The organism is Paenibacillus sp. FSL R10-2736 (assembly GCF_038000245.1).
Classification (GTDB): Bacteria; Bacillota; Bacilli; order Paenibacillales; family Paenibacillaceae; genus Paenibacillus_AQ; species Paenibacillus_AQ phytohabitans.
Genome location: NZ_JBBOBN010000001.1, coordinates 1,441,787 through 1,557,129, shown reverse-complemented (window position 1 = coordinate 1,557,129; position 115,343 = coordinate 1,441,787). Strand labels below are relative to the sequence as shown.

The following is a 115,343-nucleotide window of genomic DNA, read 5'->3' as shown; positions in this document are numbered from 1 at the left end:
CAGCTCTGCAATCATTGCTGTGTATTGGACGGTTCCCGGAGTAATATATTTGTTGAAATCTGCTTCGCTGAGGCTCATCGAGACATTCGCCCAGGCCGGAGCGGTTCCCGGCAGATTGGCATGATAGCTCATCGTCACGATTCCCCCGGCCTGATGCCAGCGGACCGCACTGTCCGTGACGCCCTGCCGCTGGCTGCTGATTTGCTGCTCCGTCTGGTTACTGATGGGTCCCATTTCATAGCCGTGCAGTCCCGCATAGCTCCCGCCGGTATTCTTCAGCTTCACGCTGAATTCATCCGGGCTCTCCAGATAATCATGCTGTCCGCTGATCACGCCTTGTCCCTGCAGCCAGTATAAGGTGTTCAGCAATTTACGCGCCGGTAGCGCCAGCTCTGCATCTGCAGGACTCATCAGCACACTGCGGAAGGCAGCCTGCCACTGTGCATCGCCTACCAGCCTTGACGCGGAATCCAGCAGATCTCTGAGTACACGCTGTTCCACTTCTTCCACCATCCTTTTCCATCTGTTTGTACATTTTATGGCGAATTATGTAACATCAGAACGGCGGATAGACAAGAATTACGTCTGTTCCAATTCCGCAGTCATACGCTATACTATTGTGAGCGTAGGCTTCCTGCGCCCACCAAACTTAAGCGTATGCTTCCGAAGCGAGTTTTGCCGGAGCTTATCATTGGAAGCTATGCTAACAAAACTTTTAAGGAGCAGATATGAAAGCCAAAAAATTCATCACCAGTCTCATTATTGTTGTTCTGCTCAGCCTGGCTGCTTACTACTTCGAGGAGAACGGTCAGCTTCCGTCCCAGACGCCGTCTTCTGGCCAGTCAGAGGTTGTCCGGCTGGAATTCCCGTCTGACCGTTATCCGGAGACCGCCAGACATATTCAGGAAGCGATTGAGAACGGGGAGTCCCCCATCTGCACGATTGACCGGAATGAAGCCGAAGAGAACCGTAAGGAATCCCTGAAGGGCGTACCCACCAAAAAAGGTTATGACCGCGACGAATGGCCGATGGCGATGTGTGCGGAAGGTGGAGCCGGCGCTGATATTGAATACATAACTCCCAGCGATAACCGCGGAGCTGGAAGCTGGGTCGGCAATCAGCTGGAGGACTTCGCAGACGGTACCCGCGTAGAGTTCATGTTCAAATAGGCAGAATGCCTGAATGCTCCGGCTACCGCTACCGCAAATGATTGCTGATAAGAAACAGATCGCATATTAGCCGCTCTCCTCTCCGTCATATAAGGACATTTGCATGCCTGTTATGCGAACGACAGTTCTTTATGCAATTTCACCCAAATAAAGCGTAAAATAGGGTGGGATATTATTCCATAGACGGAGAGCAGGGAGTGTTCTATATCTGTTATCGGGGGAAAAGGCTGTACGGCCCTATGTCCGAGGCTGAAGCCTTACAGGAATGGTTTGCACTTGCAGGTACAGTCAAGGAGTTGTATATCATTGAAACGGATGAGCATACAAGCAGAATCAAACGCCAGATCGGTCCGGCGGCACGCAAAAAAAAGAAATAGCCCCATCCGGCCTCAGGCCAGACAGGGCAGCACTTGCTTAATAGCGTTCTAGAACAAACAGGCTTTAGTGATAATAACCAGCAGAATGAACAGAACCAGAATCGCACCAGTCGAAGTCCAAGGGCTTACAACCGGAACAATCGGAGGACCCTGATTAACTCCACCGACGTTATTTCCACAACCGCAACCATACTCTGCTCCCATAATTTAATTCCTCCTCTTGAATATTGAATACAGCACAGAATATGTGGAAATCTAACCGGTGGCATGGGCCAATTGGCAAAGAAATGCCATTCACCTAACGGCCAAGCCCTAATCGGTCGATATAAAAGGTGGATGCGCTGCTTCAAAAAATCTTGGAGGAGGAACACAAATGGATATTGCTGCACTATCGGTTGTCATGAACCAGTCGTCTTTATTGCAGGCTGCGGGATTACAGGTCATGAGTATTGCCAAAGATCAGGCACAGACGGATGCCCAGAATATGGTCCAGATGCTGAGTCAGGGCGCACACCCCACCTTGGGAAAAACACTTGATATTCGCGCCTGATTGCTTTATGCTTACATACATAGGAACACCCGTTCCATATCCATTCAGCTGCTGACTATTGAGTGTGCTGATTGCTTAGCCCTTCAGGGCTTTTCTTTTGACCTTTAATACGAACATACGATCTTATATTGAGGTGATTGATTATGCAATCCTATTATCAGATGACTGCGTTGGAGAAATGGACAGAGGATTTATATCAGCGCATCGGTGTCCGCCAGCCGTCCGACATATCCATTGAATACATAGCCGAACGGCTGAATATCTGGATTCATTATCTGGATGTCCGAAGCAAGAGCATTGAGGCCAGCGCAGGAATGTACAGCATGTTTATCGACAACAGGCTCCCTCCCGAACTGCAGCGGCTGGAGTTCCTCCATGAGCTGTGTCATCTGCTCCGCCATGCCGGCAAGCATACTCTTATGCCTGAACAGTTCACGCAGGCGCAGGAGGATGAATCAGAGCGGTTTATTCTCTATGCCGCCATGCCCTATTCCATGATTTCTGCACGGATACTGCCGGAGCTCCGCGAGGATGCCGTGGCTGAGCTTTCCAGTACCTTTCAGGTGCCTGTTGAGCTGGCTCTGCAGCGGATTGACCAGATCCAGCGGAGGATTTTCCAGGGGCAATTGATGGCCGTAATGGAAAGAAACGAAGACAGAAAATTAATCCATAGACATATTCGCTAAGCGCTGCGGGGATAATACCGGCATAGACCTAAGAACAACAGATGTACCTCTATGCATGGTGACATTTCAACCGTAAAGGGGAGCGACATGGAAGCCATAAAAGTCATTCAATTACTGCTGACCCATCCGGATTACAGCGTAGATGCAGTTCATCCCGAAATTCCGGATTTTGTCGGCATTGAGACCATTGAAGTGGACCACGAAACGCAGACCTTCTCCATCTTACTGCAGGAACCCAAGGAGTACGATTAAACCTCCGTGAAGAATAATCAGCATATAGAGAGCTAGCTCAGTCCATAACCTTTCACCCTATAAAAAAGTGACCCCGCCAATATCCGGCAGGGTCTAAGGTTTCTATCAGGGGGTATGTATACACTATACTCACCGTTGCTTAAACCAAACTTAAATCAGGCTGAGCAGGTTCTGATTATGGGCAAAGGGTCAGGGGACTGCAATTTTCAGTTTTCTCTTGTACTACCATATTGTACAATAATGGGAGTAACTGCAATTTAATATCCCCGCGGACGGAGTGATTCTATCACTATCAGCACAATCAAGAAATGGATCGTAGCCGCTCTAGTCTTTCTAAGCCTATTGCGTATTCTTTACTATTTACTATCCAAGGTCGTATTCGAATACATAACGTTCTCAGATCCCTATAATAATATCTTTCAAATGATCGCAATGGGCATCATGCTTATTGTAGCGCTGGTCTGCACTTCTCTGCTGATTAATGACAAGAATAACGACTAGCCGCTGCTGACAAACTGGATAATCCCGATACCCGCCATTGCCAGGAAGATTCCGAGTATTACCGCAAGCATGATCCAGACTACCTTTTTGGTGGACTGCGGGGGCGGATTATAGTTCTCCATCATTGCAATCCGTTTCTCCAGCGCAGCAACCCGCTTCTCTAGTTCAGTTTTGTTATCCTCTGCTTCGCTCATTGCCACTCTATTCCCCCTCCCCTCTTGTTATATATTTTTAATTGTTTCATCATGATTCTGTAACTTATATCTGTGAAGTCAACATCTCCCTGAGGCCTGCCTTCGGAACTTCAGAATTCTACTTTGCTCTTCTGCGCGCTAATAGCCAATCGAACAATAATCCAAACCCCAGCCAGAAGAAGAAGTGAATGCCGTATAGTATAAACTGGAACAGAAGTTCATTGTCCATGGTATAATGCAGATCTGTCAGCTGAGGATTAAGCCATAACAGCAAAGGACTTGTCAAAAAAAGCAGCAGGTTTTTATCATCTTGTCCTGACAGATTAATCATACATACCGCTACAGACAGAATCGGTAACCACAAACCCAATCTCTTCATTAATTTCATCTAAGCCCCTCCATTTACTAAATACTACCATATAATGATAGATGGGGACCATGATATACATCTTGAATCCATAGAGAAACCTCGCCAGAATATTATATCTATTAATAATTCTCCCCGGCATAATACCGCTCCAGCTTATGCTCCAGATGAATGAGCTGTGTTTTCTTCGCTTCTATATCATCCAGGAGCTGTTTCTTCTGATTCTGAATAAGCGTAATCCGCTCCGGTAAGGTAGCCGTACCGGCTCTGACCATATCATGATACTTCTTGATCTCCTCCACACTCATTCCCGTTTCACGCAGACATCTAAGGAAGATCAGCCAGGTAATTTCCTGCTCGGTATACAGTCGGTTGTTCTGCTCATTGCGGGCTACTGCATCCAGAAGTCCTTTTCGTTCATAAAAGCGGATCGCCCCTATGCCCACCCCAACTTTTTTGGCGACTTGTCCTATCGTAAACATTCCGGTTCACTCCCAAATATTTATGTTGACCTACACTTAGTGTAGCATAATAAACTTTGAATTGTTGCTAGACCATATCCCACAGAAAGAAGGATTACGATGAACAGAACCGCTTTTGTAACAGGCGCCAATAAAGGAATTGGATTTGAAATTGCGAGACAGCTCGGTGAAGCGGGCTGGAAGGTGTTGCTTGGTGCACGCAGTGTTGAACGGGGGGAAGCCGCAGCTTCCGAACTGCGAAATGAGGGTTTAAACGCAGAGTTCGTGCAAATTGATATGACTAATCAAGAGAGTATTGAACAAGCAGCCGGCAGCATTCAGGCCAATTACGCTGATCTGAAGCTTTTAATTAATAATGCCGGCATGCCGGGAGCCTTCTCGAGTTCATTCAGTGCAACCCGAGAGACCGATTTGCGCAATGCCTTTGAAGTGAATTTCTTCGGAACGTTCCGCCTGAATCAACAGCTGTTCCCCTTAATCCAAAAGAATGAAGGAACCATTGTGAACGTATCGACCGATATGGCTTCACTTCACTTCATGCAGAGCTCTGCATACGCGCTTAATGCTTTTGACTATAATGCCTCCAAAACCTCCAACAATGCAATGACCGTGGCCATGGCGATTGAATGCAAGGACAGCAATGCTCAAGTATTCGCCGTAACTCCCGGCTTCACCAAGACGGATTTGAACGGCAATGCCGAAGGCGGCAAATCCAAAGCAGACGGTGCAGCTATTATTGTCCGCTACGCAACGGATGGTAAACGGCATAACGGGGAGTTTCTCAATGTAAATGGGGTTTATGCCTGGTAATGCAGTCAACTGCTTATTCTGACTATAATAATAGTAAAGGTTATACTTGCCACGAATGAAAAATGCCCGCCAACGGAATACGGTTGACGGGCCTCAATATAATAGACTATCGTGTCACTTCCACGAAAAACTGCTGTAAATCCAATTCGGATTTTATATTTTCAATCACATTTTTCAAACCTGGAACCCAGAGTAAAGTATCTTGCCGAATATAGTTTAAAACTAAGGCGCAACTCCGTTCAAACTTTTCAATATGGGGGCTGTGCTCATTTTTCAAAACTTTTCTGACCTCATCTGCTAATTCCATATAATCAGAGTCAATGTGATCTTGCTTATTTATTTCAGCGGGTTTTAATTTAGACCAGGCGTAAGCTCCTCCAGCCACTACTTCTTCAGATCCCTCCACATATTCCAGAGACGAATCCTCGTTAATGAATTCATTAATCCGCGCCTCTAAACCTTTGAAAGTTTGGACAAAATCAATTACGTCTTCCAAAAAGACACCTCCCAAATAGATAAGAAGATGTGATTTTCCGCTGCTGTAAAATTCCTTCAGTTAGCAATCACAATCTTGTGTGATTCCAGTGTATCGCATTTTGAAACAAAAATACATTGTGAAAATTTCAACCTTCTCCAGAAACTCACATTAGATCCTTAACAAATAAATGGAACGAATTAGTGTATGACGATTAGATAGAAGAGAGCTGCTAAAACAAACCGATAGAGAGCGAACCATTCCAAGCGAAGACGTTTAATCAGTTTGATAAAGGTCACTACTGCAATCATTGCTACTATGAAGGATGCCGCAAAGCCAATTAACATTAGAAGTAAATCGTCAGAACTCAACAAATCACGACTATCATACAAATCCAACAAGCTTGCACCAAACATGACAGGGACCGAAATAAGAAATGTAAAATCTGCGGCGGCTTTTTGGCTAGTACCGAGCAAAAGGCCGCCTGAAATCGTCGAACCCGATCTTGAGAATCCCGGCCACAACGCCAGGCATTGGAACAAACCGATTCCGAAGGCTTGTTTATAGCTAATTCCATCCATCGTATCAGCGGTTTCTGTCCGCCTATTCCGTGCAGCGATGATCATCAACAAGCCCCCGACTACTAGACCGATCACGACAGGAGTCGGGCCGAATAAACGGCTTTTTATAGTATCCTTGAAGAGGAGATACATGATTAATGCAGGCAACATAGCTAATATCATATGAATGATGTTTAATCCTTTACTTTTGGAGAAATCCATTCTAACCATATTAGACCCAATCTCCAAATACCTTTTCCAGTAAAGAATTAAAACCGCCATTACTGCACCCAGCTGTATAACAATCTTAAAAGTGATTGCAGCTTCTCCCTCAAAGCTAAGCAAATCACCTGCTAAAATAAGATGTCCGGTAGATGATACCGGTAGAAACTCAGTTAAACCTTCGATTATGCCAAGAATGATTGCTTTAATAATGTCAGTCACCAGTGGATAGTCCCCTTTCGGTAATGGAAGCTTTTTATTTCCAGTATACGGGGGACATAATTATTTCCCAATCGATTGACCTTACATTTCTTCCATTCAGCATGACATAATTGTCACATTGATCATTGAAATGATCCCCTATATCACTCCCTTTCCTCTTGAAGACTGACAGATGGCGTACGGTTCGTGTCCCATGGGTACCTCTGCGAATCACATGCTGCACAGACAAGCAGATCGAGGAGCTTTGAAAATGGGCGACGGGAGTGGCAGGAATCAAGTAGACCGATGAATTCCCGGATTGGCTTTCGTCTAAATAAACGAAGGCATCAATGACAACAAACCATTTTGAAGATGAGGTGTTAAAAATGGCATTAATGTCCACATTCACGAGCTTCAATCTGCCTGTAAACAACGTAGAACAATCGAAGGCGTTCTTCACCGGACTCGGATTCGAGCTCAACCCGCAATTCCCCGATAATGAGAAGTCGGTAGCCATCGTGATCGGCGACAACCTGCAGATCATGCTGCTCACCAAAGAACTATTAAAGTCGCTCACGCAGAAGGAAACCGTTGATACGGAAAAGTATGCGCAAATGACGATCGCACTCACCTTCGAGAGCCGAGAAAAGGTGGATGAAATCGTGAATACTGCGGTCTCCTTGGGCGGGAAATCGTACGAAGAGCCTGAGGACTATGGATTCATGTATCATTGGGCCTTCGAGGACTTGGACGGCCATATGTGGGCAATCAACTACATGAACACGGATGCCGCTCAAGGTTAAGGATAACGGAGAGCGCACTGATACTTGGATTAACAAGGGAAGACGACGGGCGCCTTCCCCGGCGTCTTTTTTGCGACAGGGTTATTTTATGTATGCTCTTAATTCAAATCGTTGACCGCACGAACCGCGCACCATAGATTGATTTTCCTATACTTTTTTTCTTAAGGAAGGCCATGCTGAGGATATAAAGTGGCTTACTTTAAAGTGGATTACCCATAAAGGCGGCGATTCTGAAATCACGCAGGATAACCAAAATAAATATGATGTAAAAATCGAGTTTAAAGCTTGAACCTGTGGAATATAAGTCTCCATTAGCAATTCCGTCAGCATCTCAAAATTAAGACCTTTCCCCACTCAAGCCTATTCGCTCCGTCGACTCTATAAACAGCAAAAAACCCTTACAAGGTAAGGGTTTTAGTGAAGTGGGCCCTACAGGACTCGAACCTGTGACCAATCGGTTATGAGCCGACCGCTCTAACCAACTGAGCTAAGGGCCCGGACTAGGATATCCGTATTATACAAGTGCTGTCTGATGAAATAAAATTGGTTGCGGGGGCAGGATTTGAACCTGCGGCCTTCGGGTTATGAGCCCGACGAGCTACCGGGCTGCTCCACCCCGCGTCAGTAATCATATTCAAACAGCGACAATAGATAATATACAATATAAGCATAGATAAAGTCAAGGATGAATTTGGTTAATTTGTTTATGGCAGAAAACGCACACCGTAGCGGCCCTTGCGCGAACGGTAAATTTCCACAAAACGCGGATCATGATAGCCGTAGATCCAGCCGTCCTGTTCGAGTCTTTTAGCCAGACAACCCGCTTGAAATCTTGTCCTGAACAATTTCGCGAAGTATATCCAATTCATGATGCCCTTCTCCTTTTTCGTATTAATGTTTGCTGCTGCCTGATCATTATCATGCCCATATTTTCATTAATAACAGGAAAAAAGCCCTGCGGAACGGCTGGAAAATTCTGCACCGCTTGTCTGAAATTATTTTCCATTCAAGAATTCAGAGGATAGTTGTATAATGTACAATTAAAAACAGCAAAAAGGGATGCTTGCCTCTTATAACTGTAGTCTGTACAACTAAATCTGCCCGAATCGGGGAAAACCGTCTGCAACTCGAAGTTTAATTGCACGAAATACAACTAAACGATTATTTGGTTATAAATCAGACGATTTAATTGTACAAAGTGCACTTAAGCATACCGGATCGGATATACCATAATGGGGTCACTACAAACCATTGGCAAATGATTTTCCAAAGTGGTTCTCACTAGTTTAAATTTGACGCTATACTACTTGCCCTTCGCACTTCGCTCCAGCCAGCCGTTGTCCAGATTGAACAAGACTGTGGGATCTTTGCGCATCGCGTTAAGCATATGGTTGCCCTGCTGCTCCCAGGCCTTGAGGGCATTCGCTACCGTCCGTTTGCCTTGAATGACTTCGCTGAACAGCATTTGTCCGGCCAGATTGATCTGATAAATATTAGGCATCTTGTACGCCAGACTCTCCACATTAGCGTCCGTCACCGGCACAGGCTTCACATTGTAAAAGGGTTCAAGGCTTACTCCAGCCTTCTGTGAACGGTTGAAATCCATCCGGGAAGTAAGCTGATAAGGATTGGCCGCCTTGATTCTGGCTACTTCGTTGCTGTTCACAAATTTGATCAGCTCCCAGGCATCCTCTTCATTCTGCGCGGTACTGCTGATGGCCAGCATCTGATCCAGTCCCGCGCCGACGGCCACGCCCGGCTTCTCGGCAAACGTAGGTACAGCGGCGGTTCCCCAATCCACATGTCTGAAATTAATGTTCTTAATCAGGAGCGCATTGCGGTCCGCGGAAGCCAGCTCGTTGATATAACCATATTCCCCGATGACCATTGCCGCTTTGCCCGTCAGAAACCAGTCTCCCAGAAACGGGTTAAATCCGGTCTCTGCAGGTTCGGCAACAGCTGCGGCTGCGGCTTCAATATCATCCGGGCCGGGGATAATCTTCTTCTGAATCAGATTGCTGAAGGTAGTCCAGCCTTTACTCCACAGCGCATTGTTCACTGTCATTGCCCCGCCTTGGTTATCGTACATAGCAGCTTGCAGAGGAGAAAGATACGCCTGCATATCCCCGAACGGATCGCCGGCATAACGGCTCCTTGAGAAGCCATATATCCGCTCATCCATCTGCTTGGAGGTCTTCGTCACCATACCTGCAAGCTTGAAGAATTCATCCCAGGTCATCCCGTCCGTTGGATAATTCACTCCGGCAGCATCGAATATCCCTTTGTTATAGAAAACTACACTGGCGTTGAAAGTAGGTGCCAGCGCAAATAGATGGCCCCTTCCGAGCTCACGGACACCATTCAGCATCGTTGGTGCCATATTGCTGATATCATAGCCGTCACGGTCAATCAGCGGCTGCAGAGGCTCAAGCATGTTCTGGGCTGCCAGACTCCTGATCAGGCTGCTGTCTCCTATGACCACATCTACCGGATCACTGCCAACCATGATGTCACGCATATGCCCCAAAACCTCCGGTCCTTCCACCATGTACGTGTTGGTGAAGCGGAACTGCTCCTGATCCACCGCCGGAACAAACTCCAGCTTCACGTCCGGATGCGTGAACTCATAGAGGTCAGTCAGATTCTGGCGCAGATAGGTATCATCGCTGTTACTCCACAGACTGCCGATCCGCAGGACCCGCTGTCCGCCCGATGGCTGCGTCACCACGGATGCCGTCAGGGGTTTGGCCGAAGTGGCAGAGCTGACAGGGGCTGCCGCCGCTTCAGCCGAAATAACAGGCAACAGTACCGCCGCACAGAATGCCAGCTGAAGACCGCGCCTGAGCAGAAGAGGAATCGTTGATTTAGCCATATTTATAGCCTCCTAATGAAATATCATAAGCCTGGACAAGTGGCTGAGCATGCCTTTATTTAGCATTATATAGCCTATTCGAATATCGGAAGTGACATCCCGTTTAAACTAAAAAGACAGTTTGTTCACCTTGGCACAGTCTGCTTCTGTCTAACGCAAAAAAGAAGCCCTGCTGTACCTGTGAAGGCACGGGGCTTCTTGCTGTATTTCTTGCCTGCTTCCGGGCGGCGGCTTTTGTCGCATGAATTTCCCGATTCATCCGCCTTCTATGGTAGGCATCCGTTATCATTTCACACACAAAATCCTGCACATAATACAACATTTTCCTCATCCTGTCGGCCAAAATCGAAGATTGTTGTAGAAAATGCAGCATTTCCTCTTCACCAAGCAGCTTAGCAGGAGGATTGTTGTATTTCATACAACAATTCTCCTAAACACCTGGCTATGCATGAGAAAAAGTTGTAAAACGTACAGGCGTGTTGATTCCCCATATTATGGAATGAATATAATTCCCAAAATGCTCTTGTTCCTGAGTAGACTCAGTTGAACCTGCCACTCCAGCGGAAGACTAAATATACGCCAATGCTGCATAAATTCCCAAAGGGTCAGTTGAGCAAAGGCAGGCACGTTGGAGTGGATTTCATCATAAACGCGTCTCAGAAGCACATAGACAGCAAGGGCCACAAACAATTGGCTGTATACTGCATTTTCGGTGGTTCCAAATAGACATGGCACGTTCAGATGCTGTTTAATCCAGCGGAAAAAGACTTCAATTTCCCAGCGTGCCTTGTAGATTTCGGCGATTACATGAGCGGACTCTTTTCTCAAATCGGTCACGACCCGTACGACTTCCCCCCGGTCATTTTCAAATTCTACGACCCGGTGGCGCTGAGCGGATTGGCACTTCCCTTGACCGATATAACAAGTCATATCACGAACAATTTTCGTTTCTCCCTCTGCGGGTCGCTGGAGGTTTCTCGGCTTCACCAAATGGATTGTCTTTGAGTCGAATCACAAACGACTGGCCCTGGAGCACATATTGATCCAATCTGCTAATTTTTCCATACGCCCGATCCTGTACCAAAATGTAGTCCGTATCTGCCAAAACTTCTCCAAACGGAGCGTCATTGCGCTTCGCAATCGATTCCTCCACGTTCACGGGTAAACGCTGACCTTGCGAAAGAGAGCGACATGCAGCTTAATGCCCCCTCTAAATTTTTTGTACGAGGCCCAAGGCATTCGGGAATTCGCCGCCGTGACCGTCGTCGAGTCAATCAGCAGAAGATCTTTAGGAAGATTCAGATGCCGCCGGGTTTGTCGGTTACATTTCTTGACGAGCAGTTGAAAGATACGTTTGAAGATTTCGTAAGGGACTTCACCGGCCTTGCCGGAAAGGGTGGAGTAATGAATCTCAGGCAAGTCAAAGTTTGGGCCTAAGCGGGCACTTTGCCGGAAGCCGTCCCATTTGTGGTAGCAGGCTTGGACAAAGTAATCGAGTAGCAACCCGACGGTCATTTTGGTTCCACTATCTACGTAGTCCTTGGTTTGTCCAGTCACCATTTGGACTTCTTCCGGTGTTAATACTTGTTTGAAAACGGCTAAAAATGGGGTATATTTATTCATGAGGTCGCCTCATTTCGGTTTGGTTTGGTCGTACTTACCATTACCCGAAATGGCGGCCTTTTTCGTCCCTTTTTTTGGGAAATCAACACGCCTATAAAACGTACAACATTAATGTCCACACCGCTCACTAAGAAGTTTCATAAGAAGTTTCAAATGAACCGGTAACAAGTCAAGTGGTAGGAATTGATGTATTCAGCCGTTCCGAACCTGCTGACAGCCTGCAATCCAGCTTATACGCCGAACGCTGCCGGGTCTTTACGCCACGATTGCAGTAGCGCTACATCCGAGTCAGCGATCGTGCCTTGAGCCAGCGCCACATCAATGAGTGTGCTGTAGTTGGACAGGCTCTGCAGCGGGATATCCGCAGCAGCGAAAGCATCTACGGCGCGGTCCAGCTCGTAGCTGAAGATAGCCAATACGGCCAGTGGTAAGCCGCCAGCTTCCTGCACAGCCTGTGCGGCCTTGATCGAGCTGCCGCCGGTGGAGATCAGGTCCTCGATCACGATCACCTTCTGGCCGGGAGCGATCAGGCCTTCGATCTGGTTCTGCTTGCCGTGGCCTTTGGCCTTGTCGCGGATATAAGCCATCGGCAGACCGAGCTTATCGGCCACCCAGGCCGCGTGCGGAATTCCGGCGGTTGCAGTCCCGGCAATCACCTCAGCGTCCGGATAGCTGCTTCTGATCAGCTCTGCGAAGGCCTCAGCAATATAGTTACGGACAACCGGGAAGGACAAGGTCAGGCGGTTATCGCAATAGATCGGCGATTTGATGCCGGACGTCCAGGTGAACGGCTCCTGCGGACGCAGGGCTACCGCTCCAATCTCCAGCAAATAACGTGCAACTTGTTCACTTTTATTCTCTAATGGGCTCATACTTCGCTCATCTCCTCAATAATGGTAAGTGCTGCGGCGCGCGGATCTGCCGCCGCTGTAATCGGCCGGCCCACTACCAGGTAGTGGCTTCCCTGCCGTATAGCTTGTCCGGGTGTCATTACGCGGGACTGGTCGTCCAGCGAGGCTCCGGCAGGCCGGATCCCCGGGGTCACTGTGCGGAAATCCGGTCCGCAGGCTGCTGCGATCACCGCTGATTCCTGCGGCGATGCCACCACACCATGCAGCCCGGCTTCCGCTGCAAGCTTGGCGTAGCGTACTACGGTGTCCGTCACCGTACCGTTGATGCCGATTTCGCTGTTCATAACCTCCTGGCTGGTGCTGGTCAGCTGAGTCACCGCGATAATGAGCGGAATATGCAGCGACGGATGCAGGCTGACGGCCTTGGCGGCACCTTCCAGTGCAGCAGCCATCATGGCGGCTCCCCCGGCGGCATGCACGTTGAACATATCAACGCCCAGCATGGTCAGGCTCTCCGCCCCGCCCCGGACGGTGTTCGGGATATCATGCATTTTGACGTCCAGGAAGACCGAATAGCCGCGTTCCTTCAGCTCCCGGATGAAGTCGGGCCCGGCAGCATAGAACAGCTGCATGCCGACCTTCATATAGCAAGGGATACCTTCCAGCTGGTCGAGTAACAGCCTCGCCTGCGCCGCATCCGGGTAGTCCAGGGCAACCATCAGCCGTCCGGCCATTTCATTACGCTTTTCTACTTGTCCGATGTTCTCATGTTCGTGTTGCTGCTGTGCTGCGGTCCCGTCCATTTGCCAGCCTTCTTTCTGTAATCAAGTGGTAATGAGCTCTTCAAGGTCCCGGGCATAGGTGAACGGTCTGCGCTAACGCAAACCGTCCTTGTAGCAGCCTGTAGCGGCTGCCCTCACCCTATTTTATTATTGTCCGACAAAAGCAGGCATCGACTGTGACGAGAAGTTGATCGTCTGCAGCATTCTCAGCAGCGCGGTTACGGTATCCAGCGAAGTCATACATACAACGCCGTTCTCAACCGCTTCCCGGCGGATACGGAACCCGTCACGCTCAGGCGTCTTGCCTTTGGTCAGTGTATTGAAGACGAAGTTCGCTTGACCGCCGCGGATCAGATCCAGAATGGTCGGCTCACCTTCATCCAGCTTGTTAACGTTCATCACGTTCAGCCCGGCCTGCTCAAGCGCAAGCGCGGTACCGCCGGTGGCGATGATTTTGTAGCCCATGGCATGGAAGCCTTTCATCAGCTCAACCGCTTCAGCCTTGTCTTTGTCCGCTACGGTAACGATGATAGCTCCGGTGGCTGGAATCTTCATTCCCGCACCGATCAGCCCTTTGTAGAGCGCTTTGGCATACAGCTTGTCGCGGCCCATAACTTCGCCGGTCGATTTCATTTCCGGTCCTAAGGTCGGTTCTACTCTGCGCAGCTTGGCGAAGGAGAACACAGGTACTTTTACCGAAACATAGTCACTTTCCGGCCACAGCCCTTCTGTGTACCCGTCTTCCTTCAGCTTGCCGCCGAGGATGATCTTGGTTGCCAGATTAGCCATTGGAATGCCTGTCACCTTACTCAGGAAAGGAACCGTACGCGAGGAGCGCGGGTTAACCTCGATCACATACACTTCGTTCTGATAGATGACAAACTGGATGTTAACCAGTCCGATCGTCTTCAGTTCCTTAGCGATCTTGATCGTGATCTCGGAGATCTTCTGCTTCAGGCCTTCATCCAGATATTGCGGCGGATAGACGGCGATGGAGTCACCGGAGTGAACCCCTGCGCGTTCTACATGCTCCATAATTCCCGGAATCACTACGGTGTCGCCATCACAGATCGCGTCGACTTCAACCTCTTTGCCCAGCATGTAACGGTCGATCAGCACCGGATGCTCCGGATTGACCTTCACCGCTTCAACCATGTAGCTCAGCAGCTCTGTATCGTTGTAGACAATCTCCATCGCACGGCCGCCGAGGACATAAGATGGACGAACCAGCACCGGATAACCCAGCGCTTGTGCTGTTTCAACAGCTTCGTCAATGTTGATAACCGTCTTGCCTTTTGGCTGTGCGATATCCAGACGGGCCAGAAGTGCTTCGAATTTCTTGCGGTTCTCTGCTTCGTCAATGCTCTCCAGGCTAGTACCCAGAATGTTCACACCTGCTGCTGCGAGCGGTGCAGCCAGATTGATTGCGGTCTGTCCGCCGAACTGTACGATAACCCCGATCGGATTCTCCTGGGCGATAACGTTCATGACATCCTCGAAGAACAGCGGTTCAAAGTACAGGCGGTCTGATGTATTGAAATCCGTCGACACTGTCTCTGGATTGTTGTTGATAATTACGGCTTCATAGCCGGCTTTCTGGATCGCCCATACCGCATGCACGGTAGAGTAGTCGAACTCAATACCCTGGCCGATACGGATCGGACCGGAGCCGAGCACGATAACCTTCTGTTTATCGGAATGAATGACTTCATTCTCGGTCTCATAGGTCGAGTAGTAGTATGGAGTTGATGCTTCGAATTCTGCGGCGCAGGTATCGACCATTTTGAATACCGGAACCAGACCCTGCTGCAGACGCAGCACGCGTACTTCGGATTCCTTGGTGAATGCCCCGCCCGGACGTCCTTCGGCACGGATCTCGGCAATCGCCCGGTCGGTGAAGCCCTTGCGCTTAGCCTGATAGAGAATTTCTGCGGACAAGGTTTCTTCCGCGCGGATCTCGTCCTCGAAGTTCACGAGGCCTTCGATCTTGGACAGGAACCACCAGTCAATATTCGTCGTATCCTGAATATCCTGCAGTCCGTAGCCGCGGCGGAACGCTTCTGCGATCAGGAACAGGCGCTCATCATCCGCTTTGGCGAGTCTATAACGCAGCACACTGTCTTCAAGCAGCTCTGCGCCAGGCAGACGGAAACGGTGCACACCGATCTCCAGCGACCGGATCGCCTTGTGAATCGATTCTTCGAAGGTCCGGCCGATGGCCATCACTTCTCCGGTTGCCTTCATCTGGGTACCCAGCTTACGGTTCGCAGAGATGAACTTGTCGAAGGGCCAACGCGGGATTTTGCTGACGATATAATCCAGTGTCGGCTCGAAGCAGGCATATGTCTGTCCGGTAACCGGATTGACGATTTCATCGAGCGTGTAGCCGAGGGCGATTTTGGCAGCCATCTTGGCAATCGGATACCCGGTCGCCTTCGACGCCAACGCCGACGAGCGGCTTACGCGCGGATTCACTTCAATGACATAGTATTGATAGCTCTGCGGGTCCAGTGCGAACTGCACGTTACAGCCGCCTTCGATATTCAGCGCGCGGATAATCTTCAGGGAAGCGCTGCGCAGCATCTGGTACTCACGGTCAGATAACGTCTGGCTTGGCGCTACTACGATACTGTCGCCTGTATGTACGCCAACCGGATCAAAGTTCTCCATGTTGCAGACTACGATACAGTTGTCATTCTTATCACGCATCACTTCATATTCGACTTCCTTCATGCCGGCGATGCTCTTCTCCACCAGACATTGGCCGATCGGACTGTAACGGATACCTGCTTTGACGGTTTCGCGCAGCTCTTCCTCATTGTCACAGATCCCGCCGCCTGTTCCGCCCAGCGTGTAGGCAGGACGGACGATCAGCGGATAGCCGATGCCGGCGGCGAAGCCCATCGCTTCTTCCACACTTGTGATGATGGCACTCTCAGGAACAGGCTGATCCAGCTCACGCATCAGCTCGCGGAACAAGTCGCGGTCTTCTGCTTTCTCGATGGATTCCAGCTGTGTACCCAGAAGCTTCACATTCTCGGATTTCAGTACGCCTGCACGGGCCAGCTCCACTGCCATGTTGAGGCCGGTCTGTCCGCCCAGTGTCGGCAGCAGTCCGTCCGGACGCTCCTGGCGGATAATCGCCGTCACGAATTCGAGCGTAATCGGTTCAATATATACTTTGTCAGCCATATTGGTATCGGTCATGATCGTAGCCGGGTTGCTGTTAATCAGCACAACCTCTACGCCTTCTTCTTTGAGCGCCTGGCAGGCTTGTGTGCCCGCATAGTCAAACTCGGCGGCTTGGCCGATGACAATCGGACCGGAGCCGATAACCAGAATTTTTTTGAGTTTATCGTTCTTAGGCATGTTATAGTGCTCCTTTCACGGCTTCAAGCTGTGCTGCAGGTTTCGGTGCCGTGATTCTGGCATTGGCCGCAAGCTGCGCCTGGCGCGAGCCTGCCGGCAGTTTCGCCTTGTGGTCTGCGATCATCTGCAGGAAACGGTCGAACAAGTAGCTGCTGTCATGCGGTCCCGGCGCCGCTTCCGGATGGTATTGCACCGAAAAAGCGGGGTAACGGGTATGCTTCAGTCCTTCGACGGTCTTATCATTGTTGTTAATATGCGTTACTTCCAGATCCGTGTTCACTACGGATTCTTCATTAACCGTGTAGCCATGGTTCTGCGATGTGATGAAGCAGCGTCCGCTCTCCAGCTCTTTGACCGGATGGTTACCGCCGCGATGGCCGAATTTAAGCTTCTCGGTATCCGCGCCGCATGCCAGCGCGAACAGCTGATGACCCAGGCAGATGCCGAAGATCGGATATTCGCCGAGCAGCTCGGATATGGTCTTAACCGCATAAGGCACATCCTTAGGGTCCCCAGGGCCGTTCGACAGCTGGATTCCGTCCGGATTCAGGCGGCGGATCTCATCTGCAGTCACATCGTGAGGCACGACAACCACATCACAGCCGCGGCTGTTCAGCTCGCGCAGAATGCCTGTCTTCGCGCCGTAATCTACCAGCACGATACGTTCCTTATTCCCCGGGCTGCTATATGTCTTGGTTGTGGAGGTACGGGCTACCTGATTGCGCAATTCTTCAATTGTAGTATCGCCCATCATTTCCATCAGTTCTTCCACACGTTTATTCGAAGTGGTGAGGATCGCCTTCATCGTGCCGTGATGGCGGATAATGCGGGTCAGCATCCGGGTATCAATCTCGCTGATTCCGGGAATGCCGTATTCCTTCAGCAGATCGTCTACACTGTATTCAGCACGCCAGTTGCTGGGCACAGTCTCGTGACGACGCACCACAAAGCCGTGCACAAAAGGGCGCACAGATTCAAAATCATCACGGGTAATGCCGTAATTTCCGATCAGCGGATACGTCATTGTGACGATCTGGCCGCAGTACGAAGGGTCCGACAGCACCTCCTGATATCCCGTAATTCCTGTGTTAAATACAACCTCGCCCGTCTTTTCGCCTTCCGCGCCAAATGCGGTGCCTGTAAACAGCGTTCCGTCCTGAAGCAGCAATCTCGCCTGCATTCCCTTCCACTCCTTCTTGTTTCTGTAGTCTGATGCTTATGTCACGGCCGGCAGCCTGGCTGCCAGTAACCGTCAGTTATACTTCACTCCATACGGCTCTGCCGTCTACCCAAGTCTTCACCGGCCAGCCCTTAAGCTTCCATCCGCCAAAAGGAGTATTCCGCCCTTTGCTGGCAAACGTTGCCGGGTCCACTTCCTTCTCTTCATTCAAATCAATCAGTGTCAGATCGGCAGGCGCCCCTACTGCAAGGCTGCCAGTGTTCAATCTGAACACCCGGGCCGGGTCAGCGGTCATCCGCTGGACCAGCAGGGACAGATCCCATTTGCCAGTGGCCACAAAAGCGGTATACAGCAGCGGAAAGGCTGTCTCAAAACCGACGATGCCAAACGGTGCAAGCTGCATGCCTTTTGCTTTCTCTTCCGCACTGTGCGGTGCATGATCGGTAACGATGATATCAAGCGTGCCGTCAAGCAGACCTTCGATGCAGGCCTCCACATCGCGGCGCGAGCGCAGCGGCGGGTTCATTTTCCAGTTCGCGTCCATGCCCGGAATGTCTTCCTCCGAGAGCAGCAGATGATGCGGGCACACCTCAGCGGTCACCTTGATGCCGATCTGCTTAGCCTGACGGATCAGCCGTACCGATTGCTCGGTGCTGACGTGGCACACATGGTAGTGAACGCCTGTAGCTTCAGACAGCAGTATGTCGCGGCCTACATGGATGGCTTCCGACTCATTCGGAATTCCCTTAAGTCCATGCTTGTCGGCAAACGTTCCTTCCGCTACCGCGCAGCCCTCAACCAGCGAGTTGTCCTCGCAGTGGGCGATGACCGGCATATCCAGTCCAGCCGCCAGCTTCATGGCATCCTTCATCATTTGTGCGCTCTGTACGCCTACACCGTCGTCGGTGAAGCCAATCGCTCCAGCCGCTTTCAGTGCGGCAAAGTCAGTCAGCTCAAGTCCCAGCTCATTCTTCGTAATGGCCGCGTAAGGCAGCACCTTCACGAGTCCGGCTTCACGCGCCTTATCTTTTACCAATTGGACAATCTCTGCACTGTCTGTTACCGGGCGTGTATTCGGCATGCAGGCGATGGTTGTGAATCCGCCCTTGGCCGCCGAACGTGCGCCGGTCTCAATCGTTTCCTTATGCTCAAACCCCGGTTCACGTAAGTGCACATGCATATCAATCAGTCCTGGAATCAGCAGCTTGCCTTCCGCTTCGATGATCTCTCCTGCTTCTTCAACCGCTTCTGCGGCATCCAGAATGTTAGAGATTACCCCGTCCAACACGACAATATGCTTGCGCTCCAGCACGCCTTCTTGGCCCAGTACACTGGCGTTTTTAATGATCACGGTTATGATTCTCCTTTGTGCCTCAGGCCGCAGCCGTAAGCTCTTAAGTTATTATATAATAAAAATTCATCTTTGTGTATATTTATTAGTAAAGTTATGTGAGGTTTTTTTGCGGAATCTTGCTATTGAAGTGCTCTCTCCATCACTGCCATCCGTACCGGGACTCCATTCGCCATCTGCGGGAAAATCCGCGACTGGCTGCTCTCCACCACTGCATCATCGATCTCCACATTGCGGTTGACCGGCGCCGGGTGCATGATGATCGTCCCCTTGTCCAGCTTCGCAGCGCGTTCTTCCGTAAGTCCGAAGTGCTCCCGGTACTCTGCTGCCGATAAAATAATACCGGAGGAATGCCGTTCCAGCTGCACTCTCAGCATCATAACCACATCCGCTTTCAGCGCTTCTTCCATTGAAACGTATGGGGCGTACGCGGCAAGCTCAGGAGCCTGCATATTCGCCGGTGCACAGAACTGGACGCTTGCGCCCATCTTGGTCAATGCCCACAGGTTGGAGCGTGCCACCCGGCTATGCATAATATCTCCGATAATCGACACTTTCAGGCCCTTCAGTTCTCCAAAATGCCTGCGCATCGTGTACAGATCCAGCAGCGCCTGTGTCGGGTGCTCATTGTTGCCGTCTCCGGCATTAATCAGCGGGATGCTTACCTTCTCGGCCAGCTGCTGCAGCACGCCTGCAGGCTTCAAACGCACAACTCCGGCATCGATCCCCATCGATTCTAAGGTGCGTACGGTATCGTAGATCGACTCGCCTTTTTCTACACTGGAAGCTGCCGCCGTGAAGTTCAGCACCTGAACGCCCAGCCGTTTCTCGGCCATTTCGAAGGAGAAGCGGGTCCGTGTGCTATTCTCAAAAAACATGTTGGCAACAAAATGCGCTTTCAGTACCGGCGTGAGCTTCTCGCTCTGATTGTCCCAGTAAGCCGTTCTGTTCAAAAGCAGGCTGATTTCCGAAGCGTCCAGCTCCTTAATCCCCAGCAGACTGCGTTCCTTCACTTTGGTTGCCGTCATCATTGTTATCGTTCCTCCCGGTTTGAAATAATGTACACTTCGTCCTTGCCGTCGTATTCGGTCAGTGACACTTCAATCTGCTCATGCCTGGAGGTAGGTACGTTCTTGCCGATATAGTCGGGGCGGATGGGCAGTTCCCGGTGTCCGCGGTCAGCCAGTACCGCCAGCTGGATCATCCGCGGCCGTCCGCAATCCATCAGCGCATCCATCGCCGCCCGGATCGTTCTGCCGGTGTACAGCACATCGTCGAACAGAATCACTTTCTTGTCCTGGATGCCGTTGCTGCCCGGGGGCAGGGTCAGATTGCTGTTGACCACAGCCTTGTCCATCGACTCCCTGTTGTCACCGCCGCCTTCGCGGTCATCGCGGTAATGCGTGATATCCAGCTCACCGTAAGGTATATCCACGCCTTCAATCTCCTTGATGCGCTCCGCAATCCGCTGGGCCAGATAAATCCCTCTTGTACGGATGCCGACCAGCAGACAATTCTCAATACCCTTGTTCTTCTCCAAAATCTCATGTGCAATGCGTGACAGTGCCCGGCGAATCGCCGTTTCGTCCATAATGACATTTTTTTCAGTAACCATCATCGTGCCATCCTCCTGCTTGATCGCCTGTTCAAGTTCCCGGATAAACAAAAAACTCCTTGCCCGAAACAGGCAAGGAGTGAAATCCGCAGATTCAAAAAGATGGCGTGTCCGCGCGCATAAAAAGGCCCTCCGTACTCATACGGATTCCTGCTTCCATGTTCGCGAACCTCGATTCACGTTACCTTGCCAGCCTCACGGGACTGAATTAAAGGCGCATATTCAACTATAGGGAATTATGACAGAAGATCGGGGTGGTGTCAAATTGTTTAAATTGTTGGTTTAGGTGAAGAGCGTGGCAGAGGGCGGCTGCGGTTTGGTGAAGGGCGCGGCTGCGGTGATTTTGGACTTCCGGCCGCTGTTGTCTCCAGATTTATTTGATTAACCGCTAAGCGGATTAAATCCGGAGACAAAGGCGGACGCTACCGCTCCTACAGTTCCAAAATCCCCTCCGCCGCTTCCACCTAAACGGTATGAAAGATTGGCAACTGCCACCACCCGGGGAGGGGTGGGGCAGGCAAGGCGGCACTATAGCGCTGCGCTGATCGTGCATACTTGGAACTAAAGCTATCCTGAAAAGCAAAGCCTTTTTATTGAAGAACATGTCTTTCTAAGCTAACATTTTCTTACATACAACAATGCTGAAAAGAGAATGAACCTTTTATTCAGATTCCTTCCGCAATAATGTCAAGAGATCATCGAAGATTCCTGGTGTCGTGAATACGGCCTCTTCACCATAGAGTTCATTAGGGATGTGATCGGGCACAACTTGTACATTGCAACTTAATGCTCCCGCCTCCCGTGCAATCAAGCCTGCGGCGGCTACGTCCCACGGTGAAAGACTTTCTGTATGCGCATCTAATTTTCCGGACGCCACATAACAAATGTCTACTGTCGGTGCGGCAAAACGCCTAATATCACGACAGTTTCTTCTGAGTCGGTTCACTCTTTCGATTGCTGGTTCGACTTTTGCTGGATCATGCGGAAAACCTGTGCCTATGACAGCATCCAGCAGCGAAGTACATGTACGAATTCGTAAACGCTCACCATTGCAATAGGAGCCTTCCCCTTTAATCCCAACATAAGTACAGTGCAAATCCGGCGCATATACCGCTCCTGCCAGTACTACGCCATCAAGGGCAAAAGCCAATGAAATGCCGTAATGCGGCAGGTTGCGAGCAAAATTAACGGTTCCATCTAAGGGATCAACTACCCAAACCGGACCGTCAAACTTGAAATTATCCCAGTTATGTACTCCATTTTCCTCCGAAAGAATTCGATGACCTTGAAATTTACCCATTATGGCTTCTTGAATGATTCTTTCCGATAACAAATCAGCGGATGTCACAAGTTCACCATAATCCTTGTAATTCACTTCAATTTTTTCCCGGCTGCGCAATTCGGAAATCTTGTCACCCGCTTTTGTTACAGCCTGCTCTGCAAACAACGCTAATTCTCGAAGGTCGAACTTCATTTCGTTCATATTCCTCCTTATCGTGCGTTTCTTTTAAGTAATTTCTTAAATACAGTAATGATTATGGTATCTGCTTAATAAGGAATCATCAACATTTTGAGAGACAACTTGATGATCTCGTTTGCTTCAACTTAATCATTCCTTCAAAAAATAATCATTGCGTAATTTATAAAATTATCCAGCTTATAAAAAATTCGTGAAATGATTGAACTATCCTGCCCGCTGGCTTATTTTCGTTCCCGCCCCGCCTCTGCTATGATTAAAAATGGAGGCGAACAGATCATGGACCTGGAGTTTATTACAGTAGATAAATGGGATGAACAGCTCTGGAAGCAGATGGAGCCGGTGTACCGGGAGGCTTTTCCCAGCGGAGCCAAACCGGAAGGGATTCTCCGCAGTATGCTGGAGCGGCGGATTGCTTACTTACATGCGGGACTGGGTCAGCAAGGGCAGGTTGCCGCCATGGCCGTTACTGGGGTCGTGGGAAAGACTGGCGATAAGGTACTGATCATAGATTACTTGGCAGTCGATAAGAAGCTGCGCGGGGCGGGTACGGGAACCTGGTTCCTCGGACAGATCAGGGATTGGGCTGTTCAAGAACACTTCGTTCAGGGGATTATCATTGAGGCCGAATCCGGAACTTCGGATACACACAAGGAACGCATTCACTTCTGGGAGCGGAACGGATTCGTCCTTACCTCCTATGTCCACCAGTATATCTGGGTGCCTGAGCCTTATCAGGCGATGCTGCTGCCGCTGGATGGAGCCGGGAATGTGCCGGATGACGGCGAAGCGCTGTTCCGTTATATCAATGCCTTTCACAGCAAGGCTTACCGGAAAGGTTAGGCTGCTGTTCATCAGGTCAGCCGGAGTTTCCGGCTGGCTTATCTTTATATCAGAGGCTGCTAACGCCAGCTCACTCTCACCACCGTCACATGTAGGCTGTCCCCCCTGTTACCGGCCTGCCTGTCCAAGTAATGTTGCACATTTTACAGGATTTTTGCTCCGCAAATGCATCATTGGGCTAAATGTTGTATTTTTTACAGCATTTAGGATGAATATTTACTTTTCTGAAGCGGATTGTTGTAAAAAGTGCAGGATTTGCGCTTTCAGGGCCTGTTTCGTCTGAGTAAAGTTGCAGTTTGTACAACATTTGACCAGACGGAGCGGATAGTGAGGCTCGGGAGCGATCGGCTGCCATAACAAAAAACCGCCGCAGATTTCTCTGCAGCGGCCCCATCAACCAAACTTAAAATTCGAATTCAACGTCGCTCAGGCGTCTTTGAATTTCGGAGATTACTCGTTTCTCATCTTCCTCACCCTTGGCAACGAAAGTAACGGAGAAACGCACGAACGCGCCGGCATCATCCCAAGGCACGGTGGAGATCAGCTTCTCGCGGATCAGGAACTGCGAGAAATCTTCGCCGGATTCGAAGCGGCGTCCGCCCTTAACGCCTTTTGGAGCAGCTACATAGAGGAAGAAGGAACCCTTCGGTTTCTCTGCCTTGAAGCCCAGGCTGTTCAGTGCATCCACCAGCATGTTGTGGCGGCGGGAGTATTTGGCAGCAATCGCTTCGGTAATCTCAGGATGAGACAGACCGTATGCGGCAGCTTTTTGAATCGCGATGAATTGACCGGAGTCATTGTTGTCCTTCACATCACTGAACGCCTTAACGATCAGCGGGTTGCCGGCAACGAAACCGATTCTCCAGCCAGTCATATTGTAGGACTTGGACAGGGAGTGCAGCTCCACGCCGACATCCTTGGCACCAGGTACGGACAGGAAGCTCAGCGGCTTCACGCCATCATACGTCAGCGCTGCATAAGGAGCGTCATGGATAACGACTACATCATATTTCTTCGCCCAGGCTACTACTTCGCTGAAAAATTCAGGAGTTGCGCTTGCACCTGTAGGGTTGTTCGGATAGTTCAGGTAGAGCAGCTTCGCCTTGTGGGCTACGTCTTCCGGAATAGAGTTCAGGTCAGGCAGGAAGTTGTTCTCCTTCTTAAGCTCAACGGAGTAGACTTGTCCACCCAGATATTTGGTGTGAGTGCCCAGCACCGGATAACCCGGAATGGTCATGATAGTGATGTCACCCGGATTAATGAAGACCGATGGCAGCATAGCCAGTGCAGGCTTCGAACCGATGGAATGTACGATTTCGTTTACTGGGTCGATGCCGTCTACCTGGAATACTTCCTTCAGATAAACTGCAGCCGCTGCTTTGAATTCAGGAATCCCGTTGTCGGAATATCCGCGGTTTTCTTCTTTGGCAGCTTCAAGGGCAAGTCTGGCCACAATGCCTTCATCCGCCATTTCGTCCGGCTCGCCGACGCCCATGTCGATCAATTCAATGTTAGGAAAATCCTGCTTCGCCGATGCTTTGGCGCGTTTGATTTTCTCGAATTTGTAGATGGAAGTGTCCTTGCCATATCCGGCGCCGCCGATGCGGTCCGCAAAATTAGTCTGAATGAATGTTTCCTGATAGTGTTCAATACTCATAATCTTCGTCTCATCTCCTGGCTATTGTTGTGAATCCATGATCTAAATATGAAGCAAAGCTGCTTTAGAAGCCATGGACTTATAATCTATTCATTTGTACTTATCTGCTGCGCAGTGTGTACAGCACTTCTTCCATATCTGCCGGAAGCGGCGCACTGAACTCCTTGTACTCCCCTGTGGCAGGATGCACAAATCCCAGTACAGCGGCATGCAGAGCCTGTCCAGTCATCGTCGTGCCTTTGCTGCGTCCATAGATTGGATCGCCGACCAGCGGATGGCCGATGAACTTCATATGCACGCGGATCTGATGCGTCCGTCCGGTCTCGAGCTGCAGCTCAAGCAGTGTGCAGTCGCCGAAGCGCTCCAGCACCGTAAAATGCGTCACAGAACGTTTGCTGTTCTTCTCAGTGACCATATACAGCTTGCGGTCATGCGGATCACGGCCGATTGGCGCATCTACTGTGCCCTTATCATGAGACAGATTGCCATGCACTACTGCGATGTAGCGGCGGGTTACACTGTGCTCCTTCAGCTGCGCGGCCAGCGAAGCATGACTGGCGTCATTCTTGGCAGCCATAATCAGACCGGAGGTATCCTTGTCGATGCGGTGCACAATGCCCGGACGAATCTCGCCGTTAATGCCTGACAGGTCCTTGCAATGGTACATCAGCGCATTGACCAGGGTGCCTGAGGGATGTCCTACTGCCGGATGCACCACCATACCGCGCGGCTTATTCACCACGATAACATCGCTGTCTTCATATACAACCTCAAGCGGGATATTCTCCGCAATTAAATCCGTAACTTCGGCTTCCGGAACCGTAACAGCCACCTTGTCGCCTTCATACAGCTTGTAGTTAGCTTTAACCGGAGCGCCGTTCACCGTCACATGACCACCGCTGATCCACAGCTGAACCTGCGAGCGGGAAACCTCTTCTTCCCAAGACTCCGTAATGTACTTATCAATCCGTTCCCGGGAATTCTCCGCGGCAACCATCCATTCGGTGACGTCTCTTTCTTCTTCGAGGGCGCCAGAAACCGCCTGCTCATTGACGTCTTTATTCAAAATCATTCATTCCCTTCTTTGACTTCCTGTGATTCCTTAACTTCGGTGACTTCCTGCTCGCCTTTCACATCCAGCAGCGTATCGAGAATAATCAGGGCTACCCCGACCACGATGCAGGAATCGGCTACGTTGAAGATCGGGAAGGTATAGCTGCCGAAATTGAACATCAGGAAATCTACAACTTCACCGTTCAGAATCCGGTCGAGGAAGTTTCCGACGGCTCCTCCAAGCACCAGCGACAATGCCGTAGGCAGCAATTTGCGGGTCTTCCGGGCCTTGTTCAGATACCAGACGATACCGGCAACAACTATAACCGTAATTACAATGAAGAACCACTGTTGTCCTTCAAGAATTCCGAAAGCGGCTCCACGATTGCGGTGGGACGTGATAATGAAGAAATCCTTTATAACCGGAATCTGCTCTGCAATCTCCAGCCGGGTAGCAATCAGATATTTGGTACCCTGGTCAATCAAAAATACAATTAGCGCAATCAGAAAGTACACCACAGAAGTTGTCACTCCGTTCTTATTTTTCCCGCGGTCCGCGGTACGAATACTGTATAAAGACTTGTATATTGTAGCACAGGCCTCAATATACCGTCCATTGCAAGGCACTCTAAACCCGCCAAAGTCCGGGCACTATTTTCCATCGCTAAAAAAGGGCCCCTGCGGCCAAGCTATACAAGCGGAAACGGCTTTGCCCTTCTTTATAAAGACGGTACCGTTTCAGCGAGGATTAAGCCACCGAAAGGAGCTCACAGCAATGAGCCATCTGACATCAACCCAGCTCTCCGGGCTGCGCGCATTACTGCTACAGCAGCAGGAGGACATCAAGCACAGGCTGCAAAATAATGAGCATTACGGACTGCAGGAAGCTATGCGCGATACTACCGGAGAGCTGTCCGAGATCGACAACCATCCCGGCGATGCCGCCACCGAGCTGTATAACCGTTCCATGGATATTTCCCTGCTGGAGCGGGACGAGCATGAGCTGGACGATATCGAAGCGGCGCTGCGGGCGATGGATGAAGGCACCTATGGCATTTGCATAGCCAGCGGCGAACCGATTCCTTATGAACGTCTGGCCGCGATTCCATCCACCCGTTACACCAAAGAGCATGCTCCCCGCCAGAGCGCTCCGTTTACCCGCCCGGTGGAGGAGGAGCTGCTGTCACCGCCTTTTGGACGGACCAGCCTGGATGAGCGGGAGGACCAGAACGGCTTCGACGGGGAGGATGCCTGGCAGATTGTTGAGAGCTGGGGCAATTCCGATTCCCCTGCCATGGCCGAAGGCAACAACATCAGCTCCTACAATGATATGGAGATCGAAGCGGACGAAACCGAAGGCTTCGTGGAGCCATGGGAGAATTTCGTCGCTACCGACATTACGGGAAATCATCTAACCATCATCAAAGGCAACAGTTACCGCCATTACATGGACGACGGGGAAGGTGACTACCTGCTGGACCCGCTCAAAAAAGAAAGGGAGTAGCCCCGCGCTGCTCTTTTTTAATTTGGCCCGGTCAGAAGGTCTTCAGCTCCAGCTGATGCTGCACGATACGCACAATGTCCGCAATATAGTCCCCGATAATCGGCAGATTCAATGCCCCGAGCACCTGAAGCACATAAATAATCGTCGCCGCAAAAAAAGTAAACCCGAGCGCAATCCCCAGCCCCCGGGCTACTCCGGATAAAATATTCAGCCAGATCAGCCGGAACGGCGAATGCAGCAGCTCCGTATATTCCGAAATCCGCGATTTCTCCATCTGCTGGGCCAGCTGGGTGGTCATCCGGTACAGCGCGTTCAGCTTTTCCTCCTGCGGCAGCTCTGCCGGATCACCGGCTGCTGCGAGCGCGGCTGCAGGCTTTTGAGAAGAAAATGGTGTCTGTATCCGCTCCCCGGAATGCAGGAATTGCCGCTTCTCCTCCGGTACTTTACCGGTATCCCTGCTGCTGTCTACTCCCGAGGTCTGAATTGAAATTCTGCCCGGCCCTTCCGGCCTCTCCGGCTTCCCGGCCTCCGTATCTCCATCTTTCCATCCGCCCATGCCTCCGGCACCTCCCTCGAATCTCTATGACCCGCAAAGCAAACGAGCCCGGTTAAAGAGACTTCTCTCTTTAAGCACGGGGCTCGTCATTTTGCATTCTAACCCATAGAAGCTTTTCCTTTGCGGCTAGTATATGCCATATAGGGACAAGTGATGCAGGGTGTGTGTTACTTAAGCGCCGATATGAATTCCGATGCTCTTGCCGCCGGCATCCACAGTTTCATAGGTATAATCTCCGTCAAAATCAACCGTAGTCACCAGTACATTCTCGCGCAGCACATGCTCGAATGCGGTAACCGCCGCCTTAAGCTCGTCATCGACATGCAGCGTAAGAGCAATCCGTTTGTCGATCGGCAGATCCAGGCGTTTACGGTAATCCTGCACCGCACGTACGACTTCGCGTACCCAGCCTTCCTGCACCAGCTCCGGTGTGATTTCGGTGTTTAGAGCCACCGTCAATCCATAGCCGGAAGCCGAGGCAAAACCTGGTTTGGCCTGCTTCTCAACCAGCAGCTCCTCGGATGTGATCTGCAGCTCTTCCCCGTCCGGCGATACAATGGCGAGTCCGCCGTCCTGTACGGTTTTGCGGGTAGCGTCACTGTCCATAGCTTTGAGGAAGCCTTGCAGGAAGCCGACGTTCTTGCCGTATTTCTTGCCTGCAACCTTCAGGTTCAGCTTCAGGGTGAAGTCTACAAAGCCGCTGTCGCTGTGCTCGATCACAATATGCTTCACATTGATTTCGTCTTTGATCAGCTCTTCATAATCTGCCACATTGAAGTTATCGTCAATCGAGGCGATCAGCTCAGACAGAGGCTGGCGGGTCTTGATGCCACTCTCGTTACGCACGTTGCGGGCCAGTTCCACGATCCCTCTGGCGCTCTCCATATCTTTTTCCAGTGCAAGATCAATCAGGCTCTCATCCGCTACCGGATAATCCGCGAGATGCACGCTTTCGCCGCCGCCCAGGTTCGTAAAGATATCCTCGGACAGCATCGGTGTGAAAGGTGCCATCAGCGTAGCTGTGGTCAGTAGTACATGCGTAAGTGTGCGGTATGCGTCCAGCTTCTCTTCGCCCAGCCCGCTGCCCCAGAACCGGTCACGGGAACGGCGGATGTACCAGTTGCTCAGCTCATCTACGAAATTCTCAATTGCTTTGGACGTATTCACGAAATCGTTAACGGCAAGGCCTTTATCCACCAGCAGGATCAGGCTGTTCAATCGGGACAGAATCCAGCGGTCGAGCTTACGCTCTGACAGCTTGAACAGGTGATCCGCAGGATCGTAGCCGTCGATACCGGCATACAGCGTCAGGAACGCATGCGTGTTAACCAGGGTATCCACAACCTTGGACTTCGTCTCTCCCACCAGACCGCGCGAGAACCGTTTGTTGTTCCATGGCGCACTGTCAGACAGAATGGCCCAGCGGAACGCGTCGGTGCCGTATTCGTTCATGATCTCCCAAGGGTCGATGACATTGCCCTTGGACTTGGACATCTTCTGGCCGTTCTCATCGAAAATATGACCATGGGCGATTACCGCCTTGTAAGGCGCTTTGCCCGTGAACAGCGTCGATACGGCAAGCAGGCTGTAGAACCAGCCGCGTGTCTGGTCGATCCCTTCGCAGATCATATCCGCCGGATACTGGTCTGCGAATCTGTCCTCATTCTCAAACGGATAGTGACTCTGGGCGAACGGCATCGAGCCGCTGTCGAACCATACGTCGATGACTTCCGGTGTGCGCACCATTACGCCGCCTTCACTGAACGGACTCCGCAGCTTGATGTTGTCCACATACGGCTTATGCAGCTCGATATCCTCTGCTACTTCGCCGATCGCCATCGATCTCAGTTCAGCAATACTATGCGGAGCGAACTCCTTGCCGGTGTCCTGGCAGACCCAGACATTCAGCGGCGTGCCCCAGTAACGGTTACGGCTGATATTCCAGTCCACCAGCTCCTCCAGGAACTTGCCGAAGCGGCCTTCACGCACATGGTCCGGATACCAGTTCACACTGTTATTGTTGGCGATCAGCTGATCCTTGATCGCTGTTGTCTGGATGAACCAGCTGTCTGTTGCATAATAGAGCAGTGGAGTATCGCAGCGCCAGCAGAACGGATAGCTGTGCTCATATTTCTCTTTACTGTAGAGCAGTCCCCGTTCGGACAATACCTTCACGATATCGAGGTCGACGTCTTTGACGAACCGTCCGGCAAAATCGCTCACCACACTGGTGTATTTACCGGAGGTATCCACCACATTCACGAAGCTGATGCCATTCTCGCGGCAGCTCTTGTAGTCATCTTCACCATGTGCCGGAGCCATATGCACGATCCCGGTACCGCTGGAATCCGAAACAAACGATGCGCCTACGATCACATTATGCTTCTCTGCCTTGATATAATCGAACGGCGGAGTGTAGCTCTGGCCGATAAAGTCCGCACCGGTATGGGTGGACAGGATCGTATACTCACCTTTGAGCACCTCATCCACTAGATTCTTGGCCAGTACATATACGCCGTCTTCCTGTTGGGCACGCACATATTCCATATTCGGGTTCATTGCCAGTGCCATATGCGCCGGAAGGGTCCAAGGTGTGGTCGTCCAGGCCAGCACATAATCGCCGCTGCCGTCCAGCTTGAACTTAGCTGTAGCACTCAGGTCCTTGACTGTCTTGTAGCCCTGCGCCACTTCATGGGAACTCAGCGTCGTCTGACAGCTCGGGCAGTACGGGCTGACGCGGTGTCCGCGGTACATTAAGCCTTTGTCATGCACGGTAGCGAGGATATTCCACACGCTCTCGATGTAGGTGTTATCCAGCGTAACGTAAGGGTTATCCAGATCCGTCCAGTAGCCGATCGCTTCCGTGAACTCACGCCACTGCTTCTCATAGCCGAATACACTTTCCTTACATTCCTTGATGAACTTCTCCACGCCGTACTCTTCGATGTCCTGCTTGCCGGAGATACCAAGCTTCTTCTGCACACCGAGTTCAACCGGCAGGCCGTGGGTATCCCAGCCCGCTTTACGGATCACACGGAAGCCCTTCATCGTCTGGTAGCGGCCGACGAAGTCCTTGATGACCCGGCCCAGCACATGCCCGATATGCGGCACGCCGTTCGCCGTCGGAGGTCCTTCATAGAACACATAGTTCGGGCGTCCCTCGCGGTTCTCCATGGATCTGCGGAACGTATTCTCGTCGCTCCATTTCTTCAGGATACGGACATCTCTGGCCCGTGCTTTTTCTTTTACATCTACTTTATGCATGATGGTCAATCCTTCCGTGGTTTAGTCTTTAAACCTTTTCGATCCCTCCCAAACCCTCCCTTAGCCAAGGGAGGGCCCCAAGGGCTCCGCCCTCTGGACACCTGGAAAGTTTGTCGATCTCCAGGGGAAAGGTGTTTGGTAAGTTAATTTTGTTGTAATGCCCGCTTACGCCGCAAGCGGCACGCTCTACCTCAGGCATCCGGCCCGCGAACCCGAAGGGCAGCGCTGGGCCGGGGCTTCGCTCTTGCCCTGGCATCCGGCCCGCGAACCCGGAGGGCAGCGCTGGGCCGGGGCCTCGCTCTTGCCGGGCACTCGGCCCGCGAACCCGGAGGGCAGCGCTGGGCCGGGGCCTCGCTCTTGCCGGGTACCCGGCCCGCGAACCCGTTAGGGCAGCGCTGGGCCGGGGCCTCGCTCTTGCCGGGCAACCGGCCCGCGAACCCGTTAGGGCAGCGCTGGGCCGGGGCCTCGCTCTTGCCGGGTACCCGGCCCGCGAACCCGTTAGGGCAGCGCTGGGCCGGGGCCTCGCTCTTGCCCGGGCAACCGGCCCGCGAACCCGTTAGGGCAGCGCTGGGCCGGGGCCTCGCTCTTGATCTTCGCCCTAGGTCTTCCGCAGTTAAGGCCCCGCAGGCGTACCCGTCAGGGCAGCCTAAGAAGGGCCGCGCCATTCGCCGCAGTAATCCTTCCCCTTCCGCCATCGTCACTCACCACTCGGAGCACTTGTTGCAGGTGTCCAGAGGGCGGCCAGCCCTTGGGGTCCCCCTTGGAAAGGGGGATTTAGGGGGATGGACCCACACAAAAAAAGCGCCATCCAGCCCCCAAAGGGGCGAGACAGCGCTCGCGATACCACCCTAATTCTGCACCTCACGCACATCCTTAGGGAAGTGTATTCAGTACAATCTCAGTTCCGCATGCAGAAATGCCACACGGGTCCGGGATAACGTCCGGCAGACGGCATAGCTTACACACGTATGCATATACGCTTCAGCTTAGCTTCTAGGGGAGGATCTTCCGGCAAGGCATGAACGATCGGCTCGCAGCAAACACCGACTCTCTGGAGAACGTTACCTTATCGTACTTGTCCCGTCATCGAATTTCGATTCAATGGATTACAGATATGTTCTAGTTATAGTCTGTTTAGAACCAATTGTCAAGATCCATAGGCCCGGAACCGGGAAGGCCGGGTTATAATAACAGCTCCCAGCTTACCGGAGTGCCGAGGGGAAGATCCTTTTTCATTTGTTTTCCTAACAACAGGTCGTAGTATTTCGGATCTAGACCATATCCTGGACGAATTACTTTAATATTATCTCCCGTCAGCACTTCACCAGCCTTTATATCCTTAGATACATATATCGACCGCCTGAATTGAAGTGATTTCTCCTCGTCCTTCGTGGGACCGATGGAAACCCTGCCGAGTGCCCTCCAGGCCGTATCCGTCTCTCTCACGAGGGAAGCAAATTCCCCGGGCTCCAGAGAAAAAGCCGCATCAACCCCGCCATCCTCACGGTTAAGGGTAAAATGCTTTTCAATGACAGTGCTGCCCAGCGCTACACTTGCAACGGCGGCACCCACGCCCAGGGTATGATCTGATAAGCCTACCTGGCAATGAAACACTTCGCTCAAATACGGAATGGTGTTCAGATTTGAGTTTTCGGGCGAAGCCGGATAACTGCTTGTGCATTTTAATAGAATATACTCACTGCAGCCTGCACCGGTTATTGTGTTTACCGCATGTTCGATTTCGCCGAGCGAAGCCATTCCTGTGGAAATAATCATCGGCTTTCCTTTGGAGGCGACTTTTCTGAGCAACGGGATATCATTATTTTCAAAAGAGGCAATTTTATAGCAGGCAACACCCAGGGTTTCCAAAAACTCAAGCGAGGTTTCATCAAACGGTGTACTGAAGGGAATCATCCCTAGTTCCCTGCAGGCATCAAATATTCTTCCGTGCCATTCCCAGGGGGTATACGCCTCCTTATAGAGCTCAAATAGAGACTTCCCCTTCCAAAGCCCGTTGGATTCAGGAATCATGAAATCTCTCTCCTGGATATTCAGCGTCATCGTTTCGGGCGTATACGTTTGAATTTTAAATGCGTGTGCGCCAGCCTTGGCCGCTGCCTTAACCAGCTCAAGCGCCCGGTCAAGTGACTGATTATGATTGCCGGACATTTCCGCGATGATAAAAGGAGATGCCCGCTTCCTATACGCCGGTTACCGATCGTGATTTCCTTCATTTGCTCCCGCAGCCTCCTCTTTCAACACTTCACTGTGCTTCTCCCATTGCTCCTGAAAAATCGCCATTAATACCACATCGGTATATTGTTGATTTCTTAGAATCTGCTTGCACAGCCTGCCTTCCTCCACAAATCCTAATCTGCGGTGATAGGACAAGCTCTTCTGGTTAAAATCCAGGATTTGGGCGCCTACCTTCCTCATTTGTCTTTCTTTGAAAATCAGATCAAGCGCCAAGATCCCCATGATCTTTCCCAAACCCCGGGGACAGGCCTGATTCCCAATATAAAAACCCCATTCACAGGTTTGGTTGGTGAGGTTGATCTGTGAGAATTGAACGAGACCTATAGGTTGTTCTCGATAAAAGCATAACTTCACCAGCTTGCTTGCATCCTTCTCCGTAGAATTAAGCCATTTGCAATGCTCCTCTAAGGAATGAGCTCAGTATAATTCATAAAAGGACGGATATGGCCGGCGTTGCGCCACTCCAGGACAAGGCTCTTATGTTCTTGACCCAAGTTCTCCAGCTTATAGTCATTAATGTCTGCCATAGTCCCCTCCCATGATCCTGTCTATAACCTCATTGAACCGGCCCTCCCCCATAAGCTGAAGTGCCTTCTCAGACATATCTTTCACCAGTACGTGTTCCAGACCATCCTTAGGAATGTATCTGTAGGACATCATGTTTTTCAGGTATTTGCCACAAACCAAGAGGATCTTCAGGGAGACATCACTGTAACTGGCCCTGTTATCATTACCGCAAAGGTTTTCGCGCCGCAATAAAACACAAAAAAACTCCTTTGTAGAAGTCTTGTTTATTAAACAAACAAGATCAATAACTTCTACTAAGGAGTTTTTATTCAAATGAATAGCCCGGATTCCCGTTCACAATGCGTTCTCAGTAACCTCGCGGCTCTCAAGCGCATTCCAGTCATCCTGCGACAGCAGCTCCAGCTGGGCCTCCAGCAGGGTCCGGAAACGGGTGCGGTAGATTGAAGCCTGCTTGCGCAGCTCCTCTGTCTCGATCGCTACCTTGCGGGATTTGGACAACGCTTCGTTGATGATCCGGTCCGCATTTTTTTCTGCTTCCTTAAGGATCAGCTGTGACTCTTTTTTGGAGTTGTTCTTCACATCATCTGCAGCCTCCTGAGCCACGATAATGGTCTTGGACAGGCTTTCTTCAATATTGACAAAATGATCAAGGCGTTCCTGAATGGATAAAAGCTGGTTGTGCAGCTCTTTGTTCTCACGAATAACGCTTTCGTAATCCTTAATGACCTGATCCAGAAATTCGTTGACCTCATCTTCGTCATAACCGCGGATTCTCCGAGAGAATTCCTTGTTATGTATATCGAGCGGTGTTAATGGCATGCTGTGCACCTCCTAGAAATTTCGGACATCCATTGTCCCTGAACGATAGTCTGTCCGGATGACAAAGATGAAAGACTGCTTGCTTGGATATCCCCAAAAGTGAAGGGGGGTGTTTCCCTTGAGAATATCAATTTCGACAAGCACGCCTGTAATCCTGCAAAGAACTCAGACAAATTTGCCTACCAGAATCCGGTAACGGCCTTTCTTCGTCAAGCTGCCGATCTCCAGCACCTTGAACCGTCCGAAGCCCTGTATCGAAACTACATCACCGTCTTTCAGACTGCAGGACGGATCTTCCTCCACCTTCCAGTTCACCCGCACCCGTCCGGCTTTGATGGGAGCCAGAATTTTGCTCCGGCTTAGTCGGGTCACATCCGCTGCAATTCCGTCAAGTCTCAGGGAAGCCACGGTGAAATCCATCGTTTCCAGCTTAACCTGGCTGCTGCGTAAGCCGGATAGCGGCAGTAATTCTGTACTAACATTAATCCGGTGTACACCGGTCAGATTCATGGACAGATAATCGGCGATATCCTCAGCTACCACAACGTGACAGCCGTCCTCCAGCACATGAATATCACCGATCTTGCCTCTTTTGATGCCCAGTCCCAGGATGGCTCCCATGTAATCACCATGCTCCAGCGCAAGGAATTTCTGCTCCCCCGAGGTAATGGCCAGCACCTTCAGCTCCATGTCCTCACCCGTGAGATCACGGTAATCCGGCGCAACCATAGCCCGCTTCCGCTCGGCATCGTCAGAACCGCCCTCCCAGCGTACAATGACATCGGGGTGGCGGTTCACCAGGCTCTGCAGTATATATCCCTGACGGGGATCGAGAAATTCGGTCAGCTTGGTCTCATGGTACTCTCCTGCATTCGTAACCCATTCCCAGGCCTTGTCCACAAATTGCCGTTCATCCGGGTGGAAGTGGCCGTAAATTTCATTCTTCATGTGCTTAGCCGAACACCAGGGCCACAATGGAATGAAGTCCGCCTACCGCAAACCGGAGCACGACAATCGCAATAATCGGGGAGATGTCGATGGTTCCGAACAGAGGCGGGATGATTTTCCGGAATGGCGTAAGATACGGCTCCACAAGCTTGCCAAGCAGCTCACCGATAAAGTTCTCACGCAGATTAGGCAGCCAGGACATGAGAATGTATACGATAATCATGTAATAGTAAATTGTAAATAGGATGTCTATAATTGAAGATATTTGATCCAAAACCTGCTCACCTCATTCTGTTGTAGTCTTGATCGTCACCAAGAATTTCTGTTATGGAGCCTTGGATTTCCACTGTATCCGGAGTGCACATAAATATATTGCCCCCAATCTTGGATATTCCTCCACCCAGGGCATAAACCGTTCCGCTTAAAAAATCAATAATCCTCATTGCCTGATCGTTACGCACCCGCTGCAAATTAATAACTACCGTGCGGTGCGCACGCAGATGGTCGGCAATCTCCTGGGCCTCGTCATACGAACGCGGCTCGTAGAGCACAACCTTCACATTTTTTTGCGAATGGATACTGACGACGTTGGCCCGCTGATTTTTGCGTGTTTCTACAGGGGCGGGTTCGTATTCATCCTCATCACGGGAAATTTGCTCCCGCTCCACTATTTCCTCTTCCTCCTGCAAACCCAAGAAACTCATAAACCGGTTCATCACGCCCATCAATCTCCCTCCTAATGACCTACTAGTACCGTTCCCAGGCGCACCCGGGTGGCTCCTTCCTGTATCGCCACTTCAAAATCATTCGACATTCCCATCGACAGCTCTTGTATAGGCTCAGGTGTCAAAGCAAGCTGATTAAGCGAATCGCGCAACTCACGCAGCCCCCGGAATACGGGACGGGTAAGCTCCGGATCTTCCTCATGCGGGGCCATGGTCATCAGTCCGATTACCTTCACACGGCTTAGCGAGGCGATGTCCTTCAGGAAATCCTCTACCGCTTCGGGCGGCAAACCGAACTTCGTATCTTCTCCGGAAATATTCACCTGCAGGAACACCTTAACATCCAGTCCGGCGGCGTCCGCCTTCTTGTGCAGTTCCCGTGCCAGCGATAGCCGGTCGAGCGAGTGTATATATTCAAATTTACCTATAACGTCTTTTACCTTATTGGTCTGCAAATGCCCGATAAAGTGCCAGATTCCCTTGTGTCCAAGCGCATTCCATTTAGGCTCTGCATCCTGCCAGCGGCTCTCCGCAATCTCCGTGAGCCCTGCTTCCAGCACAGCGGCTACCGTATCCAGAGGTACATATTTCGTCACCGCGATAACCTTGACGTCACTTACATCACGGCCGTTGACCGCGCAGGCCTGTGCGACACGTTCCAGGGTGATGGCAATTCTTTCCTGTAATGAGGCCAAAATTCAACTCTCCTTTATTCCGATCCAGCTCGTCATTCTCCCTGTAACCCCATTTTCCTTGCGGTACGAAAAGAACAGATCACTGTTACAGCTTGTACACCAAGTTGTACATTCGATATGAGTCGGCAATATTCCTGCTTTTATCATAATGCGTTGATTCATTTCTTTCAAGTTAAGCATACTTTTGCTGCTGTCCTTATCCGAGCTTCTATATAAGTCCGGCGCCCCTTCCACCATCATCAGCGGGTTCAGCCCGGCCTCCAGCCGGCGGACGTGGTCCATTACATAATCATCTACCTCGTAGCAGCATTCGCCAATCGAAGGGCCTATGGCAGCCTGGATATCCTCCGGACGGCTTCCATACTCCTGTTCCATTCTGTCCACCATCGCTGCTGCGATCTCTGCCACAGTCCCCTTCCAGCCTGCATGCGCCAGCCCCACAACACTGTGCACGGGGTCATAGAAGTAGAGCGGTACACAATCCGCATAAAAGGAAGTCAGCAGCACACCCGGCACATTAGTCAGAAGCCCGTCGGTAGCCTGAAAAGCTGTAGACCGGTCCAGGCTGCCTTTTCCGCGGTCCTGTTCTGTAATTACCGCTATATCTTTACCATGGGTTTGTTCTCCGCAGGTCCAGGACTGGAGCCCGAAACCAAGACTTTCGGCCAGCAGCTTTCTGTTGCTGAGCACAACAGCCGGATCATCACCGACATGAAACGCACAGTTGAAGCTGTCATACGGCTTCGTACCGCTGCCGCCCTCTCTGCCTGTGAATCCTGCTGTGATTGCATTATACTTCTCTCGCCACGGCTCCAGATGAAGCAGCATAGGCGTTCCGTCACTCCGCATAAACGGTTCCATATCTTCACCTCCGCTTAAGTGTAACATAAACTCAGCCCCATAAACTCTACCCCACAAACTCTACCCCACAAACTCTACCCCACAAACTCTACCCCACAAACTCTACCCCACAAAGTGATGTTATGCTCCGATGCCCATCCAAGTACTTTGCGGGGACCCCGAAAACCTGCCACACAAAATAATCCCCACAAAGTGACGTTATGCTGCACACTCCTGAGCCCACCCTATGCCTTTACCCATATACGCAGAAAAAAGACGCACCCGATTAATAAGTGCGCCGCTCGCTGCGTTCCGGCCGCTCCAGATACATCATCTCCCGCTCTCCCTGGCCTTGAGGCATCCGGGATTCCTCAATCTTCACCAGGACGACATCGGCACCGATCTTGACGATATTCCGCCACGGGATAATCAGATCGGCACCGCCTCCGAACAGTCCCATGAACCTTGTATATCCCGGTACGATGATGGCATCAATAACCCCGCGGCGCAGATCCAGCTCCAGATCACTAATCTGTCCGAGCCGCTTGCCGTCGACAATATTAATAACATCCTTGGTTTGAAAATCAGAGATTTTCATCTTTTTGCCCGACCCTACGGAATCTTCATTCATCCTGCCACCCCTGTACATTCAGACCTATAGCTCCAGTATATGTGCTTAAGGCTTGGCAACATGTCTTAATTCATTTCCGGCCTTCGCCGTTACATACAAAAGGATACCCCGGGCAGCCGCTCACGCGCCTTCCGGAATATCCCCCGCTTATCTATAGCCTACTGTTTAAGACTTCACATGCTTTTGCATTTGCTGAATAGCCGACTTCTCAAGCCGCGATACCTGCGCCTGTGAGATCCCAATCTCATCCGCTACCTCCATCTGGGTTTTACCTTCAAAGAACCGCATGGACAAAATACGTTTCTCGCGCTGTCCCAGCCGCTGCATGGCTTCACGAAGAGCAATCTCTTCAATCCAGGATACATCTTTGTTCTTATCGTCGCTGATCTGATCCATCACATAGATCGGATCACCGCCGTCATGATAGATCGGTTCGAACAGGGATACCGGGTCCTGAATAGCATCAAGGGCAAAGACGACATCTTCTTTAGGTACCCCGAGCGCTTCTGAAATTTCGAGGATCGTCGGTTCCCGCGAATTCTGATTGGTCAGGCTGTCACGGACCTGAAGGGCCTTATAGGCAATATCCCGCAGCGAGCGCGATACCCGGATCGGGTTGTTGTCACGCAAGTAGCGGCGGATCTCTCCGATGATCATCGGCACCGCATAGGTAGAGAACTTGACATTCTGCGATAAATCAAAATTATCGATGGCTTTCATGAGTCCGATGCAGCCTACCTGAAACAGATCATCCACGAACTCCCCACGATTATTGAACCTTTGAATTACGCTAAGAACAAGTCTAAGGTTACCATTTACCAATTTCTCTCTGGCGGATCGCTCGCCCTGCTGCTGCAGCGAAGTGAACAATGCCCGCATTTCCACGTTCGTAAGAACGGGCAGCTTAGCGGTGTCCACACCGCAAATCTCGACTTTATTTCGGGTCATGATGATTTACCTCCCAAGGAGAAACATTACTGTACATTATCTCCCCGGTCCGGCATTTTATTCCTCGGTTCCTTCAGCTTACACCATCTTGTTGAACTCCTTGCGCAGCCGCTTGATAATTCTTTTCTCCAGCCGCGAGATGTAGGATTGGGAAATGCCAAGCAAATCAGCAACATCCTTTTGGGTTTTTTCCTCACCGCCGCGCAGTCCGAACCGCAGCTCCATAATTAATCTTTCCCGTTCACTGAGCTTCTCCAGCGCCTTCTGCAGCAGCTTGCGGTCCACCTGTTCTTCGATATTCCGGTAAATCGTGTCATTCTCCGTTCCCAGCACATCCGATAACAGCAGCTCGTTGCCGTCCCAGTCAATATTCAGAGGTTCATCAAAAGAAACCTCGCTTCTAGTTTTGCTGTTGCGCCGCAGATACATCAGAATTTCATTCTCAATGCAGCGTGAGGCATAGGTGGCCAGTTTTATTTTTTTCTCCGGATCAAAGGTATTGACCGCCTTAATCAGTCCAATCGCCCCGATGGAAACAAGATCCTCGATATTAATCCCTGTGTTCTCGAATTTCCGGGCGATATACACCACCAGCCGCAGGTTGCGTTCAATCAGCATGGCCCGGACTGCCGCATCACCGCTTGAGAGCCGCTGCAGCAGGAATTCTTCCTCTTCCCGTGTAAGCGGAGGAGGCAGCGCTTCACTGCCCCCGATATAATAAATTTCCTGGCTCTTCAGTCCCAGCAGAAACAGCATGCGATAATACTGCAGTTGCAGCACAAGTTTGAATTTGACCATTTATTGTTCCTCCTATATGTTCCTTAACTCATAGCCTTGTCTGCCGGCGCCTCTACAGCGCTCTCATTGTGGGTCAGGTCAGGATGTATGACCGCCCGGTACGCTCCGTCTCCCGACAGTGTCCCGCCATCCAGCCCGATGAGAACCCTCTTGCTGTAAAAGGTTTCTCCGCCAAGCTTTATCATCACTGAATCCGGCTTCAACGCGAGCATGAAGGATGCCCCGCGGTTAACGCCTCTGTACGGCACCAGCCGTATTCTGTCCTGCCAGGCAAACGACTGCCCGTCCGCTTCCAGCACAAGTGTATCTGCCCCTGTCTGTGTCAGCCTCCCTTTCCATGAGGCCGGGAGATGGCCTTCCCATAGTGAGGATTCCATAACCATGACCGGAATTCGCGTAAGCGGATCATTGAGCCGGTTTCCGGTGTCCAGCAGCCCTGGACAGGTAACAGATACTCCGTCAATCTCCACGGTCACTTCACCGATATATGTCTCCAGCTGCTCCCTGCGCCTGCGCGAGGATTGAATCAGCTTGAAGAGAAGAAGCACCAGCGGAAGCATCGCAAGCACGAACCAGAATCCAATTTTCAACCGGTAAGCTTGGCCGCCTGAAGAAGTAAAGATAATGCCGTTCCAGATGTCGCCTGAGCTTTGCAGCAAATAATGAATCCCTACTATACCTCCTGCCGCCGCAAAATTAATGATATAAAATGCCCCTAATGCACGAAGATAGCTTTGCAGACTTCTAAATCCGAACGCGATCCACAGCATCACTACCGACAACCCGAATTTGATGAGGAAGGTGTACATGAAGGACAGCTCCGGTACAAACATCATCACGACATAGAGCGCGCCAACCAGCGCAGAGAGAGACAGGCGCCACCAGGACACCTTCAGCTTGACCAGCCAGCTGGTCAGCCACAATAGAATTCCGTCGATCAGCAGATTGGCGGCGAAGATCAAGTCAATATAAACAACCAGTGTTTTCACCTGCCTGGTAACGGATATCTAGCCGGAGGCCAGGGTGAAGGCTCTCTTTTTAGACGATAAGATTAGTATAGGAACTCTCGCATTCAAAGTCTGTCTAAACTTGGGGGGCGTACTTACGTTTTTTTTGTCGAGTTATAGGTCAGCAGAGATATTAAGAGGATAAAAGAAAAAGCCAGCCTGTAGAGGCTGACTTCAAGTTCGAATATTCATTCAAGTGATAGATTTCAATTCTTCTTCAGTCAGTCCGGTTGCCTTCATTACAGAAGGAAGATCCAGCCCCATAGCCAGGAGATTCTTGGCTATTTCCAGTTTTGCCTCGAGCTCACCTTCTGCTCTGCCTTCTGCTCTGCCTACTTCTCTGCCTTCTGCTATACCTTTAGCAAACCCTTCTCTTTGTGCACCGTCTCTCTGCGAGGCTTCGTCAAGCAGAAACTTCTGGCGGTCCTCATATTTACGCCGGGCTTCCGAATCCTGACTCAGAAACTCCAGGGTTTCCATCGCCTTCCTCAAAGCAGGTTCGTTCATCAACAGCACCTCCCAATCCGAGTGGTTTTTTCCCTTCAAGAACAGCAACCAGTTCACCAGGCCGCCTTGGCCGGGAACAGCTGGCTGATTCAGCTTGGGTAATTCCAGAAAATGAATTTCAATATCATCCGTGAGCGGCGTTCCGGTTGCATCCTCCCGTAAATGAAATACACTATGGGGATATTCGTGAGGCAGCACCTTATAATTCAAAATGTTGATTGTTACGCATTTCTTGAGGTCTGTATATTTGCCGCTTACCTGAAGCTGGCCCGCATAACGTTTGCTCCAGTAATATAAGGTCCTTTTCTCAATATCGTATTTGTTGAACAGCTGCATTTCAATATTGATCAGCTTGCCCTCTACAGACTTTGCCCAAATGTCAAATATCGATTGCTTATCCAGCGGATCATCCTTATCCGTATACGGATTGAGCAGCACTACTTCCTTCAGCGGCGGATCTCCCGCATCCATGAATATCCGGTTCAAAAAAGCCAGCAGCACTTCCTTGTTACTCTCACTTGCAAATATCCGTTTAAATACAAAATCCACCCGGGGGTCCAGCAGTTCCATTCATATCGTCTCCCGTTATCGTTATTATAACAGCCTAAAAACAAAAAAACACCGTATTCGTCCCAGCTCTAGGCGGGTCGAATACGGTGCTTCCGTAAAAAAGCTATGCAGTTCATTGCTCTTAGTTCTTAATCATTGTTGCCGCGTGTCCGGTTGCGCAGGAAGGTTGGAATATCCAGCTGATCAGAGGTTGTCTGATTGCCGAACGGACGAAGATTCGCGTTCTTATCCTTGTCCGCTGCCGGCTCATTGCTGGCTGCAGGACGGCGAGCAGGCGCTACAGGGGAAGGCTTATGTTCAAAGCCGGTAGCAATTACCGTAACCTTGATTTCGTCCTTCATACTCTCTTCAATAATCGCACCGAAGATCATATTCACTTCAGGATCGGAAGCAGAGGTAACAATCTCAGCCGCTTCATTAACCTCATACAAGGAGAGGTTGGAGCCGCCAGTAATGTTCATAATTACGCCGCGTGCACCTTCGATGGAGGTTTCGAGGAGCGGGCTCATAATGGCTTTGCGGGCCGCTTCCGAGGCACGGTTCTCGCCGGTCGCAATACCGATACCCATAAGCGCTGAACCGCGCTCCGTCATAATTGTCTTCACATCGGCAAAGTCAAGGTTGATCAGGCCGGGAACGGCAATGAGATCAGAAATCCCTTGCACAGCCTGGCGGAGTACATTATCCGCTTCGCGGAAAGCCTCCAGCATTGGGGTTTTCTTATCCACAATTTCCAGCAGGCGGTCATTTGGAATCACGATCAGCGTATCCACTTTTTCTTTCAACGCTTCGATTCCCAGTTCTGCCTGATTGGAACGTTTTCTGCCTTCAAAAGTAAACGGACGGGTCACGACGCCAACCGTCAATGCTCCGCACTCTCTGGCAATCTCAGCAATTACAGGCGCTGCGCCCGTTCCGGTACCCCCGCCCATACCTGCGGTTACGAATACCATATCTGCACCTTTAAGCGTATTTGAAATCAGATCGCGGGATTCTTCAGCCGCTTTCTTCCCCACCTCAGGATTGGCTCCAGCGCCAAGTCCGCGGGTCAGTTTATCCCCGATTTGCAGTTTATGCTCCGATTTGGCCATATGCAGCGCTTGGGCATCTGTATTAACCGTGATGAATTCAACACCCTGAACGCCATTTTCAATCATCCGGTTTACAGCATTGCTTCCGCCGCCGCCTACGCCGATGACCTTTATTTGGGCTAAGCTCTCCATTTCAAAATCAAATTCCAACATATTGTTTCCATCTCCCCCTTGAGTAGTGCTTGGATGGCCAGTCCAAGTATATCTGGACTTACACTTATATGAACTCGCTGAACATATTCTTTAGACGTTCTACCAGCCCCGGCTTCTTGGAAGAATCCTGGCTAGGTGCAGCACTTTGCTTGCTGCGGTTAACCGTCTTCTTATTGGCGCTTCCACCGCTGCTTCGTCCGCGGAATCTGCGCACAACGGTATGGAGTATACCCACACCGCCGGTGAACCCGGGGTCACGTACTCCAATATAATCAGGTACGGCAATGCGTACGGAGGCTGCCAGCTCAGTCTGGGCTACCTTCAGGACACCCGGCATCGAAACGGTGCCACCCGTTAGTATATAACCTCCCGGAAGCTCATTGTAACCAAGCCGTTTCACTTCCTGGCGGATCAGATGGAAGATTTCTTGAACTCTGGGCTCAATAATCGCCGCCAGATCCTCCTGGTTGAATTCCTTCTCAACATTGCTGCCGATCCGCAGAACCTTGAACACGACATCCGAGGCAGCGTCATCAATCCAGGCACAGCCATATTTCAGCTTGACCTTCTCGGCCTGATCCGTAAGCGTTCGCAGACCGTATGCAATATCATTGGTTATAAATTCTCCGCCGATCGGAATCGTAGAGGTTGCGCACAAGGAACCTTCTTCATATACGGCTATCGTCGCCTGGCCGGCACCGATATCCACCAGTACTGCTCCCATTGATTTCTCATCCTTGGAAAGCGCTAATCCGCCTGCCCCGAGAGACATAAGCACAAGATCTTTAACCTTCAGACCTGATTTCTCCACGCAGCGCAGCAGATTATGTATTGGTGTCTTAGCCCCGGTAATGATCGTCGCTTCAACCTCGAGGCGAACTCCGATCATTCCGCGCGGATCTTGAATTCCTTCAAGCCCGTCGACGATATATTGCTTGGCGACAACATCAATGACTTCGCGCTCAGGAGGCAGTGCTATGACCTCAGCAGCCTTGATTACGCGGTCGATATCATCTTCGCCGATCTCACGGTCTTCATTCTGCACGGCAACTACACCGTGACTGGATTGCAGGCCGATATGATTACCGGATATACCGACATACACCTCGGATATTTGAATACCGACCATTTGCTCCGCATGTTCTACGGCACTCTTGATCGATTGCACAGTCTGATCGATGTCTACAATCGCACCCTTGCGTATTCCTTCCGAATCAGCAGATCCAACGCCAATAATATTAAAGGTTCCATTGGTAACTTCCCCAATAATTGCCCGAACTTTGGATGTACCGATGTCCAAACTAACAATGATGTCATTGTTGCTCAAGCCCTATGGCACCTCCTGTTATAATCATAATGAATTGTGAAGCCAAATAAATAGAAAATACGCTTTGATCCCGGTCCCGGGAAACTTCTCTGTACATATTCAACATCCCTAATCCTTTCCCTCTTTTTTCTACAAATTTTTTGAATGGAATAATATAACAGCCTTTTGGCATGCAAACAACTGCTTTCAATTTTTTCTAAAGCATATAAGTTCTACCTTTTAAGAAATGACAGCTATATCCATGAATGCATTTCAAAAAATCCGCAGAAAAAAGAGGGATATTGCTTATTGCCCGTAAAACCGATTGTAGCATTTTTTCCGCTCTATTAGTAGGGACTATTTACTCTTGTGTGTCTGAATCCTCCCCGGAATCCTCCGCTTCTGTATGAAATGGGACATAAGAATCGGCCTCAAGCATCTTGATCAATCCCGGCTGCTCGTTTTCAATCACTTGATTCAGGTATTCCACCTTATCCTTAAGCAGTGAAATTGCCGTAATGACCTCAAACCGTGAACGTGTATACAGCTTAATACGGTCCGGAAAAGACAAAGTCGGGGAGGGGACGATCTCGGATATATCACTGGTCAGTTCATTCGGAATATCAGCCAGCGCCTGGCACAGCTTCGTCTTGTAAGGATCATCAGCCTTCCAGTTGGTTAATATCGGCTTCTCAACGGCAATCCCAGTATCCTTGACAGATACTGCAGCTCCGCTGGACAGAATCGCCTCAAGCGATCCAGCCTCATCCAGCTCGTATGCCACTGCGGGGAATTCCTTAATGCTGATGTTAATCACACCGGGGAATTTCTTGTCCACAGCCGCTTCCTGAACCGTCTTCAGTCCTGTCAGTGCACTTTCTACGGCATCTCCGGAGACCGCGAAGAACTGTCCGCCGATTGTAAGACCGCTTGCGGCAAGCAATTCCTCCCGGGATGTATATTTATCCCCCTGGAAATTGATTGCCGTAATCTTACTGACGGACGAACGGAAAAATATCACGGCCAGCAGCGCAATAAACAGCAGCAGCAGGATAATAGTGATTTTACGGCTCATTCTCTTACTGGGCTTGTCCTCTTTAAGAAGAGGCATTCGGGTTTTAGGCATTCTCATATCTCCGTAATAAGGCCCTGTCTCCTTCCCGCGCACTCGGGCCGAAGGAGACAGGGAGCTTTAATTGGCCAAATCCAGCGGGTCCGGCACAGGTACCTTGCGGCTAATGCGTGCACCCAGCTTCTGAAACAGTATCTCGATGCCGTCATATCCGCGGTCAATATGATGCGCCTGCTCAACAACGGTAGTTCCTTGAGCGGCAAGTCCGGCGATAACCAGGGCAGCTCCGGCACGCAGGTCGGTGGCTTCTACCGTAGCTCCGTATAATCTCTGCACTCCGCGTATAAACGCCCGGTTCAGGTCAATGGAAATGTCGGCTCCCATCCGGGCCATCTCTTCCACATGCTTAAAGCGTCCTTCAAATACAGTTTCTTTAATCACACTGAATCCGTCAGCCAGGGACAAAAGGACCATCACCTGGGATTGCAGATCTGTAGGGAACGAAGGATAAGGGGAGGTTACAATTCTTTCTACTGAACGCGGACGCCCCATACAGCTGATATTAATTATATCATTGCAAACTGTAATTTGAACACCGGCACGCCTAAGAACATGGATCAGGGATGTCAAATGTCCTGCGTTGGTGTGGGTCAGTGTCACATTCCCCCTTGTAGCTGCAGCTGCGATCATTACGGTCCCGGCAACTATCCGGTCGGGAATGACCTCATAATTGCAAGGATACAGCTTGGAGACGCCCTGAATGGTGATCGTATCTGTTCCCGCACCGATGATTTGCGCACCCATCGCATTCAGGAAATTCTGCAGATCCTGGATTTCCGGCTCTCTGGCCGCTCCGGACACCGTTGTGGTCCCCTCCGCCATAGCGGCAGCCATCATGATATTCTCCGTGGCTCCGACGCTTGGATAATCCAGATGAATATCACAGCCTGTCAGTTTGGCAGCCCGGCAGCAGATCATCCCGCTGGTCTCCTCAATCTCCGCCCCGAGCAGCTTCAGACCCTGCAGGTGAAGATCAATTTTGCGTTCCCCGATGGCACAGCCGCCCGGCTGATAAATCGTTACTTCACCAAACCTGGACAGAAGCGGTCCCATTAGAAAAATGGAGGATCTCATCTGCCGCATTAAATCCTCCGGAACATGGGAGGTTGCGACGCAGGTTGTATCGACCGTAACCGTTTCATCTTCATGCACGGCCCTGCAGCCCAGCCTTTCCAGAATATCCAGCATAGTTTCGATGTCCAGCAGCTTCGGCACATTATGCAGTGAGTGAACTCCTTCGGCCAGCAGGCTTGCCGCCAGAATCGGCAGGGCCGCATTTTTCGCTCCATGGATACGTATGGTGCCTGACAGGGGATTTCCACCCTCAATCACCAATTTGTCCAATGTATCACCTCCGAGATTACCGCTCACCCACCGTTGGGCACTTCCTGTACACAGATCAACAGAAATAGGCCGGGAAGCTACCCCGCTCCACATTTCATGAACTGGAAGTGCTCTGGGTGATTGTCACGATTATAGGATCATCCTATGTTCGTGACCTCTCGTGTGTGACAATGTAAGCCCGGGATTCTAGCGTTTCCGGCCTGCGGCCAATCTGCGGAGCTCGGCGACAACCAGCGAGGCGGAGTCTCTTTTACCCAGCCGCCTTGAGGCATCAGACATACTGCGGCGTGCAGCGTCCGCTCCGATAATCTTATGCACCGCTGCGAATAGTGCCTCGCCGCTTAAATCCTTCTCCAGCAGCACAACGGCTGCCCCTTCACGTTCAAGCTGTCTGGCATTCGCTTCCTGGTGATTATTCGTCACATTGGGAGAAGGGATAAGCACAGAGGGAATGCCTAGTGCAGTAATCTCTGCAAGAAACGATGCCCCCGCCCGGTTCACGATGAGTGAAGTACAGGCCAATACCTCGGGCATATTATGAATATACGGAAGAATATGCAGGGAGTTCGGCAAGCTTCCGAGCTTCTCACGCACAGCTTTACGGGTTTCCTCGAAATAAGCCTCTCCGGTAACGTACACATAGTGAACACCATTACCCTTACCCACAAACGGAGCCATTTCAATCATCGCCCGGTTAATTGCCCTGGCGCCTCCGCTGCCTCCGACTACCAGCACAACCGTACTGCCTTCAGGAATCCCCAGTGAAGCGAATCCCCGCTGCGGGTTGGCAGTCATTACCGTAGTTGCCCGGGGGTTGCCAGTGTAGATTACGTTCTTAGCCCCCGGAAAAGCCGGCTCCGTGCCTTCAAAACTTACGGCGACTGTATCGGCATACCGGCTGAGGAAGCGGTTGGTCAGGCCGGGGATCGCGTTCTGTTCATGGATAAGCGTCGGGATGCCTAGCCGGGATGCAGCGTACACTACCGGCCCGCAGACATATCCGCCTGTGCCGATGACAACATCCGGCTTGAACTCCCGCAGCATGGCTTTGGAGGCCTTCACCCCCTTCAGGAAACGCATTACCGTCTTCACATTGTCCATTGAGAGCTTACGGCGGAAGCCGGTAATATCAATCGCTTTAAAGGGCAGATTCTCTTGGGGAACAAGCTTGCTCTCCAGACCGCGTTTGCCCCCGATATACAGGAAGACGGATTTCTCTTCTTCGGATTCCAGCTGTCTGGCTACGGCTACGGCCGGATAGATATGTCCGCCCGTACCGCCGCCGCTTAATACAATACGCATGTCTTTCACCTCGCATAACGGGATAAATTAAGTAGAATGCCAAGGGCTGTAAGCATCAGGGTCAGCGATGAGCCTCCATAGCTGATCAGCGGAAGCGTAATGCCGGTAACCGGCATGAGGCCGATAACCACACCGATGTTGATGATCACCTGAATAGCGACCATACAGACGATACCTACGGCCAGATAGCTGCCGAAACGGTCCGGCAGACTCATCGCTACCTTCATTCCGCGCCAGATCAGAATCAGGAAGAGCAGCAGCACTGCCAGCCCCCCGATAAACCCCAGCTCCTCAGCCAATATGGAAAAAATAAAATCGGTCTGCGGCTCCGGCACATAGCTGTACTTCTGCCGGCTCATGCCGAGACCCAAGCCCCCCAGTCCGCCGGGTCCAATCGCGTACAGCGACTGTATGATCTGATATCCGGCCCCGAGCGGATCAGACCAGGGGTCCAGGAAGGCCGTAATCCGCTGCAGACGGTAGGGTGCGGCGGCAATAAGCCCCACGAACCCGGCAACACCCAGCGCGCCCAGGGAGAGCAGATGCTTCATCCGGGCCCCTGCCGTGAAGACCATCATCAACGCAGCCCCGAACATGACAGTGCCTGTACCGAGATCCGGCTGGAGCATGATCAGCGCAAAAGCGGAACCGATCAGCGCAAGCGGCGGAAGCAGGCCGCGGGTGAAGCTGGAAATATCGTAATCCTCTGTTCCGAGCCATTTGGCGAGAAAGAGGATCATCCCCATCTTCATGAACTCCGAGGGCTGAATGCCGAAGGAGCTGATTCCCAGCCAGCTGCGCGCACCGCCGCGCACGACCCCGATGCCGGGAACCAGCACCAGCACCAGCAGTACGAAGCAGAAAATCAGGGCCGGCCTGGCGAACTTCTTCAGCACCACATAATCCGTATTCGCAGTGATGAACATGGCGATAAGACCCAGGCCTGCGAACAGCATCTGTCTTTTGACAAAATAAAACGAGTCGCCATAATTGCGGAAGCCCAAAACGGACCCGGCGCTGTATACCATTACCATACCGATGGCCAGCAAAGCCAATATCGGAAGCAGCAGCCAGATATCGGGCGCATGACGGGATTTGTTCATCAGGAGCACACCTCTTGCATCCGTAGTAGGGGCTTATCCACCCCCCTACTTAAAGGTTATGCACCGCCTCTTTAAAAATACGCCCGCGCTCCTCATAGGATGTAAACATATCCCAGCTGGCACAGGCAGGAGACAGGAGAACTACATCTCCTGCTTCCGCAAGAGCGGAAGCCTCCCGCACGGCCTCTTGCAGCACGGCGGCGGCGCTCTCCCCATTATCGACGGAGATGATGGTCTTTACTCCTGCCAGCTGCGCAACCGCGGCCAGCTTGTCCTTCGTCTCCCCAAGAGCCACCAGTGCCTTGACGTTCCCTCCGAGGACAGGCAGCAGCTCCATATAATCAGAACCGCGGTCCAGACCTCCGGCAACGAGGATGACCGGCTTCTTGAAGGACCCCAGCGCCATGGCTGTAGCTTTGGAATTGGTAGCCTTGGAATTGTTATAGTAGGCGGCCCCCGCCTTGTCTGTCACATATTCCAGCCGGTGCTCCACACCGCGGAAGGAAGCCAGCACTCCGCCAAGCACTGCCGGATCCGCGCCTGCGGCAATGGCGATGCCGCAGGCGGCCAGCGCATTCTCTACATTGAAGCGGCCCGGAAGGCCGATCGAATCCACATCGGCTATTTCGGTCTCGCTCTCCGTATAATCCCGGTAAATGATTACCCGCTTCAGATCATCTTCTGTCTCCGGCACAAAGGATGGACGGACAAAAATGCCCTGAACCAGTTCTTCAGTCATGGAGAAGGGCAGGATGCCTGCTTTGATATATGGAACCAGCTCGCGGCAGACCGGATCATCCCAGTTCAGTACAGCGGTGTCGCCCGGCCCCTGATTCGCGAACAGCTTGGATTTGGAGGCCACATAATCCTCCATCCCCCCATGATAATCCAGATGGGTCTCGGCAACATTCAACAGGGCAGCGACCTTGGGCCGGAAGGCTTCCGTCCCTTTGAGCTGGAAGCTGCTGAGCTCGACAACCATCCAGTTGTCCACGTCAGCCTCCTGAGCGGCCTGACAGAGCGGCGTACCGATGTTCCCGGCAACTATAGGCCTCATCCCCGCTGCCTCCAGCATACGGCCAACCCAGGTCGTTGTAGTCGTCTTCCCGTTGGAGCCCGTAATACCGATCATAGGTGCGGCGCAGAGATGGTAAGCCACCTCTACCTCCGTTACGACTTCGATACCAAGCTCAAGAGCCTGCTGCACCGGAGCCACGGAATAGGGAATCCCCGGATTCTTAACAACAAGCGCAACACCCTCATGAATCAGCCCTTTCGGATGCCCGCCGCATATAACAGAAATTCCCAAAGATTCCAGTTCGGAAGCTTCGGGACTTTGATCTCTTTCCTTTTTATCATTGACCGTCACAACCGCGCCGCGCTCATGCAGCACCTTGGCCACCTGGACGCCGCTTTTGGCGAGCCCCAGGACGACCACTTCTTCATCACGGTACAAATCCGGATGCTTCATATGTTACAACCCCTTGATGAGATATAGTCCAACAGCCGCGAGCACCAGGCTCACCGCCCAGAAGGAGACAACCACACGCCACTCCGACCAGCCGCCCAGCTCAAAGTGATGATGGATCGGGCTCATTCGGAATACCCGTTTGCCGCGTGTTTTGAACGAAGCGACCTGAATAATTACGGACAGCATTTCGACTACGAAGACACCGCCGATCACCACGAAGAGCAGTTCGGTCTTCGTTACAATGGCAATCGCGCCAATGGCGCCGCCAATCCCGAAGGAGCCGAAATCACCCATGAACACTTTGGCCGGATGGGCATTGAATACCAGAAAGCCAAGTACTGCACCAATCATCGCCGCAGCGCAGACACCGGCAGCAATGGAGGTTGCCTGCATGGCAACTACAGCAAAAGCAGCGAGCGCGATCGCACTGACACCGGACAGCAGTCCGTCCACACCATCCGTGAAGTTAACCGCATTGGTTACCGCCATCATCATCAGGACAATAAACGGATAGTAGAACCAGCCGCCCCAGTCAAAGCTCACCGATGTTCCCGGAATGCTGATGTTTGTGTGGTGTCCGCCGGAAATGAGCAGGGCGCAGAGAACGATACCAACCAGCAGCTGGCCGGCAAGCTTCTGGCGTGCCGTCAGCCCTAGGGAACGTTTGAAGGCAATTTTAATATAGTCATCCAGGAAACCGATCAGACCGTAACCCAGCGTAGCTACCAGAAGTACGTAGAAATCCGAATTAATCACCGAAAATTTCAGAAAAGATAACGTGAACGCCACCATGATGATAATTCCGCCCATCGTAGGCGTTCCCGCCTTCTTCAGATGGGTCTGAGGCCCGTCGTCGCGAACCTGCTGCCCGAACTTCATCCGGCGCAGCAGCGGGATAATCAGCGGAGCGGCAATGACCGCAAGGATAAAGGACACAGCAATAGTCAGCAGAAGTAATTGATAATCCATGGGTACACCCCCTCCATTAGTTTAAGTCAGCTTCAGAATATTCTTTCAGGCGGTGAAGCACTTCCTCCAGACGCATCCCCCGGGACGCTTTGAAGAGTACTACATCCCTGGAACCACATTTGTTATTCAAGGCCGTGATTAGTGCTTCTTTGTCTTCAAAAGCAAATACATGTCCGGCCCCGAATCTCTCCGCCGCAGCCGCAGCAATATGAGCAGCGAGCGGTCCGTAAGTGTATACCTCATCCGTCAATGCAGGATCGAGATAGCTGCCGATCTGCTGGTGGAACAGAACTTCATCAGGCCCAAGTTCCAGCATGTCCCCCAGCACCGCGATTCTGCTCCCGCTGCACTTCATGGACTGCAGCACATCTATCGCTGCTCTCATGGACGTAGGGCTGGCATTGTAAGCATCGTTCAGCAGCGTCAGCCCGTTCGCCGCCTGCATCACTTCAATCCGCATGCCGGTCAGCTTAAGCCCGGCTAATCCGGTCTCTATATTCTCGTCAGTCACACGGAAATGGCGGGCAACCGCTAGTGCAGCGAGTGCGTTAATGACATTGTGACGCCCCGGCAGAGGCAGCGTGAAGGCACGCTCTGCATGAAGATGCGAAGTGAAGGTCATTCCAGCGCCATGAGTCATGAGACCTGTAGGATAGTCATCATTGTCTCCGGACTGCCCGAAACGGAAGCTGAGCATCCCTTCCGGCGGATTAAACCCGGGCTCTGCCATAACTTCTGCGAGCAGCGGTTCATCCCCGTTGTAGATGAGCAGGCCGCCCGGCTTAAGTCCGTCCACAATCTCTAGCTTCGCCCGGGCAATTTCCTTGCGGGACCCGAGCTGCAGCAGATGGGATTCGCCCACGTTGGTAATCACAGCCACATCAGGGGCAGCTATCCTGGACAGCAGGGCAATCTCACCGCGCGAGCTCATGCCCATCTCCAGCACAGCAATCTCAACATCACTGTCCATGGAGAGAATCGTAAGCGGCAGACCGATGTGATTATTGAAATTGCCCTGTGTTTTGTGTACCTTGTACTGCACTTCAAGAAGAGCGGTAATCATATCTTTGGTCGTTGTCTTGCCGTTGCTGCCTGTCACGGCGACTACACGCGGCGCGAGCTCGCCCAGATATGCCGAGGACAGTCTCTGCAAAGCGGCCAGTGTATCCTCCACCAGAATGGCAGGACCGCCTTCAGGCGCAGGCCCCTTATCCCGCTGCCAGAGCGTAGCGGCCGCTCCTGCTGCCAGAGAAGCAGCAGCGTAATGATGGCCGTCAAAGTTATCTCCGGCCAGCGGAACGAACAGGCAGGCAGGCGTAATTTTGCGTGAATCGGTTACGACTCCCGCAAGTTCAATATCCTTATCTTCAGCAGAGGACAGCTCTCCCCCGCACATTTCCGCGATAGTATACAGCGTTCTTGTAATCAATAGCTTCGGCCCCTTATCACTTCTTTGGCTACGATGCGGTCATCAAAATCATGAACGACTCCGCCGATTAGCTGATAGGTCTCATGACCTTTCCCCGCAATCAATACTACATCGCCGGGGCTTGCCATTTCAATAGCTTTTCTGATCGCTTCCCGCCGGTCGGGAATCATCTCGTACCGTTCCTGTGACACGCCGTCCTCAAGAAGTCCCGCTTCAATATCGCGCAGAATCAGCAGCGGATCCTCTGTCCGGGGATTGTCGGAAGTAACCATGACACGATCACTGTATTTGGCAGCTATTTTGCCCATCAACGGCCGTTTGGTCGTATCCCGGTCTCCGCCGCAGCCAAAGACGGTAATTACCTTGCCGGCAGCGAATTCACAGACAGCCTTCAGCACATTCTCCAGACCATCCGGCGTATGCGCGTAGTCAACGATGACTGCGAAATCCTGTCCGGCATCCACAGACTCGACACGTCCGTCCACACCGGCTACTGACTCCAGACTGGCTTTGATATCTTCCAGCGGCACATCCTCCAGCAGAGCAGCAGTAATGGCCGCAAGTGCATTATAGACATTGAACTTGCCGACCATCCGGAGCGAAATATCTGTCTTCCCCTTAAACGTATCCACATGGAAAAAAGTTCCTTTGGACGTGATCGAAATTTGAGAGGCCCGGACATTGGCAGGGGTGTCGATACCATATGTAATCACTTCCGCAGCGGTCTGGTCAGCAAAATAGCTGCTTGCTGCATCATCCGCGTTGAGGACTGCATATTTACGTTCTTCCTTCCACGGTGAGATCACATTGCCAAGCCGCGAGAAGAACAGTGCCTTAGCCGCGCGGTACTCCTCCATCGTATGGTGATAATCCAGATGATCCTGAGTCAGGTTAGTGAATATCGCTGTGCGGTAGTCCGTTCCCTTCACCCGTCCCTGCTGAAGTGCATGGGAGGATACCTCCATCACACAGCACTGCACGCCTTTGGACGCCATATCATTCAAAGTGCGCTGAAGCTCAAGCGATTCCTGCGTAGTACCGGACATTGGATAGCTTTGTCCGTCATAACGCATCTGAATCGTCCCGATCAGCCCCGTCTTCACGCCATGGTCCTGCATAATTTTCTCAATCAGATACGTAGTGGTGGTTTTGCCGTTGGTTCCGGTAATCCCAATCATCTTCATCCGGCTGCTGGGTGAGCCGAAGAACGCATTCGACAGCACGGACATCGCAAACCGGCAGTCATCTACCACGATCTGCGGCAGATCGATTTCCAGCCTCCGCTCACAGACTAGGGCAGCCGCACCGCTTGCGGCTGCCTGCGGTGCGTAATCATGTCCGTCCACTGTATGGCCGGGCAGGCAAATGAACAAATCGCCCGGCTTAACCTTGCGGGAATCCACCTGCAAATCCGTAATCTCGGTCTCACCTTCCCCGTATAGACGCGAAGCGGCAAGACAGGATGACAATTCATTAATTTTCATAGTAATCCCTCACTCTACATTTGTCAGACTACCCTATTATTCACTGGAAGTTCCCATATAAATCCGGATGGTTGAACCCTGCTCCACTCTTGCCCCCGCTTTGGGTGCCTGATTAATCACTGTATTGCCTGATCCGGAGCGGGCCAGCATGAAATTCATGTTCAAATCCTCATAAATATCCTGAACGGTAGCTCCTGTTAAATCGGGAACTGTTACAATCGGAGTCTCCCCATATTTATAGGTCTTCGGCAGCTGATCCTTACGCTGCGGAACCTTCAGATAATGAAGCGAATCCTCAAGAATATTCTGGACGATCGGAGCTGCTACCACACCCCCAAACTGAATTCCCTTGGGATTGTCAACTGCAGTGTAGACTACGATCTGCGGATCATCCGCTGGTGCAAATCCGATAAAAGAAACGATATGCTCCGTAGGAGAATACCGGCCGTTAATAACCTTCTGTGCCGTCCCTGTCTTGCCGCCCACACGGTAGCCGTCAATAAACGCCGGCCGGCCTGTGCCTTTGGCAACCACGCTCTCAAGGGCGGCCCGCACCTTCTTCGAAGTCTCCTCCGAGATCACCTGCCGCACTTCCTCCGGCTCTACCTCGGATACTATATTACCGGTATCCGGATTAATCCAGGCTTTGGCAACATGCGGAGTATACAGCCTGCCGCCGTTAATTGCTGCAGACACCGCAGCAATCTGCTGGATCGGTGTTACGGATACCCCTTGGCCAAAGGCCGTGGTAGCAAGCTCGACCGGCCCTACCTGCGCCGGCTTGAACAGAATCCCGTTCGCTTCACCGTTGAGGTCGATCCCTGTCTTCGTGCCAAACCCGAAATCACGGATATACTTAAACAGGGTATCCTTGCCGAGACGCTGGCCCAGGGCAACAAACCCGGGGTTGCAGGAATTCTCCACCACTTCAAGGAACGTCTGGCTTCCGTGGCCGCCTTTTTTCCAGCAGCGCAGCTTCGCACCGCCCACTTCAATATATCCCGGATCAAAAAAATGCTCATGCTGCAGATCAACCTTCCCCTCCTGCAGAGCAGCAGCCAGGGTAATGATCTTGAAGGTGGAGCCCGGTTCATACGTCATCCAGATGGGAAGATTCCGGTTATATACTTCGGCATCGTATTCCTTATAGGAGCCCGGCTCATAACCCGGCCGGCTTGCCATGGCCAGAATTTCACCATTGCGGGGGTCCATCGCAATCGACCAGGCACCTTGCGCCTGATACTTCACCATGGCCTGATCGAGCTCGCGTTCCATGATCGACTGAATCTGCTTATCAATTGTCAGCTGCAGGCTCAGCCCGTCCTGCGGCTCGGTATACTTCTCCGAGGAGCCAGGCATCAGCCGTCCTCCGGCATCGGACAGATACGATATATTGCCTGCGCTGCCTTGAAGCAGCTTATCGTAGATGCTCTCTATCCCGGTGATCCCCTGATTGTCAATTCCCGTGAAGCCGAGAATATGTGCGGCTAAATCGCCATAGGGATAATACCGTTTGTTATCCTCAGCCACAACGATGCCCGGCAGCTGCAAATCACGGATGCTCGCGGCAAGCTCCATCGTAATTTTGCGGCCGCCGGGCTGCAGTTTCACCGAGGCTTTCTTTTGGGTCAGCAGAGTGACCAGCTTCTCCTCGGTCATACCGAGCAGCGGAGCCAGCTGCTTCGCGGTCTGTTCCTTTTCCTTCACCTGCACAGGAATGGCATAGATCGTTGGCGAGCTGATATTATATGCCAGGGCAACGCCCTCCCTGTCCAGAATCTCGCCGCGTTTGGCGGTGAAGGGAATATTCCGCCGCCAGGATTCCTCAGCCTTGGCGCTCAGCTTCTCCCCTTGTGATAACTGTACATAGGCAAGACGCACGGCCAGCGAACCGAACAACACGGCCAGTCCCAGCAGCGTCCACAGCATTCTCCGCCGAGTTACGACTTTCGAAACCTTCATTCCGTTCTCCCCGCTTTCGCTCGTATAGACATGATCTCTTATCTTCATGACTATTCGGGACAAACAGGGGTTAGAACAAGCCTATATAGGCGCTACTCCGCAGGATCCTCTGCATCGGGGTCAACGTTGACGGCTACAGGGATATTCTCCCCGTATTCATTCAGGGGACTGAGCTTCAGAGAAATATGCGTTTTGTTGTTATTCTTGGTCTGCGTCTGCTCTGTGACATAACCTTCGCCCTCAACCGTTATCCCTACTTTGAGCAGATTGAGAATTTCCAGGGCATCACGCAAAGATTCTCCCTTCAAATCGGGAATGGTCATTGCTTCATCCTGCTGGGTAAGCAGATAAATCCGCTGTCCGGCGGCAAGCTTTGTGCTCTTATCCGGATATTGGCTGATTACCTTTGCCCCTGTGCCGACAATCTCGAAGTCAAAGCCTTGATTAAGGAGCAGCTGTCTGGATTCCTTAACGGTTTTGTTCACGAGATCAGGTGTACTGCGCAGCTCTGAAGAGTCAGCCGCCAGCTTGACTGACGTTTTGCTTCCCACTGCTTTATCCGATTCAACCGTTTTGGGTACGCCCATATATTGCAGGGACTGCGAGACTATCTCTTTGAAAATAGGTCCGGCTGCGGCTCCGCCGCCGGCAGCATCCGCAGGCTCATCAATTACGACGAATACCGCGATCTTCGGATTATTGGCCGGAGCGTAGCCGAGGAAGGAGGCGAGCACCTTATCCCGGTCATACCCGCCCTTGCCGTCAGGCTTAATCGCCGTTCCGGTCTTGCCGGCCACCCGGTATCCTTCGATATAGGCATGCCGTCCGGTTCCGATTACCTGGTCTGCCACGACCTGCTCGAGGTAGCTGCCGGTTTCACGGGCGCTGTCCTCGGAAATGACCTGCCGCACAACCTCCGGCTGAGTCACCGTAGTCTTGCCTGTATTAGGATCGGTAACTTCCTTCACTACATGCGGCACCATCAGCTTGCCGCCGTTCGCAATCGCCGCCATCGCCGTGAGCTGCTGAATCGGTGTAACCAGCAGCTTGCCATGGCCATAGGCCAAGGTAGCATTCTCTATCGGCCTGTTCGGATTCGGGTTGACAATACCGGTGGTTTCACCCGGGAGGTCAATGCCCGTCTTTTCCGTAAAGCCGAAATCCTTGATATATTTCAGCAGCTTTTCCTGGCCCAGCAGTTCATAACCAATCTTGACAAACGCTACGTTACTGGAACGTTTGACCCCTTGAAGCAAGGTGATATCTCCGTAACCGGCTCTGTTCATGTCATAGATCGGTTTGCTGTACCCTTTGATCCGGATAGAGCCCGAATGGACTGTCTCTTCCGGATTAAACAGCTTCTCCTGAACGGCACCGGCCAGCGGTACAATCTTGAATGTGGAGCCCGGTTCAAATCTCGACATGATCGCGTGGTTATAGAAGCCAGCCGCATCCTGATTAAGGTCATAATATTCATTTGGATTGAAGGTCGGCATATTTGCCAGTCCCAGAATCTCCATCGTATTCGGATCGGCAGCAATGACGCTTATCGACTTCGGTTTGTACTCGGCATAAGCCTTCTTCATCGCCTCTTCGATATAGTGCTGAATGGTGCTGTCGATGGTCAGCTTGAAATTGCTTCCGTTCACTACAGGCTGGTAGCTATCCTGTGAATCGGGCAGCTTGATTCCCTTGCCGTCACTCTGATAATTCAGCTTGCCATCCGTACCGGCGAGCTGTTTGTCGAAGTACTTTTCCAGACCCATGACCGCATTGCCGTCCCTGTCGGTGTAGCCCAGAATATGCGCAGCCAGTGAGTCCTTCGGATAATAACGCTTCTGCTCTCTAACAAGCCCTACACCCGTTTCCAGGGTATCATGCTCTTTCTTAAGCTTATCCACAAAAGCCGTAACCTTATCGGCCAGATCCTGATTAATCTTCCAGCCTTCGTTGCGGATCTCCCGGTTCTTGTAGTAGTTGCCCTTATCGTCTTTGGCCTCTACCAGCTTCTTCAGCTCATCTTCAGGCTTGCCAAGCAGTTCGTGCAGTCCCTGGATGACCTCCTGGCCGATCCCCTTCTCGGCAATGACCTCGGGGTCAACCACAACAGTATAGGCAGGAACGTCACTGGCCAGAACACTGCCGTTACGGTCTTCAATCACACCGCGGACCGCCTTGATGGTTGAAGTATGTGCCCACTGTGTAGCTGCTTCCTTCTGCCACTTCTCACTCTGCATTACCTGAATCCAGAAAACTCTGCCGACTAAAACAAGAAAAAAGAGGGTAATACACCCTCCTATAAACAGCGTGCGAAGTTTTATTCTTTTTACCATAGCAAACCTCACAGATTCTATTATTGCGATTGAAGTCAATCGCTGATTAATTGCCGGCTTTGTCAGTGACCTGTTTACTAAGCGGTACATAGATTGTTGAATCTACAGGAGGAGTCTTATATCCCATCTCTTCCGCCCGCTTGACCACCGTCTGTTCAAGCGTCTGCTTCTCCATCTGATAGGTAGCAATTTGCTTCTTGCTCTTCGCGATCTCGCTGTCCAGCTTCTGTGCCTGCAAGTTCAAATCATAAATATGGACGTAACGCCAGATCAGGGCGGCAGATACCAGGATAAAGGCTCCCAGCGTCATCATATACAAAAGCTTCTCCTGCAGCGGAAGCACTCTCCGCCTGGTGACGACTTTTGTCTTCTCACGGTAAAGCGGGTTTACCTCTTCTTTTCTCTTGGGTTGAACTGCTAAATTGCCGCGGGTATAGGCCATCTCTGACTCTCCTTTATCGTCATTTACAATTTCTCTGCAATGCGCAGTTTGGCTGAACGGGCACGTGAATTAAGCTCCAGTTCTTCTTCTCCGGGTACGATGGGCTTGCGGTTAATCAGTTTCAAGGTTCCTTTGGCGCCGCACACACAGTAGGGCAGGTCAGGCGGACAGGTACATCTGCTTAAATAGCTGCTGAAAATCTGTTTGCAGATCCGGTCCTCCAGCGAATGGAAGGTAATTACGGATACTCTTCCCTCAGGTGCAAGGCAGCGTACAGCAGCATGCAGTCCATCCTCAAAAGCTCCCAGCTCATCATTGACAGCAATCCGCAGGCCCTGGAAGCTCCGTTTGGCAGGATGTCCTCCTGTCCTCCGCGCAGCTGCTGGAATGCCCTCTTTAATCAGCTCAGCCAATTCTCCGGTGCCCTCCACCGGACGTTCTTCCCGGCGCTCCACAATTTTGCGGGCAATCCGCCGTGAGAACTTCTCTTCTCCATACTGGAAAAGCACACGGGCAATTTCCTGTTCACTCCAGGTATTGACGATATCGGCCGCAGTCAGCTGTGCCGACTGGTCCATCCGCATATCCAGCGGAGCATCGTGATTGTAGCTGAACCCCCGCTCCCCTTCGTCAAACTGCGGAGAAGATACCCCCAGATCGAACAGAATCCCGTCCACTTGGGGAACTCCGTCCTTTTGCGGAACAAAAGGCAGTTCCTTCAGTACTTGCTCGAGGTCACGGAAGTTGGTCTTAACCGTAACCACTTTGTCTCCGTACTCGGCTAATCTCTCTTTAGCATTATTCAGCGCCCAATCGTCTTGATCCAGACAGATCAGCCGGCCTTCGCCGCTAAGCTTGGATGCAATAAGCGAACTGTGCCCGGCTCCTCCGAGCGTACAGTCAACATATATACCATCCTTCTTGATGTGCAGCCCTTCTGTCGCTTCTTCCTTAAGCACCGTGATGTGGTGAAACAAGCTGCATCCCTCCAAGGCAGTAATTCGAATTGTATGTTTTATAGATCAAAATTGAAATCAACCAATTTCTCGGCAATCTCGTTGAACGATTCCTCTGACTGTTCGAAGTACTGCTCCCATAGCTCCTTGTTCCAGATCTCCACCCGGTTCGAAACGCCCAGAATAACACAGTCCTTGTCCAGCTTGGCATATTGCCGCAGATTCCCCGGCAGATTCACCCTGCCTTGCTTGTCCCATACACATTCGGTCGCTCCCGAGAAAAAAAAGCGGCTGAAGGCACGGGCATCCGATTTCATCAGTGATAGGCTTTTAAGCTTTTGCTCCATGATTCCCCATTCTTCCATGGGATAAACAAACAGGCAGGAGTCGAGGCCGCGGGTCGCCACGAAGGAGGTTCCGAGCAATTCACGGAACTTAGCCGGGATAATGATCCGGCCTTTGTCGTCAATGCTATGCTGGTATTCCCCCATAAACATGATCTTTCCCCACCCCTAAGTACCGATTCCCCACTTTGCCCCACTTTTCACCACTTAAGCATAATAGATTCGCCATTAAAAATCAAAAACCTTTTTCCTAAGCAAGGTAATTTTTTCTTGTTTGTCAAGTAGCTCTGCAATATTCCGCAAAAAATAAAAACCCGGGCCAGTTGATTGGCTCCGGGCTCTTGCAGATCCATTCTTTAGTCGTTCAGATTCCAGCTGTCCAGGTAGTCCACCTGTGCCTGCGTCAGGCTGTCAATGGCGATTCCCAGACTCTCCAGCTTATAACGCGCAACCTGCTCATCAAGCTCATAGGGAACATTCTCCACCTTGACGCCGATATCTTTATAATTATCATTCACATATTTGAGGGATAATGCCTGCAGCGCAAAGGTGGTATCCATAATTTCTGCCGGATGGCCATCGGCTGCGCCCAGGTTCACCAGACGTCCTTCAGCCAGCAGGTACAGCTTGCGTCCATCCTTCAGCAGATACTCTTCAATATTCTTCCGCACCGTCCGCTGGGAGGTGGAGCGTTCAGCCAGCTCCGGCTTGTTCACTTCAACATCGAAGTGTCCGGCATTGCAGAGGATCGCACCATCCTTCATGACATCATAATGCTCGCCGCGGATAACATACCGGTTGCCGGTAACGGTTACGAAGAAGTCGCCGCGCTTCGCTGCTTCCAGCATTGGCATCACATGGAATCCGTCCATGTGGGCTTCTACGGCCTTAATTGCATCCACTTCAGTAACAATCACGTTCGCTCCGAGACCCTTGGCGCGCATCGCTACACCTTTACCGCACCAGCCGTAGCCCACTACAACCACTGTCTTGCCGGCCACAATCAGGTTGGTTGTGCGAACAATGCCGTCCCATGCCGATTGGCCTGTGCCATAGCGGTTATCGAACAAATATTTACAATAGGCGTCATTTACAGCCACCATCGGGAACTTCAGCATGCCTTGCTTCTGCAGCGCCTTCAGCCGGATAATTCCTGTAGTTGTTTCTTCAGCGCCGCCGCGGATATTCTCCATCAGGTCAGGACGCTCGGAATGCAGCAGTGTGGCGAAATCTCCGCCGTCATCGATAATCAGATCCGGCTTACTCTCCAGCGCCTTGATGTTCAGCGCCTTGAATTCTTCGGGCGACGGATTATATTTGGCGAACACGGTGATGCCGTCCTCAACTAATGCGGCACACACATCATCCTGTGTGGACAGCGGGTTCGAGCCGGTAATCGTAACTTCGGCACCGCCAGCCTGTACCACCTTGGCCAGATAAGCGGTCTTGGCTTCCAGGTGAAGCGTGATCGATACCTTAAGGCCCTTGAACGGCTGCTCCGCTTCGAACTGCTCACGGATACGGTTCAGTACCGGCATATGCTGGCGAACCCAGTCGATTTTGAGATGCCCCTCAGGCGCGAGCGACATATCGGTTACGATACTATTTTCCTTGGACAACGAACTCATGTTATAACCTCCTATAATATATTCCTACATATAAATGATGCGGTGTGTTCCGCTGTAATCGGCGGGTACGGCCATTAGTTCCTCCAGCCAGCCCGGACCGTAACGGTTCAGATAATACATCATATTATATACTCTCTCCTGCAGTTTACCCAGAGGCATAACGGACAGCTCAATCCGTTCCCACTGCCGCAGCGCCGCCTCATTCTGCTTCTCCATCGCATCCAGTGCTTTGCCCTGCAGGAAGGAGATCTGATCCATAATCTTGTCCTTGTTACTGTTCCCCAGCTTCAGCAGACCTGCCTGAATTCCGCCAAGCTGCTCAATCAGCGGCTCGTACATCGCGGAGAATGCTGCCTTGGTCTGTTCAAACCGTTCTTCAATCTTCAGCTCATCCTGCGCCGTTAACCACTCTTTGCGTTTATCATCCAGACCAAGACGTACATCCGTGAAGGACAGTCCGTATTTATCCATATGCTTGTGAAGTGTTCCCTCTATGACTGTAAAAGACATGCGCGGAATAATCAGCGGCATTTGTCCGCCCATCACCTTAAAGGCCTGATGCGGAATCGCCCAGTAAGCCATTTCTCCTTGTCCCAGCACCGTAGCCAGCACTGGCAGTACATAGTCCTGCATCAAGGGGCGCGTCAGCACGTTGTTGCTGAACCGCTCAGGATGGCTCTCCAGCAGCTCCAGCAGCTCTGTACGGGAAAAAGACACCACGGATTTCCGGTCTGCGAATCTGTCCCCCTCCTTATGCAGCAGAAGCCGTGCGCCCTCATGTATATAAAAGAGGTTGGCATTCCCGGGTGTCACATCCGCCTGCAGCACGTATCCGCCCGCAGCAATACGATCAGCCGCTGCGGTGTAGGCAGCCTCGAGCTCGTCATTGCGCTCGATCATTGCAGCAAACATAGGCATTTCAAGTCTGCGCAGCGCGGAATCGGCAGAATCCAGCAGAATCAGCCCGTATTGCCCAAACAGAGAACCCATCAGCTTGGCAAAAGCGGCAGTCATATTGTCCGCACCCAGCGAAGCTGCTGTGACAAACTCCATAACCTGCGGCTTGAATTCGCTATCCTGCAGCAATCCGTCCAGCTGCCCTACAGCCTGAAGCCAGCTCTCTGCTTCCACCTTGATTTCACTGACAGAAGAACGCGGACCTTCGCCTTTATCCAGCTTAATCCGCGAAATTTCGCCCGTCCGGTTCAGTACATACGTATGATTGACTTCATCCCAGTCATGATCTTCACCGGCAATCCAGAACAGCGGAACGACGTGGCGCCCAAGCTGGGCTGCTGCTTCCCGCGCAGCCTGAATTGTAGTAATAGCCTTATATACTACAAAGAGCGGACCTGTGAACAAACCGCTCTGCTGGCCGCCTGTGACCACCAGCGTATCCGGCTGCTCCAATAAGTCAAGGGAGCGCATTACCGCTTCATGGGCATTATGCTCTCCGTTATAACTGCGTAAGTATGAAACAACCGCGGTACGGTCTGCACGGAGGTCTGCGGTTCCATCAAGCCATTCTGCGCGCTTAACCCGGCTCTCCCGGTTGCGGAAATCCCCGCCGTACAAATGTCCTACAGTTTCATATTGATGTATATAGTCACTGGCGAGCGCAGATCCGCCAGGAAGTGGTTCCGGTACAACATTCATATGCAATTGCCTCCTGTTCTACTATAACCTGCTGTATGTAATCATAAATCGGTAAACCCTTTATGATTGTATCCAAAGTTAGGTGCGGCGTCAAAGAAAGAAGCGCCGGCATGCAGCTATACAAGCTTATATTGAAAGAATAGGCGAGAGCTGAACGCTCCCGCCTACGGTAATGCTGCTGTTAAATTTTAAGCGAACTGTTTAGCAACAAAGTGTCCCTTGGACACCTCTACCAATTCAAATTCGCTGTCATTTGTTTTTTCGCCGGCAGCATAGATCGGACTGCCCAGCTCATCATGCAGATGAATGCGTTTTTTGTTCGCTTCGATTTCCGGATCCGGAACCGGAATCGCCGAGAGCAGCGACTTGGTGTACGGGTGGATCGGGTTAGCGTACAATTCTTCGCTTTCTGCGAGTTCAACCATTTTACCCAGGTACATAACAGCTACACGGTCACTGATGTGCTTAACCATGGACAGGTCATGCGCAATGAAGAGATAAGTAAGTCCAAGACGATCCTGAAGTTCTTTGAGCAGGTTGACTACCTGTGCCTGAATGGATACGTCCAGCGCGGAGATCGGCTCATCGCAGACGATGAACTTAGGGTTAACCGCAAGGGAACGGGCAATACCGATACGCTGGCGTTGGCCGCCTGAGAATTCATGCGGATAGCGGGTGGCATGATCATGATTAAGTCCAACCATGTCAAGCAGCTCTTCAATCCGTTTCTTGCGTTCAAGGCGGCTTCCCGAAAGATTGTGAATGTCCAGTGCTTCACCAATGATATCCGAAACCGTTAACCGCGGATTAAGCGATGCATACGGATCCTGGAAGATCATTTGCATATCACGGCGCATAGCCTTCATTTTGCTGCCGGACAATTTGTAGATATCTACACCATTGTATTTCACGCTTCCTGCAGTCGGCTCGTACAAGCGGAGAACCGTACGGCCTGCAGTAGTCTTACCGCAACCGGACTCCCCTACCATACCCAGGGTTTCGCCTTCGCGAATCGAGAAATTAATATTATCAACAGCCTTAAGAACTCTTCCTTTGCCTACATTGAAATACTTCTTAAGACCTTCTACTTCAATCAGATTCTTACTCAAACGAACTGCACCTCCTTGGCCATCGAATGCAGATTCCAGCAGCGCGCCATATGCGTTTCGCTGAACTCTGTGGCGCCGGGATCGATCTGTTCGCAGACATGCATTGCTTCGCTGCAACGCGCTGTGAACGGGCAACCGACCGGCGGCTTAATTAGATCCGGGGGAGTACCGATGATCGGAATCAGCGGCTCACCCTTCTTTTGGTCAAGACGCGGCATCGACCGCAAAAGACCTTTGGTGTAAGGATGCTGGGGATTCTTGAAAATCTCCCAGCGTGTCCCTGTTTCGACCACTTCACCAGCATACATTACGATGACCCGGTCACACATGCCGGCAACCACGCCGAGATCATGTGTAATCAGGATGATGGAGGTCCCTAGTCTTTGCTGCATCTCTTTCATAACTTCCATGATTTGCGCCTGAATGGTTACGTCAAGCGCCGTTGTCGGCTCATCCGCAATCAGGAGAGCCGGGCGGCAGGCCAGAGCAATGGCAATCATTACGCGTTGGCGCATCCCGCCGGAGAATTCGTGGGGATATTGGTTAAAGCGAGCCTCCGCATTTTTAATGCCTACTAATTGCAGCATTTCAATACCTTGCTGTTTCGCTTCGGCCGCTGACATATTCTGATGTTTGATCAAAACTTCGGTTATCTGTTTGCCCACTTTGATAGTTGGGTTCAAAGAAGTCATCGGGTCTTGAAATATCATGCCAATATCTTTGCCGCGAATCGATTCCATTTGTTTCATGCTAAGGTCCAGCAGATTCTTTCCTTGAAAAACAATCTCGCCTTGCTTCACTTTGGAGAGCGGGGCAGGCAGCAGCCGCATAATTGACTGTGCAGTGACACTTTTGCCGCTGCCGGATTCACCGACAATGGCTACGGTCTCGCCTTTGCCTACTTCAAAGTTCATACCGCGTACAGCCTGAACTTCTCCGCCTTTTACAAAAAAGGAAACTTGCAAATCCTTGACTTGCAGAATGGGTTCCATCATTGTTCACCTCCTTATTTCTTCAGCTTAGGATCCAGTGCATCACGGAGACCGTCACCAAAAATATTAAAGGAAAGCATGGTCAAGCTGATCAGGATAGCCGGGAACAGGAAACGCCACGGATAGTAAAGCCAGCCAGTCAGTGAATCATTGATCATCGATCCGAGGGAAGCTACAGGAGCCTGTACACCAAGTCCGAGGAAACTCAGGAACGCCTCAGCAAAGATGGCATTTGGTACAGACAGTGTAATGGTTACGATAATCGGACCTACCGCATTCGGCAAAAGGTGTTTGAACAACAGTCTTTTGGACCCTGCACCCATCGAACGCGAAGCCAGAACAAACTCACGGTTCTTCAGCTGCATAATCTCGCCGCGGACAATCCAGGACATGGTAATCCAGCCCGTTATCGTCAGCGCAAGGATGATCGTTCCAAGGCTTGGTTCAAGCACAACCAGGAGCAGGATAACAACCAGCAGGTAAGGAATGGAGTAAAGAATTTCAGATACTTTGTTCATGATATTGTCTACACGTCCACCGAAGTAACCCATGATTCCGCCGTAGATAACCCCGATCAAAAGGTCAATGGCAGCGGCAGCCAGGCCGACAATCAGTGAGATACGTGCACCGTACCAGGTACGGACAAAGATATCGCGTCCCAGATCATCTGTACCAAACCAGTGCTTGGATGAAGGAGGCTTGTTGGTACTGAGCAAATCATTTGAGTAGTAATTGTACTTTGAGAACAACGGAGCGATAAGCGCCGCAAGGATAATCAGTCCAAGAATACCCAGTGCTGTCATTGCCATTTTGTTCTGGCGCAGACGTTCCCAGGAATCCCGCCAGGCAGACAAACTTTCGCGCTGAATGACTTCAGCTTGCCGCTCATCAATTCCGATTTTACGGAAATCTTCCGGTTTCAGGTTCGCATCCTGCGATACCAATTTTTTGTCAGAAGCCAATCTTTAGCCCTCCTTTCCACCACTTAGTTTGATACGCGGATCTACAAACACATAAGCAATATCCGTGATAAAGCGTGCTAGCATGAGCAATACGCCGTAGAAGATCGTAATCCCCATAATAACGGTATAGTCACGCACACCAATCGCTTCGACGAATTGCTTACCGATACCGCCGACACCGAAGATCTGCTCGATAACTACAGAACCTGTTACGATGTTAGCCGTCATAGGTCCCATATAAGTTACAACCGGCAGAATTCCGTTCCGCAGTACGTGACGGCTTAGGATTGCTGCCCAGCTTAGGCCTTTGGCCTTAGCTGTCTTGATGTAATCTGCATGCAGCACTTCCAGCATACTTGAGCGCGTTAGCCTCGCTATAAAGGCTATCGGCTGTGCCGAGAGTGCGGTTACAGGTAAGACATAATACAGCGGACCCTTAAATCCGGAAACCGGGAACATGTGGAACTTGTAGGCAAACACATACTGAAGCAGCGAGGCGACTACAAAGCTCGGAACCGCAATTCCCAGCACCGCCAGCACCATAGCCGCACTGTCAATAAACTTGCGGTGATAGAGTGCCGCCATCATGCCGAGAAAGACTCCGACAATAACCGACACAATAATTGCGATAACCCCCAGCTTTAGAGACGCCGAGAACGTTTGTCCGATTAAGTGAGTTACATCCTGATTCAGACGCTTCATGGATACACCCAGATCACCCTGGACAATTTCACCCAAATACTTGAAATACTGATGATAGAGCGGCTTGTCCAGTCCATATTGCTCGTATAAACGCGCTTTTATTTCCGGCGGAACTTTCTTTTCAGAAGTAAACGGGTCCCCCGGAATGGCTTTCATCAGAAAAAAGGTCGCTGAAATTAGCACAAACAGCGAGACAAGCATATAGAAGAACTTATTGGCAACATAACGAACCATCCCCATCAACACCTCCTTCGACATTTTTTTGAGACACATAATTAGATTTTATGAAAAAAATGGCCATTTGTCTAATTTCTTATTTTGTAAGTTCGTGAAATCTTTAACAAAAAGCCTGAAATGCAAAAAAAAGGGATATATATGGAATTCCACATATATATCCCGAAGTATATTGCTACCTTCAGACAACCACTATTCAGTTATGTTAACCGAAGGTTCTACAATTCTTAGTGCTCAAGCAGGTAAGCACGAGTGAAGTCAATTGCACCGCTGAAGTCAAGAGTTACACCTTTGAGGTACTCTTTAGTCAGGGAGTTGTTTGTGTAGTAGTAGAACGGAATCAGGATCATATCATCTTCAATGATCATTTTTTCAGCTTTAGCAAACATTTCTTGACGTGCTGCCAAGTCGGAGCTTGCTTTAGCGTCAGCGATCAGCTTGTCATATTCAGGGTTAGCGTAACCAGTATCGTTGTTACCGCCGCCTGTTACCCACATATCCAGGAAGGTCATTGGATCATTGTAATCCGCAGTCCAGCCAGCACGTGCGATCTGGTAGTTCAGGTTTTGACGGTTGTCGATGAATACTGCCCATTCCTGGTTAACAGTGTTTACAGTGATACCCAGAGCTTGTTTCCACATGTCAGCTACAGCCAAAGCGATTTTCTTGTGGCCTTCACTTGTGTTGTAAGACAATTCAACCGGTGGCAGTTCAGTCAGACCTTCTTCTGCCAGACCTTCAGCCAGCAATTTCTTAGCTGCTTCAGTATCTTCTGTGAAGTAGTCGTCTTTAATTGCAGTACGGAACTCGCCGTCAGCGCCAGCGATACCTGGAGGTACATAGCCGTATGCTGGAATTTGTCCGCCCAGTGTTACGTTGTCGATCAGCGATTGGCGGTTAACAGTCATTGCCAGGGCTTTACGGATTTTAACGTTGTCGAAAGGTTTTTCAGTGATGTTGAATTCATAGTAGTAGGTACTTGCGATACCTTTTCTCTGGAATTCGTTAGGAAGCTCTTTTTGTACGATAGGAATCTGTTCTTGCGGGATTTCGCCGTGTGGTGCACCAGCGCGGTCAAGTTCACCGTTCTTGTAGCTCAGCAGTTCAGTTGCACCGCTGTTAACCAGGGAGAAGTCGATTTTAGCAAGCTTGATGTTAGCAGCATCCCAATATTTATCGTTCTTGCTTACTTGCAGGGATTGGCCGGTAGTCCACTCAGTCAATGTGAACGCACCGTTAGTGATCATAGTATCTTTGTTTGTTGCCCATTTAGTATTACCCTCAACGGATTTGTGTACAGGGTAATAAGTATAGAAGGACAGAAGGCCAAGGAAGTATGGAGTTGGTGCTTTCAGCGTAACTTCAAGAGTTTTCGCATCAACAGCTTTTACGCCCACTTCGTTGAAATCTGTAACTTTCTTTCCATAATATTCTTCAGCGTTCTTCAGGTAGTACAATTGGTAAGCATAAGGTGCAGTTGGATCTGTGTTAGGATCCAGCACGATTTTCCAGGCGCGAACGAAGTCAGCAGCTTCTACAGGGTCGCCGTTGCTCCATTGTGCATCACGCAGTTTGAATGTATATACCAGACCGTCAGGGGAAATCTCCCAAGATTCGGCAATTCCCGGCTCAGCTTGGCCAGTTTCGTCATTCATGCGGGTCAAACCTTCATACATAGTTTTCAGGACGGTATTAGCTTGGCTGTCCTGAGCTTGAGCAGGGTCAAAAGTAGGTGGTTCTGCAGTCAGGTTGACTCTAAGTGTCTGGTCAGCAGCCAGTTTCTCGTCACCAGTTGTTCCTGTGTTCGTGCTACCTTCATTACCAGCTGCATTTGTTGCTGCAGCATTGGTGCCGCTGTTAGCATTGTTGTTGTTTCCGCCGCAGCCAGCAAGCACTGTGCCGATAACCAAAACTAATGCGAACATGAGCAATAGACTTTTACTCTTCTTCATCTAGCAGTTCCCCCTAAATAGAATGTGGTATATGGTTTATGATTATACAACCAGTGGTCAAAAAAATCTAGAGCAATATTTTCTGAAAACGACTTTTTTTTAATTCTTTAAAATTTTGTGACGTTGACGCTTCACCGGAGCAGTGGAACATTACATCGCTTGTGATATGTATCGTATGAGGCCTACAATCATAAATAATACGTAACTGGCACCCATAAAAAAGAAAGAAAGTCGCCAAACTGCCCGTAGTAACCGTTTTCCGTCGACCGATCCCTTGAGCCGGTTTTGCGCGCCTCCAATCAGTCCAGCGGATATTAATACAATAAGTAGTATAAGAAAGAACCCGAAATTCGAATGAAAGATCGTATTGAATAATCCTGAAACTGACAGCAATAAAAATAATGTAGTCACGTCCATCGCCAGCAAAAAAGTTTTTCTCTTCTCTTGCTTAAGACCAATGCCCGCGAAATAAACGATTAAAAAAGGAACAATCGGAATAACGCTTAACACGCCGAACGAATTCCGCAAAAATTCCAAACAGCCTCACCTCTCCCTCACAGTCATGCCCTCTACCAGTCCGCAGATCCAGCGGTGCAGCGGGACTTGAGCCCCCTGCTGCTGCCCCATATTCACAATGCTTCCGTTAATCCAGCGGATTTCCGTTTCCCTTGAAGCAAGCACATCGGCCAGCATAGATGAAATATTGCCCGATGTAGTCCGGCATACTTCAAGAATGGCCTCCCAGACATGCTTCTCATAGGTAATCCCGCAGGCATCATAGGTCTGTACGGCCTCTGTGTACAGTTCCTTCATGATCTGTACACGCTCAGGTGAAGCCAACAGACCGCCGTTTGGGACCCGCCATATTGCGGTTAGAGGATTAATTACAGCATTGATCAAGAGCTTCCGGTAAATGATGGTATCCACTTCTTTCGACAGAGAGGCGTTGAATCCTGCTGCTGCAAGGGCCTCAGTAAAACTTATTACGCTGTCATGGTCCCAATCCTGTGCGTTTGATTCATTGTGATGCAGAGAGTGACTGCTTTTCCCTATACAGATTTCCCCTTTACCTGCATGAATAACCTCTGTTAATGTTTTCCTCTTGGCAGCCTCAGTGGTTACCGCCACCCAGAGGGAGGATTCCGGCAGCAGCTCCTGCAGCAGCTCTATATGTCCGCAGCCGTTCTGGAAACATATCATTGTAAGATTCCGGTCATGAAGCGGCCGCAGAATCTCCGGAAGCTCATGATGCAGCACCGTTTGTTTGACGGTTAGCAATGTCACCTCTCCCGGATCAGCCAGCTGCCGCTGCGTATACTTACTCACCGGTTCGGCCGAGAAGCGGTCACCCTTAACGGATATCGCCTCCCCGCCGTCCTCATAGCTGACCGTTAGACCGCTGCTTGCTAATTCTCTGCACTGCTGCTCACTCCGGCACCACAGTCTGACCTCACTCCCCGCACTAATGAGCTTGCCGGCAAGCAGGAGCCCGAGCGCCCCCGCCCCTATAATATCAATTTTCATGCAAACACATCCTCCTGCCGCCCGGTAATTTCCCTAATTATATCCTGCACCTCCACTCAAAGCAAAACACAAAAAATCCTGCAATGCCGGTGCCGTGAGGCACTGGGATGCAGGATTTGCGGGATTCATGTTCTATTCGATCCGTTCCAGGTTTCCATTCGCGTCCATTTTGAAGCGGGTTTTTTCCTCTTCTTCTTCATTTAGAAATGCGAGTCTGCGGGCCCGGTCCATAATCTGGATCAGCGCTTTGTAATCATCATTGACTACACGGTAATCGCTCTGGGCTAGATTGACTTCCTTGGATAAGCGTTCATTCTCTGCTCTCAGCTCCGTCAGTTCATCTTCCTTCTCTCGCAAATCCCGCTCCAGCATCTTCAGCTGCCGCCCAGCCTCCTGGAACGTGCCTTTCCATTGTCTCAGAAACCGGATTACCGCATCAATCGATAAGCTGTTCTCGCTTAACCCTTCGCTTCGTCCGTAGTCCTCTTCAATGTCTCCAAGAATCAGTCCCGCTACCTGCGCACCTCTGGAAGCCGGCTGTTTCTTCAAATAACTTCGTTTCTGACGCTGGCCTTTAGCAATCCCGATTGCATCCTCGTAACTTTTGCGTACGCAACTGTTCCAGCGGAAACCGCAGGCAGCCGAGGTTCTGCCGATTTTTTCACCCACCTCTTCAAAAGCAGCAAGCTGTGTGCTGCCCTCACGGATATGACGCAGCGTTATTTCTGCCAATATCAGATCATCTTCCGCACTCCAAGCATCCTGTCTAACGGCTGTCATAAAGCCTAACCCTCCTAACAACATCATGAAATAACCATCTTCAGAACCGGCAGCTCTTGCCGGGTAGTGAATAAGGATAAAAGCTGCTTACTCCATTTCTATGCCTCTATTAGAGTTCATAGAATCTATTTGATACTAAATTGTATTGCCATTTTGGCTGAACATCATACTTACAATGCTATAAATTCTTAAATTCCAAGAGAAAAGCTTGTGTCAATTATAAAAATCATAAATATTATGATTTCCTGCCTTTTTTTTCAATGAATTCGTTTACAGTGTTTTGCAGAGCCGTTATAATGATAAATAAGCAGCAGTATCCGGATTCATACTGGAAGGGGGACTCTCTCTTGGACCGCATGTTTCGCGTATTGGGATTTTTCACACTCGTTATCGGACTTATGGCTTTCGCCGGTGATCTTACGGAAATGGCCCTGCTATTCTTTTTACAAACCGCTTTTTTTGTGATCCTCGGCTACATGAAATTCACGGAAAAGACCTACATTCTGCTCTTTTGGGGTTATATGATCCTGACCTTTACAGGCTTCAGTTATTGGACAGTCTTTCAGATGGGTCTGCCGCTGTAACGCATATACAGTACTGAAACGGATAGTGTTCCTTTATCTCAAGGAGCAACTCCGTTTTTTTGTATGGGAATTTATATGTTTTCGCTGTAATTTTGTTTGTCCGAATGTAGTTCCCGGATGCCGAAACAGGGTATGATATTTTAACAGGCAGAAACATATTATTAGTACATACTTATTACTCAACTCTGTTCAAGGTGGTGATGTGGTGTTATTCCGCAGTTCCTTACGCCGGTTATTTGCAGCTCTACTCCTTCTCACCTGCACACTTCTGCCGCTGGCTTCACCGGTATATCTGTCCGCCGGCCCAGGTTCCGGCCTCAGTGCTTCAGCACCTGCCGTTCCGGATAATGAAGAAACCCGCAGGCTGCTCGAACAGACTCTGTCCTCAGCGGAGATTGAACGGGAGATTGTCCGGATTACGGCAGAACAACAAGCACTTGAAAGTGAAGTCGCCACGCTGACCCGGCAGTCTGCCGCCAAACAAACGGCCATTGCAGATCAGCAGGAACGCGCAGGCGCAGTTGTGCGGGCTTATTATATGGGGGAACGCGACGGATTGCTTGCAGCTTTACTGTCCGCCAAAAGCATCAGCAGAGTGCTCGCTCTTTATGATTATTATGAGATTATTATGGGGCAGGACCGGGACACGCTGTCACAGTATGAAACACAATACAAGGATTTGAAAAAAACAATTGCGGCCGCACAGCGCAGCTCTGAAGAGCTCGCCGGGCTCAAAACAGCGCTCCAGGAGCAGCAGAAGCGTGTGCTTGCTTTGAATGAAGAAATTGAGGGCGGTATTCAGGCCAGTACAGATCCTGAGCGCATGGGGGTACTGCTGGAGGAATTCAGTAAATATTGGGAGAATATCGGAATACATGAGGTTAAGACTTATTTCAAGGCGTTATCCTCGGCGATGAAGCATCTGCCGCAGTTCGTCCAGAACCGGGACGGTGTGCTGGTCCGTAAGGGGATGACTTATAATCTTGCGCTGAAAGAAGAGGATTTGAACGAATTCCTGGTCACGCAGAATACGCTGTTCAAAGATTTCGCTTTTCATTTCAAGGATAACGAGATTACAGCCACAGGGAAAAGCGGCGGACTGTCACTGACATTGACCGGTCATTACACCATTCAGGAGGAACCGGTCAACGGATTAATGTTCCATGTGGACCATGTGGTCTTCAATGGACTGGAGCTGCCGGATACCACCCGTCAGGCGCTGGAGGAAGAGTTCGATCTGAGCTTCTATCCGTCAAAAATCGTCTCATTCCTGCATGCCACAGAAGTATCCAGTTCGGACGGCGTGCTCCATGTCAAGCTGTCCCTCTCATTCTGATGCTGCGGCCGCTGCTTGATATCCCGCCGCATCCAGCTTGCCGGTCAAGAGCAGAATTGCCGCTTCCGCCTTGCGGCTCCACTCGCCCTCAGAGTCTGACTCGGGGGCATTGTCATCGGTGAGGAATAATCCGGAGTCGAACGGAAGCCGGGAGATTTCAGGCAATCCGGAGCGGTACAATTCATCCAGTGCAGGCAGATGGTCTGTATTCTCCAGCCATTCCAGCTGAGCCGAGCTTGAGGTCACATAAGCAAGCCACTTGACCGCTGCTTCCGGGCTGCCGGATTGTGCCGGGAGCGCAAAAAAGCGGCTATGGATTGCCTCGTAGATGTTGTGGCCCGTCTGTTCCAGCGGCGCTTGGACCGCCAGCGTAGAGTTTCCATATTTTCTCCATTCGGAGAGCGGCACTACGGCCACCGCAAGCTTGCCATCCTGCAGCATATTCCAGATATCCTGATTAAACCGGCTGGTCAGATAAAAATATCCGCGGGCAGCTTCCGTCCAAGCCGCTTGCGCTTCACTCATAGACAGCAGTCCGCCTCCCATGCTCTGAAGTACAGCTGCATAACCATAAGGGTTCCGCGTATCCATTGCCAGCAAATAATGTTCCTTCGTCTCCTCCCCGTTCAGCCGGTTCAGCAGTCCGCTCCATTCTTCCAGACTTGACGGTGCCCCGGACAGCCCCCATTCCGCAAGCCGCTGCGGAGAATATACCATTACATAGGGATCGATATCGAGCGGAACGCCCCAGTCGTATCCGTTCCACTGCATTTGCGGGATCAGCATGGTAAGAGGGGTGCTCCCGGGAACACTCTGGTATATATCCACAGGCAGCAAATATCCCCGGGAAGCCAGATCAAAAATACTGTGGCCGTCCAGCATTACAATATCGGGACTATCCCCGACCGTTAGTTCCTCCCTTACCTGAGCCGCCCCGTCTTCTTCAGTGTCCACATTAGTCAGCTGTACGCTGACCCCGCTCGACAGGCTGTAATTGTTGCTGATCCGCTGCAGTACGCCAAATTCCAAACTGCTGAGCGATACACGGATGGTCAAGCTCTGCTCGTCCCCAAGTTCACCTGAAGGAGGGCGCTCCGATTGGTCCAGCGGCTGTCTGGGCGGATAGCTTCCCTCGTCCGTATCCAGCTCCATGCTGGGCGACAGGCTTGTCAGCGACAGCAGCAGAACAGCAAACAGCAGCCAATAGTTTTTGCGTCTCAGCACGTGCTTCTCTCTCCTCCCGCTATCCTCGTCTTCCTCATTTTAGCAGACATATACGTGCTTGTCTGCGTTTGTGAAAACGTTCTCTTTCTATTATATAGGTGTGAACGTTGTAAGGTGAATCGTCTGAAGAACGGGCCGCCGGTTGGGCGGTATTCGCACCTGCGGTGAATATTTGGACTTCCGGCCGCTGTTGTCTCCAGATTTCTTCGATTAGACCGCTGTGCGCGGTTGAAATCCGGAGACAAAGGCGGACGCTCCCGCTCCTCCAGTTCCAAAATTCCCCTCCGGTGCTCCCGCCATATCGGCTCCAGCTATCTTAGAGCATCCCCTCCACCGTTCCGGGGCGGGGCAGACAAAAGCCGGGAGTGGTCATCTCCCGGCCGTGATTGTGCTTATCAACCGGCGGGCTGCCGATTGAAGAGCGGGTGCTGCGAGTTAAGCTTGTGGGCTGAAGCCCATTATGCCAGGCTGCGAAGAGCTTAAAGGCTACAACAAGTCCGCAGCCAGCTGAGCCAGATGCGAACGCTCGCCCTTCTCAAGCGTAATATGGCCGCTGATGCCCTGCTGCTTAAATTTCTCAACGATATAGCTAAGTCCGTTGCTCGCGGCATCCAGATAAGGATGGTCGATTTGCTCCGGATCTCCCATCAGAATCACCTTACTGCCTTCACCGGCGCGGGAGACAATCGTCTTCACTTCATGCCGGGACAGGTTCTGCGCCTCATCGATGATGATGAACTGCGACGGAATGGAACGTCCGCGGATATAAGTGAGCGCCTCTACCTGGATGCTGCCCAGGCCCATCAATATTTTATCAATATCTCCGGCTTTTTTGGTATCGAACAGGAATTCGAGGTTATCATAGATCGGCTGCATCCATGGACGGAGCTTCTCGTCCTTCTCCCCCGGTAAATATCCGATATCCTTACCCATCGGGACTACCGGACGGGCGATCAGCAGCTTCTTGTATTTATGTTCGTCCTCCACCTTGAACAGTCCGGCGGCAAGCGCCAGCAGCGTCTTCCCCGTACCCGCTTTACCGGTAATGGTCACCAGCGGAATATCATCATTCAGCAGCAGCTCAAGCGCCATCCGCTGCTGGGCATTCCGGGCGCTGATGCCCCATACCGCATCATTGCCGAGGTACAGCGGTTCGAGCCGGCTGGCATCGCTGTTCACCTTGAGCAGGGCCGATTTGCCGCTGCCAATCTCATCCTTCAGAATGACAAATTCATGAGGGTAGAGCGGGTAGGACAACGACAGCTGTTTGATGGACAAGAAACGGTGACTATAATATTCATCGATCAGCGAAGGATGCACCATCAGCGACTGGCAGCCGGAGTACAGCTCATTCAAATCTCCGGTGCGGTCGGATAAATAATCCTCCGGTGTTATGCCAAGCACATCCGCTTTGATGCGGACGAGTACATCTTTACTTACGAGTACCACAGGACTGGGATCAGCCTTTTCATTCTCCTCATGGAGATAATTGAGGGCAACAGCCAATATGCGGTTATCGTTCGAGACCTCCCCGAACATTTCCTGTACCTTTACGAAGCTGCGGTGGTTAAGCTCTACCTTCAGCGTGCCTCCATGTTCCAGTACCACACCGCTGTGCAGGTGGCCCAGTTCCCGGAGTCCGTCTAACAAGCGTGACACGGTGCGGGCGTTGCGGCCGATTTCATCGGCATTACGCTTCTTGGAGTCGATTTCTTCCAGGACTACAGCAGGAATGACAACTTCATTCGCCTTGAAAGCAAAAATCGAATTGGGGTCGTGCAGTAGCACGTTAGTGTCTAGTACGAATATCTTTTTCATGTTATCCCCTCCACAGCGCCTGGTTTGATTGATCATACATAACTCTTTTCAGCAAGGGCAAGATAAGGTAAACCACTGAACTATGGCTGAAAGGAGTAAGCACATATGAGAAAATCAATGTGTCTGTTGCTGGTACTGCTGCTGCTGACAAGCTGCGGTATCGCTAATAAAGAGACATCACCCTCTCCTCAGGATAAACAATCGTCAAAGGCCTTGAGCAGCCAGGGGAATCACGGAGTACGGACATTGTCCGAAGATGGTACAGCCCTTGAACCTACACCAGAGAACGGACAACCTTCTGACGTTAAGGGCGAAAGCGATGTTGCACTTAAGGATCATTTTGAACAGTTAGCCAAAAGAGTTCCCGGTGTAAACGGAGCCCACTGTGTCGTAATGAACAACATTGCCGTTGTCGGCATTGATGTCGACGGATCGCTTACCCGCTCACGGGTCGGAAGCGTGAAATACACGGTAGCGGAAGCTATCCGCAAAGACCCGAGGGGTGTAAGAACGCTCGTTACTGCCGACATGGACCTCACCAGCAGGTTAGCCGAGATGGGAAAGCATATTACCAAGGGAAACCCGGTATCCGGCTTCGCCTCAGAAATGGCCGACATTATCGGCCGGATCATTCCGCAGCTGCCGGAGGATACCAAACCGCAAGGTAACGGACAATAAGCTTGCACATTCCTGTACAAAGCGCAGGATCTGGAGACAAAAAAAGCCTAGTGATGGCACACTAGGCTTTTTGCATGGCGGCAAATACTTGTCCGTCCAGCTTCTCAGCCGCACGCGCATCGTATACCTTCGCATATTTCGGAGCAGATTCCAGATGAGCGCCGTAGAACAGCGCATTGCGGACCGCTTCAATCTCAACATCAAAACAGCACATCTTAAAAGGAACATCCGGCAGCGGGTCCTGCTTCACAGAAGCACGCCCGTTGATGGCATGAACCGTTCCCTCACCAAACACAGTAATGGTTACCAGCGGGTTGACCTTCATGTTGTTCACAAGTCTGGAACGGTGATCTACCGATAAGCGCACAATAGAAGGGCTCACTGCATAGATCCAGGAAATCGCAGTAGATGTAGGGCCACCGGATTCAGCATCCACAGTGTTTAGAAGAACAAAGGTTTCCGACTGCAGCATAGCTAGCAGAGTTTCGTTGAGCTGAGCAACGGCTTCGGACATAAGTACAGGCCCCCTATGCGGCGTGAGTGCATTCAATTTATTATATTATAGCACAGGATGAAACTTGCATTCAATTTGTAGATTCTTTCCTGCTCTTTAAGGACTGTCTGCGGCCGCAGCAGCAGCGGCACCTGAGAGGCCGGATATCTGGTCCTGAAGGCTTTGCTTGGCTGCGTCCAGCTCCTTATCGTCAATATATACATAGGGACTGCGCCAGGTTCCTGTCACCGGCACAAATTCTACATTCTCCTTAGATATATTCCAGTAAGTCGCTATCATGCTCTTGATCTGGGCATTCTCAATATCGCTGGCCAGATTATCGTCCACGGCATCCAGCACCTTGCCGATTTTGAGCACCCCTCCGAGTGACTGCATCTGCGTGATCAGCGAATTAAGCACTTCATTCTGGCGTTTATTGCGGTCAAAATCATCGGAAGGCTTCGTTGCCGGACTGCAATTGGATTTACGGTAACGTACATAATCAAGCGCCTTATCCCCATTTAGCTGGGCTTGGCCTTTCTTGAGATTAATATCTGTTCCGTCCACACTGTCCGTGTAGCACATATTCTCGCTGATATTGACATCTACACCGCCGAATTCATCCACGATATCCCGGAAACCCTGGAAATCAAGCACAGTAACATAATCGACCTGAATATCGAGATATTTGCTCATCATGGTCTTCATTTCATCCCCGGCCAGAATCCCTGAGGTCTTCTCCTTGCTCTTGAAGCGGGAGTAGAACGCATTGATTTTCGTTTTCTTATAGCCGCTAAGCTCTACGTAAGTATCGCGCGGCAGTGAGACTACGGTCGCCGATTGGGTCTCCGGGTTCAGCGCCGCGACCATAATCACATCCGTCAGATTGGACGGGTGCTTCGGACGGTTGTCAGTGCCTAGCAGCAGCATCGTAAGCGGCTTCTCTGAAGCGGATTGCCCGGCCTGAACCGGCTGGTCCACTCCGAACCCTCCCTGATCAAACTTCCAGTACAAGTACCCTGCGTAGCCCAGCGCCGCAATTACGGCAACCAGGAGGATGATCAGCAGCAGTCTCATCAGCCGGGCGAAAAACCCGCGTTTCTTAGGCTTCTTCTTATTAGATTTGGTTGAGTTGGTTGATTTCGTTGATTTGGTCGAGGCAGCGGGTCTGGACTGCTGTCTGTTGGTTCCTTGCTGGCCGTTCGATCTGGGTGGCAGACTGCCCTTGCTTGTATTCATAATTGAATTAGGTCCTTTTCATTCAGGTAGAATTAGATAACTTTATAATAAGTTAGACGATCCGGAGCACTAAAAGTTGCGCCTAGTGCCGTTTCGCCGCAGCTGCAGCTTTCCGCTTCTGCCGGGCCTCTACCAGGTAGCGGACCCGCACGAGCAGCATTAACCCTACCGCCACCAGCAGGCACTGGATGATCGGAAGTTTGTCATGCTGGAAGATGAGCAGCATTCCCGAGCCTATAGCCATCATAATATAAAGTACGATCTCTTTGCCGATGGGCAGCTTCTGGTTGACGCGAAATACACGGTTATACACATAAGTCAGTAGAATAAAGATGACAATGTAAGCGACAATTGGATGCTCAGCGAACCAGCTCTGCACAGCTCGTCACTCCTCCCGGATATAAGTATCGTTTACATTATATCATCCTCAGCGGTTTTATACTGCTTTTAATCCCTGCAATTTGAACGGTCTTCTGTCCGGAAAAATAAACAAGAAAAGCCGCCGGATTCTTCATCCGGCGGCTTGAATGGGTGACAGCTTACGCTTGGCTGGCTTGCGCCGCTTTACGCTGCTTCTCTACACGTTCGCGCTCACCCTTGTTCAGGATCTTTTTGCGCAGACGAACGGATTTAGGTGTAATTTCGCAATATTCATCATCATTCAGGTATTCAAGCGCGCCTTCCAGAGAGAACATACGCGGAGTCTTCATCTTAACAGTCTCATCCTTCGTTGCAGAACGAACGTTGGTCAGCTGTTTTTCTTTGCAGATATTTACAATGATGTCATTATCGCGGGTGTGCTCACCTACGATCATGCCTTCATAAATTTCAGTTCCCGGTTCCAGGAAGAGAATACCGCGGTCTTCTACGCCCATCATGCCATATAGAGTCGTATTGCCGGTTTCACTGGATACGAGTACGCCTTGGTGACGTCCGCCAACCTGTCCGCCAATCAGTGGAGCATAGCTGTCAAACGCATGGTTCATAACGCCATAACCGCGGGTCAGGGTCAGGAAGTAGGTGTTGTAACCAATCAGGCCACGTGCAGGAATCAGGAACTCCAGACGAACCTGGCCAGTACCATGATTGATCATGTTGACCATTTCTGCTTTGCGTGTTCCCAGACTTTCCATAACAGCGCCCATACTTTCTTCGGGAACATCAATCATCAGGCGTTCAAGCGGCTCCATTTTGGCTCCGTCGATTTCCTTGACGATAACTTCAGGCTTGGAAACCTGCATTTCGTAACCTTCACGGCGCATATTCTCGATCAGGATACCCAGGTGAAGCTCACCACGGCCGGATACGACAAACGCATCAGGGGAATCCGTTTCATCCACACGCAAACTGACATCCGTTTCCAGCTCTTTGAACAGACGTTCGCGCAGCTTACGGGAAGTTACCCACTTGCCTTCTTTACCGGCAAACGGACTGTTGTTCACGAGGAACGTCATTTGCATTGTAGGCTCGTCGATCTTCAGAACAGGCAGCGCTTCTGGATGCTGCGGATCGGCAATAGTCTCACCGATGTTGATGTCCTTGATACCGGCAATTGCTACGATGTCGCCTGCACCCGCTTCTTCAGTCTCAACACGCTTCAGGCCCTGGAAACCGAACAGCTTCTCGATACGTGCTGTTTTGCTCTTGCCGTCACGCATAATAACTGTTACGGACTGGCCCTGCTTGATTACACCGCGGTTAACACGGCCAATGGCGATACGGCCAAGGTATTCATTGTAATCCATCAGAGTTACCAGGAACTGCAGGGGCTCTTCAACTTTTTCAGTTGGAGCCGGGATATGTTCAACAATGGTTTCGTAAAGGGCAAGCATCGTTTCATCCTGCTTCTCAGGGTCCATGCTCGATGTGCCGTTAAGCGCAGAAGCATAAACAACCGGGAATTCAAGCTGATCGTCACTGGCTTCAAGCTCAATGAACAGATCCAGAACTTCATCAATAACTTCCTTCGGACGTGCAGCCGGACGGTCAATTTTGTTCACGACAACGATAGGTGTAAGGTGCTGTTCCAGTGCTTTGCGCAGAACGAATTTAGTCTGCGGCATGCAGCCTTCATAAGCATCCACAACCAGCAGTACGCCGTCAACCATCTTCATGATACGTTCTACTTCACCGCCGAAATCGGCGTGTCCAGGGGTATCTACGATGTTGATCAGGAACTCTTTATAGGTAATTGCTGTATTTTTGGCTAGGATAGTGATTCCGCGTTCCCGCTCCAGGTCGTTAGAGTCCATGGCCCGTTCCTGCAAGTGCTCGTGCGCGCTGAAAATCCCTGATTGCTGGAGAAGCTGATCGACGAGTGTTGTTTTACCATGGTCAACGTGGGCAATGATCGCAATATTGCGAATATCTTTTCTTGAATGCATGATTTGTATCCAAATCCTCTCATTTATCAAATTAAAAATGTTTAAATTTATAGCATGTCACGGCAGTCTCACAAAAGAAGCGCCAGGCAGAAACCCGACGCTCCAACATATCCTTAATAGTATCGTGAAAGCACCATGAAAAGCAAGTCTTTTTCTGAAAAAAACGTTACCAACTTCGTTTAATTTTTCTAATTTTGCCTTACGTCAAATTCAGCGGTGTCCATTCCCTCAATCTGTGCCGTTTGCCTGGCTGTCTTACCAGCCGCCGTTCCACTTCTTGCGCCCGCCCGGTCTGCCCCGGCCCAGCATCAGCCATAGGCCTGCGGCAACCAGAACGGCACCCAGCAGATACAAGGCTCCGGTCCCGAGCAGGGTGAAGATGAACAACACAATGCTTAGCAGCCCAAGGATAACAGCGGTTGTTGTCAGTCCTCTGCTTCTGGCAGAAGAATACAGCGAATATTCATAAAGTCCGACCGCAATGCCCAGCAGCAGGATAGGCCACAAATGCCTCATCAGGTCCCAGCCCCATGTATTGCATAGTCCAAATAGCAGACCGTATACCGTTAATATGCCCGCAGGTATCAATACAGATGCAGAAGCACGGCGGGTGAAGAAGAGCACATGCAGGAACAGGCCCGGAACCAGAATTACGAGCGGCCACAAGGCATGTCCAAGAAATCCGAACACCCCCAGCTTCCCGAACAGAATCACAATGCCGGCGGCGGCGATGAACACACCCAGTTTCATGTCGTTTTTGGAAGACATCTTTCACCCATCCCTTCAAAATTCGCGTCTTTTCTCTGGCCCTCGTCATTTTATATTTTATCTGAAAAATAATTAAAACACCATCATTCTTCGTGTATTCGGGGGAATTGCACAAAAAAGCTGCACCAAAGCTTTCCAGCTTTTGGCACAGCCTCTAGTATTGCCGCTTCTTATCCTGCAGATACCATCCTCCGCTTAAGCATACCTGTTACTACGACAAGAATCCCCAGAACCATCGGCAGCATGGAGTGGAATGTAGGCAGCATGAAGGAAATGACCGCACCAAATTTGGCATCCTGCAGCAGCATATTACCGGCCGTATACGCCAGAATATAGGCTCCGATGAAGACCAGCACCGGGAAACGGTGCAGCCAGCCCACGATGATGCCGCTTCCCCAGACCACAATCGGAATGCTGATGGCAATCCCGATTACGATGAGTGCCAGATCTCCTTTGGCCAAGCCTGCAATCGCCAGCACATTGTCCAGACTCATGATGAAGTCGGCGAGCAGAATGGTGCGCACCGACTTCCATACACTGGAGCTCCCCTCAATCTTAAGTTCCTCCTCCTCCTCCAGCAGCAGCTTAAAGGAGATCCAGAGCAGCAGTATCGCGCCTCCGGCTTCAATATAAGGAATTTTGAGCAGCAGCACTGCGGCAAAAGTCAGGATGCAGCGCAGACCCACTGCCCCTGCAGCTCCCCACCATACCGCTTGCCTGCGGTGCTTCTCCGGGAGATTCTTGCTGGCCATCGCAATGACCATCGCGTTGTCTCCGCTCAGCACCAGATTGATCATCAGTATTTCACCCAGCAGCAATAAAGAATCCATTCTTTTCAACCTCCCTGAACTCCATGTAAATACATGTATGCCTCAGGGTGACAAGCTATGCATCCTGTCCTGCTTTTTTAGAAACTACGCATGAGCGGGGCTGTTCCAGCGTATACAAAATTATAGCCTGCCTGCCGTATGTCAAAAATGCCCGTATATCTTCCCACCAAATTCGAGGAGTGACCCCTATTGAATCCATCCGTTACGGATTTCATATTATCCCTGCTGAATATTGTCTTCCTCGATCTGATTCTGGCCGGTGATAATGCCATAGTGATCGGCCTGGCCGCGCGGAACCTGCAGGGAAGTTCGCAGAAGAAGGCAATTCTGCTGGGCACAGGGGGCGCCGTAGTGCTGCGGATTATCGCGACGATCCTTGTCGTGTGGCTGCTCAAAGTGCCCTGGCTGCTACTATTCGGCGGATTGCTGCTTATTATGATCGCCTACAGACTGCTGACAGGGGGGAATACGGAGGACACGGACATACAGGCCGGAGGAACACTGTGGTCGGCCGTACGGACGATCATTGTCGCAGATGCGGCGATGGGGCTGGATAATGTTATCGCGATCGCCGGGGCAGCCAAACACAATATTACGCTTGTGGTGCTCGGGCTGCTGATCAGCGTGCCGATTGTGGTCTGGGGCAGCACGCTGTTCATCAAGCTGATCAACAGATATTCCTGGATTATCTATATCGGCTCAGCCGTGCTTGGGTTCACGGCCGCAAGTATGATTACCAGTGAGAAGCGGATTGCCCCCTTCTTCGAACAGCAGCCGCTGCTCCACTATCTGTTTATTGCTCTGGTGATTGCAGGCATCCTTGCCGCCGGCCTCTGGCAGCGCCACCGCGCACAGGGCAGAATTCCGCATAGCGGCAATTCTACCCGGTAATGCATATACCGCCATATATCAGAAAGAGGTGCCCCGGCCAACCAGTATTACCGGCTGCAGGGCACCTCTTCTTCAGCTATTCTAGAACCATTCTTCCTGTAAACCTGCCTGTACAGGGATCACATCGCTCGGCTTCTCATCACCGTATGGTGTAATCGATACCGTCTCTGTTCCGGCAACCGCCGCTTCCAGGAGTGTCTGGTACCAGGGCAGCGTGGCTTCAATCTTGTCCACAATCCGCATGTTCGGATTCGTCGTCGGCGACTTGGGCACGAACAGCGTACAGCAATCTTCATAAGGAAGGATGGACAAGTCATAGGTGCCGATGCTCTGGGAGATTCCGACAATCTCACTCTTATCCATCATCACCAGCGGACGCAGCAGCGGCAGCTCAGTGGCCCGGCCAATGACATTCATGCTTGGCAGCGTCTGGCTGGCGACCTGCCCCAGACTGTCACCGGTGATCAGGGCCAGCGCCCCTTCGCGTTCAGCGAGAGCGGTGGCAATCCGCAGCATGGCCCGGCGCATTAGTGTAATAATCAGATTATCCTGGCCAATTCCGGTAAAGGAGGTCTGGACCTCCGTGAACGGAACCAGGTGGAGCTTGATCACTCCGGCATAACGCGACAGTACCCGCGTCAGATCTACAACCTTCTGACGGGCAAGCTCGCTGGTATACGGGTAGCTGTAGAAATGGACACATTCCACTTCAAGTCCTCTGCGCATGGATGACCAGCCCGCAACCGGGCTGTCAATGCCGCCGGACAGCAGCAGCATTGCTTTGCCGTTCGTACCGAGCGGGAACCCGCCGACACCGGCAATATTCTCGCAGAAAATATAGGTATGCCCTTCACGAATCTCAATTCTCAGCTCCATCTGCGGAGATTTCACATCCACAAGCAGCCCGGGATACCCCTGCAGCAGAGGAGTGGCAATAAGCTTACCCATCTCAATGGAGCCATACGGAAAGTCCTTCCATACCCGGCGGGCACTAACCTTGAAGGTCGTTCCTGCTGCCGGGGCAATAATATTCAGGAATGTCCTGCTGGCTGCAAGAATCTCTTCAAATTCCGACCGGGACACCTTCACCGGGCTAATTGAAGCGATGCCGAATACATTCTTCAGTGCATCCGTTAACTCTCCCGCCGGCTCACCGTTCAGTTCGACATATATCCGCCCGAATTCTTTGCTGAGCACCACACCGGGATAGGGTTTAACCATCTCCTTCACATGACGGAGCACTGTTTTTTCGAACCGGCTGCGGTTTTTTCCTTTTAAGATAAATTCTCCAAAGCGCAGCAGAAGCATATCCGCATATTCAATGCTGCTTCCAATCCCCGCAGCATTTGCTCCGTGGTCTGACTCTATAATTGTCATTTGTTATTTCACGCCTCCTTCAGCAATCTTCAAAGACTGGACAGCGGCAAGCAGCGCCTGCTCCAGCTGCTGCACCTCCTGCTTCGTATGGCTGTCACCCAAACTGATACGGATGCCGCCAAGCGCAGCAGCCCGGTCTCTCCCGATGGACAGCAGAACCCGGCTCGGTTCGGCCAGCCGTGACGAACAGGCGGAGCGGGTGGCAACAGCCATTCCCAGTTCCTCCAGCTTCCTGGCCATAACCTCCCCCTTCATTCCGGGGTAAGAGAAATGGACAATATGAGGCGCCCCGTCTCCGCTGCTGTTCAGCACAAGCTCCGGAATTCCTGATATATAATCCTCCAGCTGTTTTTTTAGCGGCGTAATCCGGCGGGTGAATTCCTGCCGCCGTTCGCCGCTCATGCGCACCGCCTTAGCTGTGGCTACAATATTCGGCACATTCTCTGTTCCGGCGCGGTTGCCCATCTCCTGTGAACCTCCTGTAAGCAGAGGGAACAAGGTTACGCCTTCCCGTACATACAGGATTCCTGTTCCGCGCGGGCCGCGGATTTTGTGCGCTGACAAGCTATACAGATCCGCCTGCCATTCCTTCAGCCGGGTCTCCAGCTTGCCATAGCCCTGCACCCCATCGACATGAAACAGTGTCCGGCGGTTCACCGCCTTGACCTGCCGTCCGATCTCACGCAGCGGCTGCACCGTGCCAATCTCATTATTCACATGCATTACACTAACCAGCACGGTATCCGGCCGGACCGCAGCTGCAACCCGCGAGGGTTCGACGACTCCGGAGCTGTCCGGTGCAATAAAGGTAATCTCCCAGCCCAGCTGCTGCAGCTGAAGACAGCTCTCATAGACCGAAGGATGCTCAAGCTCGGTAGTTATCATATGGCGGCCTCTGCCCTGATATTGAAGCGCCGCCCCTTTGATGGCCAGATTATTACTCTCCGTAGCTCCCGAGGTGAACACAATCTCCTGCGGCTGCACGCCCAGCGCTGCCGCACACACTTCCCGCGCACGCTTGATCAGCTTGTCCGCCTCCGCCCCCGCACGGTGCAGAGATGAGGGATTGGCAAAGTGCTGCCTCATGACTTGTTCCATAGTCTGCACTACCTCCTCATACGGCGGAGCGGCAGCGGCATAATCCCAATACAGCATATATCGGCGTTCTCCTTTGCTTATCGTTTCAGCATTCCCATTCTGCCAAGCATATACAGCTACGCCGTCCTTTATTGGATGGTAGCCTTTCAGCGAGAAAGAATAAGTATAGCAAAATTCATACTTTATTTATATGTTGCAAAAAGGATCAAACAGGCTGCTGCCGCCGGAGCGGCTGGATGCAGATTCCGTTTGATCCTTTATATTATAACGCGTATTGCGCGCGGGCGCGTTCTATTTTGGCAATATAGGCCTGAGTTTCCTTCGGAAGCTCTGAGAGATTAGCCATCAGTTCGGCATCGTTGCTGACGCCAAGCTTATTAACTCGGCCTGGTCCGGCATTATAAGCGGCCAGTGCCATATTCTCCTCGCCATTGTAACGTTTGAGCTGGTAAGAAAGGTAGCGTACGCCTCCGTCAATGCTCTGGGCCGGGTCAAAGGGATCGGAGACACCCAGACCGTTCGCCGTTCCATCCATTAATTGCATCAGCCCTTTGGCCCCTGCAGAAGAAACAACATTAGGATTAAACGAGGATTCCGTATCAATTACAGCCTTGATCAAATCAACAGGAACGCCATATTTCGCACTGGCCGTCTGGATCAGCTCTTCGTAATCCGTCGGTACTGTGTGCGTTATTTCCCCGGAAATGCCGTCATACGTTTCAGCTGTTCCACCAAGCTGCTGCCAGAGCAGATTACTAAGTGAAGAAGCATCCGTGAGTGAGGTTAAAGTGCTTCCGCTGCTGCCGCCGGTTGCGGATTGCAGGGCCGCCTGCTGTAGTAAAGCCGCGAATTCCGCTGCCGAAGAACCTGTTACCCCGGATGAAACCTTGCCGCTTCCGCCCTTCATGCTTGAACTCCTCAGATCAACCCATTTCAGTTGCCCGGTTCCGCTTGCTGCAGCGGGATCGATTGCCATGCTCCCATTCCCTCTTTCATCATAAATCTATATAAACATAAACAAAATAAAGCATTCTATTTAAATTTGAAATACGGCTTTATTTTACAATTTATTTGCAGTAATTACTATATGCCAAACAGAAAAAACAGACCTCAGACCCGTATAGTTAGGTCTGAAAGCCTGTTTTGAAATCAAATTTCTGCATGCAGCTTACTCTAACGGGCAAAAGGAATTAAGACAAAATAACTTAAGGTAGAGACAATTCCCAGTCCCATGGACCAGGCGCCAGCAGTTTTTTGCCCCCTGGCATAGGCATAATACCCGAGCACTGCAGCAATAGGCCCCATAATTATTGACCAGATAAATAAGGAAACCACACCAAATCCGAGGCCAATATAACCGATTGTCCGTTCATCGCTTTCCTTTACACTGCCGGTTGTACGTTCTGTTTCCCTGCCTGCGGTACTATGGACCTGCACGGGAAGCGGACTGATTTCAGCAGCATATTCCTCGTTATGACTTCTGTCCCGGCGGGGATAATCCACTCTGCGCGGACGCAAAATAATCTTCCTGCGTTCCGAACGGTCCACTTTGGGTTCATCATTCTGATTGTCCATAAGGGCCTCCTCTAGGCGTTCGGCTTGAACGTCAGACAACAGGTTGCGGATGAAGTTCCGGCATGGTCATGATGATTATTTGCCGTCAGCTCTTCAGCATATTCTTCCTTGAAATGGCTGCCTGCATGCTTGTCAATTTCAATAACAATTTCTTCGGCACGGCACAGGTTCTGTTCTCCCCAATAATGACAGTTGCTCACACTGCATCTCACAAGCGGTTTTGCGTTTGTCATAATGATCACCTCGGCTTCATTATGTCCTCTCCGCTTTACTGCTATGCGGCTGAATGGTTTCCAGCTGATGTGCACGCAAAAAAGACCGGGCTGTCATGTTGCTCATGACAAACCCGGTCCTTTACCTGAAACTGGCAGCTCCGGTATTACACCTGATTCTGCATCCGTTTCTCCGTTAAATAATCGTTCTCATAATAAGCCAGATCATCACGCAGTTCTTCATAGACCTTGGTAATCTCCATAATAATATCGCGCGCCGGACGAACCGGCTTCTTGCGGAAACGGATCGCATCCTGACCTGTGTAGGCATAGCGTCCATCTTCCGAGTAGCTTTCATTCTTAGGATAGAAGAAGTTGTTCACTCCAAAATGATATACATTATATAGCGCTTTTTGCGCGAAGGCTTCATCAAAAGTGGCGCGGCGCAGAGCAACCCCAAGCTTCTCATAAGACATCTCCGAGAACACCAGCAGATGGCGGAGATCGGACAAGAACCCTTGATAGAAGTGCAGTGTTTCTTCATCCTCTTCGGCAACCAGTTGCGGAAGCGCATGCTCGTTCAGGAACAGTTCCATTTTTCCGATTACGGATTTAAGTTTTTCTCTCGTCGATTCACACAATTTCTGCACATTAGCTGCTGACATGGCGATTGCTCCCCCTTATTAGTCCTTGCTTTGTAGTCGTTACGACATAATCATTTCGAGTAGTTCTATCTTGATAGTATCACAAAACTTCACCGGTCTCCACCCACCGCAGGTGAGGAGAGTCATCCCGGTCCGTCAGACCGGATACAAGCCCCGGAAAGCGCTTATTTTCTGATATTAACATAAAACCCTGTACGGCGGTATCCTTTTCTCCGATGCATAAAACCGGCCCTCTCTTCTAAACCTAACGGGTATTACAATGCCAGGAAGGAGCGGAAACCATGTCACGAAAAAACTTAACCGTCGCCGGTCTGGTCACTGCTGCGCTGACGGTGGTGCTGCTTACTTTTGCCCTGCGGCCGGAAGACAGCGCCATAAGCGGTACCTTCAGACAAGCCTCTGTGCCGAATCCCTCTCAGGAGAAAACCATTAAGAAAACAGCCCTGGTACAGGATGTGAGTGCTACTGACCGCCTGAACCGCGTGGATGTAAGCAAACATCTTAGAACTATGCTCTCGGATACCCACGGCGCTTCGCCTGAGGATATCTCAGCATATGCCAGGAACTTACAGCAGGGACACGGTCATATCACCATGCTGATGCTGATTGATTTCCGCACGCAGAAGACAACTACCTATAAATCCTCTCTTCCGGAAGGAACGGACCAGGAGAACAAGCAGCTGCTCAAATACCTGAACACAGCCAAGTCGGCCATCAAGGGGCATCAAGCCTATGAGTCCCCGTCTTTTGTAATCGGCAGCAAGAAATATTATTTCGTGGCACAGCGTGACCAGGAGGGCCAGCTCGGTGTCATTGCCCTGATCAATCAGAAGATCCTTGACCGGGTAGCCCAGCACCAGCTGAAGAATCTCCGTCTGATCCCTTATCCTAAGGAAGGCAAGTACCGCGTAGAATCCGTTCATGCCGATACACTGCAAGACCTCACTGTCAAGACAGGCCATGACAACGAGAATGCCAGCCACTACTACGAGAACGAGATCGTCGTCCGGTTCCGGAGCGGGCATCCTACAGCAGGCCAGCTCCAGACCATTGCCGCAGATATTCAGTGCAAGGAGCCGCGTAAGCTGGGGTATGCCTATATTTTCCGCTCAGAGAAGATGAACTATTCCCAGCTCAAAACCTACTTCGCTTATAAATGGCACCCGCAATATTCTGAGCCTCACTATATGTATTTAACCAATGATACAGTGAGCGAAAATACAGGAGCCAATGTTATAACGCCTAATGATCTGCTCTTCTCCACCTATCAGTGGAATCTGCCGGCCATTGAAACAGAGCTGGGCTGGAATCTGTCCAAAGGCAGCAAGGAAGTCGTTGTAGCCGTGGTAGATACCGGAGTTCAGGCGGACCATCCCGATCTGCAGGGCCAGCTGTTGGCCGGATATAATGCGATAACTAACGGTGGAGCGCCGGATGATGATGTCGGGCATGGCACGCATGTCTCAGGCATTATCGGAGCATTGACCAATAATGAGGAAGGTGTGGCCGGCATCAGCTGGTATAACAAGATCCTTCCGGTAAAAGCACTCGACAACTCCGGGGCTGGCACCACTTATTCCGTTGCCGAAGGCATTATCTGGGCTGCCGACCATGGCGCCAAAGTGATTAATCTCAGCCTGGGCAATTATGCCGACTCCCAGTTCCTGCATGATGCCATCAAATATGCCTATGACCGCGACGTTGTCATTGTCTCCGCTTCCGGCAATGACAATACCGAACGGCCGGGCTACCCTGCCGCCTATGAGGAGGTAATTGCCGTGGCTGCAACCAATTCCACCGGAGAGAGAGCGTCTTTCTCCAATTACGGGGATTATATCGATGTGGCTGCACCCGGGGAGAGTATCGCCAGCACCTATCCTGATAATCAGTATGCGGCATTATCCGGCACCTCGATGGCCAGCCCTCATGTGGCAGCGCTCGCCGGGCTGGTACGCTCGCTGAACCCCGAGCTGAGCAATAAGGAAGTAACCGAGCTGCTGACCTCAAATGCGGTGGATCTGGGTGATGCCGGACATGATAAATACTATGGCTGGGGTCAGGTAGATATCTACAAGACACTGCAGGCTGCCGGCGGAGGACAGGTTCCCCTGCAGTTATTCCCCCAGCATGTCGGTAAACAGCTGAAATCCATGCAATGAGTTAGGCGCTTGTCCGCCTGGCCTGACGCGGGAAGGCTTATTAGCGGATTGAATGCAGATGCCTGTCCAGCAGGTGCAGGAACTGTCTGAGCCCGCGCTCCATGTCTTCTTGCGTAAGCTGCGAATAACAGAGCCGGATATGGCGGGAAGGCGTGTCTCCGGCATAGCAGACATCTCCGGGCAGGAAGGATATCCCTTCCTGATCAGCCAGCGCATGCAGCTTGTCAATCCCGGGGGATTCGGGCAGCTGCAGCCATAGGTTCAGGCCGCCCTCAGGCAGCGTCCAGCTGACTCCGGCCGGGGCATACTGCTTCAGAAGCATCGCCGCCGCTTCCTTGCGAAGGCGCAGGGCGGTCCGCAGCTTCGCCGCGTAAGCCTCATACCTGCGGTCGATGAACGGCAATACCGCGCGCTGGGTCAGCAGCGGACTGCCCAGGTCACTCGACGACTTGGCGGCAATCAGCCTGGACAGGATATTGCCTTCAGCGGCAACGCAGGCGATCCGGCATCCGGGCGCGAGCACTTTGCTGAAGCTCTTCATATAGACTACATGCCCGGCGCCATCCATCGATTTGATCGACGGCGGGGGCGGCTGATGGAAATACAGATCACTGAACGGATCATCCTCCACAATGAGACAGCGGTAACTGCGGGCAAGCTCCAGCAGCCGCTGTCTTCTTGTTATGCTCATCGTAGCGCCGCTGGGATTCTGAAAGGTAGGGTTCGTATAGATGAGCTTCGGCGGTCTGCGGTCACACATTGCAGTAAGCCTGTCCACCCGCATCCCTTGCTCATCCATCGGAACGAAGATCATCTCTGCCCCCCGTCCGGCAAAAACATCAATGGCCCCCGTATAGCTGGGTGCCTCCAGATAGACGGTGTCCCCGGGACCGACAAAGGTCCGGGCCACCAGATCGATTCCCTGCTGTGAACCGCTGGTAATCATTAAGTCATTGGACCCAATCGCTATGCCCCGGCTCTGCAGATGCCTGCGCATCACCTCCCGCAGCTCCTGATCCCCCTGGAAATTCCCGTAGGAAGCCATCAGCTCCGGCTCTTCTTGTACCAGAGCCGCCATAGTGGCGCCAATCGGTTCAAGCGGAAGGAGGCTGCTGTGTATTGCTGCCAGATGGAAGGGATACTTCACTTCCGAATAATTGAAGTTGCGCCACAGCTGTGCCCGCGGCAGGTAGTCGTCATAACTGTCCTGCCATCCGGCTGAAGTATCGGGCAAATTCCGCTGCCGCTCCGCTACATAACAGCCTTTGCCCTGGCTGCAGACAATATGGCCGCGGGTTTCCAGATCAGCATAAGCCTTGCTTACGGTTACCTGGCTTACCTTCAAGGAGGAGGCCAGGCCTCTTACGGAAGGCAGCTTACTCCCCGGCTGGAGCAGTCCGGAAGTGATCCGCTGGGCGATTGTCTCACTGATCTGCTGCGGCAGAGATTTAGTGCTGCTGCGGAGTAAATCAATACGCATCCCGTTTCCCCCTGACTGTTATATTTAGCGCTTTACTGTTATACTGCTATACCGTTATGATACAACAAAATTCAGATTAGCGGGGAGCATGAACCATGAAGATCAATTATGCTGAGATGACGAACCACCTGGGGTCCTCAGCTGTCCGTGACATTCTCAAAATTACGCAGGGCAAAGATATTATCTCGCTGGCAGGCGGCCTGCCTGCTGAGGAGCTGTTCCCTGTAGAGGCTGTCCGCGATGCCTATAGCCGTGTACTCTCCAGTGATGTTTCAGCGCTGCAATACGGCTTAACCGAAGGATACCTTCCGCTGCGTGAAGCGGTCGCTGCAAGATTGGGACAGCAGGGTATTCCGGTGTCTGCACAGGAAATGCTCCTCACCACCGGTTCCCAGCAGGCTATAGACCTGCTCTGCAGAATACTTATTGATCCGGGTGATGCCGTACTGGTGGAAGCCCCGACTTACCTGGCTGCCCTGCAGGTGCTGGGCTCCTACCGCGCAGACATCCGTGTTGTAGACAGCGATGAACAAGGGATGCTGCCTGAGCATCTGGAAGAACAGCTCCGTACGCACCGGCCTAAGCTCCTGTATGCCGTCCCTACGTTCAACAATCCCTCAGGTGCAACCTGGAGCAAAGAACGCCGTGAACAAGTTGTAGGGCTATGCAGGAAATACGGCGTGCTGATATTGGAGGACAATCCGTACGGCGAGATTGCCTTCGATGAGACACCGGGAGCATATCCGCCTGCGCTCGCCGCCATTGACAGAAGTCTGGACGGGGATTCCTGTGTGGTCTACACCGGTACGTTCTCCAAAATCGTTGCACCCGGACTGCGCACCGGCTGGATCACCGGGCCCCTGGAACTGATTCGTGTCGTTGCCAAAGCCAAGCAGGCTGCCGACCTGCATTCCAGCGCCATTGATCAGCGCGCTCTGCATGAGCTTCTGCAGAGTTTTGACCTTGAGGGCCATATCCGAGTGATCTCCCGTGAATATCAGTCACGGATGAAGCTGCTCTCGGCTGAGCTCTCCTCGCGGAACTGGGAGGGGGCCAGCTTCCTTGAGCCGCGCGGCGGCATGTTCCTGTGGCTGACCCTGCCCGGCCGCATCCATACCGCTGAGCTGCTTCCGCTCGCCGTAGAGCAAGGCGTCGCCTTCGTTCCCGGTGAGGTGTTCTACTCAGAACATCCGCTGAAGAATGCGATGCGCCTCAACTTCACCCATACACGGCCGGAGCTGCTGCCGCTTGCGGTGCAGCGGCTGGAGACAGCCATGTCCCGGTATGAGGAGCGCTTGCTTCCTATGTAGCCATCCGCCGGATGTTACCTGTAACTGTATACAAAAGGCGGCCCCCTGAGGAGGCCGCCGTCTTAATGTCTGTATGTGTATTGAGTTACCGCACAGTGCTTATTCGTTGTCAGTTAGGAAAGTTTGCCGTAAGCCGGGTTCTGTGCTCGTTGTGGTTCAAACGGGAACTACCCTCCCACCATAAGCGACAATCATCTATCTAGGCCATACATTACTGCACAGCTCCAGCGACCAACCTAGACACGCCTCAGGCGAAGGCTGCTTCTCCCGGTTAGGGAAGACGCTGCGTCTCATTAGGTCTTGCTCCAGATGGGGTTTACCAGGAACGAAGTCACCAGCGTTCCTCGGGGTCTCTTACACCTCGGTTCCATCCTTGCCTGTGCTGCCCGAAAGCAGCCATCGGCGGTCCATTTCTGTGGCACTATCCTTCGGCTCGCGCCGACTGGACGTTATCCAGCATCCTGCCTTATGGAGCCCGGACTTTCCTCCCGCGGCGTTCTCACGCACACCGGCGATTGTCTGTCAAACTTTCCGGAACAACATTGTATATTATACAGACTTGGACCAGCGGACACAAGTGTAAATAATTGCAGCCCAGCAAGCTTAGAGGAAATTAAAAGGCTCGGTGTTCAGCTTGGAGGCATGCACCACAGTACTGCACTTATGCTCCGTCAGCTTACCGGCAAGAAATTCCGCTACTTTCTCCTTCATGATCTTCTCCGCGTTATGCCCGGGATCGATCAGTGCGATGCCTGCCAGGTGTGCATCCTGTGCCGTATGGTAATCGATATCACCGGTCACCAGCACATCCGCTCCTTTGAAGATGGCACTGCTGTAATACTTGGCACCGGACCCGCCCATCACAGCCGCCTTGCGGATAGGACGGTTCAAATCACCAACGACACGCACATGGCCGACATCCAGACCGCTCTTAACGGTCTCCACGAATTCTCCCAGCGTGGTCGGCTCCTTAAGCTTACCCACTCTTCCGAGGCCGAGGCTGCGGCCCTTGAGGTCCATGGAATAGAGATCATAAGCCACCTCTTCATACGGATGAGCCTTCAGCATCGCCTGCACAACTTTGTTCCGGATCGGTTGCGGCACAATGGTCTCAATGCGGATCTCTTCAGCCCGCTCCAGCTTGCCTTGCTTGCCGATATAAGGGTCTGTCCCTTCCTGCGGAATGAAGGTGCCATAGCCTTCAATGTTGAAGCTGCAATGGCTGTAATTGCCGATCCAGCCCGCACCGGCATTCAGAATCGCATCCAGCACCTTCTGATGGTGATCCTTCGGCACAAATACAACGAGCTTGGACAATTGCTCCGTATGAATATCCTTGATCGGTGCACCGTTCTCAATACCCAGCGCTTCCGCCATCCAGTCGTTCATTCCGCCTTCCGCCACATCCAGATTGGTATGGCTGATATAGACGGCAATGTCGTTTTTGATCAGCTTCTCATACAGACGGCCCATGGGAGTATCTGTAAGAATGCCTTTGACCGGCCGGAAAATAATCGCGTGATGTGCGATAATCAGATTGCAGCCCTGGGCAATCGCTTCGTCCACGACACTGTCGTTAACATCCAGCGCGACCAGCACGCCGGTGATCTCCTTCTGCAGACTGCCCAGCTGAAGCCCGACATTATCCCATTCCTCCGCCAGATGCTTCGGGGCAAGCTGCTCCATATATCCTATTACAGTCTGTCCTTTGGCAAACATTCCAGCACCTCCGCTATCCGCTTGATCTGTGCACTGATCTTACTGCGCTTCTCTTCTGCCGCCTCCAGCTCCGAACGCGACAATGAGGTCAGGATACCTTCCAGCTTAGAGATTTCCCCCTGCCACTTCGCCGTGAACACTTCATTTGGCGCTTGCAGCAGCCAAGGACCCATCTGCAGCAGCAGACCCTGATCAAGGGCCACCTTGCCGCCGGCGAGCGTTTGTTTCCGGTACAGCTGTTCATTCGTCCGGCCAGCTTCAGTGCCTTCAGGGACCGCTGTCAGGATCTCATAAGTTTTGCCGTCTTCCTCCAAAATATGCTCCGAGATCAGCACCCAGCCGTTACCAAGCAGCCAGCGGCGCAGAATATCCTCGCCCACATTGGGCTGCAGCGCAAGTGTCTTCACCCCTGCCAGCTTACCCAGTTGCCGGCCGCGTTCAAGAATAGCGGCGATTAGCGATCCGCCCATGCCGGCAATTGTGATGCAGTCTGCTTCCCCCGGCTCCAGCACTTCCAGTCCGTCTCCACGCCGTACAGCAATCTGCTTGCTGAGGCCTGCTTCGGCTACGCCTCTGCCTGCTGCTTCATACGGTCCCAGGTTTACTTCCCCGGCAATTGCCGAAGGCACACGCCCGCTCATCACTGCAGCAACAGGCAGCAAGGCGTGATCTGAACCAATATCAGCAAGCCTGCTTCCTTCCGGCACCTGCTCCAGCAATCGCTGAAGCCGGTCAGATAATTTTACGTTGTTTACGTTATTCATGAGGCCACCCACGTTATCCATTTTTTTCTGAAGATGAACAGCAGCCCTAAGCCAACAGCGATCTTCAGTATTAATACAAGCGAAGTCCATTCCGGGAATCCCGATCTGAGCCACAGCGCATCGATTTCCGGCATCAGCCAGAGTGAAACGCCGACGCCCAGGTACACACCCGAGACCCCGCTAACCCGGTGATACAAAAGCCAGCTGAGCCAGATCATCAGCACACAGAGCGGAAGCCAGAGCAGTTCCAGCATGAGAATGGAAGCATCCGGCCTCGCCTGGCCGAAGAATCCCGCATACAGCAGGGCCCAAAAGGCAAAACCGCAAAAATGAAGGAGTCCGATACGCAAAAAGAAGCCAAGTACACACCATAGAAGACCGCAGGCTGCAATCAGCAAAGGTCTCCAAAAGTCCGGATCCAGATCATGCAGAGCAATTAACCATAGCCCGAACCCAAGGGTTAACACGCTGCCGATTCCTGCAAGCACCAGACTGATCATCTTGTTGCGGTCCTGATAAATAGCAGAATAGCCATAACATACAATTAATACACAGAGCGCCGTGGCAAGTTGCAAAGGCCAGGGAAAAACGCTAAAATAAAGACTAATCAAGAAAATCAAGGAAATTATTCCAAAACCAAACAGCCATATTTTGATGCTGCCCTGTTGGAGATTCCGCAGCGACACCGGATTGCTATCCTTAATTTCTGCTTGATCATCATACAGGTTGGTCAGGAAGTCACAATATTGCTCCGGCAGCAGCTTGCTTCTTCTCCAGTACTGAATTTCTCTTAAAATAGTGTCACGTTTCTCCAAATTCAACGGCTCATCCCTCTTTCCAGATCCTGCATCTGACCTGTTACATAACCCCCACACAGTGGGGCTTTAGCTTCGATGATGACTCAGGTACATTGCGGGGACCCCAGAATATACACAAAGGACCTCCTGCCACCGTGCAGCAGAAGGTCCGGCCTTATACGTCTATTCGAGGAAATCCTTCAACCGCTTACTGCGGCTCGGGTGACGCAGCTTGCGCAGTGCTTTGGCTTCAATCTGGCGGATACGCTCGCGGGTAACACCGAACACCTTACCCACTTCTTCAAGCGTTCTCGTCCGTCCGTCATCCAGTCCGAAGCGCAGGCGAAGCACGTTCTCTTCACGCTCGGTGAGCGTGTCCAGCACATCCTCCAGCTGTTCCTTCAGCAGCTCATAAGCCGCTGCATCCGCAGGCGCAAGCGCCTCCTGATCCTCAATGAAATCTCCCAGATGCGAATCATCTTCCTCACCGATTGGTGTTTCCAGTGATACCGGCTCTTGGGCAATCTTCATGATTTCCCGAACCTTCTCAACGGTCAGTTCCATCTCAGCCGCTATCTCTTCCGGCGAAGGCTCACGTCCCAGCTCCTGCAGCAATTGGCGGGAGACCCGGATCAATTTGTTGATGGTTTCCACCATGTGCACAGGAATACGGATCGTACGTGCCTGGTCGGCAATCGCGCGGGTAATCGCCTGACGAATCCACCAGGTAGCATAGGTACTGAATTTGAAGCCTTTATTGTGGTCAAATTTCTCAACGGCCTTGATCAGACCCATGTTGCCTTCCTGAATCAAGTCCAGGAACAGCATACCGCGTCCGACATAACGTTTGGCGATACTGACTACGAGCCGCAGGTTCGCTTCAGCAAGTCTCCGCTTCGCTTCCTCGTCACCATTCTTGATTCTCATTGCCAGTTCCACTTCATCGTCAGCCGATAACAGCGGAACACGCCCGATTTCCTTCAGATACATCCGGACGGGGTCGTTGATCTTGATGCCCGGAGGCAGCGACAGATCATCGTCGAAGCTGAAATCATCACTGTCTTTGTCCTCATTATCCTCACTTGGCCGGAGGCTGTTGACCTCTTCATCATTCTCATTCACAACTTCGATCCCCAGATCGCTCAGCTGCTCGTAGAATTCCTCCATCTGCTCGGGGTCTTGATCAAACGGCGATAATTTCTCCATAATATCTTTGTAGTTCAATGATGATCTTTTCTTACCATGGTCAATAAGCTGGTCCTTAACCTGATCCAGAGTAAATTCCGCTTCCAGTTCAGTATGCTGATCGTTCGCCATAATTCGACTCCCTCCTCCCTAGGTACATCCTGTCAATGTCTCATTGTCTCTCTAGGGCTAAAATTTCACTTGCTATTTGTGCTGCACGCAAAAAGTCACCGGATTTTTCCGCCTGAATCATCTCTTCACGCTTGGGTTCTATTTTGCGCTGCAGAGGATACTTCTGCACTTCACGAATACAATCGTCCAGAACCTGGGTATTCCAGTCCGGAGGGGTATCCATCATGGAGATCGCCGTAGCAGTCTTCTCCAGACGGTCATCCTGAAGCGATGATAGAAACCGGCTGATGCCGGGTGGTTTGCCTTGCGCATAATAGGCATATAGATAAGCGGCAATTGCCGCATGATCATCAATATTGAACTCTTCCCCGAGGCGTTCGCCCACATAGGCCGCCGCTTCCGGATCTTGAATCATCAGTGATAAAAGGCGCCGTTCCGCAACATGGTAAGCAGGCAGCAGTGTAGGTGTCTGCACTTGCCCTTTTTTATGCCTACCATTATTCCACCTTTTGTCGTTATTATCCCCTTCGGGAATGTTTTTTTGCATGGACGCCCGAAGTAAATTGCAATCCTGCTTCAAGCTGTCATAGGACAGCTCCAGCTCGGAGGCGATTTCCCTCAGATATACCTCACGCTCCGTCGAAGAATGGAGTCCGGCAATAATCTCCAGAGCCTCCTTGACATAGGCAATTTTGCCGTCTTCCTCTAGGAGTATATGGTTTTTTTTCAGATATATAAGCTTAAATTTTATGGATGATACGGCGGAGTCAATCACCTGTTCCCTGAATCTGTCCCCGCCATGCCGGTTGATGAATTCATCGGGGTCCAGGCCGCTCGGGAGCAGCGCAACCTTAACTCTCAGCCCGCTTTCTTCGAGCAGCGGAATGGCCTTAAGTGCGGCAGCTTGTCCCGCCTTATCTCCGTCATAGGAGAGAACAATCTCATCCCCCAGGCTTTTCATCAGCGCCACATGGCCCTCGGTGAGCGATGTACCCATGGTCGCCACCCCGTTATGCACACCTGCATCCCAAGCCGAAATGACATCACCGTATCCCTCGAACAGGACGATTTGCCGCGTTTTGCGGATGGATGCTTTGGCCTGGTGCAAATTGTACAGGATCCGGCTTTTGTTGAATAACCGGCTCTCCGGGGAATTCAGGTATTTCGGCTGCCCCTCACCGAATATTCTTCCGGCAAAGGCGATGGTCTTGCCCATGCGGTTAGCAATCGGAAAAATGACCCGGCCGCGGAAACGGTCCAGATAACCCTTGCCTTCCCCCCGGGCAGACAGCAGTCCGCCCTTCTCCATCTCGGCGAGATCAAAGCTCCGTTTCTCCAGAAACTGCAGCAGTGTATCCCAACGGTCCGGCGCATAGCCAATTTGAAACTGGTCAATCATTCTATCGCTGAAACCCCGGGTTCTTAAATAATCCATGGCGGCTGTGCCGTATTCCGTGTTCTTCAGCAGATAATGATAATACTTCGCCGATAAATCATACGCCTGAATCAGCCGGTCCCGCTCTGGATCGGGTGGAGCAAGCGCTCCCCCTCTGCCCTCGGGCACGGGTATATCACTTTCTTCCGCCATTATTCTGACTGCTTCGGGAAAGGATAATCCTTCGATCTCCATCCTGAACTTGATGGCATTTCCGCCCATACCGCAGCCAAAGCAATGAAAAACTCCCCGGTCAGGGGTGACGGTGAAGGAAGGGGATTTCTCCGAATGGAACGGGCAGAGGCCCCATAAATATTTCCCCTGCTTGGACAAATGGACAACCTTACCGACTGTATCGACAATATCATGCCGCGCCAGCACGCTTTCGATAACCTCTTCCGGAATATTACCGTGTCCGCTAGCCACATTAGCCACCTTCATCTCTTAACAAATAAATATAATTCGCTACAGCTGTACATTCTCCTGCAAAAAAGTTAAAAGTTTTGTCAGTTTATGTTGAAAATAAATTTTTTCCTCTGCGGTAATCGCTTTTGGACCCTTGGAATAGTGGCCTCGCCTGCGTTCTACCGCCCGGGCATGCCTGCCCTCCAGCATAAAATCCATTTTGGAATCCTCATACTCCTGCCCCCGGTTCGAGAGCACCCTGCAGCGTTTGCCCAGCGCCAGCGCCGCAAGTCCATAATCCTGCGTAATTACGACATCTCCCGCAGAAATATGATTGGCGATATACAAATCAGCACTGTCAGCTCCCCGGTCCACCTGGACAACCGTGACACCCTCCTCCGCTTTGAGCACATGATCGTAAGAAGAAACCATCAGCACCGGTATGCCAAAGCTGCGGGCCACAGCATTAATCTCCTGTTTGACCGGACAAGCATCCCCATCAACGACGATCTTTCTTTCCTGGGACCTTATCATGATTCTCACCAAATTCCCGTGTAATATATATACGCTCCGCTTGGCAGAAATCCTTCTTTGTAAAGCATAAATACGGAACGAATGTCAACTTACGCATTGGCACCGTTCCGTATATTTATACCCTAAACCCTCAATCTATACCATAAGTCACAAACATTAATTGAATTTCCAGCCCTTGATTACCACACCAGCTTGCCGAAATCGGCAAATAATCTGGAATCCGCGTTAATGCCGGACAAGAGTGCCAGACGGTTAGCGCGAACCGCCTCGTCTTCAGCCATGACCATAACGGAATCGAAGAATCCGGTAACGGCATCCTTCAGCCCCGACAGAATCTGCAGTGCTTCTGCAGCATGCAAGGCAGTCAAGGCTTCACGGTAAGGATCATGAATACTCTGCCAAGTCTGATACAGCTTCTGTTCGGCTTCTTCTTTGAGCAGAGAAGGATCGATTACCGTTCCTTCGGCTGCTTTGGCCGCCAGATTGCTGACGCGGGTCAGGGAATCCACAGTGATTTTGAAATCAGCTACGTCTGTTACTGCATTCATAAGCGCAAGACTTCTGCCTACCACGTCAACGATATCATCGAAACCGGCAGCAGTAGCTGCATCCACAACATCATAGCGGACATTGTTGTCGGATAATAGGCGTTTGACGCGCAGACCAAAGAACTCGTAAAGGTTTATACGCAGCTCAGGGGTGAAATGTTTCTCTGAACGTAAACTTTCATGAACTTCCAGCGCTGCAGCGAAAATTTCCTGCAAACTGATGCTGAGCTGATGCTCCAGCACCATTTGCACAATTCCTGCCGCCTGCCGGCGCAGTGCATAAGGGTCCTGGGAACCGGTCGGGATGATCCCAATCGAGAAACAGCCTACAATCGTATCGATTTTATCGGCAAGGCTGACTACCAGACCTGCCTCCGTTGAAGGAACAGCATCCCCTGCGAAACGCGGCTGATAGTGCTCGAAGATCGCTTTGGATACATTGTCAGCTTCGCCGGCCTTGCGGGCATAATCCTCACCCATCGTACCCTGCAGCTCAGGGAACTCGCCCACCATTTGCGTAACCAGGTCGAACTTACAGATATCTGCAGTCCGGCTGACTTCAGCCGCAGTACTCGCCGGCAGTGCAAGCTTCACAGCCAGACGGTCAGCGATGGCACGGATACGGCGTACTTTATCTCCTACACTGCCCAGCTCTTCGTGATACACGATATTCTCCAGCTTGGCCAGCGCATCGTTAATCTGCAGCTTCTGATCCTCTTCATAAAAGAACTTGGCGTCCTGAAGCCGGGCGCGAAGCACCTTCTCGTTACCCTTGGCGATCACGTCCAGCGATACGGCATTCCCGTTACGGACAGTTACGAAGAACGGAAGAAGCTTGCCGTCTTCGCCGAACACCGGGAAGTAACGCTGATGCTCGCGCATGGAAGTAATCAGCACATCCTGCGGGATGTTCAGGAAAGCGGGGTCGAATGTACCGAACAGGACGGTCGGTGTTTCTACCAGGAACAGTACCTCTTCGAGCAGATCTTCCTTAATCGCAATCTTCCAGCTCTTCTCTTCGGCAAGCTTGTTGATTCCGCTGAGGATCAGCTCTTCTCTTTCTTTCACATCTACGAGCACATGCTGGCTGCGCAGAGCTTCGGCATACAGGGCAGGTTCAGCGATAACTGTCTCTTTCCCAAGAAAACGGTGGCCGCGGCTCACATTGCCGGTTTTGACTCCGGTAATCGTAAGGTCAATAATCTCCTGGCCAAAGAGCGCGACCATCCATCGGATTGGCCGGACAAATTTGAAATCATAAGCGCCCCAGCGCATATTTTTCGGGAAAGTCATAGCATTGACAATACCTGTTAGCCCCTCAGAGAGCAGGGAGGCCGTTTCGATCCCGGTGCTGCTCTTGGTGGCATAGATGTATTCTACGCCGGCCAGTTCCTTGAACGTAAATTGCTCCGGCGCAACGCCCTGGCTGCGGGCAAATCCAAGTGCCGCCTTGCTCCACTCGCCGCTTGCGTCCAGTGCGATTTTGCGGGACGGGCCTTTGACTTCTTCACTCACATCTTCCTGCCGCTCAGCAGCATCCTTCACCAGTACAGCAAGACGGCGCGGTGTTGCATATGCGGTAACGCCATTGTGGCTGATCCGCGAGGCTTCGAGCCATTTGGCTGTTCGATCCTTCAACTGTTCCATGGCGGCGCGGATGAAGCGGGCCGGAATTTCCTCGAGACCGATCTCGAACAAAATGTCTTTAGACAAGGTCAGCACCTTCTTTCTTCAGCAGCGGGAAGCCGAGCTTCTCGCGTTCCTCCAGATATGTTGCCGCTACGGTGCGGGCAAGATTACGCACTCTTGTGATGAATCCCGTACGTTCGGTTACACTGATCGCTCCGCGCGCATCCAGAAGGTTGAAGGTATGCGAGCATTTCAGCACATAGTCATAGGCGGGGAAAACCAAATGGTTCTCCATCGCTCTGCGCGCTTCCTCTTCGTAGGTGTTGAACAGGGTGAACAGCATTTTGACATCGGAAACTTCAAAAGTATACGTGGAATGCTCCACCTCCGGCTGATGGAACACATCACCGTAAGTCATTCCGTCTACCCATTCCAGGTCGAATACATTTTCCTTATCCTGAATGTAGGAGGCAAGACGCTCCATACCGTAAGTAATCTCCACCGCTACCGGGCTGGCTTCAATTCCCCCTACCTGCTGGAAGTAGGTAAATTGCGTGATTTCCATTCCGTCCAGCCACACTTCCCAGCCGAGGCCTGCACAGCCCAGTGACGGATTCTCCCAGTTGTCTTCGACAAACCGCACGTCATGCAGCAGGGGATCTACGCCCAGTGCCTTCAAGCTATCCAGATACAACTCCTGAATATTGTCCGGGGACGGCTTGATGATGACCTGAAACTGGTGATGCTGGTACAGGCGGTTCGGGTTCTCCCCGTAACGGCCGTCTGACGGACGGCGTGAAGGCTCGACATAAGCGACCTTCCAGGGCTCCGGACCGAGTGACCGCAAAAAGGTCATGGGATTCATTGTGCCCGCCCCTTTTTCCGTATCATACGGCTGGACGAGAATACAGTTCTGGGCTGCCCAGAACTGCTGCAGTGTCAGAATCATCTGCTGAAAGTTCATACTACCGACTCCTTCGCTTTACAAGTGTGTACTGCCTCTTTACTTATGCCTGGCTCTTGCTGCTGCGCGATGGAGGCGGTCACCGGCTTCTTTCTGTATCCCTGCGGCTGGTTATGGAGAGTATATCCTTCATAAGTCCGCCACAAGGCAAAAAAGCTCCCGCCCCCATGCCTGATTAACAGACATAGGGACGAGAGCCTGAATTCTTCTCCCGCGGTTCCACCCTACTTGATTACGCTACGCGAAATCCACTTTTCATTCTGCCGCTTCCGTACTCCCGGGCGCCATGTTCATGAACGTTGTCCTGCCAGGCTTCCACTATCCCCGGCTCGCTGAAGCGACAAATCGATTCATTACTTTCCCGATCGCTGCACTCTCTCCATGTCTGGAGCAATCACGGCATTCCTATAAATTACTGTAAAAAGAAACTGAACTTATAGTAACGGATAATTCGCATTTCGTCAAATATTGTATTTATCAAGCTGATCGAGGAAACTCTGCGATTTCAGCCGGAGCCCCAGCTGCATATCCATAAATGCCCGCATAATGGCCTTGAGCTCTGCGCGTGTCTCAGGCTTCACATCCACATTGCCAAGTCTGGTCAGATCAAGTAGCGCGAATAGACGCAGCAGCTTCAGTGCACGCGGAGAAATCTCCATCGCGGGAGGATCATTATGCCGGCAGCTGCGGCAGATTACACCGCCAAGACGCGGACTGATTCTAAGCTCCTCATCCGGCTTGTCCATATCGCAGACTACACAGGTATCAAGCTGCGGGCCATAGCCTGCCGCCTGCAGCACTTTCATTTCAAAAACATTTATGATGATGCCGGGCTCTTTGTCTTCTTCAAGTGCATTCAGGCAGGCGCTTAATTGACGGAACCAAAAGCTTCCCGTCTCTTCATCATGCAGTACCCGGTCAAGCAGCTCGCAGGCATAGGATGCATACGCCGCTTTGACAAGATCCTCACGCAGCGGATGATGGGACTTCGTGATCTCCCCGGCATTCAGTGTTCCCAGTCCTCCATTGTTACGGAAAAATACAAATTCTCCTGTTGTGAACAACTGGATCAGGGCAGCATGGCGGCTTTTCACCTTCTTGGCGCCCCGTACCAGAACACCTACTTTACCGGCGTTCTCGGTGCAAAGCGTAATAATTGCGTTCCCTTCGCCGTAGTCCATGCTGCGGATGACGATCCCTTCCACCCTGTATAGCATGCCTCTTCTCCCAACCACTCGGCAAGCAACCAGTCCTTATTGTGCTTCTTCATCAGTGACCATCTCTTCCTCCGCCGGCAGCGGTCCGCTGCTCTCCGGCGAATCCCCAGCTTCTCTGTACAGCAAATAAGCATCGACATCTCCAGTCATTGCAAAATACTTCCACGAAAAGTTCCGCATTCGTATTCATCCTTTCTTCGGAAACACGATGTCTCTTCAGAAGTAGGATGTACGAAGCTCAGGGATCTATCCTTGCAATTCCTGCCAAGTAGAAGCGGAGGGAAGGTTTATTGGTCTTTATGGAAGCCCAAATCCCGCAGTACGCGGTCCTGATTGCGCCAGTCTTTTTTCACTTTTACCCATAGTTCCAGGAAAATCTTCGAACCCAGCAGGTTCTCAATATCCGTTCGCGCACGCCGTCCGACTTCCTTCAGCAGGGCACCCTGCTTGCCGATAATGATCCCCTTCTGGGAATCGCGCTCCACAAAAATAACCGCTGAAATATGCACTACGCCATTCGGTTCAACGCTCATGTCCTCAATCGCCACCGCAATGGAATGCGGCACCTCTTCGCGGGTCAGATGCAGAATCTTCTCGCGGATCAGCTCCGCACAGACGAATTGCTCCGGGTGATCAGTAATCTGGTCGTCCGGATAATACTGCGGGCCTTCCGGCAGATACTTCTGCACCTGCTCCAGCAGCGTATTGACATTACTGCCCATTTTGGCAGAAATCGGCACGATCTCGGCGAACTCATGCAGCTTGTTGTATTCGGTAATCATCGGAAGCAGCGCTTCGGGCTCGATTTTGTCAATCTTGTTCATCACGAGAATGACCGGCGTCTTGATGGAGTTGAGCTGTTCCGCGATATAACGGTCACCGCCGCCCATCCCCTCTGAAGCATCAACCAGGAACAACACAGCCTCCACTTCATGCAGGGTGCTCATCGCTGTCTGGTTCATGTAATCGCCCAGCTTTGACTGTCTTTTATGGATACCCGGTGTGTCCAGGAATACGATCTGCGAATTATTGGCTGTATATACCCCGTGAATTTTGTTTCTGGTGGTCTGCGGCTTGTCCGACATAATGGCGATCTTCTGGCCAATCACCTGGTTCATAAGTGTCGATTTGCCTACGTTCGGTCTGCCGATAATGGCGACAAACCCTGATTTAAATTTCATAAAATCCTCCTATTTATCTTACAACTTGGTCAAAAACGTTCATAACATTTTAGATCAATCTGGAAACCTTGATACTAGGTCAAAAGCGTTTCGATCCCCCTAATTCCCCCTTAGCCAAGGGGGACCCCAAGGGCCCCGGCCCTCTGGACACCCGGAATTGGCGTGGGCACAGCGTTCGGCACAGGGGAAGCGGAGTTGGAGCAGGAGCGCTTACGTTCCCTGCGGGAACACGCTTGAATTCGGCGCACTAAGTGACTGACACGCTATACTCCGGCGCGAAAAAAAACTGGTTACTTGAACAACCCAAAGCTTGGTCAAAAACAATACTTCCAAATCTTTTCGATCCCCCTAATTCCCCCTTCGCCAAGGGGACCCCAAGGCCCCCGCCCTCTGGACACCCGGAACTGGCGTGGGCACAGCTTCCGGCACGGGAAAAGCGGGGGTCGAGCATGAGCGCTTACGTTCCCTGCGGGAACACGCTTGACTGCGGCGCAATAAGTGACTGACACGCTATACTCCGGCGCGGAAAAGACTGGTTACTTGAACACCTAAACCATACTTGAACCCTCTAAAACAAACTTAGTTGTATTTTGTACACTTATTCTGTTTAGAATCAGAGACTCTACAGGTTTAAATGTATTTCGTACAACTATTTCCTCACTGAGAGGCTGTTATTGGACTAACTAGCAAATATAGTTGTACTTTTTGCAGTTATATCGAAGTTTAGCGAAGTTAGCGGGCTTTTAATTGTACAAAATACAATTAACCTATGATCACCAGCATTCCTAATCCCCACTAAATGCTCCACTTTGCCTGAAGCCTACTCCGGAGCCTGGCCCTGCTCCAGGTCCGCAGGACCGAAAGCGCCGGGCAGCAGGTCGCGCACGGTAGTCTCCACAATGTCGCCCTTCAGGTTGCCGAGAATGACCGGCATATCAGGGCCGCACAGCTCAACCATTACCTGACGGCAGACGCCGCAAGGCGATACAGGTCCGTCCGTATCCGCGACTACAGCGATAGCCCGGAAGGTACCAGGCTTATGCCCGTCCGCAATCGCACGAAACATAGCGGTCCGTTCCCCGCAGTTGGTCGGTCCGTAGGCAGCATTCTCAATATTACAACCGTGGTGAACATTCCCGTCCTGGTCCAGCAGTGCAGCGCCGACCCCGAAACGGGAATAAGGTATATATGCATTGACTCTTGCCTTGATCGCTTCCTGAAGAAGTAGAGCAGAATCCATAGTTGTCCTCCTGAAAGTTTTATTGAGCATTCTCTTCATTGAAATTTCTTCGAAATAAAACTCACTTCGTAAGCATGGACCTAGTTTTGTGAGCATATACTTCTCTGATTAGTCTCCGTACAAAACTCACTTCGTAAGCATAACCTTAGTTTTATTGAGCATTCTCTTCATTGAATTTTCTTCGAAATAAAACTCACTTCGTAAGCATGGACCGCATCCATTATTCTTCGTACACTACCGGCCGCTTAAACGTGGCCAGGTATTGTGGTTCTAAGTAAAGATGACGGAGCGCACAAAGCGGATCCGCCTCTCCCTAAGCTGAAGTTGTAAACTGATTATGACATAAGACTTGTGATCCAGTCCATCACGGGATGATAAAAAACATAGATTCCCGTAATAACAGCAAACACCGCCGTAAGCAGTACAGCTCCTGCGGCGGTATCTTTGGCCTTCTTGGCCAAGGGATGAATCTCCGGCGACACCAGGTCAATCGTCGCTTCAATCGCCGTATTCAGCAGCTCGGCGGTCAGCACCAGCGTAATCGCCAGAAGCAGCAGCATCCAGCTTGACAGGGGGAGCCTGAATGCTGCGGCGGCAGCCAGTACAATAACAGCGAGGCCGCTGTGCACCTTCATATTCAGCTCCGACCGGAAAGCCGCAGCAATGCCATGAGCCGCAAAGCGAAAAGAATGCCAGAATTTTTTGTGGCCGACCGCCGTGTTCTTGACCATTAGCGTGTCAACCCGACCTGAGCCAGAACATTCTCCTGCTTAGACATCATCTCGGCCTCAGATTCCGGATCCTGATGGTCATATCCCAGCAAATGCAGGAAACCGTGGACGAACAGGAAGCCCAGCTCGCGCTCCAGCGAATGTCCATATTCCAGCGCCTGTTCTTGCGCACGCGTTACGGAGATAATGATATCTCCGAGCACGTTAGGTACTTCCTCCAGCACCTCGCCCTCACCATTGGGCACAGCATATATAATTTCCGGCTCATCTTCTCCGGTCTCATTCATCGCGAAGGACAGCACGTCCGTTGGACGGTCGATTCCCCGGTACTCCAGATTCAGCTCATGGATGCGTTCGTTATTAACGAAGGTAAGATCCACTTCACCCTCATCGATTCCTTCAGCGCTGCCCGCTTTCTGCAGAATAATCTCCAGCAGGGCGATCAGCTCGCCGTTAATCTCATGCTCTTCCTGTTCATTGCTCCAAACGACGCTCAGGCTCATTTTTGATGGCCCCTTCCTCTTTTTTGGGCTTGCGCACATCCTCGGGGTACTCAATCCGGGAATGGAAAATGCCCATTACAGTCTCTTTAAGTGTCCGTGCAATAATGTCCAGCTCTTTGATGGTCAGGTCGCATTCATCAAACTGATGGTCATCCAGCCGGCTTTTGATAATCTTCTCGATCATCGTTTCTACCTGCACGACGGTAGGCTTGCGGAGGGAGCGGACCGCGGCCTCCACACTGTCGGCGATACCGACCACTGCAGATTCCTTCGACTGTGCCTTCGGTCCCGGATAACGGAAGTCCTCCTCCGTGAAGTCGGGCTCCACACCCTTCTCCTCCGCAATCTTCAGTGCTTTATGATAAAAATAATGCAGGAATGTCGTGCCGTGATGCTGCTCCGCGATATCGCGGATCGGCTTCGGCAGCTTGTACTCCTTCTGCATCTCCACCCCGTCACGGGCGTGGGCCACAATGATGGATTTGCTCAGCTTCGGCTCAATCGAATCATGCGGATTCTCCATATTGTTCTGGTTCTCAATGAAATAGAACGGCCGTTTCGTCTTGCCGATATCATGATAATACGAACCCACCCGGCACAGCAGGCCGTCTGCACCGATCGCTTCAGCCGCAGCCTCAGATAGATTCCCGACCATAACACTGTGATGGTACGTTCCCGGTGTCTCCGTAAGCAGCTTGCGCAGCAGCGGATGATTCGGGTTAGACAGTTCGACGAGCTTCAGCGCCGACAGGATACCGAACGTAGCTTCGAAGAATGGCATCAGGCCGATTACCAGCACGGCAGTCAGCAGGCCGCTTGCAAACGCGAACCCGATGGAATACAGCGTCTGTGTCTCATTCCATACGCCTCCGCCCAGCATGGTCAGTATAGCTACCGTCAGGCAGCCGAACAGGGAGACCATAATACCGCCCTTCAGGAGGGTAGAGCGCTGTCCTGCCCGGTGAGTGGAGAAAATAGCCACATAGCTCACAATAAGTGCAAAGAAGCCGAAAGTGAAATCAAATACGGTGTTCTGCTGCACATTCAGAATAATACTGGCAAGAACGCTGAACAGAATGGAACAGAAATAGGCCAAGGTCATATCCAGCAGCATGGAGATCAGCATCGCGCCTATCGCTACAGGAGCCAGGAAGCCTATATACGTCCGGACATCCGTCTGCAGGAATGCCGCCAGCTTCATCATAATAATTGTAATTATAAACACCAGCACCAGCATGAGCAGCTGGGAGTTATTATACTTGAAACCGGAGGTCCCGCCGTTATAACGGATGAATGTCATCAGGCCAAAAGACAGCAGCACGGAGAGCAGCAGCAGCCCGAATTGCGGCCAGTAGTTGACTTCTTTGCTCAACAGACCGTTCTCGTCCAGCAGGGCATACAGCTCCGGAGTAATCTCCTGGTTCTTGGCAACCAGCACATCCCCCTGCTCGATGAATACATCAGGTGTATTCTGGCGGGCCTGCACCTTCGCTTCCTTGGTCGCATCCTCGTCGTAGAACTTGTTGCTTGTAATGACCAGCCGCACCAGCTCCTGCACAACCTCACGGGCGGTCCGCTGGCTCAGCGAACTGACACTGACCTGCTCGGCCACCTTAGCACGCGCGGTCTGGGCGTCAGTAATCTGGTCATTCATCAGTTTGGTGACAATATCCCGGGCAACAGGCTTCATCTCAATGATATCCTGGGAGGTCAGCCGCGGAATTTTAATATACGTTTCTTCAGGAATAGTGTAGGCCTGGTCCTTGATGACCGACTGCATTTCAGCGAGCAGATGCTCCGAATACGTTCCGGCTTTACTGCTGGCAGCAACAAAGTTAAGAATAAAATCGTTGGCCCGCCGCGGAATTTCCTCACGGTAGATCGTCGTCTTATCGCTTTGCGAAATCGTATCATCCTGATTCAGCCGGTCAATCCGGTCGAGCAGCAGGGTTACTAGATTCTCAGCCCGCATGGGTATAATTGCATACCGGTTAGTTACATTCTCGGCCGCTTCTTCCTGGGCTTTCAGCTTGGCATTGGTGTCCGGAATTTGCTTGGGCGCCGTGATTTCCTTGGCACTGCGTGTACCCTCTTTGATATCATACTTTTTGGGCAGCAGGTCAGAGGACAGGCTGAAGTAGAAAACAAGCCCCAATAACAGGAAAAGAGCATAGCGCGAAACCGCGCTATACTTCCACCCGTTAGTGCTATATACAAATCCGCTTAATTTCGATGGTTGCTTTGAGGCCATGAAGACAATCCCCTTTTTTATTGGAGGTTTTCGGCAGAGCGGTCATAGGCAACGATAATTTTCTGCACCAGGGAATGCCGGACTACGTCCTGTTCTGCAAAATAGACAAAGCCGAGCTCCTCAATACCGGATAATATCGCTTTGGCTTCTATCAGCCCTGACTTCTTGCCGCGCGGCAGATCGATCTGGGTAACATCGCCCGTAATGACCATCTTGGAGCCGAAGCCCAGCCGGGTGAGGAACATTTTCATTTGTTCTGGTGTCGTATTCTGGGCTTCGTCGAGGATAATAAAAGCATCCTCCAGCGTACGCCCGCGCATATAGGCAAGCGGCGCGATCTCGATCAGCCCGCGCTCCAGCGCCTTGGCTACCTGATCAGGCCCCATAACGTCGTACAGGGCGTCGTAGAGCGGCCGCAGATACGGATCTACCTTCTCCTGCAAATCACCGGGAAGGAAGCCCAGGTTCTCGCCTGCCTCCACTGCCGGACGCGTCAGCACGATGCGCTTGACGGACCCTTCCTTGAGCGCCGTTACCGCAAGCACAACGGCAAGATAAGTCTTGCCTGTTCCCGCCGGCCCGATGCCAAAGACGATATCCCGCTTTTTGATGGTTGTCACATAATGTTTCTGGCCAATCGTTTTGACGCGGATGGGTTTACCGCGGAAAGTTGTTGTAATTTCACCTTTGAACAGGTCAAGCAGCTGATCGGCACGGAAATCCTTCGCCAGTTCTACGGCGTACTGCACATCGCGTTCACTTAGTATGTAACCGCCCCGTACCAGGGACAGCAGCACGTTGAACAGCTGGCCCAGCATGTCCACTTCACGCTCAGCGCCGCGTATGGTGACTTCAGCTTCGCGCGAGTCGATAACCGCCGGAATTTCTTTCTCGATAATTTTCAGGAATCCGTCCTGCGGGCCGAACAGGGATTGAGCTTCTCCCGCATTTTGCAAAGATATACGAATGCTTGCAGTCTGTTCTGACAAGTAGCCTCATTCTCCTCAATTGTTTACTATCGGAAGTTCTTCCGCGATTCTCTCTTCCACCTCAAACAGCACTTTCATATAAACTTTACCATTCTCTTTCTTCTCATGCAAAATTTTTTGACTTTTGATGACGCTGTCAGCGCCGTAACGCGCGAAAATATCACTTTTGGCCCGCGTCAGACCTTCCTCCCTTGCGGCCTCCGGAGTCAGCATTTCAGCGGTATATTTAATCTCCATTTCCTTCTCGGTCATCAGGCCCAGCGGCAGCTGGAAGGAACGCCAGGACAGCATATCGGGCTCCGTAAGCGTGCGTGACTTCTCAAAGCCGGAATCCCCGTACCCCCACAGCTGCACCGCCCATTTGCCAAGAACGAGATACGTGCGGTCTTTGCGTTCTCCTGTATAGGAACTGCCCGTTCTTTTGAGGGGCACCTCAAGATTATATTCATGCCATACCAGGCCTTTAACATCGCCTTTGGCTACTACAAACTCTGTATTCTCCTCGTCCCCCAGCGCTCCGGAGATGAGGATGTCCCCTTTTTTGACGCGGGAGTTGCGGCTCACCACAGGTCTGCCCTGCTCTGCATAGATTTCAGTGACAACCGCATCCGTCCTGCTGATCAGATGGCGCTGGCTGAGTAGCGGCTTAGTCTCCGGGCGGTCGGCTTCGACAACCTGGATCGTAATGCTCGTCCCCGTCCGGTGAAACCCTGCCCACGTCAGCCCCGGAACAAGGGTGGTCAGCTCCCTGGAGAGCTTGTCCGACTCTTCCATCCGCCAAATCCACTGAAAAGGGTACACCCCCTCCTTGCGTGCGGCTTCGAGAATGTCCTCGGTAGGAATGCGGGTATTCCCTTCAACCTTAATGCTCCACACCATAGAGGACAGCAGCAGCAGCCCCACACCGAAGATCAGCAGTCCTGCGGCAAAAAACTTCCGCTTCCACAAGCGGGCCGCCCGGAATGGAATTCCGTTACGGGCCGTAACATGCATCCGGCAGCCTGTCTTCTTAAGGAGCGGACGGAGTCTGAAAAAATCATCCAGCAGCAGGTTCAGCGAAGCGCCGTCCCCGGCAGGCCTCACATCCCAGATGACGATGCCTGCTCCGGTTACAGCGTTGATAAAGGTCTCCACCTGCGGTCCCGTCACATGCAGTGTAACGAACCCCCGCAGCGATGACAGAGGCGGCTCTTTCATGGATTCTCCCCACTTTCCTTATACCTGATTTCACCGATAATACCTTCAACGGCAAGCTCCTGGCCCAGAATATTGCGGATGACCAGCCCTTCACCGGAAATCTCCAGATATCCCTTGGCCAACGCCAGCCTGAGCTGCTCCGATGAGAAATGCAGCACGCCGCGGTGGTTCTCAATATACAATTCCTTATTGCCGATCAGGGTGATCCGGGGCATCTCCTGCAGCACATCCTGCGGAAGATCCAGTACCCCGTTTGTCCATCCCCGCAGCCTGCGGCCAATACGGGTCATATATAGACGCTCCCCCTTCCTGCCTTCTGTACACCTTATGCGGGAGTGCGTTTGTTTATGAGAAGAACTCACATCATTTGTACCGGGAAGCTCCTGCGGCTCCATCAGTCAGGCAGTGGTATATGCAGCGGATTCTGCAGGATAAGTCCACGGGATAACACGGCAAAAAGCCCGGATCTGCTCCTCTTAAGGAGCAAATTCGAGCTTTCAGGCAGAGCAAAGATATATCTGCA

The 115,343-nt window shown here is 51.5% G+C and carries 111 protein-coding genes, 2 tRNA genes, 1 other RNA gene and 1 pseudogene (1 of these 115 cut by a window edge); 15 read left to right on the top strand and 100 right to left on the bottom strand.

Features of this window, described 5'->3' with window-relative positions; translation table 11 throughout:
* Nucleotides 1-501 carry the beginning of a glycosyl hydrolase gene (locus NSQ73_RS06740; RefSeq protein ID WP_340985821.1) on the bottom strand. Its footprint begins 975 nt before the window's first position, so the window shows 501 of its 1,476 coding nt (coding positions 1-501); it begins with the start codon at nucleotides 499-501; its stop codon lies beyond the left edge, outside the window.
* A 227-nt stretch (nucleotides 502-728) separates the two neighbouring features.
* Here NSQ73_RS06740 and NSQ73_RS06735 point away from each other — a divergent pair, with 227 nt between their 5' ends.
* Together NSQ73_RS06735 and NSQ73_RS06730 are read left to right on the top strand one after the other, a co-directional pair.
* Entirely contained in the window at nucleotides 729-1,169 is a 441-nt protein-coding gene (locus NSQ73_RS06735; RefSeq protein ID WP_340985820.1) for a NucA/NucB deoxyribonuclease domain-containing protein, read from the top strand.
* A gap of 239 nt (nucleotides 1,170-1,408) precedes the next feature.
* Nucleotides 1,409-1,546: a hypothetical protein gene (locus NSQ73_RS06730; protein WP_340985819.1), complete on the top strand. Its 138-nt coding sequence runs from the start codon at nucleotides 1,409-1,411 to the stop codon at nucleotides 1,544-1,546.
* A 48-nt stretch (nucleotides 1,547-1,594) separates the two neighbouring features.
* Here the strand turns inward: NSQ73_RS06730 and NSQ73_RS06725 are convergent, their stop codons facing one another.
* The gene (locus tag NSQ73_RS06725) at nucleotides 1,595-1,750 is read right to left on the bottom strand and encodes a hypothetical protein (RefSeq protein ID WP_155991357.1); all 156 of its coding nucleotides are present in this window, start codon (nucleotides 1,748-1,750) and stop codon (nucleotides 1,595-1,597) included.
* Nucleotides 1,751-1,919: 169 nt separating this feature from the next.
* Between NSQ73_RS06725 and NSQ73_RS06720 the strand changes: the two genes are divergently transcribed.
* The 3 genes from NSQ73_RS06720 (at nucleotide 1,920) to NSQ73_RS06710 (ending at nucleotide 3,034) form a co-directional block, all read left to right on the top strand.
* Nucleotides 1,920-2,096: a YjfB family protein gene (locus tag NSQ73_RS06720; protein WP_076243860.1), complete on the top strand. Its 177-nt coding sequence runs from the start codon at nucleotides 1,920-1,922 to the stop codon at nucleotides 2,094-2,096.
* A 143-nt stretch (nucleotides 2,097-2,239) separates the two neighbouring features.
* Complete coding sequence (locus tag NSQ73_RS06715; protein ID WP_340985818.1) at nucleotides 2,240-2,782, top strand: ImmA/IrrE family metallo-endopeptidase; 543 nt, start codon at nucleotides 2,240-2,242, stop codon at nucleotides 2,780-2,782.
* An 87-nt stretch (nucleotides 2,783-2,869) separates the two neighbouring features.
* Complete coding sequence (locus tag NSQ73_RS06710) at nucleotides 2,870-3,034, top strand: hypothetical protein (RefSeq protein WP_156118709.1); 165 nt, start codon at nucleotides 2,870-2,872, stop codon at nucleotides 3,032-3,034.
* Between the two features lie 497 nt (nucleotides 3,035-3,531).
* Here NSQ73_RS06710 and NSQ73_RS06705 read toward each other — a convergent pair whose 3' ends face one another.
* The 3 genes from NSQ73_RS06705 to NSQ73_RS06695 form a co-directional block, all read right to left on the bottom strand.
* Nucleotides 3,532-3,735 carry a hypothetical protein gene (locus NSQ73_RS06705; protein WP_340985816.1) on the bottom strand — a complete coding sequence of 68 codons (204 nt, stop codon included), beginning with the start codon at nucleotides 3,733-3,735 and terminating at the stop codon, nucleotides 3,532-3,534.
* 112 nt (nucleotides 3,736-3,847) lie between these two features.
* A complete protein-coding gene (locus NSQ73_RS06700; RefSeq protein WP_340985815.1) occupies nucleotides 3,848-4,117 on the bottom strand; it encodes a hypothetical protein in 270 nt (89 codons plus the stop codon).
* A 101-nt stretch (nucleotides 4,118-4,218) separates the two neighbouring features.
* Complete coding sequence (locus NSQ73_RS06695) at nucleotides 4,219-4,578, bottom strand: MerR family transcriptional regulator (protein WP_171719977.1); 360 nt, start codon at nucleotides 4,576-4,578, stop codon at nucleotides 4,219-4,221.
* A 99-nt stretch (nucleotides 4,579-4,677) separates the two neighbouring features.
* On the opposite strand from NSQ73_RS06695, the gene NSQ73_RS06690 reads away from it, so the two are divergent.
* The gene (locus tag NSQ73_RS06690) at nucleotides 4,678-5,388 is read left to right on the top strand and encodes an SDR family NAD(P)-dependent oxidoreductase (RefSeq protein WP_340985812.1); all 711 of its coding nucleotides are present in this window, start codon (nucleotides 4,678-4,680) and stop codon (nucleotides 5,386-5,388) included.
* Between the two features lie 106 nt (nucleotides 5,389-5,494).
* Here NSQ73_RS06690 and NSQ73_RS06685 read toward each other — a convergent pair whose 3' ends face one another.
* Both NSQ73_RS06685 and NSQ73_RS06680 read right to left on the bottom strand, forming a co-directional pair.
* Entirely contained in the window at nucleotides 5,495-5,884 is a 390-nt protein-coding gene (locus NSQ73_RS06685; RefSeq protein WP_039304382.1) for a hypothetical protein, read from the bottom strand.
* 179 nt (nucleotides 5,885-6,063) lie between these two features.
* On the bottom strand, nucleotides 6,064-6,867 hold the full coding sequence (locus NSQ73_RS06680; protein ID WP_340985808.1) for an undecaprenyl-diphosphate phosphatase: 804 nt from the start codon (nucleotides 6,865-6,867) through the stop codon (nucleotides 6,064-6,066).
* A 365-nt stretch (nucleotides 6,868-7,232) separates the two neighbouring features.
* Between NSQ73_RS06680 and NSQ73_RS06675 the strand changes: the two genes are divergently transcribed.
* Entirely contained in the window at nucleotides 7,233-7,649 is a 417-nt protein-coding gene (locus NSQ73_RS06675; protein ID WP_340985806.1) for a VOC family protein, read from the top strand.
* Between the two features lie 423 nt (nucleotides 7,650-8,072).
* Here NSQ73_RS06675 and NSQ73_RS06670 read toward each other — a convergent pair.
* From NSQ73_RS06670 to NSQ73_RS06600, 15 genes are all read right to left on the bottom strand, one after another.
* Nucleotides 8,073-8,146, bottom strand: a tRNA-Ile gene (locus NSQ73_RS06670).
* Nucleotides 8,147-8,193: 47 nt separating this feature from the next.
* Nucleotides 8,194-8,270: transfer RNA gene (locus tag NSQ73_RS06665), tRNA-Met, on the bottom strand.
* Nucleotides 8,271-8,353: 83 nt separating this feature from the next.
* On the bottom strand, nucleotides 8,354-8,518 hold the full coding sequence (locus NSQ73_RS06660; protein ID WP_019909365.1) for a hypothetical protein: 165 nt from the start codon (nucleotides 8,516-8,518) through the stop codon (nucleotides 8,354-8,356).
* A gap of 434 nt (nucleotides 8,519-8,952) precedes the next feature.
* Nucleotides 8,953-10,521 carry an extracellular solute-binding protein gene (locus NSQ73_RS06655; protein ID WP_340985804.1) on the bottom strand — a complete coding sequence of 523 codons (1,569 nt, stop codon included), beginning with the start codon at nucleotides 10,519-10,521 and terminating at the stop codon, nucleotides 8,953-8,955.
* 103 nt (nucleotides 10,522-10,624) lie between these two features.
* On the bottom strand, nucleotides 10,625-10,939 hold the full coding sequence (locus NSQ73_RS06650) for a hypothetical protein (RefSeq protein ID WP_340985802.1): 315 nt from the start codon (nucleotides 10,937-10,939) through the stop codon (nucleotides 10,625-10,627).
* A gap of 74 nt (nucleotides 10,940-11,013) precedes the next feature.
* Complete coding sequence (locus tag NSQ73_RS06645; RefSeq protein ID WP_340985800.1) at nucleotides 11,014-11,508, bottom strand: transposase; 495 nt, start codon at nucleotides 11,506-11,508, stop codon at nucleotides 11,014-11,016.
* A gap of 168 nt (nucleotides 11,509-11,676) precedes the next feature.
* Nucleotides 11,677-12,081 (bottom strand): hypothetical protein, encoded by a 405-nt coding sequence (locus tag NSQ73_RS06640; RefSeq protein ID WP_340985798.1) that lies wholly within the window; start codon nucleotides 12,079-12,081, stop codon nucleotides 11,677-11,679.
* Nucleotides 12,082-12,374: 293 nt separating this feature from the next.
* Complete coding sequence (gene pyrE, locus NSQ73_RS06635) at nucleotides 12,375-13,016, bottom strand: orotate phosphoribosyltransferase (protein WP_340985796.1); 642 nt, start codon at nucleotides 13,014-13,016, stop codon at nucleotides 12,375-12,377.
* Nucleotides 13,013-13,729, bottom strand: a complete 717-nt coding sequence (gene pyrF, locus NSQ73_RS06630; protein ID WP_246354554.1) for an orotidine-5'-phosphate decarboxylase — start codon at nucleotides 13,727-13,729, stop codon at nucleotides 13,013-13,015. The genes pyrE and pyrF overlap by 4 nt, the downstream gene beginning before the upstream one ends.
* A 195-nt stretch (nucleotides 13,730-13,924) precedes the next feature.
* Nucleotides 13,925-17,146, bottom strand: coding sequence for a carbamoyl-phosphate synthase large subunit (gene carB / locus NSQ73_RS06625; protein WP_340985794.1), 3,222 nt, complete (start codon nucleotides 17,144-17,146; stop codon nucleotides 13,925-13,927).
* 1 nt (nucleotide 17,147) lies between these two features.
* On the bottom strand, nucleotides 17,148-18,326 hold the full coding sequence (gene carA / locus NSQ73_RS06620) for a glutamine-hydrolyzing carbamoyl-phosphate synthase small subunit (protein ID WP_042139367.1): 1,179 nt from the start codon (nucleotides 18,324-18,326) through the stop codon (nucleotides 17,148-17,150).
* 76 nt (nucleotides 18,327-18,402) lie between these two features.
* Nucleotides 18,403-19,683, bottom strand: a complete 1,281-nt coding sequence (locus NSQ73_RS06615) for a dihydroorotase (RefSeq protein WP_340989208.1) — start codon at nucleotides 19,681-19,683, stop codon at nucleotides 18,403-18,405.
* Nucleotides 19,684-19,799: 116 nt separating this feature from the next.
* Nucleotides 19,800-20,708 (bottom strand): aspartate carbamoyltransferase catalytic subunit, encoded by a 909-nt coding sequence (locus NSQ73_RS06610; protein WP_340985792.1) that lies wholly within the window; start codon nucleotides 20,706-20,708, stop codon nucleotides 19,800-19,802.
* Between the two features lie 2 nt (nucleotides 20,709-20,710).
* Nucleotides 20,711-21,292 carry a bifunctional pyr operon transcriptional regulator/uracil phosphoribosyltransferase PyrR gene (gene pyrR, locus NSQ73_RS06605; protein WP_039304472.1) on the bottom strand — a complete coding sequence of 194 codons (582 nt, stop codon included), beginning with the start codon at nucleotides 21,290-21,292 and terminating at the stop codon, nucleotides 20,711-20,713.
* A gap of 661 nt (nucleotides 21,293-21,953) precedes the next feature.
* The gene (locus NSQ73_RS06600; protein ID WP_340985791.1) at nucleotides 21,954-22,775 is read right to left on the bottom strand and encodes an inositol monophosphatase family protein; all 822 of its coding nucleotides are present in this window, start codon (nucleotides 22,773-22,775) and stop codon (nucleotides 21,954-21,956) included.
* A gap of 273 nt (nucleotides 22,776-23,048) precedes the next feature.
* Here NSQ73_RS06600 and NSQ73_RS06595 point away from each other — a divergent pair, with 273 nt between their 5' ends.
* Nucleotides 23,049-23,612 carry a GNAT family N-acetyltransferase gene (locus NSQ73_RS06595; RefSeq protein WP_340985790.1) on the top strand — a complete coding sequence of 188 codons (564 nt, stop codon included), beginning with the start codon at nucleotides 23,049-23,051 and terminating at the stop codon, nucleotides 23,610-23,612.
* Nucleotides 23,613-24,015: 403 nt separating this feature from the next.
* Here the strand turns inward: NSQ73_RS06595 and NSQ73_RS06590 are convergent, their stop codons facing one another.
* From NSQ73_RS06590 to lspA, 3 genes are all read right to left on the bottom strand, one after another.
* A complete protein-coding gene (locus NSQ73_RS06590) occupies nucleotides 24,016-25,269 on the bottom strand; it encodes an LL-diaminopimelate aminotransferase (RefSeq protein ID WP_340985788.1) in 1,254 nt (417 codons plus the stop codon).
* A gap of 100 nt (nucleotides 25,270-25,369) precedes the next feature.
* Nucleotides 25,370-26,266, bottom strand: coding sequence for an RluA family pseudouridine synthase (locus NSQ73_RS06585; RefSeq protein ID WP_445669658.1), 897 nt, complete (start codon nucleotides 26,264-26,266; stop codon nucleotides 25,370-25,372).
* 71 nt (nucleotides 26,267-26,337) lie between these two features.
* On the bottom strand, nucleotides 26,338-26,841 hold the full coding sequence (lspA, locus tag NSQ73_RS06580) for a signal peptidase II (RefSeq protein ID WP_039304467.1): 504 nt from the start codon (nucleotides 26,839-26,841) through the stop codon (nucleotides 26,338-26,340).
* Nucleotides 26,842-27,097: 256 nt separating this feature from the next.
* Here lspA and NSQ73_RS06575 point away from each other — a divergent pair, with 256 nt between their 5' ends.
* Complete coding sequence (locus NSQ73_RS06575) at nucleotides 27,098-27,826, top strand: TraR/DksA C4-type zinc finger protein (protein WP_042238479.1); 729 nt, start codon at nucleotides 27,098-27,100, stop codon at nucleotides 27,824-27,826.
* 31 nt (nucleotides 27,827-27,857) lie between these two features.
* Here the strand turns inward: NSQ73_RS06575 and NSQ73_RS06570 are convergent, their stop codons facing one another.
* The 41 genes and pseudogenes from NSQ73_RS06570 to NSQ73_RS06370 all read right to left on the bottom strand — a co-directional run bounded on the left by NSQ73_RS06570 (nucleotide 27,858) and on the right by NSQ73_RS06370 (nucleotide 73,278).
* Nucleotides 27,858-28,160, bottom strand: coding sequence for a DUF5665 domain-containing protein (locus NSQ73_RS06570; RefSeq protein WP_144026082.1), 303 nt, complete (start codon nucleotides 28,158-28,160; stop codon nucleotides 27,858-27,860).
* A 393-nt stretch (nucleotides 28,161-28,553) separates the two neighbouring features.
* Nucleotides 28,554-31,646 (bottom strand): isoleucine--tRNA ligase, encoded by a 3,093-nt coding sequence (gene ileS / locus NSQ73_RS06565; protein WP_340985785.1) that lies wholly within the window; start codon nucleotides 31,644-31,646, stop codon nucleotides 28,554-28,556.
* 1,182 nt (nucleotides 31,647-32,828) lie between these two features.
* A pseudogene (gene pseI / locus NSQ73_RS06560) lies at nucleotides 32,829-33,880 on the bottom strand (pseudaminic acid synthase).
* Nucleotides 33,858-34,259 carry a GNAT family N-acetyltransferase gene (locus NSQ73_RS06555; protein WP_340989206.1) on the bottom strand — a complete coding sequence of 134 codons (402 nt, stop codon included), beginning with the start codon at nucleotides 34,257-34,259 and terminating at the stop codon, nucleotides 33,858-33,860. The pseudogene pseI and the gene NSQ73_RS06555 overlap by 23 nt, the downstream one beginning before the upstream one ends.
* Before the next feature lie 47 nt (nucleotides 34,260-34,306).
* The gene (locus NSQ73_RS06550; protein ID WP_340985784.1) at nucleotides 34,307-34,429 is read right to left on the bottom strand and encodes a hypothetical protein; all 123 of its coding nucleotides are present in this window, start codon (nucleotides 34,427-34,429) and stop codon (nucleotides 34,307-34,309) included.
* Between the two features lie 334 nt (nucleotides 34,430-34,763).
* Nucleotides 34,764-35,249, bottom strand: a complete 486-nt coding sequence (locus NSQ73_RS06545; RefSeq protein WP_042139375.1) for a DivIVA domain-containing protein — start codon at nucleotides 35,247-35,249, stop codon at nucleotides 34,764-34,766.
* A gap of 165 nt (nucleotides 35,250-35,414) precedes the next feature.
* Nucleotides 35,415-36,197, bottom strand: a complete 783-nt coding sequence (locus NSQ73_RS06540) for a YlmH family RNA-binding protein (protein WP_340985783.1) — start codon at nucleotides 36,195-36,197, stop codon at nucleotides 35,415-35,417.
* Nucleotides 36,198-36,201: 4 nt separating this feature from the next.
* Nucleotides 36,202-36,471, bottom strand: coding sequence for a YggT family protein (locus tag NSQ73_RS06535; protein ID WP_039304304.1), 270 nt, complete (start codon nucleotides 36,469-36,471; stop codon nucleotides 36,202-36,204).
* Nucleotides 36,472-36,478: 7 nt separating this feature from the next.
* A complete protein-coding gene (locus NSQ73_RS06530; protein WP_039304302.1) occupies nucleotides 36,479-36,922 on the bottom strand; it encodes a cell division protein SepF in 444 nt (147 codons plus the stop codon).
* An 11-nt stretch (nucleotides 36,923-36,933) separates the two neighbouring features.
* Nucleotides 36,934-37,617: a YggS family pyridoxal phosphate-dependent enzyme gene (locus tag NSQ73_RS06525; protein WP_340985782.1), complete on the bottom strand. Its 684-nt coding sequence runs from the start codon at nucleotides 37,615-37,617 to the stop codon at nucleotides 36,934-36,936.
* Nucleotides 37,618-37,620: 3 nt separating this feature from the next.
* Nucleotides 37,621-38,478 carry a peptidoglycan editing factor PgeF gene (gene pgeF / locus NSQ73_RS06520; RefSeq protein ID WP_042139379.1) on the bottom strand — a complete coding sequence of 286 codons (858 nt, stop codon included), beginning with the start codon at nucleotides 38,476-38,478 and terminating at the stop codon, nucleotides 37,621-37,623.
* Nucleotides 38,479-38,743: 265 nt separating this feature from the next.
* Entirely contained in the window at nucleotides 38,744-39,088 is a 345-nt protein-coding gene (locus NSQ73_RS06515; protein ID WP_340985780.1) for a YlmC/YmxH family sporulation protein, read from the bottom strand.
* Between the two features lie 165 nt (nucleotides 39,089-39,253).
* Nucleotides 39,254-40,036, bottom strand: a complete 783-nt coding sequence (gene sigG / locus NSQ73_RS06510; protein ID WP_039304289.1) for an RNA polymerase sporulation sigma factor SigG — start codon at nucleotides 40,034-40,036, stop codon at nucleotides 39,254-39,256.
* A 78-nt stretch (nucleotides 40,037-40,114) separates the two neighbouring features.
* Complete coding sequence (gene sigE, locus NSQ73_RS06505; RefSeq protein ID WP_039304286.1) at nucleotides 40,115-40,834, bottom strand: RNA polymerase sporulation sigma factor SigE; 720 nt, start codon at nucleotides 40,832-40,834, stop codon at nucleotides 40,115-40,117.
* A 23-nt stretch (nucleotides 40,835-40,857) separates the two neighbouring features.
* Complete coding sequence (gene spoIIGA, locus NSQ73_RS06500) at nucleotides 40,858-41,823, bottom strand: sigma-E processing peptidase SpoIIGA (protein ID WP_171721024.1); 966 nt, start codon at nucleotides 41,821-41,823, stop codon at nucleotides 40,858-40,860.
* Between the two features lie 210 nt (nucleotides 41,824-42,033).
* The gene (locus NSQ73_RS06495) at nucleotides 42,034-42,918 is read right to left on the bottom strand and encodes an Rpn family recombination-promoting nuclease/putative transposase (RefSeq protein WP_340985779.1); all 885 of its coding nucleotides are present in this window, start codon (nucleotides 42,916-42,918) and stop codon (nucleotides 42,034-42,036) included.
* A 128-nt stretch (nucleotides 42,919-43,046) separates the two neighbouring features.
* Nucleotides 43,047-44,162, bottom strand: a complete 1,116-nt coding sequence (gene ftsZ / locus NSQ73_RS06490) for a cell division protein FtsZ (RefSeq protein ID WP_340985778.1) — start codon at nucleotides 44,160-44,162, stop codon at nucleotides 43,047-43,049.
* Nucleotides 44,163-44,226: 64 nt separating this feature from the next.
* On the bottom strand, nucleotides 44,227-45,489 hold the full coding sequence (ftsA, locus tag NSQ73_RS06485) for a cell division protein FtsA (RefSeq protein ID WP_039304274.1): 1,263 nt from the start codon (nucleotides 45,487-45,489) through the stop codon (nucleotides 44,227-44,229).
* 340 nt (nucleotides 45,490-45,829) lie between these two features.
* Nucleotides 45,830-46,594 carry a cell division protein FtsQ/DivIB gene (locus tag NSQ73_RS06480; protein ID WP_340985777.1) on the bottom strand — a complete coding sequence of 255 codons (765 nt, stop codon included), beginning with the start codon at nucleotides 46,592-46,594 and terminating at the stop codon, nucleotides 45,830-45,832.
* A 66-nt stretch (nucleotides 46,595-46,660) separates the two neighbouring features.
* Complete coding sequence (gene murA / locus NSQ73_RS06475) at nucleotides 46,661-47,944, bottom strand: UDP-N-acetylglucosamine 1-carboxyvinyltransferase (RefSeq protein ID WP_340985776.1); 1,284 nt, start codon at nucleotides 47,942-47,944, stop codon at nucleotides 46,661-46,663.
* Between the two features lie 186 nt (nucleotides 47,945-48,130).
* The gene (gene murG / locus NSQ73_RS06470; protein ID WP_076244035.1) at nucleotides 48,131-49,246 is read right to left on the bottom strand and encodes an undecaprenyldiphospho-muramoylpentapeptide beta-N-acetylglucosaminyltransferase; all 1,116 of its coding nucleotides are present in this window, start codon (nucleotides 49,244-49,246) and stop codon (nucleotides 48,131-48,133) included.
* Between the two features lie 5 nt (nucleotides 49,247-49,251).
* Nucleotides 49,252-50,349 (bottom strand): stage V sporulation protein E, encoded by a 1,098-nt coding sequence (spoVE, locus tag NSQ73_RS06465; protein WP_039304260.1) that lies wholly within the window; start codon nucleotides 50,347-50,349, stop codon nucleotides 49,252-49,254.
* Nucleotides 50,350-50,398: 49 nt separating this feature from the next.
* On the bottom strand, nucleotides 50,399-51,820 hold the full coding sequence (murD, locus tag NSQ73_RS06460; protein WP_340985774.1) for a UDP-N-acetylmuramoyl-L-alanine--D-glutamate ligase: 1,422 nt from the start codon (nucleotides 51,818-51,820) through the stop codon (nucleotides 50,399-50,401).
* Between the two features lie 3 nt (nucleotides 51,821-51,823).
* On the bottom strand, nucleotides 51,824-52,789 hold the full coding sequence (gene mraY / locus NSQ73_RS06455) for a phospho-N-acetylmuramoyl-pentapeptide-transferase (RefSeq protein WP_039304257.1): 966 nt from the start codon (nucleotides 52,787-52,789) through the stop codon (nucleotides 51,824-51,826).
* 16 nt (nucleotides 52,790-52,805) lie between these two features.
* Nucleotides 52,806-54,218: a UDP-N-acetylmuramoyl-tripeptide--D-alanyl-D-alanine ligase gene (locus NSQ73_RS06450; RefSeq protein ID WP_340985772.1), complete on the bottom strand. Its 1,413-nt coding sequence runs from the start codon at nucleotides 54,216-54,218 to the stop codon at nucleotides 52,806-52,808.
* Complete coding sequence (locus tag NSQ73_RS06445; protein WP_340985771.1) at nucleotides 54,215-55,702, bottom strand: UDP-N-acetylmuramoyl-L-alanyl-D-glutamate--2,6-diaminopimelate ligase; 1,488 nt, start codon at nucleotides 55,700-55,702, stop codon at nucleotides 54,215-54,217. Before NSQ73_RS06445 ends, NSQ73_RS06450 begins: the two co-directional genes overlap by 4 nt.
* A 36-nt stretch (nucleotides 55,703-55,738) precedes the next feature.
* The gene (locus NSQ73_RS06440; protein ID WP_340985770.1) at nucleotides 55,739-57,664 is read right to left on the bottom strand and encodes a stage V sporulation protein D; all 1,926 of its coding nucleotides are present in this window, start codon (nucleotides 57,662-57,664) and stop codon (nucleotides 55,739-55,741) included.
* A gap of 92 nt (nucleotides 57,665-57,756) precedes the next feature.
* Nucleotides 57,757-59,901 carry a penicillin-binding transpeptidase domain-containing protein gene (locus NSQ73_RS06435; RefSeq protein ID WP_340985768.1) on the bottom strand — a complete coding sequence of 715 codons (2,145 nt, stop codon included), beginning with the start codon at nucleotides 59,899-59,901 and terminating at the stop codon, nucleotides 57,757-57,759.
* A 142-nt stretch (nucleotides 59,902-60,043) separates the two neighbouring features.
* Nucleotides 60,044-60,439 (bottom strand): hypothetical protein, encoded by a 396-nt coding sequence (locus tag NSQ73_RS06430; RefSeq protein ID WP_042139392.1) that lies wholly within the window; start codon nucleotides 60,437-60,439, stop codon nucleotides 60,044-60,046.
* Nucleotides 60,440-60,462: 23 nt separating this feature from the next.
* Complete coding sequence (rsmH, locus tag NSQ73_RS06425) at nucleotides 60,463-61,416, bottom strand: 16S rRNA (cytosine(1402)-N(4))-methyltransferase RsmH (protein WP_039304239.1); 954 nt, start codon at nucleotides 61,414-61,416, stop codon at nucleotides 60,463-60,465.
* A gap of 38 nt (nucleotides 61,417-61,454) precedes the next feature.
* Nucleotides 61,455-61,892, bottom strand: a complete 438-nt coding sequence (mraZ, locus tag NSQ73_RS06420) for a division/cell wall cluster transcriptional repressor MraZ (RefSeq protein WP_039304237.1) — start codon at nucleotides 61,890-61,892, stop codon at nucleotides 61,455-61,457.
* Nucleotides 61,893-62,095: 203 nt separating this feature from the next.
* Nucleotides 62,096-63,367, bottom strand: a complete 1,272-nt coding sequence (locus NSQ73_RS06415; RefSeq protein WP_171721013.1) for an adenosylhomocysteinase — start codon at nucleotides 63,365-63,367, stop codon at nucleotides 62,096-62,098.
* Between the two features lie 24 nt (nucleotides 63,368-63,391).
* Complete coding sequence (bshC, locus tag NSQ73_RS06410) at nucleotides 63,392-65,023, bottom strand: bacillithiol biosynthesis cysteine-adding enzyme BshC (RefSeq protein ID WP_340985765.1); 1,632 nt, start codon at nucleotides 65,021-65,023, stop codon at nucleotides 63,392-63,394.
* A 188-nt stretch (nucleotides 65,024-65,211) separates the two neighbouring features.
* Nucleotides 65,212-66,132 carry an ABC transporter ATP-binding protein gene (locus NSQ73_RS06405; RefSeq protein ID WP_340985764.1) on the bottom strand — a complete coding sequence of 307 codons (921 nt, stop codon included), beginning with the start codon at nucleotides 66,130-66,132 and terminating at the stop codon, nucleotides 65,212-65,214.
* The gene (locus NSQ73_RS06400; RefSeq protein WP_042141541.1) at nucleotides 66,129-67,124 is read right to left on the bottom strand and encodes an ABC transporter ATP-binding protein; all 996 of its coding nucleotides are present in this window, start codon (nucleotides 67,122-67,124) and stop codon (nucleotides 66,129-66,131) included. Before NSQ73_RS06400 ends, NSQ73_RS06405 begins: the two co-directional genes overlap by 4 nt.
* A 14-nt stretch (nucleotides 67,125-67,138) precedes the next feature.
* The gene (locus tag NSQ73_RS06395; protein WP_340985763.1) at nucleotides 67,139-68,086 is read right to left on the bottom strand and encodes an ABC transporter permease; all 948 of its coding nucleotides are present in this window, start codon (nucleotides 68,084-68,086) and stop codon (nucleotides 67,139-67,141) included.
* 3 nt (nucleotides 68,087-68,089) lie between these two features.
* Nucleotides 68,090-69,022 carry an ABC transporter permease gene (locus NSQ73_RS06390; protein WP_039304450.1) on the bottom strand — a complete coding sequence of 311 codons (933 nt, stop codon included), beginning with the start codon at nucleotides 69,020-69,022 and terminating at the stop codon, nucleotides 68,090-68,092.
* Between the two features lie 227 nt (nucleotides 69,023-69,249).
* On the bottom strand, nucleotides 69,250-70,974 hold the full coding sequence (locus tag NSQ73_RS06385) for a peptide ABC transporter substrate-binding protein (RefSeq protein ID WP_042139399.1): 1,725 nt from the start codon (nucleotides 70,972-70,974) through the stop codon (nucleotides 69,250-69,252).
* A 150-nt stretch (nucleotides 70,975-71,124) separates the two neighbouring features.
* A complete protein-coding gene (locus NSQ73_RS06380; protein WP_305954203.1) occupies nucleotides 71,125-71,484 on the bottom strand; it encodes a DUF3397 domain-containing protein in 360 nt (119 codons plus the stop codon).
* 33 nt (nucleotides 71,485-71,517) lie between these two features.
* A complete protein-coding gene (locus NSQ73_RS06375; protein ID WP_340985761.1) occupies nucleotides 71,518-72,498 on the bottom strand; it encodes a ketopantoate reductase family protein in 981 nt (326 codons plus the stop codon).
* Between the two features lie 132 nt (nucleotides 72,499-72,630).
* Nucleotides 72,631-73,278 carry an RsfA family transcriptional regulator gene (locus NSQ73_RS06370; RefSeq protein ID WP_039304213.1) on the bottom strand — a complete coding sequence of 216 codons (648 nt, stop codon included), beginning with the start codon at nucleotides 73,276-73,278 and terminating at the stop codon, nucleotides 72,631-72,633.
* A 347-nt stretch (nucleotides 73,279-73,625) separates the two neighbouring features.
* Here NSQ73_RS06370 and NSQ73_RS06365 point away from each other — a divergent pair, with 347 nt between their 5' ends.
* Both NSQ73_RS06365 and NSQ73_RS06360 read left to right on the top strand, forming a co-directional pair.
* Entirely contained in the window at nucleotides 73,626-73,862 is a 237-nt protein-coding gene (locus NSQ73_RS06365; protein WP_039304209.1) for a DUF2626 domain-containing protein, read from the top strand.
* A 205-nt stretch (nucleotides 73,863-74,067) separates the two neighbouring features.
* Nucleotides 74,068-75,198 (top strand): hypothetical protein, encoded by a 1,131-nt coding sequence (locus NSQ73_RS06360; RefSeq protein ID WP_340985760.1) that lies wholly within the window; start codon nucleotides 74,068-74,070, stop codon nucleotides 75,196-75,198.
* On the opposite strand, the gene NSQ73_RS06355 is transcribed toward NSQ73_RS06360, so the two are convergent.
* Both NSQ73_RS06355 and NSQ73_RS06350 read right to left on the bottom strand, forming a co-directional pair.
* Nucleotides 75,190-76,422, bottom strand: a complete 1,233-nt coding sequence (locus NSQ73_RS06355) for an extracellular solute-binding protein (protein ID WP_340985758.1) — start codon at nucleotides 76,420-76,422, stop codon at nucleotides 75,190-75,192. The genes NSQ73_RS06360 and NSQ73_RS06355 overlap by 9 nt on opposite strands.
* 486 nt (nucleotides 76,423-76,908) lie before the next feature.
* Entirely contained in the window at nucleotides 76,909-78,240 is a 1,332-nt protein-coding gene (locus tag NSQ73_RS06350; protein WP_039304201.1) for a PhoH family protein, read from the bottom strand.
* A 105-nt stretch (nucleotides 78,241-78,345) separates the two neighbouring features.
* Here NSQ73_RS06350 and NSQ73_RS06345 point away from each other — a divergent pair, with 105 nt between their 5' ends.
* Nucleotides 78,346-78,918: a YhcN/YlaJ family sporulation lipoprotein gene (locus NSQ73_RS06345; protein WP_171721005.1), complete on the top strand. Its 573-nt coding sequence runs from the start codon at nucleotides 78,346-78,348 to the stop codon at nucleotides 78,916-78,918.
* Nucleotides 78,919-78,979: 61 nt separating this feature from the next.
* On the opposite strand, the gene NSQ73_RS06340 is transcribed toward NSQ73_RS06345, so the two are convergent.
* The 6 genes from NSQ73_RS06340 to NSQ73_RS06315 form a co-directional block, all read right to left on the bottom strand.
* A complete protein-coding gene (locus NSQ73_RS06340; RefSeq protein WP_042216746.1) occupies nucleotides 78,980-79,432 on the bottom strand; it encodes a pyridoxamine 5'-phosphate oxidase family protein in 453 nt (150 codons plus the stop codon).
* Nucleotides 79,433-79,528: 96 nt separating this feature from the next.
* Nucleotides 79,529-80,650, bottom strand: coding sequence for an LCP family protein (locus tag NSQ73_RS06335; protein WP_340985756.1), 1,122 nt, complete (start codon nucleotides 80,648-80,650; stop codon nucleotides 79,529-79,531).
* An 82-nt stretch (nucleotides 80,651-80,732) separates the two neighbouring features.
* Nucleotides 80,733-81,029, bottom strand: a complete 297-nt coding sequence (locus tag NSQ73_RS06330) for a YlaH-like family protein (RefSeq protein WP_042139406.1) — start codon at nucleotides 81,027-81,029, stop codon at nucleotides 80,733-80,735.
* Between the two features lie 160 nt (nucleotides 81,030-81,189).
* Nucleotides 81,190-83,034, bottom strand: coding sequence for a translational GTPase TypA (gene typA / locus NSQ73_RS06325; RefSeq protein ID WP_039304185.1), 1,845 nt, complete (start codon nucleotides 83,032-83,034; stop codon nucleotides 81,190-81,192).
* Nucleotides 83,035-83,289: 255 nt separating this feature from the next.
* Nucleotides 83,290-83,802, bottom strand: coding sequence for a hypothetical protein (locus NSQ73_RS06320; protein WP_076244067.1), 513 nt, complete (start codon nucleotides 83,800-83,802; stop codon nucleotides 83,290-83,292).
* Nucleotides 83,803-83,972: 170 nt separating this feature from the next.
* Nucleotides 83,973-84,632 carry a TerC family protein gene (locus tag NSQ73_RS06315; RefSeq protein ID WP_340985755.1) on the bottom strand — a complete coding sequence of 220 codons (660 nt, stop codon included), beginning with the start codon at nucleotides 84,630-84,632 and terminating at the stop codon, nucleotides 83,973-83,975.
* A 189-nt stretch (nucleotides 84,633-84,821) separates the two neighbouring features.
* Between NSQ73_RS06315 and NSQ73_RS06310 the strand changes: the two genes are divergently transcribed.
* Entirely contained in the window at nucleotides 84,822-85,523 is a 702-nt protein-coding gene (locus tag NSQ73_RS06310; protein ID WP_039304177.1) for a TerC family protein, read from the top strand.
* 81 nt (nucleotides 85,524-85,604) lie between these two features.
* Here the strand turns inward: NSQ73_RS06310 and thiI are convergent, their stop codons facing one another.
* The 6 genes from thiI to NSQ73_RS06280 form a co-directional block, all read right to left on the bottom strand.
* On the bottom strand, nucleotides 85,605-86,831 hold the full coding sequence (thiI, locus tag NSQ73_RS06305; RefSeq protein WP_445669657.1) for a tRNA uracil 4-sulfurtransferase ThiI: 1,227 nt from the start codon (nucleotides 86,829-86,831) through the stop codon (nucleotides 85,605-85,607).
* 72 nt (nucleotides 86,832-86,903) lie between these two features.
* Nucleotides 86,904-88,055 carry a cysteine desulfurase family protein gene (locus NSQ73_RS06300; protein ID WP_340985753.1) on the bottom strand — a complete coding sequence of 384 codons (1,152 nt, stop codon included), beginning with the start codon at nucleotides 88,053-88,055 and terminating at the stop codon, nucleotides 86,904-86,906.
* A gap of 205 nt (nucleotides 88,056-88,260) precedes the next feature.
* Nucleotides 88,261-88,974: a lytic transglycosylase domain-containing protein gene (locus tag NSQ73_RS06295; protein ID WP_042139411.1), complete on the bottom strand. Its 714-nt coding sequence runs from the start codon at nucleotides 88,972-88,974 to the stop codon at nucleotides 88,261-88,263.
* Between the two features lie 197 nt (nucleotides 88,975-89,171).
* Nucleotides 89,172-89,573, bottom strand: a complete 402-nt coding sequence (locus NSQ73_RS06290; RefSeq protein WP_042139414.1) for a hypothetical protein — start codon at nucleotides 89,571-89,573, stop codon at nucleotides 89,172-89,174.
* 11 nt (nucleotides 89,574-89,584) lie between these two features.
* On the bottom strand, nucleotides 89,585-89,806 hold the full coding sequence (locus NSQ73_RS06285; RefSeq protein ID WP_042141544.1) for a DUF1540 domain-containing protein: 222 nt from the start codon (nucleotides 89,804-89,806) through the stop codon (nucleotides 89,585-89,587).
* A 146-nt stretch (nucleotides 89,807-89,952) separates the two neighbouring features.
* A complete protein-coding gene (locus NSQ73_RS06280) occupies nucleotides 89,953-90,450 on the bottom strand; it encodes a YpuI family protein (RefSeq protein ID WP_042139416.1) in 498 nt (165 codons plus the stop codon).
* 281 nt (nucleotides 90,451-90,731) lie between these two features.
* On the opposite strand from NSQ73_RS06280, the gene NSQ73_RS06275 reads away from it, so the two are divergent.
* Nucleotides 90,732-92,609 (top strand): S8 family peptidase, encoded by a 1,878-nt coding sequence (locus tag NSQ73_RS06275; protein WP_340985752.1) that lies wholly within the window; start codon nucleotides 90,732-90,734, stop codon nucleotides 92,607-92,609.
* 40 nt (nucleotides 92,610-92,649) lie between these two features.
* Here the strand turns inward: NSQ73_RS06275 and pdxR are convergent, their stop codons facing one another.
* Nucleotides 92,650-94,089 carry a MocR-like pyridoxine biosynthesis transcription factor PdxR gene (gene pdxR / locus NSQ73_RS06270; protein ID WP_340985751.1) on the bottom strand — a complete coding sequence of 480 codons (1,440 nt, stop codon included), beginning with the start codon at nucleotides 94,087-94,089 and terminating at the stop codon, nucleotides 92,650-92,652.
* 95 nt (nucleotides 94,090-94,184) lie between these two features.
* Here pdxR and NSQ73_RS06265 point away from each other — a divergent pair, with 95 nt between their 5' ends.
* Nucleotides 94,185-95,399, top strand: coding sequence for an aminotransferase-like domain-containing protein (locus NSQ73_RS06265; protein ID WP_340985750.1), 1,215 nt, complete (start codon nucleotides 94,185-94,187; stop codon nucleotides 95,397-95,399).
* Nucleotides 95,400-95,513: 114 nt separating this feature from the next.
* On the opposite strand, the gene rnpB is transcribed toward NSQ73_RS06265, so the two are convergent.
* The 19 genes from rnpB to yqfC form a co-directional block, all read right to left on the bottom strand.
* An RNA gene (gene rnpB / locus NSQ73_RS06260) (RNase P RNA component class A) lies at nucleotides 95,514-95,930 on the bottom strand.
* 72 nt (nucleotides 95,931-96,002) lie between these two features.
* On the bottom strand, nucleotides 96,003-97,118 hold the full coding sequence (locus tag NSQ73_RS06255; protein WP_340985748.1) for a Nif3-like dinuclear metal center hexameric protein: 1,116 nt from the start codon (nucleotides 97,116-97,118) through the stop codon (nucleotides 96,003-96,005).
* Nucleotides 97,094-97,882 (bottom strand): tRNA (adenine(22)-N(1))-methyltransferase, encoded by a 789-nt coding sequence (locus NSQ73_RS06250; protein WP_340985747.1) that lies wholly within the window; start codon nucleotides 97,880-97,882, stop codon nucleotides 97,094-97,096. The genes NSQ73_RS06255 and NSQ73_RS06250 overlap by 25 nt, the downstream gene beginning before the upstream one ends.
* Complete coding sequence (locus tag NSQ73_RS06245) at nucleotides 97,879-98,703, bottom strand: hypothetical protein (RefSeq protein ID WP_340985746.1); 825 nt, start codon at nucleotides 98,701-98,703, stop codon at nucleotides 97,879-97,881. The genes NSQ73_RS06250 and NSQ73_RS06245 overlap by 4 nt, the downstream gene beginning before the upstream one ends.
* Nucleotides 98,704-98,862: 159 nt before the next feature.
* A complete protein-coding gene (rpoD, locus tag NSQ73_RS06240) occupies nucleotides 98,863-99,996 on the bottom strand; it encodes an RNA polymerase sigma factor RpoD (RefSeq protein ID WP_039304147.1) in 1,134 nt (377 codons plus the stop codon).
* Nucleotides 99,997-100,036: 40 nt separating this feature from the next.
* Nucleotides 100,037-101,857: a DNA primase gene (dnaG, locus tag NSQ73_RS06235; RefSeq protein WP_039304434.1), complete on the bottom strand. Its 1,821-nt coding sequence runs from the start codon at nucleotides 101,855-101,857 to the stop codon at nucleotides 100,037-100,039.
* 39 nt (nucleotides 101,858-101,896) lie between these two features.
* Entirely contained in the window at nucleotides 101,897-102,370 is a 474-nt protein-coding gene (locus tag NSQ73_RS06230; protein ID WP_340985745.1) for a YaiI/YqxD family protein, read from the bottom strand.
* Between the two features lie 179 nt (nucleotides 102,371-102,549).
* Nucleotides 102,550-104,631, bottom strand: coding sequence for a glycine--tRNA ligase subunit beta (glyS, locus tag NSQ73_RS06225; RefSeq protein ID WP_340985744.1), 2,082 nt, complete (start codon nucleotides 104,629-104,631; stop codon nucleotides 102,550-102,552).
* The gene (gene glyQ / locus NSQ73_RS06220; protein ID WP_039304138.1) at nucleotides 104,624-105,511 is read right to left on the bottom strand and encodes a glycine--tRNA ligase subunit alpha; all 888 of its coding nucleotides are present in this window, start codon (nucleotides 105,509-105,511) and stop codon (nucleotides 104,624-104,626) included. Before glyQ ends, glyS begins: the two co-directional genes overlap by 8 nt.
* Before the next feature lie 461 nt (nucleotides 105,512-105,972).
* Entirely contained in the window at nucleotides 105,973-106,728 is a 756-nt protein-coding gene (recO, locus tag NSQ73_RS06215) for a DNA repair protein RecO (RefSeq protein ID WP_076244088.1), read from the bottom strand.
* Nucleotides 106,729-106,764: 36 nt separating this feature from the next.
* Nucleotides 106,765-106,908 carry a YqzL family protein gene (locus tag NSQ73_RS06210; RefSeq protein ID WP_076244089.1) on the bottom strand — a complete coding sequence of 48 codons (144 nt, stop codon included), beginning with the start codon at nucleotides 106,906-106,908 and terminating at the stop codon, nucleotides 106,765-106,767.
* Nucleotides 106,909-107,015: 107 nt separating this feature from the next.
* On the bottom strand, nucleotides 107,016-107,909 hold the full coding sequence (era, locus tag NSQ73_RS06205; protein WP_039304132.1) for a GTPase Era: 894 nt from the start codon (nucleotides 107,907-107,909) through the stop codon (nucleotides 107,016-107,018).
* An 820-nt stretch (nucleotides 107,910-108,729) separates the two neighbouring features.
* Entirely contained in the window at nucleotides 108,730-109,149 is a 420-nt protein-coding gene (locus tag NSQ73_RS06200) for a cytidine deaminase (RefSeq protein ID WP_340985743.1), read from the bottom strand.
* Between the two features lie 335 nt (nucleotides 109,150-109,484).
* Entirely contained in the window at nucleotides 109,485-109,880 is a 396-nt protein-coding gene (locus NSQ73_RS06195; protein ID WP_042216793.1) for a diacylglycerol kinase family protein, read from the bottom strand.
* A complete protein-coding gene (gene ybeY / locus NSQ73_RS06190; protein ID WP_336100677.1) occupies nucleotides 109,880-110,383 on the bottom strand; it encodes an rRNA maturation RNase YbeY in 504 nt (167 codons plus the stop codon). Before ybeY ends, NSQ73_RS06195 begins: the two co-directional genes overlap by 1 nt.
* Entirely contained in the window at nucleotides 110,355-112,634 is a 2,280-nt protein-coding gene (locus tag NSQ73_RS06185) for an HD family phosphohydrolase (RefSeq protein WP_340985742.1), read from the bottom strand. Before NSQ73_RS06185 ends, ybeY begins: the two co-directional genes overlap by 29 nt.
* Nucleotides 112,635-112,651: 17 nt before the next feature.
* Entirely contained in the window at nucleotides 112,652-113,623 is a 972-nt protein-coding gene (locus tag NSQ73_RS06180) for a PhoH family protein (protein WP_039304117.1), read from the bottom strand.
* A 15-nt stretch (nucleotides 113,624-113,638) separates the two neighbouring features.
* A complete protein-coding gene (yqfD, locus tag NSQ73_RS06175) occupies nucleotides 113,639-114,820 on the bottom strand; it encodes a sporulation protein YqfD (protein WP_340985741.1) in 1,182 nt (393 codons plus the stop codon).
* Nucleotides 114,817-115,110, bottom strand: a complete 294-nt coding sequence (gene yqfC, locus NSQ73_RS06170; RefSeq protein WP_039304110.1) for a sporulation protein YqfC — start codon at nucleotides 115,108-115,110, stop codon at nucleotides 114,817-114,819. Before yqfC ends, yqfD begins: the two co-directional genes overlap by 4 nt.
* Between the last annotated feature and the right edge of the window lie 233 nt (nucleotides 115,111-115,343).

Coding starts and splice junctions, on each gene's coding strand:
- NSQ73_RS06550 (WP_340985784.1), bottom strand. CDS start 34,429: ATGGCAGACATTAATGACTATAAGCTGGAGAACTTGGGTCAAGAACAT.
- pyrR (WP_039304472.1), bottom strand. CDS start 21,292: ATGGTTACTGAAAAAAATGTCATTATGGACGAAACGGCGATTCGCCGG.
- NSQ73_RS06725 (WP_155991357.1), bottom strand. CDS start 1,750: ATGGGAGCAGAGTATGGTTGCGGTTGTGGAAATAACGTCGGTGGAGTT.
- ftsZ (WP_340985778.1), bottom strand. CDS start 44,162: ATGTTGGAATTTGATTTTGAAATGGAGAGCTTAGCCCAAATAAAGGTC.
- NSQ73_RS06735 (WP_340985820.1), top strand. CDS start 729: ATGAAAGCCAAAAAATTCATCACCAGTCTCATTATTGTTGTTCTGCTC.
- NSQ73_RS06335 (WP_340985756.1), bottom strand. CDS start 80,650: ATGAATACAAGCAAGGGCAGTCTGCCACCCAGATCGAACGGCCAGCAA.
- NSQ73_RS06730 (WP_340985819.1), top strand. CDS start 1,409: ATGTCCGAGGCTGAAGCCTTACAGGAATGGTTTGCACTTGCAGGTACA.
- NSQ73_RS06590 (WP_340985788.1), bottom strand. CDS start 25,269: ATGAGTATTGAACACTATCAGGAAACATTCATTCAGACTAATTTTGCG.
- NSQ73_RS06430 (WP_042139392.1), bottom strand. CDS start 60,439: ATGGCCTATACCCGCGGCAATTTAGCAGTTCAACCCAAGAGAAAAGAA.
- NSQ73_RS06265 (WP_340985750.1), top strand. CDS start 94,185: ATGAAGATCAATTATGCTGAGATGACGAACCACCTGGGGTCCTCAGCT.
- NSQ73_RS06655 (WP_340985804.1), bottom strand. CDS start 10,521: ATGGCTAAATCAACGATTCCTCTTCTGCTCAGGCGCGGTCTTCAGCTG.
- pyrF (WP_246354554.1), bottom strand. CDS start 13,729: ATGGCCGGACGGCTGATGGTTGCCCTGGACTACCCGGATGCGGCGCAG.
- era (WP_039304132.1), bottom strand. CDS start 107,909: ATGAAATTTAAATCAGGGTTTGTCGCCATTATCGGCAGACCGAACGTA.
- thiI (WP_445669657.1), bottom strand. CDS start 86,831: ATGCTTCTGCTGCGCTTTGGAGAATTTATCTTAAAAGGAAAAAACCGC.
- glyQ (WP_039304138.1), bottom strand. CDS start 105,511: ATGAACTTTCAGCAGATGATTCTGACACTGCAGCAGTTCTGGGCAGCC.
- mraY (WP_039304257.1), bottom strand. CDS start 52,789: ATGGATTATCAATTACTTCTGCTGACTATTGCTGTGTCCTTTATCCTT.
- carB (WP_340985794.1), bottom strand. CDS start 17,146: ATGCCTAAGAACGATAAACTCAAAAAAATTCTGGTTATCGGCTCCGGT.
- murD (WP_340985774.1), bottom strand. CDS start 51,820: ATGAAGCATCCGGATTTGTACCGTGATGAAGAAGTGGTCGTCCTGGGG.
- NSQ73_RS06440 (WP_340985770.1), bottom strand. CDS start 57,664: ATGAAGGTTTCGAAAGTCGTAACTCGGCGGAGAATGCTGTGGACGCTG.
- ybeY (WP_336100677.1), bottom strand. CDS start 110,383: ATGAGCCTGAGCGTCGTTTGGAGCAATGAACAGGAAGAGCATGAGATT.
- rpoD (WP_039304147.1), bottom strand. CDS start 99,996: ATGGCGAACGATCAGCATACTGAACTGGAAGCGGAATTTACTCTGGAT.
- mraZ (WP_039304237.1), bottom strand. CDS start 61,892: ATGTTTATGGGGGAATACCAGCATAGCATTGACGACAAAGGCCGGATC.
- NSQ73_RS06250 (WP_340985747.1), bottom strand. CDS start 97,882: ATGAATAACGTAAACAACGTAAAATTATCTGACCGGCTTCAGCGATTG.
- bshC (WP_340985765.1), bottom strand. CDS start 65,023: ATGAATGTTGTACCGGAACCACTTCCTGGCGGATCTGCGCTCGCCAGT.
- NSQ73_RS06515 (WP_340985780.1), bottom strand. CDS start 39,088: ATGAATGAAGATTCCGTAGGGTCGGGCAAAAAGATGAAAATCTCTGAT.
- NSQ73_RS06290 (WP_042139414.1), bottom strand. CDS start 89,573: ATGGACAATCAGAATGATGAACCCAAAGTGGACCGTTCGGAACGCAGG.
- sigE (WP_039304286.1), bottom strand. CDS start 40,834: ATGGTCAAATTCAAACTTGTGCTGCAACTGCAGTATTATCGCATGCTG.
- NSQ73_RS06295 (WP_042139411.1), bottom strand. CDS start 88,974: ATGGCAATCGATCCCGCTGCAGCAAGCGGAACCGGGCAACTGAAATGG.
- NSQ73_RS06400 (WP_042141541.1), bottom strand. CDS start 67,124: ATGGAACCCATTCTGCAAGTCAAGGATTTGCAAGTTTCCTTTTTTGTA.
- NSQ73_RS06610 (WP_340985792.1), bottom strand. CDS start 20,708: ATGATGACGGCAACCAAAGTGAAGGAACGCAGTCTGCTGGGGATTAAG.
- yqfC (WP_039304110.1), bottom strand. CDS start 115,110: ATGACCCGTATTGGCCGCAGGCTGCGGGGATGGACAAACGGGGTACTG.
- NSQ73_RS06195 (WP_042216793.1), bottom strand. CDS start 109,880: ATGGTCAAGAACACGGCGGTCGGCCACAAAAAATTCTGGCATTCTTTT.
- NSQ73_RS06710 (WP_156118709.1), top strand. CDS start 2,870: ATGGAAGCCATAAAAGTCATTCAATTACTGCTGACCCATCCGGATTAC.
- NSQ73_RS06480 (WP_340985777.1), bottom strand. CDS start 46,594: ATGCCTAAAACCCGAATGCCTCTTCTTAAAGAGGACAAGCCCAGTAAG.
- yqfD (WP_340985741.1), bottom strand. CDS start 114,820: ATGAAAGAGCCGCCTCTGTCATCGCTGCGGGGGTTCGTTACACTGCAT.
- NSQ73_RS06340 (WP_042216746.1), bottom strand. CDS start 79,432: ATGTCCGAAGCCGTTGCTCAGCTCAACGAAACTCTGCTAGCTATGCTG.
- NSQ73_RS06595 (WP_340985790.1), top strand. CDS start 23,049: ATGGACCTGGAGTTTATTACAGTAGATAAATGGGATGAACAGCTCTGG.
- NSQ73_RS06690 (WP_340985812.1), top strand. CDS start 4,678: ATGAACAGAACCGCTTTTGTAACAGGCGCCAATAAAGGAATTGGATTT.
- recO (WP_076244088.1), bottom strand. CDS start 106,728: ATGCTATACAGGGTGGAAGGGATCGTCATCCGCAGCATGGACTACGGC.
- NSQ73_RS06415 (WP_171721013.1), bottom strand. CDS start 63,367: ATGAGTTCGTTGTCCAAGGAAAATAGTATCGTAACCGATATGTCGCTC.
- NSQ73_RS06320 (WP_076244067.1), bottom strand. CDS start 83,802: ATGTCTTCCAAAAACGACATGAAACTGGGTGTGTTCATCGCCGCCGCC.
- NSQ73_RS06545 (WP_042139375.1), bottom strand. CDS start 35,249: ATGCCATTAACACCGCTCGATATACATAACAAGGAATTCTCTCGGAGA.
- NSQ73_RS06660 (WP_019909365.1), bottom strand. CDS start 8,518: ATGAATTGGATATACTTCGCGAAATTGTTCAGGACAAGATTTCAAGCG.
- NSQ73_RS06375 (WP_340985761.1), bottom strand. CDS start 72,498: ATGAAAATTGATATTATAGGGGCGGGGGCGCTCGGGCTCCTGCTTGCC.
- NSQ73_RS06495 (WP_340985779.1), bottom strand. CDS start 42,918: ATGGAACTGCTGGACCCCCGGGTGGATTTTGTATTTAAACGGATATTT.
- NSQ73_RS06575 (WP_042238479.1), top strand. CDS start 27,098: ATGAGCCATCTGACATCAACCCAGCTCTCCGGGCTGCGCGCATTACTG.
- pgeF (WP_042139379.1), bottom strand. CDS start 38,478: ATGGAACCGTTTATGCGGAGTGACGGAACGCCTATGCTGCTTCATCTG.
- NSQ73_RS06230 (WP_340985745.1), bottom strand. CDS start 102,370: ATGATAAGGTCCCAGGAAAGAAAGATCGTCGTTGATGGGGATGCTTGT.
- NSQ73_RS06275 (WP_340985752.1), top strand. CDS start 90,732: ATGTCACGAAAAAACTTAACCGTCGCCGGTCTGGTCACTGCTGCGCTG.
- NSQ73_RS06200 (WP_340985743.1), bottom strand. CDS start 109,149: ATGGATTCTGCTCTACTTCTTCAGGAAGCGATCAAGGCAAGAGTCAAT.
- NSQ73_RS06255 (WP_340985748.1), bottom strand. CDS start 97,118: ATGTTTGCCAAAGGACAGACTGTAATAGGATATATGGAGCAGCTTGCC.
- NSQ73_RS06540 (WP_340985783.1), bottom strand. CDS start 36,197: ATGAAGAATGAAATTTACGGCCACTTCCACCCGGATGAACGGCAATTT.
- NSQ73_RS06435 (WP_340985768.1), bottom strand. CDS start 59,901: ATGCAGAGTGAGAAGTGGCAGAAGGAAGCAGCTACACAGTGGGCACAT.
- NSQ73_RS06370 (WP_039304213.1), bottom strand. CDS start 73,278: ATGACAGCCGTTAGACAGGATGCTTGGAGTGCGGAAGATGATCTGATA.
- NSQ73_RS06675 (WP_340985806.1), top strand. CDS start 7,233: ATGGCATTAATGTCCACATTCACGAGCTTCAATCTGCCTGTAAACAAC.
- NSQ73_RS06390 (WP_039304450.1), bottom strand. CDS start 69,022: ATGGTTCGTTATGTTGCCAATAAGTTCTTCTATATGCTTGTCTCGCTG.
- pyrE (WP_340985796.1), bottom strand. CDS start 13,016: ATGAGCCCATTAGAGAATAAAAGTGAACAAGTTGCACGTTATTTGCTG.
- NSQ73_RS06530 (WP_039304302.1), bottom strand. CDS start 36,922: ATGGGCGTGATGAACCGGTTTATGAGTTTCTTGGGTTTGCAGGAGGAA.
- NSQ73_RS06650 (WP_340985802.1), bottom strand. CDS start 10,939: ATGAAATACAACAATCCTCCTGCTAAGCTGCTTGGTGAAGAGGAAATG.
- NSQ73_RS06640 (WP_340985798.1), bottom strand. CDS start 12,081: ATGGTGACTGGACAAACCAAGGACTACGTAGATAGTGGAACCAAAATG.
- ileS (WP_340985785.1), bottom strand. CDS start 31,646: ATGCATAAAGTAGATGTAAAAGAAAAAGCACGGGCCAGAGATGTCCGT.
- sigG (WP_039304289.1), bottom strand. CDS start 40,036: ATGACCCGAAATAAAGTCGAGATTTGCGGTGTGGACACCGCTAAGCTG.
- NSQ73_RS06350 (WP_039304201.1), bottom strand. CDS start 78,240: ATGAAAAAGATATTCGTACTAGACACTAACGTGCTACTGCACGACCCC.
- murG (WP_076244035.1), bottom strand. CDS start 49,246: ATGCGTATTGTATTAAGCGGCGGCGGTACGGGCGGACATATCTATCCG.
- NSQ73_RS06385 (WP_042139399.1), bottom strand. CDS start 70,974: ATGAAGAAGAGTAAAAGTCTATTGCTCATGTTCGCATTAGTTTTGGTT.
- typA (WP_039304185.1), bottom strand. CDS start 83,034: ATGCATTCAAGAAAAGATATTCGCAATATTGCGATCATTGCCCACGTT.
- spoVE (WP_039304260.1), bottom strand. CDS start 50,349: ATGAACAAATCCCGTCATGCGCCCGATATCTGGCTGCTGCTTCCGATA.
- pdxR (WP_340985751.1), bottom strand. CDS start 94,089: ATGCGTATTGATTTACTCCGCAGCAGCACTAAATCTCTGCCGCAGCAG.
- NSQ73_RS06300 (WP_340985753.1), bottom strand. CDS start 88,055: ATGCTGTATTGGGATTATGCCGCTGCCGCTCCGCCGTATGAGGAGGTA.
- NSQ73_RS06585 (WP_445669658.1), bottom strand. CDS start 26,266: ATGGTTGCCGCGGAGAATTCCCGGGAACGGATTGATAAGTACATTACG.
- NSQ73_RS06185 (WP_340985742.1), bottom strand. CDS start 112,634: ATGGCCTCAAAGCAACCATCGAAATTAAGCGGATTTGTATATAGCACT.
- NSQ73_RS06345 (WP_171721005.1), top strand. CDS start 78,346: ATGAGAAAATCAATGTGTCTGTTGCTGGTACTGCTGCTGCTGACAAGC.
- NSQ73_RS06445 (WP_340985771.1), bottom strand. CDS start 55,702: ATGAAAATTAATGAATTGTCATCCTGTCTTGCCGCTTCGCGTCTATAC.
- NSQ73_RS06695 (WP_171719977.1), bottom strand. CDS start 4,578: ATGTTTACGATAGGACAAGTCGCCAAAAAAGTTGGGGTGGGCATAGGG.
- NSQ73_RS06715 (WP_340985818.1), top strand. CDS start 2,240: ATGCAATCCTATTATCAGATGACTGCGTTGGAGAAATGGACAGAGGAT.
- NSQ73_RS06210 (WP_076244089.1), bottom strand. CDS start 106,908: ATGCGGAACTTTTCGTGGAAGTATTTTGCAATGACTGGAGATGTCGAT.
- carA (WP_042139367.1), bottom strand. CDS start 18,326: ATGCAGGCGAGATTGCTGCTTCAGGACGGAACGCTGTTTACAGGCACC.
- NSQ73_RS06280 (WP_042139416.1), bottom strand. CDS start 90,450: ATGTCAGCAGCTAATGTGCAGAAATTGTGTGAATCGACGAGAGAAAAA.
- NSQ73_RS06285 (WP_042141544.1), bottom strand. CDS start 89,806: ATGACAAACGCAAAACCGCTTGTGAGATGCAGTGTGAGCAACTGTCAT.
- NSQ73_RS06700 (WP_340985815.1), bottom strand. CDS start 4,117: ATGAAATTAATGAAGAGATTGGGTTTGTGGTTACCGATTCTGTCTGTA.
- NSQ73_RS06720 (WP_076243860.1), top strand. CDS start 1,920: ATGGATATTGCTGCACTATCGGTTGTCATGAACCAGTCGTCTTTATTG.
- NSQ73_RS06600 (WP_340985791.1), bottom strand. CDS start 22,775: ATGAACGAAATGAAGTTCGACCTTCGAGAATTAGCGTTGTTTGCAGAG.
- NSQ73_RS06315 (WP_340985755.1), bottom strand. CDS start 84,632: ATGGATTCTTTATTGCTGCTGGGTGAAATACTGATGATCAATCTGGTG.